Raw genomic sequence first — 114,191 nt, forward strand, 5'->3', positions numbered from 1 at the left:
TTGCAAAGATGCCTCTGGCGCAACGCGAGCCGTCAGGCGGAAACCTTGTGTTGGGTCGAGCAAATCATCGCTGGCATCAAATGTCACCAGCCCCGGCAGCGAGCCGATGAAAAATGTGTCGCGGCCCGTTGCTCCGGCAGGGCCGGTCACATCCGTTTCCCGCGATGCCAGCAGCTCGATGCCGGCCGACCAGCTCCACCGTTTCTGGTAGATCAGGTTGCTCTGCCGTTCGATATTGGCAGCGACAGAGAATGTCTGCGCCTTGAATGCGGGACGATCGACGACGCTCAATGCCACCCGGCCATTCAGGATATTGTCGCGGCGGCGGTAATTGTTGCGGCGATAGGCAATGCTGCCGGATTGTTCCTGCGTCGCGAGAACCGCGGTGGCCCGGATCAGGCCCTCCGGCGGGAAGAAATTCCGATGCTCCCAGCTCACCTCTGCCCGGGCGCCTTCGCCTGTACCATAGCCCAGTTCGCCCGCTATGGTGCGCAGCGGCGCCGGTGTCACGTCGACAGCGATATCCACCGCATCCGGATCGTCGCCAGCAACCGGTTCGACCGAGATCGTCGACACCAGACCAGTGGAGATCAACGCCCTGCGCAAATCTTCCAGATCCGAAGCCTGATAGAGGTCTCCCGGTTTGAAGCGGGCGATCATCTGGACATGATCGGGACCAAAGAGATCGGTCTGCTCCATCACGATCGAACCAAAATTGAAACGCCCACCCGGCGTTACCGGTACCGTGAGGTCACCGAGCCGGTCCGCATGATCGATTTCGAGCTCCGGCTCGGCGGTTTTGGCAAAGGGATAGCCGCTCTCCGCCATCGCCACATCAAGCCGGCTAATCGCACTCATGATCGCGTCGCTGTTGACGACTGCGCCCGCCTGCAATCCGAAAGTCTCCCGAAATTTTACGGGATCCGGCGGCACGGCAGTCTCCAGACCGGGCAAAGCGATATCATCGAGCTTGTACTGCGGGCCGGCCTGAACGTTGAACACCACATCCACCCGCTCCGCCCCGTCGGCCTGGAACCTGGTCTGCACGACCGCATCATAATAGCCCTCGATCCGCAGCAAGCGTTCCACCAATTCGGTGTCGCTTTGCGCCCGCCGCTGGATCTGGGCGAAATTGGCATCGTCGCCGCGATATTCCTCAAGCACCGAAAGGATCTCGAAACGATCGCCAAAGGATTCTTTCAGTGTGTCGGGTAAGCCAGCAAAGCTGATCCGGTACGCTGTTTCGGCCATCGCATCGGTCGGGCGATATTCGTTGAGCGAAAGATCCTCCGCGATCCGGTCGGCGGCGGCCTGAAGCTGCTCATTTTCCCGCTCTTCTTCAGCAGTAAGGACAGGCGCACCCTCGTCGTCATCGCTCGTGTCGAGCGTCGGGACTGATACGTCATCGAGGTCGGGCCATTCTACGCCGAAGTCAGGGAATTCGGTCAGCGGCTGGTCCGGGTCGAGCGGCGTATCCTGGTCCCACTGCTCCTCTTCGTTCGCGACGGGCTGCTCCGCGGTCTGCGCCTGGACGGGCCGAAGGGGCGATCCCATCAGCGAAATAACCAGCATGCCAAGGCAGCAACGATATGCGGTTCGACCCATTGCCGACCCTCTTAGCGGGGGATGATTCGCGATGCCAACGATTAAGAGCGCTGGCGCGGCTGGCCAGTCTTTTTCTGCGATATTCCGGGCTGCCGGAGCGTTCACCACCTGCCCCTCCAGTGGTCACTGGCCGTCGCGCTCCCACAGCACTTCGCTTACCCCGATCAGCCGGGCCAGTCGCGCCAGCTCCGCTGCCAACCTGCTCTGCCGTGCCGCCGTCCAGCGCACTCCCGGTTCGGACCAGAATTGCGTCACGCGCAACCAGCCGGCAGACCGGTCCGCCTTGATTTCGATCCGGCCGACGAAACGGTCGCGCTCCAGGATCGGATAGACATAATAGCCCCACTGGCGCTGCGCCGCCGGGACGAACATCTCGTTGCGGTAGGTGAAGCCGAACAGGGTCAGCAAACGGTTGCGATCCCGCACCACCGGGTCAAACGGATTGATGATCCGCAATCGCGCTGTTGGCGTCGCAAGAGCTGCGAGGCGCGCCTCGATATCTGGCGGAGCCAGTGCATCGCGCCATTGGCCGTCATGCGCCTGCAGTTTTACTGGCACCAGATCGTGCGCGCCTCGCGCCCAGCTTCTGACTTCCTTTGCATCGACGGCGCCCCAGAAACGCTGAATTTCGCCAAGCGTGCCAAAAGCCAGCCGGTCGAGCGCGTTGCGGCACAGCCATTCGATCTGGGCCGCATCGTCGTGGACCGTCTCGCGATAGCGGGACGGGATCACCCGCTCTGCGAGATCGTAATATTTGGCGAAATTTGCGCGGTGCGAGGTCGCCAGTTCGCCGGCGTACCAGAGCTGGTCGAGCACGCGTTTGTGGGGCGGACGGTCCCACATCTGCTTTTTACCCTCGACCCTCGTGTCGAAATCATGGGTCGACAACGGCCCTTCCCGGGCAATCCGGGCTTTGATCTGCTCGCCATTAATTGCGCGCACCGCCTTGCGAAACGAGGCATAGTTCGCGACCTTTTCGCCGAGACGCCGGAACTGGCGCTGCCACATCGGGTAAAATTCCATCGGCAGGACCGAGGCATCATGAGTAAAATGTTCAAACACCGCGCGATCCTGCCCCAGCAATTCGTCGATCATCGCTTCGCGGTAATTCTGGTTGCGGCTCCATAATATATGGTGATGGGCGCGGGTGACATTCTGGATGGTGTCGAGCTGGACAAAGCCGAGGCGGCGGATGGTCTCAATCAGGTTCAGGGGTCCGGTCGGTGTATCCGCTAGCGCCTGCGCGTTCAGCCAGAGCCAGCGCGCCTGCCGGTTGGGGATGCGCAGCGCCACCGCTCAGACCGCAGTGGTTTCGATATGGGCGAGCTTGCGATCGCGGCGAGTGGCCAGATAGCAGCCAGCCACGATCAGCAACGCGCCTGCCACGGTGGTCCACGTGATCGGTTCCCGGAAGAACAGCCAACCGAAGATCGCCGCCCAGACAAAGGCGCTATATTCCAGATTGATCAGATATTTCGCCTCGGCCCGCCTATAGCCCCAGGCGATGAACAGGGCGGAGATTACCGACAGGACAGCACCGGCGCCGATATAGGGGAGTGAGGCGTGATCGGGCAGAACAGCGAAAAATGGTGCCAGCAGCAGGAAGCAGGCTCCCATTACGAGATTTTGCACGAAGCTGATTTCGATTGCTCCGGCCAGCAGCGCCTGCTGTCGCTGTATTACCAGATTGGCCGCATAGAGCACGGCAGAGGCCAGGATCGAAGCAATGCCGAGCAGAGCGTGCTGATCATATTCGCCGGATGCCCGGCCCCAGGCGATCACCAGAACGCCGCTGAAACCCAGCGCAGATGCATAGACCACCTTGCGGTGGATGGTCTCGCCAAGGAAAACTGCTGCAAGGTAGAGCGCAATGATCGGCGCGATAAACGACAGCGCTATCGCTTCAGCCAGCGGCACCCGCGCCAGACCCCAGAAAAACAGATATGACATCAGCACCATAATCAGGCCGCGCCGAACATGCACTTTGCGCGCCGCCGGTCCGGGCATTTTCGGGCGGCCTGCAAAATAGAGGACCGAGACCAGTACCAGAGCAGCCAACACCCGCCAGAGCAGCGCGTTATAGGCGCCGAGATCGATCGACAGCCGCTTCATAACCACATCCATCATGGCGAAGGAAAGCAGGCCGACCAGCACCGAGCCCGTGGGCAGCAGGGGCGGCGCGTCCTCGGTTTGGCGGTCGGCAGAGATCAAATCGGACATATGTTGTTCCATCAGCCCACAGTGTCGAAACCGGTTGCCTGCCGGTTGCCGCTACGTGCTTCGACAGGCTCAGCACGAACGGGGTTCAGACGCTCTGCTTATCCGCCCGGAAGCGGAAATGGCAAGCGGGATCAGAGGCCCATTTGTCGGACCGCGAGGTCGCGCATGATCTCCTCAGAGCCGCCGCCAATCGCCATCACCTTGACCTCGCGATAGAAGCGCTCGACCGGGTTGCCGCGCAGATAGCCGGCGCCGCCGAGTATCTGCATCGCTTCGCTGGCGCAATATTCGAGATCCTTGGTGGCGCTGAATTTGGCTTTGCAGATTTGCGCGACCGGCATTTCGCCCTGATCGGCGAGCCAGCAAATCTGGTTCAGCCAGCCGTCGAGCCGGTCAACACGGGCCGACATCTCGGCGATTTTGTGGCGGATCACCTGATGCTTGATAAGCGGCTTGCCGAAAGTCTGGCGCTGCTGGGCGTAATCAATCGCATATTCGAGCAGCACCCGCATCATGCCCAAACTCTGTGCGACCATGCCGAGCCGTTCGTGGTTGAAATTGTGCATGATCTGGATGAAGCCCCGGCCTTCTTCGCCAAGCATGTTCTCGGCCGGGACGCGCACCTCATCGAAATAGAGCGAGGCCTGGTCCGAGGCCCACCAGCCCATTTTCTTGTCCAGCGCGGTGCGGGAGAAACCCTCGGTATCTTTCTCGACCAGAAATAGCGAGATTCCCTCCAGGCCTTCGCCGCCTGTACGCGCACCGATGACATAATAGTCGGCGGTCATGCCGCCGGTGATGAAGGTCTTGGCACCGTTGATCACCCAGTGATTGCCATCCTGGCGCGCGGTGGTCTGCATATTTGCGACATCCGAGCCGCCGCCCGGCTCGGTAATGCCAAGGCTGGAACCCTTGTTGCCGAGCACGATATCCTTGAGGATGCGGTCCTTGATGTCCTGTGACGCCAGCTTGTGGATCGGGCCGATCGAGATCGAGCGACCGCCGAGCGCCGCCAGCGTGCCTCCGTTATGAGCGCGGGCCGCTTCCTCGGCCCAGGCAGCGCGCATGAAGATATCGTCCATGCCGAGGCCACCATATTTCTCGTCGACGCCAAAGCCCCAGACGCCGAGTGCGCCGACCTTCTGGTGCAGCTCCCAAGGGATTTCGCCCGCCTCGTCCCATTCGTTGGCGTGCGGCTGCAATTCGGTTTCAATGAAGCGGCGGCAGGTTTCACGAAACTGGCGGCGTTCTTCCGTCTCAAAGGGGCGTAGCATCTCTCTCTCCCAAGAATTTAATCGACTGATTAAACCTCTATCGCCTCCAGCGCCGAACGCAAGGGGGCGGGGAGAGAAACCGGACGACGCGTTTCGCGATCGACATAGACATGGGTAAAGCTGCCGGCAGCGGAAGCAACCTCTTCGTCACCGCGAAACAGGCCGACGCCGTAGGTTACGCTGCTGTTGCCGAGCCGGTCGACGCGGATGCGGGCCATCACCTCGTCGGGAAAGGCGATCGGGGCGAAATAGTCGCAGCTGGTGTTGACGACCAGGCCGATGGTGGCACCGCCAGTGATATCGAGCGCGCCCTGCTCGACCAAATAGCGGTTTACCGCGGTGTCGAACCAGAAATAATAGATGGCGTTGTTCACATGACCATAGGGATCATTGTCGTTCCAGCGGGTGGTGATCGCAGAACCTGTGCGGTAATCGGCGCGGACCGGTGGCTCTGCTCTCGGTTTTTTACCAGGCGGCATCGTATATCCTTTGCGCGTCGGCGAGCGTCAATTCTCTGGGATTGTTGACGAGCAGCCGGGTCTGCAGCATCGCCGCTTCGGCCAGTTCGGTGGTGGCCTCCTGTTTGATGCCGATCTCGCGCAATTTGCGGGGTGCCTTCACCTTGACCGCGAGCGATTCCAGATAGTCGATAAATTGCTGGGCGCGGGCTTCCTCACTATTCTCGCTACCGCGCGGCACATCCAGCGCATCGGCCAGCTGCGCATAGAGCGGCGCGGCGGCTTCGAGATTGAACTGCATGACATGGGGCATGACCAGCGCATTGGAGAGGCCGTGCGGGACATGATAGATGCCGCCAAGCGGATAGGCGAGCGCATGGATCGCACCTACCGGGCTGTTGGCAAAGGCCTGGCCGGCGAGCATCGAACCGCGCAGCATCGCCTCTCGCGCCTGCATATTCTGGCCGTCAGAACAGGCGGTTTCGATATTGCCGGTGAGCAGTTTCAACGCCTCGATCGCCAGCATGTCGGAAACCGGGTTTTTTGCGTGCTGGCTAGTAAAGGCTTCAATCGCGTGCACCATCGCGTCGATGCCGGTGGCAGCGGTTACGTTCGCGGGCAGCCCGAGCGTCAGCGCAGGATCGAGCAGCGCGACATCGGCGAACAGATGAGGTGAGACGATTCCGGCCTTAGTGGTCTCACCGGTCGTCAGGATCGAGATGGCAGTCACTTCCGATCCGGTGCCCGAAGTGGTCGGGATCAGGATGGTGGGCAGGCCCTTGCGTTCGAGCGCGCCGACGCCATAGATTTCTGCCAGCGGCTGGGCGTCGTCGACGGCAAGTGCAGCCACGACCTTGGCGGTGTCAAGCGAACTGCCGCCGCCGAGACCGATGACGATATCAACGTTCGCTGCCTTCGCGGCGTCGATCGCCTGCAAGACAATTTTCTCAGGCGGGTCGGGGACCACTGCATCGAACCGCACGCTATCGAAACCGGCGGACCGCAGGGTCTCTTCGACCGGACCAATCAGGCCGGCATCGACGATACCCTTGTCAGTAACGATCATTGGCCGGGAGGCTCGCAGGGCAGCGATCTGTTCAGGCAGCCGGGAAAGACAGCCCTCGCCAAAATGGAGCACGGGGACGGTCTGGAATATATAGTTTTTCATGAAATCAGTCTTTGCACCGATGGGTCTGTCGCGCAATAAAAAGGGGCCGGAAAAACCGGCCCCTGATTGTCTGATGACAATTTGTCACCAAATTTCCTGTATGTCTAGAACTTGCCGCGAAGGGTCAGGCCGTAGCTGCGTGGCTCCTGGACAAACGCCGAACGCGAGCCGGAACGCAGCACCGTGTTGAAGGTCACACCGCGGGTCACTTCGTTGGTCAGGTTGGTCACGAAGGCTTCGATGCCCCAGGTATCTTCTTGGCTACCGATACCGGCGCGCAGGTTGATCTTGATATTGCCATCCTGATCATCGAACGGAACCGGAATGTTCGCTGCGAGATTTGCAGGATCAATCGCCTGGGTAGACGTCCGCCGATCACCTTCAAAACGCATCTGCGCGTTCAGGAAGTATTTCAGGTTGGTACCAATTTCATTGGTATAGGTAGCCCCTGCAATACCTACGACGTCTGGTGCGTTGGTCAGCGAATTGCCACACAAGGAGACAACGTTCGCTGCGGTTTGCGTCCCGGCACAATCATTAGGATAATTGGCATCGGTAATCGTCAAAGCCGCATTGACCGTGAAATGGTCGCTCGGACGGATTGTCGATTCAATTTCCACACCCTGTGTTTCCGCCTTCGGCACGTTGAACGTCTGGAACTGGGCACCAGTGAATTCCAGAACCTGGAAGTTCGAGAATTCTTCGCGGAACGCCGCCACATTCAAGGTGACCGCATTGTCGAGGAATTTGGCTTTCAGACCGATTTCATAGGAGTCCACTTCTTCGGACAGGAAGCGCGGATCAGCGCCGCCAGCCGCAGCGGTGGAGTCGAGGTTGAAACCGCCCGACTTATAGCCGTGGGTAAAGCTGGCATAGATGTTGATCGGATCGGCAAAGGCGTAAGACACTTTACCTGTGTAGATCAGCTCATTGTCGCTGAACGTGCCGTTAAAGGTCCGCGGCGACGGCAGCACGGCTGCAAATGGTGCATCTGCCGGCGCGGTGAAGGCGAAACAACCCAGGCCGAAGAACGCATTTTGCAGGGCCGCTGGCAAGCCACTCAGGCCACCGCCAGGCGAGACCTGGCCAACGATTGCCGGACAAACAGGGTTGTTGTTGCCACCGCTTGCAAAACCACTGTCCTTGCTTTCATCCGAATAACGCAGACCCAGTGTCAGCTCGAGGCCATCGGTTACTTCAAGCGTGTTGTGCGTGAAGATCGACCAGCTTTTGCTGTTCTGGACATATTGGTTGTTGTTGGTGATCGTCGAAGGATCGAAGCCCGTGATATTCTGCAGCGGCGTGGCACCAAAGAAAATAGGGCTTGCGGGATTGAGGCTCGCGCCTCCGGTGGCACCCGCCAGAATCGCTCCCACGAGCCGGTCATAATCTGCGCCCAGCGCAAATGACACACTCTGCGAAATGTCTTCCTTTGAATAATAGCCACCAACGAGCCAGTTCAAGGCGCCATCGAAAGCGTCACCCTGAATACGCAGTTCGTGTGTCATCGTTTCAATCGACGTACGGTTGTCGGTGACGTTGAAGACATCGAGACCCGAGAAATCGGAGTCATAGGCTTCGACAGCATCATATTCGCGATAAGAACCGATGTAGATCAGATCCGCGCTGTCACTGAGCGGCACTTCAATTTCACCGGTCACGCCCCATTGATCAAAGGTCGTCTGTGGAGCGAAGTTGGCGGTGGCAATGCGATTGTCGGCCGCAATCTCGGCATTCGTCGTATCAAAAGGATTAGACGGAACAACCGGCGCTGCCATACCGCCACGGACACCCAGGCCAACAGCGGCGAACAGGCCAGATGTTTCGAGTGGCGATTTCAGCACTTCAACAGCTGCACAGCAACCGGCGGAGCTTTTCGCATAATCGCCGATCAGACGGCCGCTGATGCCGCTATCAGTTTCAAAGCCGAGCTGGCCACGCACCAGATATTGATCGCTGCCGTTCGAGTCACCGACTTTTGCACCGGTCCGGTCGACGACGGTCACATAGCCATCACGCTGCCGATAGGCACCCGTGACGCGCAGAGCGAGATTGTCCTGAACGAGAGGTACATTGACGGCACCCTGCACGCTGTACAGGTCTCGATTGCCATAGGTGGCATTGGCGAAACCGCCAAATTCGTTGAGGTCGGGACGAACATTTGTGATGTTCAAGGCGCCGGCAGAGGTGTTGCGGCCGAAGAGCGTACCCTGTGGGCCGCGCAAGACCTCGACGCGTTCCACGTCGACGAATTCGGAAAGGGCAACGCCGGGGCGCGACTGATAGGCACCATCGATGAAAATACCGACAGCCGATTCAAAACCGATATTGTTGGATGTCGTACCGACACCGCGGATCCGCAGCACGACCGAGCCCGACGCCAGCTGGGCGTTGGACGTAGAGAAGCTGGAGGAGACATTGGTGATCTGGCCGACGCTGACGACGCCCTGCCGTTCCAGTTGAACCGGGCTGACCGCGGTCACGGCAAGAGGAATGTCCTGCACGTCCTGTGCGCGGCGCGTCGCCGTCACGATGATAACATTTTCGTCGAAAGATTCGGCTTCTTGTGTCGCGTCCTGCGCGTAAGCCGGTGTGGTCATGGCAGTTGTGCAAAGCGCCGCCATGAGGAATTTATTGATGATTTTCATGTATATTCTCCCGTTGATCCCGCTGCCGTTGTCGCCATTTTCCTGGGGGCTGGCTTGTTGTTCCAACAGCGGTGCTTGCGTCCGTCTGTTAATTGCTCCATTAAATCAAGCAGCGAAGGGCGGATACATGCCGATTCCGTGCAGAACGTTGCAAAAATGTTACAACATTCTGTGGAGAAAATCGCCAATATCAGTAGTCGCGTCCAGGGAGGGATAGTGCAATGATATACAAATTTTTATCTGTTGCCGCATGCTGTGCTGTTATCGGTGGCTGCTCGGGAGAGGAAGCCGTAGCGGAAGAAGCGCGGGTCGCTCTGACCTCCCCGGACACAGCCAATCCCGACCGCGACGTCTATTTCGGCGACCTTCACATTCACACCAAGAACAGTTTTGACGCCTATATATTCAACGTCCGAACCACCCCCGATGATGCCTATGAGTTTGGCATGGGCGGTACAATCAAACATCCGCTGGGCTATGACCTGAAGCTGGAAGGGCCGCCGCTCGACTTCATGGCGGTCACCGATCACGCCGCTTATCTTGGCCATCTTGAAGCTATGAATACGGACGGAACCGCTCTGTCGAAGCTGGATATGGCCAAGGCCATGTTCAGCACGGATCCCGAGAAAATCGTCGCCGCCTTTCAATTGATTGGCGGGGCGGTCCGGGACGGAGTGAAGATGAAAGGGGTCTATGATCCCGACATCGTGCAAAATGTCTGGCAGCAAACCGTGAATTCCGCCGATAAATATAACCAGCCCGGCAAGTTCACAACCTTTGCCGGTTACGAATATACTTCCGTTCGGGTGACCCGTGGCGAAGAGGGCGGGTTCGCCGGCGGCAATCTGCATCGCAATGTCATTTTCCGGGGCTCCGCTCCGGCCATGCCGTTCGCCACCCTCGATTCGACCAATCCGGAAGACCTGTGGACGTGGATGGATGACCAGCGCGAAGCCGGCAACGATGCCATATCGATCCCGCACAACAGCAATGTCTCAGACGGCGAGATGTTCAAGATGGAAACCTATGACGGCCAGCCACTGACCAAGGCCTATGCACTGAAACGGATGCGCAACGAGCCGATCGTCGAGATAACGCAGGTCAAGGGTACCTCGGAAACCCACCCGTCGCTGTCACCCAACGACGAATGGGCCGATTTTGAGATTTATGACAAGTTGCTGGGGTCCCAGGTGACGTCGAAAACGGCGAAAGGCGATTATGTACGCCAGGCGCTTGCCAACGGACTGAAGCTGGCGCTGACGATCGGGGCCGACCCGTTTCACTTCGGATTTATCGGGTCCAGTGACACCCATGTTGCGGGCGGATCTTTTGACGAGAAGAATTTCTGGTCCAAAATCGGCATTGTCGACGGCTCTCCGGAAGCACGGGGCTCCATTCCGCCGGGCGGCAAGAAGAGCTGGGAAGGCGTAACCGTCGAGCCTCGCGCGGCGAACTGGTTCTCGCGCTGGAGCGCCTCCGGCTATGCCGCTGTCTGGGCCGAGCAGAATAGCCGCGAAGCCATCTTCGACGCGATGCGGCGCAAGGAAACCTATGCGACCACTGGCACGCGCATCAAATTACGCTTCTTTGGCGGCTTCGGCTTTGATGAGGCTATGCTGGATGATCCGCAAATGGTCAGCAAGGCCTATAAGGGCGGTGTCCCGATGGGCGGCGATCTGGTTGGTGCGACCGCGCCCGGCTTTATCGTCTGGGCCATGCGGGATGCGATGAGTGCACCGCTGCAGCGAGTGCAGATCATCAAGGTCTGGAACGATGGTGGCGAAGCGAAAGAGAAAGTTTTCGATGTGGCCTGCAGCGATGGCGGCACCCCCAATGCAAATTTCCGATGCCCGGACAATGGTGCAAAAGTCGATTTGAGCAATTGCGCGATCTCGACCGACAAGGGTGCACCGGAGCTAAAAACCTTCTGGCGCGATCCAGAGCACAGAGCCGGTCAGCGAGCCTCTTATTATGTCCGGGTGCTGGAAAATCCGGTTTGCCGCTGGTCGACCTGGGACGCATTGCGGGCTGGCGTACCGCCCAATCCGGCCTTGCCGAAAACGATTCAGGAGCGGGCATGGTCGTCGCCAATCTGGTATGTGCCAACGGCCTGATCTGACGGGAAACTTGCGTGAAAATATTCCGTGACCCAATCACGCATTTTGTCCTGATCGGACTGGCACTGGTCGCTTTAAACGCAATCTGGAACGGCTGGCAGGGAGAGCAAGGCCGCACCATCATTGTCAGTGCAGCGGAGATCGGGCGGCTCGAACAAATCTGGGCTAACACCGCAGGGCGTGTGCCGACCGGAGCAGACCGGCAACAAATTATCGATCAATATGTCCAAGAAGAAGCGCTTGTGCGTGAAGCCGAACGACTGGGCCTAGGCGATGGCGATACGATCATCCGCCGGAGGCTGGCGCAAAAAATGGCTTTTCTGGTCGGTGATGAAACCAAGATCGATGATCCAACGGATGCCGAATTGAAAGACTGGTTCGCCGATCACAGCGACCGCTTTGCGGCCCCCGAAATGCGTAGTTTTAACCATGTCTATTTCAGTCCGGAAAGACACGGATCGGCGGTCGAGGCAGCCGCCAAAACCGCGCTTGATCAACTACGGTCCGGCGCCGAATGGAAAGAGCTGGGTGATCCCTTCATCCAGAAACGCAGCTACGCCGCGGTGCCGGAACGGGAAGTCGCCAGACTGTTCGGACCGGAATTTGCGAAGGACATATTTAGGCTGGGCAAAGGCGAATGGAGCGAGCCGATCGGGTCTGCCTTTGGCCTGCATCTGGTCCGTATCGCGGCGATCGACAGCGCAGCGAAAGCGCGTTTCGAACCCATTCGGGAGGAAGTGCTGGCTGCTTGGCAGGATGAACAGCGCACCAATGCCAAACGGGCGGCGCTTGAGGACCTGATTGGCCACTACAAGGTGGTCGTCGAGAAAACGCAATGAAGAGTAGCGAGCACTCATTGCTTCGCGGTGCTCTGGCGCTCTGGCTGTTGGCGCTGATACTGGCGATGCTGGCGAGCCCCGCTACGGCTCATGAAATCAGGCCGGCGGCGCTGACCATCAGCGAGCAGGCCGATGGCAATTTGTCCGTGATCTGGAAACAGCCGGTGTTGTCGGGACGCAAGCTCAGGATGCGGCCGATCCTGCCCGAGCAATGCGCTCCACCCGAACAGACGCAGCAGGAATTTACCGGCACCGCAACCGTTGAAAGCTGGCAGACCGCTTGCCGTCTTGACCGGGGCGAGATCAGAATCGAAGGCCTTGAACAGACGCTGACCGATGTCTTTGTCCGGGTGAAATTTGCAAACGGAAGCGAACTAACCAGGGTGTTGCGGCCGGCAAGCACGGGCTTTTCGCTGGCGAACGAAAGCGGAAACTCCCCGGCCAGCGCCTATCTGCGGATCGGCGCGGAGCATATGTTATTCGGCTGGGATCACCTTCTGTTCGTTCTCGGCCTGCTGTTGCTCACTCCGGTGCGCCGGATTTTATGGGTGATTACTGCCTTTACCGCTGGCCACAGCCTGACACTGGCGATCACAGCGCTGGGCCTGTTCCGTCTGCCCAGCGGGCCGGTCGAGTTGTTGATTGCGCTCAGCATTTTCTTTCTGGCGGTTGAGGTTGTCCGCAAGCAGGCCGGCAAAACCAGTTTCACCATCCGCCAGCCCTGGGTCGTCGCGATGGCCTTTGGTCTTTTGCACGGGCTTGGATTCGCTGGCGCACTGTCCGAGATCGGTCTGCCCAGGGGCCAGGAAATCTGGGCATTGCTGCTGTTCAATCTGGGCGTGGAAATCGGCCAGATTCTGTTTGTCGCTGCGGTTCTGGCCGGTTACTGGCTGATCAGCCGCCTGCCCGTTGACCGGCAAAATTTGCTTTTCCGCCCTGCCCTCTATCTGGTCGGCTCGCTCGGCGCCTATTTTACGATGACCCGTATATTCATCTGAAATCACTCTTGGCGGTTGATATGATCACCGTTAGAGAGAAGCGAACACAAGCTTAAGGACAATCTATGCCGCAACTCATTCTGCTTCGCCACGGCCAGTCGCAATGGAATCTCGAAAACCGCTTTACCGGCTGGTGGGATGTCGATGTGACGGAAAAGGGGGTCGAAGAAGCAAAGGCGGCAGGCCAACTGATGAAAGAACGCGGCATTGATCCGAATGTCTGCTTCACCAGCATGCAGACAAGGGCGATCAAGACGCTCAATCTCGCGCTTGAGGAAATGGGTCGGCTGTGGTTGCCGGTGGAGAAAAACTATCGGCTGAACGAGCGTCATTATGGGGGACTGACTGGTCTCAACAAGCAGGAGACCCGGGACAAACATGGCGATGAGCAGGTTCATATCTGGCGGCGCAGCTTTGATACGCCTCCACCGCCAATGGCATCAGACAGCCCATACCAGATGTCCAATGACCCGCGCTACAAAGGGATAGAAGTTCCGACTACAGAAAGCCTGAAAGATACGATCGCGCGCGTGTTACCTTACTGGAAGAGCCGGATCGCGCCCGAATTGCAGAATGGAAAAAAGGTTCTGATTTCGGCCCATGGCAACAGCCTTCGCGCGCTGGTCAAACATCTCTCCAAAATTCCGGATGACGAGATTACCGGTCTCGAAATTCCGACGGGCCAGCCAATTGTTTATGAACTTGATGACGATCTGAACGAGATCGAGCGCTATTATTTGTCCGAGCGATAGTCAGAGCGGCTAGGCCGCTCTGCCGTTTGAGCCATATGTCGTGAATTCGGCCCGGGCCATCATTCCGTCGGTCGTATCCTGCGGCCCCATGCAGCAATAATCGATGGAAGCACCGAAGGGAATCCGCTCACAGGTATGGAAGATTTCCTCGCCGTTGAGATGGCTCAAGAGGAACGCGATCTTGTTCTCGACCTGATCGCCGTTCAAATGCTCAAACAGCAGGCCGAATTCGTTCCCTGCGATGCGCGCTGCCACATCACTGTCCCGAATCTGCCGTGTCAAAATTTTTGCCACACGCACCAACAGCGCGTCGCCGACTGTGCGGCCGTGCGCCGCGTTCACCACTTTCAAATTGGCAACATCGAGAAATAATATGGCACAATTGTCGCCATGGGTCACACATCGCTGACGCCGGTAGTCCAGGTTCTCTACAAAAAAACGCCGGTTTGCTATCCCAGTGAGCGTATCCTGATAAGTGTACGGCTCCATCTCCCATAGTCCTTTTTTTGGAACTTAAAAATTGACAATGGAAATATAATATTTCCAGAAGATGGTTTATTAAAATAGTTGAATAAATATATGATGTATTTTTATGATTAAATAATAAACTATTTTTAGAGGCGTTATCCTGCAGCCAATTATATTGCAGATGAAATTCTGAAGACTTTGTGAGATGCAAAACGAGCACCGGGCCTATGCTGCAAGGCGGCTGAACCGTCGTGCCGAAGCGCGGAACCTCTATCTGAACTCGTCTTTTGCATTGTACATCGCTGCATCGGCGCGAGACATCAGACCATCTTTCGTGTCCTGCGGACCAATGAAACAATAGCCGAATGAAGCACTCAGGGGCAAAGTGATGCCTGCATGGACAAGATTGGCCGATCCGAGCCGTGCGTTCAAAACGTCGATTTTGGCAACAACCTCATCGCCATCCAGATGGTCGAGCAGCAATCCGAATTCGTCACCGCCGATCCGTGCCACCACATCTGTCGCTCTTGTATGGCTTTTCAAGATGTTTGCTAAACGGATCAGCAGCGCATCACCGGCAGCATGGCCGTGTTCATCGTTGACCGCTTTCAGCTTATCGACGTCAAGAAATACCAGGGCCGAATTGTCGCCATAGCGCCGACATCGCTCAACGCGGTTCTCAAGGCTCTCGACAAAAAAGCGGCGATTTGAAAGTCCGGTAAGCACGTCATGATAAGCATGCTGCTTCATTTCAGCGAGATCCTCTTTCAGTGCAAATATTTCCCGCTCCAAGATAAGGCAGTTTGCACAATTATGATTATTGCTTGGCTGATGCTTTTGCATTTTATTTGCGATTCCCGGTAGTGATGAGACCTATATTTGCATGTATTTCAAAGCACAACAGGGTTATCACATTATTTACGGCTTACTTGAGAAATGCTAGATCATTTGCTCTAAATTGGTAACAATCCCGCCGACAACAACTTGCCGCGCGCTAATTTTCCCCCGCAATATGTGTCATTGCGTCGGCACCGATTCCCGACTAAACCGCATCGCTTCCGTAGCATTTGTCAGGGGTAAAAATGGTCGAAGCACCTCCTCCGGTTGGAATCATCATGGGCAGCCAGTCCGACTGGGCAACGATGAAGCTTGCAAGCGATATCCTGCACGATCTGCAGGTCACGCATGAAGTGAAGATTGTCTCGGCCCATCGCACACCCGGCCGTCTCTATGACTATGCCAGCTCGGCAGCGGAACGCGGGCTCAAGGTGATTATTGCCGGTGCCGGCGGCGCCGCCCATCTTCCCGGCATGGCGGCATCGATGACCCGCATCCCCGTGCTCGGGGTTCCAATCCAGTCCAAAGCGCTGAGCGGCATCGACAGCCTGTTGTCGATCGCGCAGATGCCCGCGGGCATCCCGGTCGGGACGCTGGCGATCGGCGAAGCCGGTGCCAAAAATGCGGCGCTGCTGGCGACAGCGATACTCGCCAATTCTGACACGGCGCTGGCCGAGCGACTGGACACATGGCGCACGGCGCAGTCCGAATCCGTCGCGGAAGCGCCCGAATAACCCGCCATAATGAAAACACTCTCACCAGGATCAACCATCGGAATATTGGGCGGCGGTCAGCTTGGCCGGATGCTCGCCGTGGCAGCGGCGCAATTGGGTTATCGCTGTCATATTTATGCGCCGGAAAAAGAGAGCGTCGCTGCGAAAGTCGCGGCAGAATTTACCTGCGCGCAATATTATGATTCTGATGCGCTGATCCCCTTCGCCGAAGCCTGTGATGTGGTCAGCTATGAATTTGAAAATGTTCCCGTCGGACCGCTGGAGCTGATCAAGGATCAGGTATCCCTGTTTCCGCCGGCTTCGGCTCTCAACATTGCGCAAGATCGTGTCGAAGAAAAAAATTATGCCTTGGCGCAAGGCGGCTTGACCGCACCCTTTGCGATCGTGAATAATCGCAATGAATTGGAGGCCGCACTCGACAAAACCGGTTATCCAGCGATCATCAAAACCATTCGCATGGGCTATGACGGCAAGGGACAGGCGCGCGTCAAGCAGGGCGACAATCTGTCTCAGCATTGGCATGATACCGGTCGAAAACCGGCGATAGCAGAGGGTTTTGTATCCTTCAGCCACGAATTTTCAGTTTTGCTGGTGCGCGGACAGGATGGCGAAATTCGCTATTGGGATACGCCGCATAATGTTCACGAGGATGGCATATTGGCGGTCTCAACTGCTCCTGCGCCGCAAACCATATTGGATCAGAAAGACGCCGCTCGAGCACTTGCCAGCAAGATGGCCGATGCAATGGATTATGTTGGCGTACTGACCTGCGAATTTTTTGCGAGTGATGACGGCCCGGTATTCAACGAGATGGCCCCGCGCGTACACAATAGCGGACATTGGACCATCGAGGGTGCGGTCACCAGCCAATTTGAAAATCATATACGGGCGATTTGTGGCCTGCCGCTGGGCGACACCAGCCTCGCCGCAAAAAAAGTTGTGATGCACAATCTTATCGGTGCCCAGGCCGACGACTGGCAGGCGCTGCTGCGCGACGGGTCCAACCACCTCCACCTCTATGGCAAGGGCGAGAGCCGGCCAGGCCGAAAAATGGGTCATGTCACCAAAACATATTTCTAATTTGCAGTCTGCCGGATCTGCGCTAGTCGTCGCGCATGAACCATCCTGAAATCATCTTCTTTCTCGCGCGCGCCGACAATGGCGTGATCGGTGACGGCGACTCCATCCCCTGGCACCTCCCCGAGGATCAGCGGCGTTTCAAGCGCCTGACGATGGGCAAGCCGATGATCATGGGGCGCAAGACCTTCGACAGCCTGCCCGGTCTGCTGCCGGGTCGGCGCCACATCGTGCTCAGTCGTGACGATAGCTGGGAAGGCGATGGCGCCGACGTTGCAAGCAGCGTGGAAGACGCGCTGAAAATGGCCAATGCACCGCATATCGCGGTGATCGGGGGCGCGGAGATCTACAAGGCGTTTCTTAACAAGGCCGACAAGATCGAGCTGACCGAAGTGCATAGCGAACCGGTCGGCGACACCACCATGCCGGCCTTTGACAAGGCGGTCTGGCAGGAAGTTGCGCGCGAAGATCATGACCCGAAAAATGGCAAGCCGGGCTACAGCTTCGTAACGCTGAAACGGAGGCTGCCTTGAAGAAATTCATCCTGACATTGCTGGCTCTTGTTGTGATTGCGATCGCTGCCTTTCTGATCTTCGGGCCAGCCTGGTTCGAAAAGCAGACCAATATGGTCGACGGCAAGCCGCTCCCTGAGATTAGCGCCGAAGCGCAGAGGTTGCATGACAGTCTGATGATCGTCGATCTGCACGGCGATACATTGCTGTGGAAGCGCAAGATTACCGACAGCGCCGACTATGGTCATATCGATCTCAAGCGCCTGGAGGAGGGCAATATCGGGCTGCAGATTTTTTCCAGTGTGACGAAGACCCCGAGAGGCCAGAATTACGACAGCAACAGCGCCGATACCGATAATATCACGTTGCTAGCGATCAGCCAGTTGCAGCCGATGCGGACCTGGTTCTCGCTGCTCGAACGCCAGCTCTATCATGCACAGAAGCTGGACCGGGCGGTAAAGGACAGCGCCGGGGCCTTGGCAAAAATCAGCAATGCCGCCGATGTTGATGGCCTCGTCGAATTCCGCGCCCGGACCGGGAAACCGATTGGCGTGATGTTCTCGGCCGAAGGGCTGCAGACGCTGGAAGGCAAGCGCGAAAATCTGCAGAAACTCTATGACTCGGGCATGCGGATGGCTGGTCTGGTACATTTTTTCGATAACGAGCTGGCCGGATCGATGCACGGCGAGAAAAAGGGCGGGCTGACCAAATTCGGCCGGACCATCATCCGCGACATGGAGCAGAAAGGAATGATCGTCGATATTGCCCATTCCAGCCATGCGACCGTCGCCGATATCCTGAAAATGGCCAAGCGTCCGGTGGTCTCCAGCCATGGCGGCGTGCAAGCGGTGTGCGGGGTCAATCGCAACCTCACCGATGCAGAAATCAAGGGCGTGGCGGCGACCGGCGGCGTCATCGGGCTGGGCTATTGGGATGGCGCGATGTGCGATACCGATCCCAAGACCGTGGCCAAGGCAGTCAAACATGTCCGCGATCTGGTCGGCATTGAGCATGTTGCGCTGGGCAGCGATTTTGATGGCGCGGTGACGACGCGATTCGACACCAGCGGCGTGGTCCAGATTACCCAGGCGCTGATGGATGCCGGATTCACCGAAGCGGAAATCCGAGCGGTGATGGGGCTCAATGCGTTGCGGGTGATCAAGGCAGGAATTGAGCCGCTGCCGAAAGCTGTCGTCGTGCCACAGGGTGCCGTCACACCGGAGACACCGCTGGTGGTCAAGCCCGGCACCGATGCCCGCGAACTGGTGACCGAGTAGAGGCCTATCTGCGCTGGCGCTACGAACTGGTTGAATGAAATGCAAAAGCCCGCAATAGCGATCCGATGATCAGACTGAATGGAAAAGACCGGATCGAAGGCGACCTGCGCGGGGCGATCATTGCGCTCGGCAATTTTGATGGCTTTCATTTCGGTCATCAGGCGGTTGCGGGCAAGGCGCTGAGCTGGGCGCGGGAGGAAGGTCGCCCGGCGATTATCGCGACGTTCGATCCGCATCCGGTGCGTTTTTTCAAGCCCGACCTGCCGCCCTTTCGGCTGACATCGCTGGACCAGCGGCAGCGGCTGTTCGCCGATGCCGGAGCCAGCGCAATGCTGGTGTTTGAATTTAATGCGGCGCTGGCGACTACGACGGCGGAAGATTTCATCACCGATCTGCTGATTGATCGCTTTGGCGCAGCGGGCGTGGTGACCGGAGCGGATTTCACCTTTGGCAAGAGCGCGCAGGGTAATATCGATCTGTTGCGAGAAGTCGGAGCGGCCCACGGAATGACCAGTGAAGCGGTCCGGCCGATCAGCGACAGCGATGACGTGATCTCTTCCAGCCGGATTCGCGCGGCACTGAAAGAAGGGCATTGCGAAGAAGCGAACCGGCTGCTCACCCGGCCTTTCGCGATCCGGGGCGAAGTCATCCATGGCGACAAAAATGGCCGTTTGCTCGGCTATCCGACAGCCAATGTCGATATTGGCCAATATCTGCGCCCGCATTATGGCATATATGCCGTGAAGGGCCGCCTGCCCGATGGCCGGGTGCTGAATGGCGCGGCCAATCTGGGTGTCCGGCCGAGTTTTGATCCGCCGAAGGAATTGCTCGAGCCCTATTTCTTTGATTTTTCGGAAGATCTTTATGGGCAGACGATCGAGGTCGAGCTGCACCATTTTCTGCGCGGAGAGCAGAAGTTTGACGATCTGGAGGCGCTGAAGGTGCAGATGGAGCGGGATTGCGAGCGGGCGCGGCAACTATTGGACTAGCAATATCCGTTGGTGGTGAGCTGCGCTGCCGTTAGCCCTGAGCTTCTCGAAGGGCGCCTTGCGACGGGAGGCGTGGTTCGACAGGCTCACCACTAACGGTTTTGAAGCAACCCCCGTTATCAGGCCACTTCACCCCGTGAAATCCCGCTTGCACACGGGCCCCGCCTCCCCTAATCCCCGGCGATCATGACCGACACCAAAGCAGATTACAAAGACACGGTTTTCCTGCCGAAAACCGATTTCCCGATGAAAGCCGGCCTTGCCCAGAAGGAACCGGCGATTTTGGAACGCTGGCAGAGTATTGGGCTTTATGAAAAGCTGCGCGAGGCCCGGGCTGGCCGCGAGAAATTCATCCTGCATGACGGCCCGCCTTATGCCAATGGCAATATCCATATCGGCCACAGTCTCAACAAGACGCTGAAGGATCTGGTGGTTCGGTCGCAGAGCCTGCTCGGCAAGGATGCGCCCTATGTGCCGGGCTGGGATTGCCACGGGCTGCCGATCGAATGGAAGATCGAGGAACAATATCGCAAGAAGAAGCGCAACAAGGACGAGGTTCCGGCCAGCGAATTCCGCGCCGAATGTCGGACCTATGCCGACAAATGGGTCGACGTTCAGCGCGAGGAGTTCAAGCGCCTGGGCGTGATGGGCCAGTGGGACAAGCCCTATCTGACGATGGATTATGACGCCGAAGCGGCGATTGTCACCGAGCTATTGAAGTTCGCCGAAGCGGGCCAGCTCTATCGCGGCGCCAAGCCGGTGATGTGGTCGCCGGTGGAGAAGACCGCGCTGGCCGAGGCCGAGGTGGAATATGAGGATATCGTCTCGACGCAGATTGACGTGGCGTTCGAGATTGTTGAAGCGCCGAATGCGCCGGAACTGGTTGGCGCCCACGCGGTAATCTGGACGACGACGCCTTGGACGATCCCTGTTAATCAGGCTTTGGCTTATGGGGCGGATGTTGATTATGTCTTGGTCGAAGTAACATCTGCTGACGAGTTTGTTGAAGATGGCGAAGATCCGATCTTTGAAAACCATTGGGGTGCATATCTCATTGCTGAAGAGTTGATTCCGGAATTTGCACAACGAACGGCGAAAGGCTTTGGCGGAACCACTAATCTGGAGAATAAGTGGAAAGGCAAAGGCTCCCAGCTCGCCGGTGCCATCGCCAAACACCCGATGGCGAACAAATTCCCGGACAGCGAATTCTACACCAAGCCGCGCCCGTTTCTCGATGGCTCGCATTTCGTCACCACCGATGCGGGTACGGGGCTGGTCCATATGTCACCGGACCATGGCGAGGATGATTTCGATCTGTGCAAGAAAAACGGCATCAACCCGGTGTTCGCGGTCGAGGCCGATGGCGTCTATCGCCAGGACTGGGAATGGCTGCCGCGCGGCGACGAGCGCTCCGGCGGGGTGATCAACAAGAATTTCAACGGTCCACAAGGCCCGATCTGTTCGGATTTGCGCGAAGCGGGCGCGCTGCTCTCGGCCAGTGCCGATTTTACCCATAGCTATCCGCACAGCTGGCGGTCGAAGGCGAAGATCATCTATCGCTGCACGCCGCAATGGTTTGTGCCGATGGATAGACCTCTTCCCAAAGGCATCTCGACTTCGCTCGATGCGAACGGGGATGGGGGCAAGACCGTTAGTGGTGAGCCTGTCGAACCACGCCTTTCGGACGAGAAGCGCCCTTCGACAAGCTCAGGGCTGACGGACTCCGCAACCCTCCGCGAAGTCGCGCTGGACGAAATCCGCAACAAGGTGCGCTTTGTGCCGGAACGAGGACGTCGTCGACTGGAATCGATGGTCGAGGGGCGACCCGACTGGGTGCTGTCGCGCCAGCGGGCCTGGGGCGTGCCGATTGCGCTTTATGTCGATCGCAAGAGCGGTGAATATCTCAATGATCCGGCGGTCAATGCGCGGATCATCGAAGCGTTCAAGACAGGCGGAGCCGATGCGTGGTTCAATGCCGATCATCAGGAATTTCTCGGCAACGCCTATGCGCTCGATGATTATGAAGTGATCACCGATATTCTGGACGTCTGGTTCGACAGCGGCTGCACCCATGCCTTTGTGCTGGAGAGCGGCAAATGGCCGGAGCAGCGCAGCCCGGCGGATCTCTATCTGGAAGGCAGCGACCAGCATCGCGGCTGGTTCCAGTCGAGCCTGCTGGAGTCCTGCGGCACGCGGGGGCGGGCGCCTTACAAGGCGGTGCTGACCCACGGCATGACGCTCGACAAGACCGGCAAGAAAATGTCGAAGTCGCTCGGCAACACGCTCGATCCGAAGAAGATCATCGATGTGCAGGGCGCGGATATTTTGCGGCTGTGGGCGGCGAGTGTCGATTTTACCGAGGACCACCGGATCGGCGATGAAATCCTGAAAGGGGTTTCGGACAGCTACCGGAAGCTGCGCAATACGTTCCGCTATATGCTCGGCGGGCTGGGTGATTTTACCGACGCCGAGCGGGTGGCTGTGGCCGATATGCCGGAGCTGGAACGCTATATCCTGCACCGGCTGGCCGAGGTCGATGCGGAGCTGAAGCGCCATGTCAACGACTTCGCCTTCGGTCCCTATATGCGGGCGCTGAACGCCTTTGCGCAGGAAGACCTGAGCGCCTTCTTCTTCGATATCCGCAAGGACTGCCTCTATTGCGATGCGGCGGATGATCCGAAGCGCATGGCGTACCGGACGGTGATGGATATCCTGTTCCACGCCCTCACCCGCTATATCGCGCCGGTGCTGGTGTTTACCGCCGAGGAAATCTGGCAGAGCCGGTTCCCGGATGAGAATGACTCGATCCACTTGAAGGAATGGCCGGACGTTGACGCGGGCTGGACCGATGCCGATCTCGCTGGCAAATGGCAGAAAATTCGCGATGCGCGGGAAAAGGTCACCGAAGCGATCGAACCGTTGCGGCGGGAAAAGACGATCCGGTCCAGTCTGGAAGCGGAAGTTGTCTATCCGATGGCCGACCTGCCGATCAGCACCGATGAATTTGCCGAGCTGGCGATTGTGGCGGATGTCACCGATGGTGCCGAAATCACCGTGAGCAAGACCGATAATCACAAATGCGGTCGCTGCTGGCGGTTGCTGCCGGAAGTGGAAGAGGATGGAGCGTTGTGCGATCGTTGTACGGAGGTTTTGGCGGAATGAGTGATACGCACTCACTCGTCATCCTGAACTTGTTTCGGAATCCCGCCGGGCTTGGCGCTCTGTCGAGAGAGATCCTGAAACCAATTCAGGATGACGACTTGCTGCTTCACGATGGCGCTGTTTGGAACGGATTTTGATATGACCAACGCCGATCAAATCAAGAAATACCGCCGTGCCGGACTGGTCATTGCCTTTCTGATTTTTGCGCTTGATCAGCTCAGCAAATTTCTAGTGATGGAGCCGCTGCAGCTGCCCACCAGACAGCAGATCGAACTGATGCCATTTTTCAACCTGACCTGGGCGGAAAATTACGGGGTTTCGATGGGCTTTCTCACCGCTTCCACCGACTTTCAGCGCTGGGCGCTGGTCACGCTGACCGGCTTGATCGGTGTGGCTGTCTTTGTCTGGATGCGCCGGGAAAAGGCCAAATGGGACATTGTCGCGCTGAGCATGATTCTGGGCGGCGCGATGGGCAATATCGTGGATCGGGCGCGACTCGGCTATGTCGCAGACTTTGCCGATCTGCATTTCGGCGATTTTCGGCCTTTCCTGATTTTCAATCTGGCTGACGCCTGTATCAGCATTGGTGTCGTAATCCTGCTTGCGCGGGCGCTGCTTATTCGCGAAAAGACGGATCAGACAAAAGACGATGTTCAGCTTGACGAAAGTTGACCTGTGTCAGGAGCGCGCTATCAGGCTCCGTAAGAGATTTTTGAGGGATATCATCATGCGTAAATCCACCGTCGCCATCAGCCTTCTTTCGCTGGCCAGCCTGACGGCATGTGGTTCGAGCGGTCTGTTTGACCGGGATCGGCCCGACGAATTTGCGGTTTCGCGCCAGCCCCCGCTGGTCATCCCGCCCGATTTCACGCTGACCCCGCCACAGCCCGGTCAGCCTCGGCCGCAAACCGGTGGCCTGCAACAGCAGACCCTGGAGGCCATGTTCGGCGGTCCCCAATCACGCAGCATCACCGAATCGGCAATCGTCGATCAGGCTGGTAGCTCTGACGCTGGAATTCGTTCGTCGGTCGGTGATCCGGAGACGTTCACGGTCGACAAGGGCAGCGTAACCCGCGACATCATCGCCGCTCCCGAAGGCGATGGCCAGAACGCACAGGCCGCTACGCCGCAGTGATATTGGTGCTCCGCCGTTGAGGTGGAGCTTGGCGATATTTCCCGTTTTATGGCGCAGGGCTCCGCATCGAGTGCGGAGCACCGGGGCACTCTCTTCAACCCGGGATAGCGATGACCTTGATTCTGCTGGTCCCGCCGCGGATGACTGCCAGCGATGTTTTGGGCAGGCCGAGTGCTTTGGAGAGCAGCTTTAGCACCGCCGCATTGGCCTTTCCGTTCTCTGGAGTAGCAGTGACGCGGATCAGCAACAGGCCGTCCGGTCCGTTTTCTGCCGGAAGGCTGATGCTGTTTTCTCCTGCGTTGGGCGTGACTTTCACGGTCAGCTCGCCATTTTGGACGAGCGCCAGCAATTGGTCACGGGGAGGGAACAGGGATTTTTTTGCCATTGCCTTTTATCGATCCCTTCTCCCGTGAGGGAGAAGGATAGGGAGCCTTATTCGCGAAACGGATTAGGCGGACTTGGATGAGGGCGTTCTTCCATCTGAAGCGCAGTGCACCCTCACCCAGCTGCGACTAGGCAGCAAGCTGCCAAGTCTGCGCGTCCCTCTCCCTTGAGGGAGAGACCTTAGTGCCTAAAGTGCCGCATGCCGGTAAACAGCATCGCCAGGCCGGCTTCGTCGGCGGCGGCGATGACTTCGTCGTCGCGGATCGAGCCGCCGGGCTGGATCACTGCGGTGGCACCCGCCTCGACCGCAGCCATCAGGCCGTCGGCAAAAGGGAAGAAGGCGTCCGAGGCGACGGACGACCCGATGGTGCGGGACTCGTCCCAGCCGGCTTTTTCCGCTGCATCCTTGGCTTTCCACGCAGCAATCCGCGCGGATTCGAGGCGGTTCATCTGGCCAGCGCCGACGCCTGCCGTTGCTCCGTCCTTGGCGTAGACAATTGCATTGGATTTGACATGTTTGGCGACCGTCCAGGCGAATAGGCAGTCGGCCAGTTCCTGTTCGCTCGGCTGGCGCTCGGTCACGCATTTGAGGTCATCGCGCGAGATATGCCCATTGTCGCGGGTCTGCAGCAGATAGCCGCCCGCGATATTCTTGACATTCATGCCGGTGCGGGCCGGATCGGGCAGTTCGCCGGTCAGCAGCAGCCGGAGATTTTTCTTCTTGGCAAAGATCGCCTTGGCGTCGTCATCAGCATCGGGCGCGCAGACAACTTCGGTAAAGATTCCGGTCATTGCTTCCGCCGCAGCGCCGTCAAGCGGGCGGTTGACGGCGATGATACCGCCGAAGGCAGAGACGCTATCGCAAGCAAGCGCTGCTTTATAGGCGTCAACGATATTGTCCGCGCTGGCGACACCACAGGGATTGGCATGTTTGACGATCACCACGGTCGGCGGGCCGTCGCGGAATTCGCTGACCAGCTCGAGCGCGGCATCGGCGTCGTTATAATTATTGTAGCTGAGTGCCTTGCCCTGCAATTGTTCGGCCTGTGCGATGCCGCTCGCAGACGGACCGTCGGGCAGATAGAGCGCCGCGCTCTGGTGCGGATTTTCTCCGTAGCGTAGCTCGACCGGGCGGCTCATGGTCAGTGGCAGCGTATCAGGGAACATCTTGCCCTGGTCGACAAAGCCGAACCACTGGGCGATCATGCTGTCATAGCGGGCGGTCGCGGCAAAGGCCTTGGCGGCCATATTCTTGCGGAAGGCGAGCGAAGTGCCGCCGTCATTATCCTGGAGCTCGGTGAGCAGAGTATCGTAATCCGAAGGGTCGGTAACGATGGTTACGAAATCATGGTTCTTCGCTGCGCTGCGCACCATCGAAGGGCCGCCGATATCGATATTCTCGATAATCTCGTCGCGCTCGGCGCCCTTGGCGACGGTCTGGGCGAAGGGGTAGAGATTGACGATCACCAGATCGATCCCGGCGATATCATGCTCTTCCATCGAGGCAACATGGCCGGCGTCATCGCGCCGGGCGAGCAAGCCGCCGTGGACTTTCGGATGGAGCGTCTTCACCCGGCCATCCATCATTTCGGGGAAATTGGTCACGTCGCTGATATCGGCCACTTCCAGTCCCGCATCGCGCAGCGCCTTGGCGGTTCCACCCGTCGAAATCAGCGAAACACCCAAGGCCGCCAGTTTGCTGCCGAGTTCGGCCAGTCCGCTCTTGTCAGAAACCGACAGAAGCGCGCGTTTGATCTTAATATTTTCGGTCATTGCTATCCCATATGTTTGAGCAGCCAGCCGGTGGCACCACCGCCCCTGCCCACTGCTCCGGAAATCACCATCTGCATCACGTCATGGCCAATGCCCATGCCGTCAACCCAGACGCTTTCTTCCAGTTGAATTTCACCGCTGGTCGAGCGGAATTGCCATAAATTACCGTCTTTCAGGCGCAATAGCACGCCCTTGCCCTCTGAAATCAAGTCACTTTCGATATCCGGTCCCAGATGGAAGCGCAGCGCATATTGAATATCGGCCTTGCGGCGCCGGCGTTTCTTGCCATCGGGGATCAGCATATCTTCGCCGCGCAGCTCCAGCCCGTCGGAGCGCAGCAGCAGCAGCCGCTTGTGCACCAGCCCGAAGCGCTTTGCATAACCATCGTGGCTGGCCTCCAGCCGGGTCGCGTTCTCGACGTCGCGCCGGAACAGTTCGACTTCGCTGACACCGCGCCCGAGCTTGCCGTCGGGCAATATCGATGTGCTGTTGCTGTCCTCTATGCAGAGCGTGCTGTGGGCTGCGGTGGTGCGCAGGCCCCGCGCGAGTGCTGCCGGGATCGTAGCACCGACCAGCCCCGCGCCGCCGCAATTGCTGATGATCCGGCAATCGCCATGGGAAAGTTCAAAGGCCAGGGTCGAGGCACAACCGGCAACCGCCATCCGCGCGATCGGCGGGGGCGCTGCGTCCAGAACCAGCACCGACCGGCCGGATGTCACTCGCTGATAGCCCCATTCCCTTGCCTGCCGCAAAGGTCTGGCACGGACACCACTGGCCTCGACGACTTGCGCAATCTGTTCTGCCGACGTCGCGCCGCTGCCCTGCCAATTGCCCATCGTGCCGTCGAAATGGGTGAGCGCCGTCAGCGGCGGCACGGCCTGGTTGAGCGCCTCTTCCAGAAACGGCGGGGCATCGAATTTGCGTGCCAGATAGACTTGTTTCAGCATCGACAGCAGCACGACCGAGTCCATCTGCGTAATCGGCGACCGGGAGACGGCCCCGCCATCGGCAAAGAAAAATTCGCCCATCGCCTTTTCGAGACCGGCTTCGCCGACAATCTGGCGCACCCGGCCCTCGGGCAACAGCAAGGATGCGGCCACCACGCCGCTCCACGCCACCAGACGGCCCAGACTGGATTCGGCCTTGTCGGCAGTCCGGTCGAGATGGCGCGCGGTGCGGGCAATATTGTTGAGCAGCTTGGAGCGGTAGATCAGATCTCTGGACGACAGGATGAGCGGCGCGTGGCTGGCCCAGATCAGCAATCGCCAGCCGCAATTGTCGGGCCGCCAGGCCGGCTGACGGATCACGCCGCCATTGGCATCCAGCCACTGGTTCATCAGCTGTTCCGCTACCGGTACGGCCTGATCGCGCGACGCCGCGGTATCTAGATCGCGCAGCCACTGGAAGCGATGCACATAATCCTCAAACTGCGGTGGTAGCTTGAGATTGGCGAAATCGATATTCTCGTGCTTTTTCTTGAGTCCGCGAAACAGGAAATGGCCGGCGCGCACGGCCATGCCCTGAACCCGGTCCCCTTCGACCGGATCAACCGGGACCGCCAGCAGCCGCAAGGGCAATTTCCCGGACAGGCGGAGCCGGTGCATCGGCATCCGCCAGGTCATCCGATAATAGAGCATCGCCACCTGCTCGGCGAGCGACTGGCCATGATCCCGATCGTGGCGGAGGGTCAGGCTCCGTCCTTCACCCGCGCTGTCATGTTCGTCGTGGGTGGATTGTTCATCCGGATCGCCGTCACCGAGATCCAGCCGGTCAGAACCGTCGGTCGTCATTCACCCCTCAAACCGCTGATATTGGAAGCATAATGATCCGGACCACCCCTAAAGGTTGCGGTTCCGGCAACCAGCGTATCGGCACCGGCCGCGATCGCCTTGGGCGCCGTGTTGAGATCGATGCCGCCGTCCACTTCCAGACGGATATCCTTGCCGGTGGCGGTGATCCGGCTGCGGATTGCTTCGATCTTGCGCAGCTGGCTGTCGATGAAACTCTGTCCGCCAAAGCCGGGGTTGACGCTCATCAGCAAAATCAGGTCGAGGTCCTCGATCAGATAGTCGAGAATGTCGAGCGGAGTCGCCGGGTTGAGCACCAGACCGGCCTGCTTGCCCAGCCCCTGGATCGTCTGAACCGTGCGGTGCGGATGCGGGCCGGCTTCCGGGTGAAAAGAGATGATGTCTGCGCCGGCGTCGGCAAACGCCTCAAGATATTGGTCGACGGGAGATATCATCAGATGGACGTCAAAAGGCTTGGCACTGTGCGGGCGCAACGCTTTTACGACCGCAGGACCGATGGTGATATTGGGTACAAAATGGCCATCCATCACATCGACATGGATCCAGTCACAGCCAGCGCGGTCAATGGCCTGCACCTCTTCTCCCAGCCGAGCGAAATCGGCAGAAAGAATGGACGGGGCGATACGAATGCTGTCGGACATGGCGCTTCCTTAAACTGTTTCCGGCCCTAGAATTTTTGGTCGGAGCAAGCAAGGCGCTAATCCGGTGCTGCCACAGTCCCTTGTGGACAATTTGGGGACAGGTTCACAATATGTAGAGGATCAGTCTTTGCAGACCAGACGGGCGATGAAGAAACCGTCGACATGGCCCTGCTCTGCCAGTGTTGTTGGCAGCGTGCGAACACAACCATTTTGGGTTGGCACTATATGCTCTGGCAGCTCTGCGACGGTCACCGGATCAATGGCAAACTGATCATGGCGTTCGAGAAAAGCTTCGATCTGCTCCTCGCCTTCTTCGGGTTCCAGCGAGCAGACGGCATACACCAGCGCCCCCCCGACTTTCACCCAGGGAGCGATGCGGTCGAGCAAGGCAAGCTGTCCTTCCGCCCGGTCGGCGATCTGCCGGGCACCGATACAATGTAGCACGTCTGGGTGACGGCGGAAAATACCGGTGGCGCTGCACGGGGCATCGAGCAGGACCGCATCGGTAGGTTCAGCTGGCTGCCACTGCATGAGATCGGCGATCACTTCTTCGGCTTGCAACTTTGTCCGCCCGAGATTGTCCTGAAACCGCTCCATCCGCTTCGCACTGCTGTCGACCGAGATCACCTTCCAGCCGGCGCTGGCCAGTTGCATCGTCTTGCCACCAGGAGCGGCGCACAGATCCAATATCGTCCGGCCCTTGCCTGCCCCGAGCAGCCGCGCAGCAATCGAGGCGGCGAGGTCCTGGACCCAGAACTGGCCTTCGTCGAAGCCGGGAAGCCCGGTAACGGGAAGATTTGGAGGCATGCGAAGCTGTTTCGGAGCGAGCTTCTCGCCCTCCAGCGCACCAATATCGTCCGTCTGAAAGCTGAGATCCAAGGGCGCGGGCTTGGCCCAGGCACGGTTCGCGGCGTGGGCCACGTCCTCGCCCCAATTGTGGGTCCAGCGGTCAAGCGTTTCGCCCGGAATTTCCGGATATTCGGGCAGTTTCAGTTCACCCGATTCAACGCCGCGCATGACAGTGGAAAAGACGCCGTGGACGAGGCGGCGCGGGCCGCCATGAACGAGCGGCAAAGCGGTCGAAATCGCGGCATGTTGCGGCGTATCCAGAATCAGCACCTGCGCCAGCGCGATCCGCAGAGCCATCCGCGGCTTGGCATCGTCGGCCAGCCGGTTGCGGGTGGCGCTGTCGATCATCGCGTCGAGTGCGCTCATCCAGCGCAGAACATTGGCAGCGATATTGTGGGCCAGCGCCTTGTCAGAAGGGTTGGACAATTTGCCGGTCGCGGCAGGCATCGCCTGATCCAGCGTCTCACCGCGCCGGCAGACAGCATCGAGCAGACGGAGAGCGGACTGGCGCGTGGCGAGGCCGGGGATGGCTTTATTGGGCTGGTTCATGGTTCAATTCCGCACTGGCTTGCCCCGGATCGCCGGGACATGCGCAAACCGGATGGATTGCGCTGCCGCACCGCATAGACCTTCCCGCGTTTCGATCAAGCTTTTGGATGGGCGGAATGTGGCCGATGCAGAAGCAGCAGGCCAGCTTATCGGACGATTGCCGTCGTTCGCACGCTCGTTTTGTTACACGAAGGCAAACTTTCCCAACGTCATACTACACCGCGCCATGGAGTATCGAGAAATATCCCGGCAGGACTTCACCCAGCTTGCTCTCACCCGACCGAGTTAGAGAAACTTCCCTCGATCTTGCGTCGTCCTCGCCGGCGGCAATTGCTATCAGCCCGGACTCCTCCAAGGTCCGGAGTGTCCGCGTGACAACCGGTCGCGAGACGTCGAGCCTTTCCGCAATCTCGCTCGCGGACAAGGCTGTACGGTCCGGTTCGCGATCAATGAGGATCAGGATCAGAAAGCGCAATTGCGAGAGGTCATGTGTTGCAAAATAGGCTTCCAGCTTGCGGATCAGGAGGCTGCCGGTTCGCATAAGAGACAGCGCGCCAAGTACCCTGGCCGGGTCGACGCTGTCGAAGCGGTCCGCATATCCTTCGACCATTCGCCTGCTCGGCAAGCCTTTTAGAAAAAACATAGCGCTAGCTAACCGGACGCAAGCGGATGATATCTGGCTCTTCCACCAGCCAGTCCTTGTAGGCTTCGAAAACCGCCTTGGTGTATGGCTGTTGATGATGCGCTTCCAGAGCAGCTTCATCGCGCCACTCCTCATAAAGATGCAAGCTTCCGTCCTTAGCGTTTTCGCTCAACCGGAATGTGATGCAGCCCGGCTCGGCGCGGGTGCGATCGATGATCGCACAGATTGCATTGCGCGCCTCATCAAGATTCTCGGTGTGCGGCTTAATTTTTGCGATGACATTCAGTCGATCCGTCATGAGCACTCCTTTAGTTATCATGATAACTATATACAGACATTGCTTGTTTTTCAAGGGTCGTGCGGATCGTTGTCCGACCATATATCTGTGTCTGGCGAATCACGATGATCAAGGCACGAGGTTATAGGGTGATAGGCTGGACCAGCCACCGAAGCCGGGACATGCGCAGACCGGATAGTGTGCATTTTCTCATCGCACGGATTTTCCTGCTTTTCGATCAAGCTTTTGGATGGGGGCGCAGCGGGAAAATAAGACGATTGACAATAAGTCGATATATATCGATATAACTGGTCATGCGAAAAACAAGAGCACCATCAAAGGCGACGAAACAGGCGCTGATAGCCTTGTTCAACGCGCCTGACAGCCTCCATGGCTATGAGATCATGCAACTTACCGGAATAAAGCCTGGCACCCTCTATCCCATGCTCGCGCGGCTGGAAGATCAGGGGATGCTGGCTTCGCACTGGCAAGAGACAACGGTGGGAGGGCGCCCTCCCCGCCATCTTTATGGATTGACGGACGCCGGACGTGCCTTGGCAAAGAGTCTGCTGAGCGACGGTCGTCAGACCGCCCCCTCCGATCTGCGGGCGAAGCCGATATGATGCGGAATGCGCTGCAATGGGCGATCCTCAGGATTGTGCCCGATCATCGGAAAAATTGGGCGCAAGCGATGGTTGCGGAAATGGCAGCGATCGAACGGGACAGGGAAGCCGTTGTTTTCGCGCTCAGTTGCCTGATGGCCTGTTGCCGCTTTCGCTTCGAGACAGTTATTTCAACCGGAAACAGAGGAAGCAGCATGGTGAGAGACAGGTTTACAGTATTGGCATTCGCTTCGGGTCTGACGGCAGGGTTGATCGGTCTCGCCTATCTTCTTGTGTCCGGAGCGCCGCTGACCATGGCGATCGTCAATGGCGGGGCGCTGATCGTCGGCATCCTGCTCGCTCCCTCGCTGAGGCTGTCCGCCCGGGCCACCGATCCGGTGGTATCTGCGACTGCATTGATCGGCGCTTTCATTCTGCTGGGCACTGCCATTTTCGGGTACGCCATCGACGAAGCGAAGCGCTGGCTGTTGATCGGGCCGTTTTTCATTCAGACCAGTCTCATTCTTTTGCCGATGATCGCGGTATGCTTCGCCAGAGTTCAAAATCCGCGCACGACACTGGCGGTGGGCGTCGCGGCCTTTGCCATGGCGGCTCAGCCCGACCGGGCGATGGCGGCGATGCTGTTTGCGGCGATCGCCATCGTCGCCCTGATGCGGACGAACCGGCTGACTATTGCTGCGTCTATATTCTGCACAATGACATTCGCTGCCACATTGGTGCTGCCCGACCGGCTGCCAGCGGTGCCCTTTGTCGACCTGATATTATGGTCTGCCTTTGATGTCAGCCTTTGGGTCGGTTTGGCGCTCTGGGCCGGATGTCTGCTGCTGGTCTGCCCGATCCTGATGGTTCCGAAGGACGAGCGCACCGTTGCGAATTATGTATTTGCTTCCAGCTGACTGACGCTGATCTCGGCTGCCGCCATGGGTGCCTATCCGACCCCGATTGTTGGATATGGAGCCAGCGCGATTATCGGCTATTTCCTGAGTTTGATATTTCTGCAGCCCAAGCTGCGAGAGCCCCTGGCGGGAGGTGATGTCCTGGCCGACAGCGCCGATACCGACGAGGATCTGCCGCCGCTTCAAAACAGCGCGCCGTATCTGGTCCTCTGAGCGAATTTCAGCGCCGATCCGACCAGCGCTCTGGCTAACGAGGGGCGACCGTCAGCTTTGCGTTTGTTTCAAGAGAATATTGTCTTGGACCACAGCCTGTGTCGACAAGTCTTGCGATTGCCACTGCCCCTGCTCCAGAGCGAAGCCGACATGGCTTGCCCGCTGAAAGTCTTTGCCATTCCAGACGATCACTTGCAGTTCCATCCGGTTGTCTTGCTCGACGTGCAGCCAGTTAAAGCTTTGCGGTTCCTGATTGCGCAAGCGGGTCGACGTGGCTGTGCCTGCCTGAATGACGAGGGTCGGCCCCGCATCCTTCGCCATTTTGCTCGCGGCCTCCGCATAAGTGCGGTGGAAATGACCCGCCAGCGTTAAATGAATGCCGGCGTCGGCTATCGCCTTGAGAGCATCTTCCTGCCGCCCCACCGCCTCACTAAGTTCATTGCCTTGCCCAATCGGCAATTCAAACAGCGGATGATGAGTCACCAGAATTCGGCTTTTATTGGCCGCAACGCCTCTGAATCGCTGTCGGATGAGCTGCATTTGCTCTGCGTTGATGCGCCCATCCTTGATCGTCAGCGACCGGGCGGTATTGATGCCCAAAATGGCGGCTTCGTCCGTCTCCGCCCAGGGGCAAAGTTCGTCTGAAATATGCCGTTTGTAACGGCCAAGCGGCGAAATGAATCGCCGAAATATATCATAAAGGGGAACATCATGATTGCCGGGAACGACCAGCAGCCTTTGGCCATTTTGCCGAAGCGCTTGCAGGTAATCGGCGGCATCCCGAAATTGGCGTTCGCGCGCGCGCTGGGTGAGGTCCCCGCTGATAATGACCAGATCCGGCTGTTTTTCCTTCAACCAGTCAATTGTTGCGGCGACGATCTCCGGATCATTGGCACCAAAATGAATATCAGATAAATGCGCGATCCGGGCCATGAAGGTTCAACGGTCCAACCCTAAAGAAGTTTCATCGTGCATCCAATTATCCCCAGTGGCGTTGTCTACCCATGAAAAACAATAATCTTCCCCGCGATGCTATTCTTGTGGTCAACGCTGCATCCCGCAAAGGAGAAGAACAGTTCAAGGAAGCGAAAGAGAAACTCGTTGAGGCGGGTATCAATCTGCTTGACGCCATCGACGTCGAGAATCCCGAAGAGATCCGCGCGACCGTCCGGCAGGCTATTCAGACTGGTGCGCCGATGGTAGTCGTCGGGGGTGGCGACGGTTCGCTTTCCGGCGTCGTTGATGAATTTGTCGGCACAGATTGCGTCTTTGCCATTCTGCCGCTTGGCACCGCCAACAGTTCCGCACGCACGCTGGGCCTGCCGCTCGATCTAGAAGGCGCAATCGACGTGATCGCAAATGGGCGTCGCAAGCCGATTGATCTGGGAATGATCGACGACGATTATTTTGTCAACGCAGCATCTCTTGGCGTTTCGCCGATCATTGGCGAAACGGTCCCCGACAAGTTGAAACGCTATCTGGGTCGTTTCGGCTATCTGCTGTGGGCGATGAAATGCCTTGTCCATTTCCAGCCCTTCCGACTGATCCTCAACGATGGCACGACCGAGCACCGTTTGTGGTCGACCGAGGTTCGGATATTGAACGGCCCCTATCATGGCGGTCTGGAATTGTCGGACAGCGCGGAAATCGACAGCGGGCAAATCGTTATCCAGGCCGTGGTCGGGAAGAGCAAGTTGAAGCTCGGCTGGGACTGGTATGCCAAGGCGTTCAAGCTGCGGGACAGAGATGCAAACACGCGCGAATTTACCGGTGCCTCCTTTCATCTGGCTACGAAACCGAAGCTCAAGATTTCAATCGACGGCGAAGTGCTCGCCAGTACGCCGGTGCAGGTCCGTATCGCGAAGAAAGCTGTAGAGGCCGCCTGTCCGTAAAAGACGGGCGTCGCGTCTGAAGACGATTTCAGCGCGCGTCAGCCCTTTCGGGCCGAGCGATTGTAAAGCCTAAGTAGCCAACCTCCAACCGTTCGTCATGCTACCGCGTCGGATCGAGCGCGCTGGGCTTGCGCGGCCGGGCCATGCCGCCAGCGTCATCGGCTGACGGCGACCAGCCACCAGAGCCACCGCTTTGTGCCATCGCCTCGAGCGCCGCGATCCGGTCTTCCGTTGCCGGATGGGTCGAGAACATCTGACGCACGCCGCCGGGCACGATATAGAGCTGCGATGCGGCGGGATTGCGCTGCGCGACGGGGTTCGGTGTACGGGCAGCAACGCCGGATATCTTGGCCAGCGCAGACGCCAGCGACAGAGGCTTGCCGCTGATCTGGGCGGCTGCGGCATCGGCGCCAAATTCGCGGGTGCGGCTGATCGCCATCTGTACGATCATCGCCGCAAAGGGCGCGATCAGCACCGCCATCAGGCCCGCTATGCCAGCGCTGCGGTCACGGAAGAACAGGCCGAAATTCGCCAGCATCGACACCGCACCGGCAATCGTCGCAACCATCGTCATGATCAGCGTGTCGCGGTTTTTGACGTGGCCGAGTTCATGCGCCATCACGCCTTCAATCTCGTCATGGCTGAGCATCTTCAGTAGCCCCGTCGTCGCGGCGACTGCCGAATGTTCGGGGTCACGACCGGTCGCAAAGGCATTGGGCTGGGCCTGATCAACAATATAGACTTTCGGCATCGGCAGCTGCGCGCGGCGCGCCAGATTCTGGACCATTTTGTAATATTCGGGATGGCTGGCAGCATCGACCTCGACCGCATTGTGCATTTTCAGCACAATCTTGTCGGCGTTCCAATATGTGAACAGGTTCATGCCCGCCGCGACGACCAAGGCGAGGATCGCCCCGCCGCTGCCGCCCAGCGAATAGCCAAGAACCATGAACAGCGCGGTCAGCGCCGCCAGCAGCATGGTTGTCTTCATGAAGTTCATCGTCTCTACTCGCTTGAATATGTCTGTTACAGGTTCAATATAGGGTCTGAGGCGGGACGATTCAATTTGGCGGACAGGCGAAAATATGACCGAAAGCGATAGAAAACCCGGTGAGCGGCCAGCGCATGTGAAGCCACCCGCGCATCTTTCCAAAAGCAAGCCGGTGCCGGAGCCCGATCCGCTGGAAAAGGCAGACGAGATTGTCGAGGAAAAGGGGCCCACGCGCTATGGCGATTGGGTGCATAAGGGCATCGCAATCGATTTCTGAGGGCTGCGCGTCGCACGCCCCACGACCGGACACCCGACGGTGCCCGGCATTTAAGCCTTTGCTCGCACGCGCTTTTATGGAAAGATCGGTAAACAGGCCGATTGCCGTGCGGGAGCGATAGTGTGAGCAAAGACAGCGCCAGGACCGATGGCCCCGAAACGGTCGCTCCGGAAAACAGAAATGTTCCGACCGCTGCGGCACCCGCCGAGAACCTGGAACCTGGCAGTATAGACATCAGCTTTTCGCCAGGCCTGGCGGAGTTTCTGGCAGCCAATGATATCGCGATCGGATTTACCTCCTATCAGACCGGCCGCCTGTATCTGATCGGACGCGGACCAGACCAGAAGCTGGCGCTGCACGAAGCGGTCTATCCACAGGCGATGGGGCTGACCGGCGATGCCAACCGCATCTATCTTGGCACGCTGACCCAGATCGTGCGGATGGAAAATGTACTCGACCCCGGTCAGACGGCCAATCAGGTGCACGACAAGGTCTTTGTCCCGCGCAATATGCAGACAACGGGCAATGTCGACATTCACGAAATCGGCATTCAGGACAACGGCAAGATCGTCTTCGTCAACACCCGCCATAATTGTCTTTGCGAACCCAGTCTCACCCACAGCTTCAAGCCTATATGGAAGCCGGAGTTTATCAGCGAGATCGTGGCCGAAGATCGCTGCCATCTGAACGGACTGGCGATGGTCAGCGGCAAGCCGAAATATGTCAGCGCCGTCTCCCGTTCGAATGTCGACAAGGGCTGGCGGGATGACCGGGACGCTGGCGGCCTGATTATTGATGTCGAGAGCAATGCGGTCTTGGCCGAGGGCCTGTCGATGCCGCACAGTCCGCGTTTCCATAACGGTCGGCTGTGGCTGTTGAACTCGGGAACCGGCGAACTGGGCTGGCTTGACCCGGATCAGGGCGGCTTTGTACCGCTGGCCTTTTTCCCGGGATTTTTGCGCGGCCTGGCCTTTCACAACCACCATGCCTTCGTCACCTTGTCCAAGCCTCGCCACGGCCATTTCGAAGGTCTGGCCCTCGATGATCGACTAAAAGAAACCGATAGCGATGCCTGGTGCGGCGTTCAGATCGTCTCGCAGGAAGACGGAGCGGTCGCACATTGGCTGCGGTTCGAAGGCGCGATTACCGAATTGTTCGATATTTGTGTGCTGCCGGGGGTAGAAAATCCGATCACTCTCGGCCCGAATTCCGTCGAGATCAGGGACTTTCTGACGATCGAGCCTACTGCTATTTGAGAAGCCCATCGTTCTGCTTTGGAAGATGGAGAAATTCGGCAATCGCCCTTGCCGCTCGCTCCGATGGCAGATCGGGGCTTTCCATATCGAACGAATAAGCCAGGGCACGGGCCTGCACCTGTCGATATCGATCGGGTAACGGCGTGACTTCAGCAAGTGTCGCACCGAGACGGCCGATATCATCGATCACCGGCCCAAAAGTCCAATGCTCGTAATTGGGATTGTCCCGCCATTTTGCATCATGGGAGTTGATAAAGATCGCAGGCCGGGGGGTCTGAATAAATTCGTAGATCTGGCTGCTGACATCGCCCAGATAGATATCGGCGCCGCGGGTATAGGTCATGTCGACGCTACGCGCGCTGCCGGTGTCGATATGGATATGGTCAAAATCGGCGTAGCGCGGGTCGATACGCTCCCGAAACCGGAGCAACCGATGCTCGACCGAGGCCAGCAGCTTGCGCTGAAACAGCATAACATGCGGCGCGAAGATCAGATTATAATCCCGCTGGTTGGCGAAATAGTCGAGAATCTGTTCACCAAAGCGGAACCAGGACGACAGCAACGGATCGAAATGGGGATTGTACAGCACGGTCGGCTTGTCATTGTCGAAAAGCTTTATCGGCGGGCGATCAGCATAAGCTTCAAATTTTGGATATCCGACAATCCGGTGATTGTCGGGGCGAATGACACCAGCCGCCAGCATCCGGTCGCGCGTCTTTGCACCGGGCAGCAGCACATAGTCGAACAGGCTTATCTCCTTTGAAAATCCGATCGAGCGGTCCCCGGCACCGTGGGGAAAGAAGATCAGCTTTGGCACGCTGTTTTGGGAATTTTTCTTGAGAAAGGTAGTTGTCGTTTCCGGAACCACCAGCGCATCAAAATTGCGGAACAACGCGGTATTTTGCTTCAGGCTGCTCAGACGCCCGAGCGGCGCAATATTGCCCAAAAGCCGCTCGAACAGCCGAGCGCCGGCGTGCGACCGGATTGACCGAAATACGGGTGGTGGACAGGCCGGATCCAGAAACTGCTCAACCGCCTGCTGTTGCCGGTCACTGGACGATATGACTTCCACCGAGGCGGTTGGTGCCAGCCGTTGCAGCGCGGAAATGATCGGTGCGATATGGGCCACCTGGTGCAGTTCATCATGGTTGAACAGAAAACCGATGCGCTGCGGCCGGGCCGATGGATCGGGCATCATGTATATTTCATCGGCGTTCGACCCTATCTCTTGTTGGCCATGGGCGGAACCGGTCCGCGCTCGCTGCTCCTGCACATATTGCGCGCGGAAGTCCATGCGCTCGCGATCCCTAGAGCTCTGCCGAGCCCCGGGTTCCGGCGCCATCGAAACGCATATTGCTGCAGTCTGCTTTGCAAAAACGCCCGCTGCGGCTAAGGCGTTTCATGCGCACATATTTTCCGCGCAGGTCGCCATTGGAAATAATACGGATGTCCGTGCTCGCAGCAAATGATCCCGCTCTGCCGGTCGGTGGCGCACCGACGGATGCCAAACCGCTGTGGACAGCGATCATTCTGGCCGGACAGCGCCCTGAAGGCGATCCGATGGCGGTGCATTGCGACGTCCCCCATAAGGCGCTGATCGAGATAGCCGGCCAGTCGATGCTGGAGCGGGTTACCCGTGCGCTGATGGCATCGTCGGATGTCGGCAAGATCGTGATCATGACCCAGTCACCCGAGACGCTAAAAACAGGCTTTGCGGCCGATCTGCTGGAGAGTGACAAAATCAGCTTCATCGTATCCAATGATGGCATCGCCGCCAGCATTCACGAAGTTGCTGGCAGCGCGGTGGCACCTTGGCCGGTATTGGTCACTACGGCGGACAATGCACTGCTGACCACGGCCATTCTCGACGGTTTCTTTCTGGGCTACACCGGCCAGGATGTAGCCGTGGGCGTGGTTGAACGCAAAACGATGCTGGCCGCCTATCCGGACGCGAAACGCACCTGGCTGAAATTCAGAGGCGGCGCGTATAGCGGCGCCAATCTATTCGCCTTGCACAATGCCGCAGCGAAACCGGCGCTGGCTCTATGGGCCACGGTCGAACAGGATCGCAAAAAGGGCTGGAAGCTCCTTTTCCCTTTCGGCCCCTGGTTGCTGCTGAGAGCGATCACCCGGACGATCAGCTTCAAAAATGCTATGGGAGCAGCGGGTCAGCGGCTTTTGCTGCGCGCAGAGCCGATCATATTGCCATTCGCCGAAGCGGCGATCGACGTGGACAAACAGAGTGATCTCGAACTGGTGACGAGCATATTGGAGAAAAGATACGGCTGACGCATATCGAGAATAATACAAAAATTATTGATTTATAATGGTATTCTTCCGCCATATCGCGATTTTGGTAAGGCTGCTTATCTCGCCAAAGCCACGCATAAGGCAATCGAGCTATTAACCCTCGGGTCCAATCCTCAGCACAACACTGTTCTCTTCATCCGTCACGGCATAGAGCAGTCCATCGGGCCCTTGTCGCACATCCTTGAAGCGTTGATGCAGCGGATCAAGGAGCACCTCTTGGCGGACTTCCTGCAGATTGTCGTTGAACACGACGCGGATCAGCGCGCCGGTTCCATTGATTTGACCACGCCTAGCACTGGTCACGAACAAATTGTTCTTCCATTCGGGGAGAATGTCACCGGTGTAGAAGGTGATGCCATTGGGCGCGATCGATGGCGACCAGAACATCATCGGTGCCTCTGTGCCATTGCCAACCGGATTTACCGGCAAGCTTGACCCACCATATTCGGTACCGAAGGTGAACCGTGGCCAGCCGTAGTTCCGGCCCGGCAGGATCTCGTTGAGTTCGTCTCCGCCCTGGGGACCGTGTTCCGATGCAACGATCCGGGCGGAGCGGGGGTCCATGGCGAGTCCAAGGGGATCACGGTGCCCATAGGTCCAAATTTCTGGTCGTGCACCTGCTGTATCAACAAAGGGATTATCGGTCGGGATCGCACCATTCCGCGATATCCGCAAAACCTTCCCGTAAATATTGTCGGTCCGTTGGGCCGAATTGGTATCGCCAATACTCAACGCACCAACCGACACAAAAAGATCATCATTCTGGCCGAAGAGGATACGCGATCCTCCGGTTCCGACTGCGACCTCCCCTTCGAGAAGGTCTTTCAATTTGGTCAGGCGCAGTCCGTGCAGTTCGCCCCGCGCCAATATCGTCGCCGCAGTAATCCGCTGTGCCGCGGGATCAAAGCCGACCGGTTTGTTATAGGTGAAAAAAACCTGCCTATTGGTCGCAAAGTCCGGATCGAGCGCTACAGCCTGAATGCCCAGAACATCGTCAGGATGGAGATGCGGCGCATCGAGATAAGAAGGTATATTTGCGATTGGCTGGGCGATCAGCTGTGGATCGGAGCCTGTCGCGCCGCGCAACAGGCGGAGGGCCACTCCCCTTTCCACTATCAAGGCATCGCCGGCAGGCAGGAGAGCCAGACCATAGGCATGCGAAAGTCCGCGCGCTATAATCTCAACCTTGACCCTGGCCTCTTCTGCAGAGGAAAAGATGAAAGGCCCGGCCCCCGGCAGTTCGGAAGGGACACCGACTTCCTTAACATCCGAGGAAAATGCCGGAGCTGCCGGGACCAATGCCAGCGCAGCAGTTAACCCGAGAACGGCCCCGCGAACCGTCAACCGGCCCCAATATTCTTCCACAAGCTTTACCAACGCCTTCTCCCCTGCCGCAGCACGACCGATCCGCGCTCGGCTCAACCTAGTCGACGCGCAGAACGAACGGTAATTGCAGAAACGGCCAGTTCAATGCCATCTTGGGTCAGGCGGCCTGAACTGGCCTGCATCAGTCGTGGCGCCGGGGCAGGACGTCACGAACATGCTGCTTGGTTAGGCGATCAGCGTATCGACCGGGACATATTCATAGCCCAGATCATGCGCGACCGCCTCGTAAGTTACGTGCCCTTCGTGGACATTCAATCCGGCGGCTAGATAGGGATTGGCTCTCAACGCAGCCTTCCAACCCTGATTGGCGATACGTAATGCGTGCGGCAGAGTAACATTGTTCAGCGCATAGGTGCTGGTACGGGCAACTGCGCCCGGCATGTTGGCGACACAATAGTGCACGATGCCATCAATGACATAGGTCGGGTCGTCGTGCGTGGTCGCGCGGGACGTTTCGAAACATCCACCCTGATCGATCGCCACGTCAACCAGCACCGCGCCGGGCTGCATCGTCGAAAGCATATCGCGAGTCACCAATTTCGGTGCGGCAGCGCCTGGAACCAGCACCGCGCCAATCACCAGATCAGCTTGCGCCACCTCAGCAGCCAGAGCGGCACGGCCGGAAAACAGGGTGCGCGCACGGCCTTCAAAATGGCTGTCGAGCCGTTCAAGCACCGCCGGATCACGGTCAAGAATGGTAACATTCGCACCCAGACCAACCGCCATTTGTGCAGCATTGAAACCGACGACCCCGCCGCCAATGACGACCACCTTGGCCGGCAGAACTCCCGGGACACCGCCCAGCAGCACGCCGCGGCCGCCATGAGCTTTTTCCAACGCCGAAGCGCCAGCCTGGATCGACATGCGACCGGCGACCTGGCTCATTGGCTTGAGCAGCGGCAAGGAATTATCTGCGCTTGTCACGGTTTCATAGGCAATCGCCGTAACCCCAGATTTAATAAGGTCGGCGGTCTGTTCTGCATCGGGCGCCAAGTGCAGATAGGTGTACAATATCTGTCCCTTGCGCAACTGCGCGCGTTCAACGGGTTGTGGCTCCTTGACTTTAACCACCATTCCACATTCGGCGAAAATTTCAGAGGCGGTCGCCTTTATCGCGGCACCAGCAGCGATATACTCGTCGTCATCAGCACCAATGCCTTCGCCGGCACCGGTTTCCACCCAAACCTCATGCCCGTTGGCGGTCAGTTCGTGAACGCTTTCCGGCGTCAGGCCGACGCGATATTCATGATTCTTGATTTCTTTGACTGTACCAACGCGCATTGAAGTTCTCCCTCAGAATTAAAGAAGAAATATATAGAGATTTTGGCGTGAAGATTCTTGCCAAAGGAGTGGCCAGTTCGACGAAATATGGTAATATATCCCACTTAATGATGTTTTTACGGGATTTATTATATGGATCAGATCGACAAATCGCTGCTTTTTGCCCTGCAAGACGACTCGGCACGTTCCGTCGCGGAATTGGCTGAGTTTGTCGGTGCTTCCACTTCGGCCTGCCACCGCAGGATCAAATCGCTGGAATCGGCCGGCCTGATCATTCGCTACTCGGCCGTGCTCGACCCGCAACGACTGGGACTCAATCTCCAGGCATTCGTCGAAATCACCCTCACCAGCCAAAGCAGCGAAGCGATGGACGCTTTTGAGCAAGCTGTAGGGGAGTTCCGCGATATTTTGGAATGCCATCTGATGTCAGGGAATGCCGACTATATTTTGCGCATCGCAGCAAGCGATCTCGAACAGTTCGACCGAATTCATCGCGATTGTCTGTCCCGATTGCCGGGGGTTAGTGCAATGCGGTCCAGTTTCGCCATCCGCACAATCAAGAGCTGGAGCGGATATCCGGCCGGCTGACGCAAATCAGTGCAGGACACGACGACATTCCCCTGCGCAAAAAAAGAGCTCCGGAGCCGCTAGTGCGGCGCCGGAGCAGAAAGTTGGACGAAGTTCGGAGAGGAAGAACTTCGCTGCAGATTGTGCGTCAGACTATTTTCTGAGCGAGACCGTCAAGCCGATGGTGCGGGGACGGAAGGTACCGGCACGATAGTATATCGAGTCCGGAGTTTCATGGAATAGCGCCAGCAGAGGTTGACTGTTGGTAACGTTATTCACGAAGAGGCTGACATCCATGCTTGTATCATCGGAAAGATAAAATTTGCTTCCCAAACGCAGATCGAGCTGCGAGGTCGCTGGCGGACGCGGCAAGTTCGGATCCGTCAGCGGCGAGTTGAGATCGAGAGGCTCCTTGATCCGGCTGCTGTAGCTGAAATCGGCGCGACCATAGAGTTCCGCGTCTCCGACAGGCTGAACATATTCACCGTTGAGCTGGATTGTCCAAGGCGCCACTCCGGGGAACGGCTCGCCTGCTTTTCTGATCACGGTATTGCCTGGCCCCGGGATCGATGAGGTAAATCGCGCATTTACGTAGGAAGCCGAAGCACCCACGGTCAGCCCGGTGATCGGCCGGATCGAAAGCGCCAGATCGACACCGTCAATCTTGGCAGTTCCGAGATTGAGCGTGGTCTGGATCGTACACTGTGGCAAGATGATCAGGGTCTGTACATTCTTCCAGTCAACCCGGTAGGCTGAAAGGTCAACTGCCAGCTTTCCATCAAACAGCCGATTTTTGCTGCCGACTTCATAGCTCCAGATGGAATCAGGGTCTACGTCGCGCGTAGTGTAAGGGTCGATCCCGATCGCTGCGGCGTCGGCAATACAGTTGCCGCCGACTGGTGGTGCAACACCAGATCCGCGCACACCTTTGCTGGCGCTTGCGTAAAACAGATTGTTTTGATCAGCCTGGAAAGAGACGCCAAATTTCGGAGTGAAAGTCTTGCTGGTCGTATTAGCCGTGTCCGTCTGACCATCGCTGGAAAGGACCGGCCCTGCGCCAAAGCCGGTGAAGTCGTATTTCGCAATCGTATAACGCACGCCTGCGGTCAGCTTAAGCCGATCAATGACTTCATAGTCAGCCTGGGCATAGGCAGCATATTGCTTGTCGCGGTGCTCGTTGCGCGCAAAATTCGAAAATTTTCCTTGATAGAGTTCGGTTCCGAAAAACGAATCGGTAAGACTGGCGAATGGCGCTTCGCCGATCGCATCCTGAAACAGATTGATCACGTCGAGCAAACGATCATCACTGGCCGCGTATTGATCACGCACATATGACTTCTGGTAGAACAAGCCAGCGATCCAGTTCAGCCGATCGGACTGGTTATTATCCTGCAGACGCAGTTCTTGTGTAAATGCTGTCTGCTTGGTCTCATTCAATGTACTCGGCGCGTAGTTCTCGAAGCCTGCCGGGAACGGACCTCCGGTGAAGCCGCCCGAGAAGACGTAGCTCAGCGAGGTGTCGTCGTTGATCGTTTCCGTCGTGCGATGGAAATAGGACGTATCCGAAATCAGCGCTACGCCGCCAAGATCGAGTTCTGCCTTCAGGGCAGGCAAGGTGAACTTGTCTTTGCGCGGCTCCGCACGCTGGTTCAGGCTGAGACGCAGATCACCCGATTCACGGTTGGAAGTCGCCAGTTCGAACCTTGCTCCGTCGTTGATTTTGAGATCCTGATGATAGATCGATGGCGTCACCGTGAGCATATCACCCAGCCGGAAGCCCAAAGCGAGCCTTGCGGAAAAACTGTCCTGGCTGTTGCTGTCCTTGCGAACCAGCTGCTTGGTGTAAGGATCAAGCCTGTCAATATAGCCGCCATCGCGCCTTAGCCACGCACTGGCCCTGAATGCGATCTTGTCTTGTACAATTGGCGCGCCCACGGCCACACCGCCTTCGTAACTCGCAGAACCATGTTTGGTGGTCGCCAATTCGGACCGCGCATAGACGCTCAAGTCATCATAATTGGGCTTGGGCATGATAAAGCGAATGGCACCGCCGACCGAACCGCTGCCGAACAGGGTACCCTGTGGTCCGCGCAACACTTCGACCCGTTCGAGATCAAACACCTGAGGATAGACATTTCCCAGCGACGGACTGACGCCAACCCGAGTCTGTACCGGCGTATCATCGATGTAAATGCCCGTGGTGGGAATTCCGGATTGGGAATCGACCCCGCGGATTGCAATCGTCGTCTGGCCGGTGCCGTACACCGTCGCGCTCTGTCCAAATGTGATGCCCGGCGTTATCGAGGCAATATCAGCAATCGAACGGACGCCCTGGACGTCCAGTTCTTGCTGGCCCTTGGCGACGATGCTTGCCGGAGTTCGGCTGAGCACCGTTGATTTGCGGGTTGCCGTGACAACGATTTCCCCCGGGAATGCCGTCTCGCTATCAGAATTTTGAACATTGTCGGCCTGTGTGGCCTGTCCATATGCGGGCATTGCCATGGAGAGCGGAATAGCCGCGCTCGATAACATAAAGGCTTTTATAAAAAGCGCACGGCTGTTGGTCTGGTTCCCGGTCAAAATAAAACTCCCTCGTTAACTTAACATCAAAAATGCCGTCAATTTTAATATTTCAAGACGGTCAAAAGCGATGTGCCACCTCCCTGATGACGCCACCTACACACAAATCGGATTAGAACTTCGTCGATTCGCACAAATGGATAGCCTAATCACAAAATGTAAACAATACTGTATATTTACCTTTCTTTGTTTCACATTCGGTACAATTGAAACGATTTGGATATCGAGCTCAAAGGGCGAATGAAGATGCAGAACAGCAATATTGAACAAGCGTTGCGGACCCCGCCAGTATCAACCTTCAAGTTGCCACAGCATGCTCCAACTATCGCCAGAGGCCGCACCGTCGAGCGCAATGCCTACGCCAACAGCACTACCTGTTTCGATGTGTAGGCATGGCCTAAACCGGTGCGGAAGTCCGCAAGGGCTTACACAACGATACGAATCACTATATGAATATGCATACTTTAAGTTTAAAATAAAGGCAAGGCGCGTTATCGTTAACCGGTCAACCTAAAACGATTCCGGGCCAGTGATAGGCTTTTAGCCAAAGGCCATTGCCGGATGGCTCAGCGTGACTACCATGGCGAAGGCCAGCGCACCGATCCGCGGGCCTGCAGACGGATTTATGAAGATTGTAACTGGAGTTGGGCGAATGGATAGATGAAACCGAAACTGGAGAAAGATCTTCTAGCCCGTTTCGATAGTGAAACAGCCAAGTTTCGCGCGGTTCTGGCGAAGGGCCGTTCATCCAACCAAGTGGCGCTGTTCGATTTACTTGTTGAACGATCCATGGATGAAAGGTCGCCAAAAGAAATTGAGATCGCCCTCGCGCTATTCGGGAACAAGGCCTCTCTCGACACCAATACGGATTCGGGCGTCCGCGTCTATGTCCATCGCCTTCGTAAGCGCATTGATGATTACTACCGCGGGAAATCGGGGACCCGCCTGGTCATCCCCAAAGGCGAATATCGGATTCTGCTAGAGGATGTCGACGCTCCAGAGCCACACCTTAGCCCGCTAACCCGTATCATTCGGCTCTTGACGGTGAATCCGACGCTTAGCATTGGACTGTCGTTCATTCTGTGTGCAGCCCTGATTTTCGCGAACTGGCAGATGGAGATATGGCCCACCGACCGCTCCCGGACGTCAGCCGCTGTCAATGCGCGACCCGACCTTTTTGCGGGAACCAACGCATGGCACGATCCACTATTTGCAATAGGTGACAATTTGCTGCTGGCCGAAACGGAAGACCAGCTCGTTATCCAGCGCATGATACTGAATCCCGAGGTCCAGACGCGCGAAACATTTGGTCGCTTTTTAATAGATCATCCGGAGAAGTTCTACGAACTCTACGATTTCGGCCTCAGATTTTCACCAATCGAAACAGTGGAGATTGCCTGGAAAGTACAGGAAGCGCTTTCGGCATCGACCATTGGCAAAAGAAAGGACGCAGCAATGATGCCGGTCTCATCGATCGGTACCGAAAAGCTGCAATCCCACGATATCATTTATGTCGGCAGGTTGTCGCAGCTGGGAATGCTACACCAATATGCTTTTTCCCATTCGCGCCTGCGGCTGACAGCCTACGATCAGCTTACCGACAAACTGAACGGAACGGTCTTCAAAGGTCAGGTCTATGTCGCAACAGGGGCCAACGCCAAGCCCGATTACGGCTATCTCTCTATACAAGCGAGCCCCGGAGGCCGCACGCTGGTGATTATGGCGGGGCTCGGTGATCGGGGAACCGCAGCAATCGCCGATCTGCTGCACTCTCCCGAAGCCTTGGCATCGTTGAAGAAAAAATTGGGGAAAGCACGGCATTTCGAGGCACTATTCGAAGTCACAACTCTGCCGAGCCGCCCGACAAACCGTCGCCTGATCCTGCTGAATCCTCTCTCTTAACAACAAGCTGCATATTATCGCTTGGCGCGCAATTGGTTTTCCTTTAAGTTTGAAATAAAGGAGAATGTTACAATGCGGATAGCCTGTTTGGGTGGAGGCCCCGCCGGATTATATTTCGCGATTTCCGCAAAATTGCGCGATCCGGCACACGATATTCATGTATTCGAGCGGAATCGTTCGGGAGAGACCTTTGGCTGGGGCGTGGTTTTTTCCGATCAGACGATGACGAATCTGATGCAAAATGATTCGGTTAGCGCCGAGAAAATGGCCAGCAGTCTTGCCCATTGGGACGATATAGAGGTGCAGGTTTCCGGCCAGTCCGTGATCTCTTCCGGCCACGGGTTCATCGGCATCGGTCGCAAGCGATTGCTCGAAATTTTGAGCGATCGTGCGAAGGCGTTGGGCGTCACCATTCATAACGAATTTCCGTTCGATGCCGACCTGACCCGTTTTTCCGATTTTGATCTGGTCGTAGCAGCCGATGGCATCAACAGCGAAGTGCGGACCGCCAATGCCGAAAAGCTGGGTGTCACCATCGACCAGCGAACCAACAAATTCTGCTGGCTCGGCACCACAAAACAGTTCGATGCCTTCGCCTTTCTTTTTGAAAAAACAGATGCAGGCTGGATATGGGCGCATGCCTATCGCTTTGACGAGACCCACTCCACCTTCATCGTCGAATGCTCGCCGGAAACCTGGGAAGGCCTCGGCTTTGAAAATATGGAGCAGCCTGAATCGATCGCCTTGTGCGAAAAGATTTTCGCACGGCACCTGGATGGCCATCCCCTCATCACCAACGCAACCCATCTGCGCGGATCAGCTGCCTGGATCAATTTTCGCCGCGTGGTGTGCGAAAACTGGTCCTTCGATAATGTTGTCCTGCTTGGCGACGCCGCGCATACCGCACATTTTTCCATTGGTTCGGGGACAAAACTGGCTCTTGAGGACTCGATCAAGCTGGCTGAAGTCCTTGATCGACCGGGACTTGGTGACCGTGCAGCGCTAAAAAACGCGCTGAGCGACTATCGCGATCAGCGGCATATCGAAGTGCTCAAGATTCAGAACAGCGCCCGCAATTCGACCGAATGGTTTGAAACGCTGGACCGCTATATCGGATTCGAACTGCCACAATTCGCCTATTCGCTGATGACCCGTAGCCAGCGGGTCAGTCATGAGAATCTCAGGATCCGTGACCCCGATTGGCTGGGCGGTGTTGAGCGCTGGTTTTCAGGCAACAACTTGCAAGAACATATCCCGCCACAACCAATGTTTACGCCTTTTACGCTGGGCGACATGCACTTGGCCAACCGGGTGGTGGTACCTGCAATGCTGACCTACAGCGCCGACGAGCAGGGATGCACGACAGCTTTTCACCCGGTGCATTATGGAGCGCGGGCATTGGGCGGTGCGGGGCTGATTATCACCGAATCCCTGGCGGTTTCCTCCGAAGGCCGAACCACCCTCGCCTGCCCCGGACTTTACGACGATGAGCAGCTGGAAAGCTGGCAACAGATTGTCACCTTCGCTCATCAGCACAGCAAGGCTCGAATGTGCGCGCAGCTCAGCCACGCCGGGCCACGCGGAAGTTGCCAGATACCGGAGGGAACCAAGGGCATGGATGTTCCGCTGGAGGATCCATGGCCCCTGATCGCTGCATCTGCTCAACCCTGGCGGCCAGGAGGCCTGGTTCCCAGGGCAGCGAATGATGCTGATCTCGACCGAATCTGTCAGAATTTCGTTTCAGCCGCGGAGCGTGCGGAAAAAGCCGGGTTTGACATGATCGAGATCCATGCCGGGCATGGAACATTGCTGGCGAGTTTTCTTTCACCCGCGCTCAATGCGCGGACCGACAGCCATGGCGGAAGTCTGCAGAACCGTCTGCGCTATCCGCTCCGTGTAGTTGAGGCCGTACGCCGGGTATGGCCTTCCTCGAAACCACTGGCCGTCCGTTTTTCGGCGAACGACTGGCTGGGCGAGCGGGGCATCACGCCAGCCGATGCAGTTGTCATCGCGCGCGCGCTTAAAAATGCCGGGGTGGACCTCATCGATGTGTCCGCAGGCGAGACAAGCCCTGACGCAAAACCGGTTTACGGACGGATGTTCCAGACTCCCTTTGCAGACCAGATCCGCAACGAATCCGGGATTCCCGTCATCGCGGTTGGCAACATATTTGAGGCTGATCAGGTCAACTCCATTGTCACAGCCGGCCGTGCTGACCTTGTGGCGATGGGGCGGCCCCATCTTGCCGATCCGGTCTGGACATTGCGCGCGTCGGCCGCAGCCAACGACCACACGCAGTTTGTCCCTTCCCCTTATATATTGGGACAGGACCAGGCACGCAGACTTGCCGAAAAAGCAAAAAGCGCACAATGACCGAAAAAAATAAAGCACGAAGTGAAGGTAAGGCCATTACATTGTCAAATACGTCCAACGAAGAAGCCCTTCCTGCAGGGGCAGGATCTTCCGAACTGCGGATGTGGGTCAGGCTGCTGACTTGCGCCAAGATCGGTGAAAAACAGCTGCGTCGGAGATTTGAAGACGAGTTCAAGACCACCCTTCCCCGCTTTGATGTATTGGCCGCACTTCACCGGGTGCCAGAGGGCTTGCGGATGAGCGCCCTGTCACGAGCTTTGCTTGTATCAAACGGGAATGTCACGCTCGTCGTCAGACAATTGCAGGAAAGCGGTCTGGTTAAAACACAGATCAACCCCGAAGATGCCCGATCCGCCATTGTATCCCTGACCGCCGCAGGGAAGGAGCGATTCATGATTTTAGCGGAGGCGCATCATCGCTGGATTGCCGAAATATTCGACGGCGTATCAGAATCCGACATGGACATGTTGGCGCAACTGCTCGGTCGCGTCCGCTCTGAACTGAGCGCGGATCACTGAGCATGTCATTCCAGACTTCTACCCAGGTCCGCTTTGCCCATGTTGATGCCGCCGGTATCGTGTTTTATCCGCGCTATTTTGAAATGCTGAACGGAGCAGTGGAAGACTGGTTCGCGCTGGCACTGGGCAGCGATTTCCGGACCATGCATCTTGAACGGGGTATCGGGGTCCCTTCCGTGCAAGTTGAAGCAGAATTTATGGCGCCCAGTATGCTTGGTGATGTGCTGACTATCCATATAACTCCGACGCGGGTCGGCCGAAGCAGCTGTTCTTATGAAGCGTTATTCTCTGCAGACGGAACGGACCGGATGAAAGCCAATGCCACCCTTGTCTGCATGGACATGGCCTCCCAGAAATCCACTCCCTGGCCAGATGAGATTCGTCTGCGCATGGTGGATGATATCGTTCCAGCCAACTGAAGCAGCGCTTGCACCGCCGTGAAGCGGTGCAAGCGCGCGCAACCAACAATGATCAGGCAGCAACGACGGGATGCCGCAAGGTTCCAATACCCTCGACGCAGGCAACAATCGTATCACCCGGCCAGAGAAATTCCTGGGGGTCGCGCCCGGCTCCGACGCCGGCAGGCGTTCCGGTGGCGATAATATCGCCCGGCTCGAGCGTGATGCCCTTGCTGATATCAGCGACCAGTTCATCAACCTTGAACAGCATATGGCTGGTATTGCTGCGCTGTTTTTCCACGCCGTTTACGGTCAGCCAGAGGTCAAGAGTCTGGGGATCGGTAATTTCGTCGGCAGTCACCACAACTGGCCCCATCGGGCAATAGCTGTCCTGTCCCTTTGAATAGATCCACTGACCGGCGCGACGGCAATCGCGCGCACTCATATCAATGCAAACCGTATAGCCGAAGATATAGCCGAGGGCTTCTTCGCGAGTGACGTCGTTGGCCCGGCTGCCAATGATGGCTGCCAGTTCAACCTCCCAGTCGAGTTGCTGTGTAATCTCACTTTTGTGCAAGATCGGTTCGCCTGGGCCGATCACCGTGGTTGGCGGTTTGGAAAAAATTACTGGCTCGCGCGGGAGATCGGGGGAGCTGTCTAGTGACTTGGCGCTTTCTGCGACATGTTCCGTGTAGTTGAGACCGATGCCAAATACGTTCTTGCGCGGCCGCGGAATCGGCGCGAGCAGCTTTGCATTGCCAAGCGGTATCGTAGTGCCAAAGGGCAAAGTCTCACCGCAATCGGCAACCAACGACGAAACCGCGGCGACGGCAGCGGGCCCAAGGTCGATGAATTCCAGCATGGTCGATGGCAGTTCGACGCCCTTGGCGACCCCGAATCGAGCCAGATCCAGAACGGCATCGCCAACAATGGCTCCCAGACGCGCTTCAGCCTCGACCGAGGCCCGGTAAGTAACAAGTTTCATTATAGTTCCTTGGTTTGAAAATCAGGATAATATTGGCTGGTTTCCGCCATTGTCGCCGAAGGCTTCTTCGCGGTAGAGACCGAGAGCACGCATCACCGGCAGGTCGTGAAAAGCGAACAGGCAGGCATCCTCCGTCTCCGATGCATTGACATGTTCGTGATACATCCAGGCCGGGACGACGAAAATGTCGCGTTCCTGCCAGTCGAAGCACTTTCCGTTGATAATCGACCAGCCCTTGCCCTTGCAGCACTGATAGACAAAGCTGCCCGTCTGCCGATGGGCTTTGGTGTGCTCACCGGGGCGCAGCATCTGCATATGGGCCCCGATCGTCATCATCACCGGACCGCCGGTCTGGGGATTGACATATTCCATCAGCACACCGTCATAGGGCGAGCCGTCGGTGACCTGCGCATATTTTTGCAGCGCTTCATAAGTCGGCGCCCATTCATATTTCAGCAGCGGAGAATATCGCTTGTCCCACGTCGCTCCCCAAGGGCGCAGGCCTGGGTTGCCCCAAGAGCCAACCGCATCATCCACTGGATAGGTGACGGCATGGCTGAGATCGGGGTGCACCTCATAAAAATTCGCTTCGAGTGCATTCATCATCGGAATGTCGAGGCCGTCCTGCCAGATACAAATCGATCCGTCCTCCGCAATGCCATGTTCGTGCCACGTCCCGTTAGGTGTAAGTACAAAATCGTTGGCGCCGAGCGTCATCTTGTGTCCGTCTACATTCGTAAAGGCTCCGGAACCCTCCATAATGAAGCGCAAAGCGGAAGCGCTGTGCCGGTGGGAATAAGCGCATTCTCCAGGCTTCATCACCTGCAACCCGGAATAGAGCCAGCCGACCGCAGCCATGACGTCCTTGCGCCCAGGGTTCTCCAGATAGACCACACGCCGTCCCGCCTCTTCGGGGGTTACGAGATCAAGTGCCTTCAGCACGTCCTCGCGGAGATCTCGATATCGCCAAAGCATAGGCACCGAGGTCGACACCGGCTCCCATGGCTCGATCTTGTTCGCAACCGTCCACAACGCCCCGGTCCCAAGTTCGGACAAGCGTTTGTAGTAAGCCACGCGATCGGGCGTATCGGTCACATTGGCGCGGCCGGCCATCTCCTCTCGATATTGATCATAACTGGTGTCAGACATTCGGTGCCTCCTCAATTTATTATAAGCTTAAAATAAATTGCACAGAAGTCAAATGGAACTATGGTGGGCGGCAACGAAATCGATCATTGAACGAGGGCACTATGTCAGAATCATTTTCAGCAGCCGTGATCCAGGCGGCCTCCTTCCCGCAAGACTCGCTTTCCTCGGCCGAAAAAGCGGTCGGCCTGATCCGTGAGGCCGCCGCGAAGGGCGCAAAATTGATGGTGTTTCCGGAAGCCTTTCTGGGAGGCTATCCCAAGGGCGCTTCGTTCGGTACACCGGTCGGGCTGCGCAAGCCAGAAGGGCGGGAAGAGTATAGAATTTATCACGAATCGGCGATCGATCTCGATGGTCCTGAAGTCGCTCTGCTGTCGGAAGCAACTGCGGATACAGGGGCTTTTATCGTTATGGGTGTGATCGAACGAGAAGGCGGCACTGTCTATTGCACGGCTTTGTTTTTTGACGGTGAGAAAGGCCTTGTCGCCAAACACCGCAAACTGATGCCGACAGGCGCGGAACGCCTGATCTGGGGCTTTGGCGATGGCTCCACCCTGCCCGTCATCGATACGCCGCTCGGTCGCATAGGGGCCGTCATCTGCTGGGAAAATTACATGCCAATGCTGCGCATGACGATGTATGATCAGGGCGTCACGCTGTACTGCGCACCCACGGCGGACGACCGTGATGCATGGGCGGGCTCCATGCGGCATATCGCTCTGGAAGGACGGTGTTTTGTCCTCTCGGCCTGTCAGTATATTACCCGCAGCGCCTATCCAGACGACTTCGACTGTGCTTTGGGCGACGATCCCGACTCCGTGCTGATGCGCGGCGGCAGCATGATCGTCGCTCCCCTTGGCGAGGTTCTCGCCGGACCGGACTTTTCAGGCGAAACGATTCTTTATGCCCGGATCGACCCGGACGAAGTGGTGCGCGGAAAATATGATTTTGATGTCACAGGCCACTATGCCCGGCCTGACGTATTCAATCTGACGGTCGATGTCGCTCCAAAGCGCGCCGTCAGTCGAACAGAGGAAAGCTGATGGAATTCGACTTTGCCAAGCTGGCAACAGGGGATCGATACAAGCTGATGAGCGCGTCGATCACCCCTCGGCCGATCGCCTGGCTGACCACGCTGTCGTCCGATGGTGTGCGTAACGCTGCACCCTACAGCTTCTTCAACATGATGGGATCAGAACCGCCGCTGGTTGCGCTTGGACTGATGCGTCGCCCGGATGGCAGCCATAAAGACAGCGCCCGCAATATCCTCGATACAGGCGAGTTCGTCGTGAATTTGGTCAGCGAAATCGACGCTGCGGACATGAATTTGACCTGCATTGATGCCCCGCCCGATTTTGACGAGCTGGGCGCTGCGAACCTCACCACCGCCCCATCCAGCCTGATCGCACCACCGCGGATCGCTTCGGCACCGGTGTCGATGGAGTGCCAGCTCTATCAAAGCGTCGAGGCTGGCCTGACGACGGTCGTGCTGGGTGAGGTCTTGCGCTTCCATATTCACGATGATCTGGTCGATGCCGACCGGCTACATGTCGATACTTTGGCTATGAACCTGGTCGCGCGGATGCACGGTGCGGGCTGGTACACACGTAGCACGGATTTGCTTCAGCTGCGCCGCCCGGAATATGCCGAATGGATCAAGACACAGAAATAGGGTAAAGATCTAAAGCGGTTCGTTCCACTCGCGAACGGGCACCATCTCCAGATTGCTGACCTTGCCGTTGTCGGTCATGCCAATGCGCACCTCTACTATGCCGCCTTTGTAGCGCGCCCGGTAGCGAGAGGCGGTTTCTGCGCACCCCTTGCGCATGTCGAACAGGGCGAACTCTTCCATTCCCCCAAGCTCGCTGACCATCCCGCCATAGAGGGCCGTCAGTTCATCAAAGTCGAGCCGAGCGAAATCAATATAATCCGCATAGTCCGGCTGCCCTGAAGCGATAGCTTCGAGAAGACTCCGGACTCTTGCCGTAGTGGCGGGATCGGCATCTGGCCGGGGAGCAGCACGGACGCGGGTCAATGCAGGATCGACAACAGCAGCCAGCCCCCGCGCAACATGCTGCACATCGGCGGCCTCACCATTGGCAAAGACGGCTATGGTCAAGTCTTGCCCGGGGTAACGCAGCGCATAGGTCTGAAAGCCTTGCCAGCTACCCGAATGCCACCACGACTGCGTCGCCGGGGAAAGAAACCATCCCGGAGAATAGGCACAGGTCGAACCGTCATTGAGCTTTGCCGGTTGCGCCAATTCTTTCCAGGAACTGGGGCGAAGCAACTGCCGCTGCGAAACCGCGCGCACCCAAGCCGCATAATCCAGCACCGATAGATATACAGAACCATCAGCGGTTGAATTTGCGGTCTGTGAGATCCATTCGGCGTTACGTAAATTCCCCTGCCGAACTTCATATCCAGCGCTCCGATTTGGAATGATTGCCAGTTCGTCGATCCCGCGGGCCGAATGCATGCCCAATGGGGCAAATAATCGCTGCTGGACGAATTTCGTCCAATGCTCACCGGTTATCTGCTCGATCACGAAGCCCAATACTATATATCCGGCATAGCTGAAGCGCCAACGCGATCCGGCACCAAAATTCAAATCCTCGGCCGCGATAATCGCAAGCAGCTGATCCGTGGTATAGTCGGTCCGAAAATCACCATTCGGAGTGGCCGGGAGACCGGAGGTGTGGTCCAGCAATTGGCGGATCGTGACCTTGTGCCATTTTCGCGGCGCACCCTTCAAATATTTGGTGACTGGCGCATCGAGATTCAATTTTCCATCTTCCACCAGCAACATAATCGCCGCAGCGGTCAATTGCATGCCGGTCGCGCCGGTTTTGAAGAGCGTATCGCTGTGTACCGGGACGCCCAGCTCGATATCCGCCTGCCCGAAGCCCTGGGCGCGCATAAGCTTGCCCTCTTGAATGATGGATATCGCTACGCCCGGCGTATTGCTTGCGGCCATTTCGGCCTGAACCAGATCGTCGACCGGGTCAGCATGCGCGGCCTGCGGCATTGCAGTGAGAAACAGGGCGATAAACGAAGAGCGCAAAATTGATATCATGTAATATCGCTGCCCCAAGATATAGCATTTGAACATTGCGAGAAAGACCAGAATATTTCTAGTCTCGGACAATGGCCTGCTGACAGTTCACGGATTCGTCTGCTTCAGTTGGAAGGTATCAATCGGTCGATATGCTGGCACATTTTCAGAATTGTCCCAAATGCCGTTGGGCCGCAGAACCCGATCAAGAATCAGCGTTGCGCCAATGTTGACATTCTTCATTGTGCGCACCCGATAAAGAGCCTCGAACCCGTTTTTCCTGCTCTTTGCATCAGCCTTGATCGCCAGCAACTGATCCGGGTCGCCAGCGAGCTCCGCCGCTTCTTTCAGCCCGGCATCACCCAGAGCCGCAATAATCAAAATGCGATTATTTGCAGGGCCGGAGAAACCGGCGATATAGGCGAAATCACGCCTGGCGATCCGTTCGTCCGTCAGGACCATGCCATCCGACTGATAGCGTACTCCATTGCCTGAATCTATCAATGCGTCGTTGCCCTTGCTCACCTCAAAGCCTGAGGCTTGCACCAGAGGGTCGCGCAGCAAGAGCGGCATGCCACTGAACTGCCCGACGTAGATTATGTCGGAACTTGCCAGCACTTCCGGTGTCAGCTGAGATGCTGCCTTCAACCGTAAGGATCTGCCCTGAAACCCAGGAACCCTCGATATCGTAGCCCGGACATTCGACAATGCCGCGATTGTTCCGCCGCTGACAAGCTGCTGATTATAGTCGGCAGAATCGTCAACCTTTGTGGGGTTTAGCATCTGGAAGATGGTGAGATCTTCGCGCGTGGGAACAGACCTTTCCCAGACCAGCTGAGGCGCAGCATCTGCATTGCTTCTGTTGCTATCCAATCTGGCAAAAAGATAATAATCGCCAATAACGATCGTGAGCGGTCGTGAATTGCCCGCGAAAGGCTGCCATGCCATGGTTTCTGCCAGAGGATCCGTATCGCGACTGGTCCAGACCAGCGCCAAGCCCCCGATTGTGAGAACTGCCACGCCCAATAGCGCGACCCTGACCGGAAGCGACCGGGAAGATGCACGCACCCATCTTCCAAAGCGCAGCAACGAAGCCGGTTTCTCGCCATCAACCAGCTTGATACAGTAGCTGCCAACGGGAATTTCTATTCTGGGACCGGGCTTGCCCGCGAAAGTTGAATCGATCAACTTGCGCAGCCGATATACATAGACCCGGACGTTGGCATCTTGCGATGTATCCGGACCGGAGTCCTCGGCGAAAGCCTCTTCAGCAATCTGCTGCTCAGAGGGTGTCTCGCCACAGAGAGATTTTTCAAGCAAATAGTCAAACAAACGCAGCAGCTTATCTGAACGGCTGCCCTCCAGAACGCTTCGAGCATCTGCTGCAAGCTCGATTATTTGCTGATGGTGCCGGTCAATGCCCGCTCGATCCGGCTGCTTCTGGTCGATGGTCATAGTTCACAAATTACAACAATGACGCACTAATGCAACAATTGATGGCTAAGGCGTAACATATGAAAACGGCTCCTCGACGAGCCCTGTCTCTCGACAAGGCACACGTAAAAAACCGTAGGCTTTCGCGTCATTTGTTGACCAGTTGCCCGTAAACCGAGCGTTTCAGCCAGTTCGTAACGGTTACACAACGCCAATCAGCTGTGCTCCCAACCCCGCTTGCCATATGTAATGGGGGACCGGTTCGCAGAAGGTAAGGCGGAAAAACGGCGGCGACGGGCAGAACGCCCGTCGCAGCAGAGCCCCCTTAGGATATCGCAAAGATTCATGGACACGCGGTGCTAAGCCGCGTGCCAGGCGAAGGATTGTGAACGTTGCTACTATAAGGAGAGACTGAAATGAATATATCCAGAAAAATTGCAGGACCGATTGGCGGCTTTTGCCTGCTCGCCTCCGCCCTGGCGGCGCCAGCCCTTGCTCATCACTCCTTTGCCATGTTTGATCAGACCCAGATCACAAAGAAGGCAAATGTCACGGTTTCCGAGTTCCGCTACACCAATCCGCATTCCTTTGTCGTGGTGAACGTTCGGGAAAACGGAAAAGTGAAGCGCTATGTGTTTGAATGCAACAGCATCAACATGATGGGTCGTGCCGGATGGAAGTTCAATACGATCAAGGCCGGCGACAAGGTCGACGTCACCTTCTACCCGCTGCGCAATGGCAAACCTGGCGGCATGCTGAAGACCATCAAAATCCCGGATGGCCGCACCCTGAACGCTTGGTAGTTCGTTCGAACATATACAGAATTTAAGAACATAGCGCGCGGCCGACCGCACGTCCGGTCAAAAAGGAGATAAAGATGGTATTTCACAAGTTCACCATGCTGACAGCGGTGGCATTTTCCCTCGGTGCCTGCGCCTCAGTCGATGCCAAGGCCCCGTCAACAGCTCAGGCTGCTCCTGCATCGGTCGCTGGAGATCGGGTCGAGGTGCCGAACATCACGGGGGTGTGGGAAATTTACCCCGACCCCTTCGCAGGTGACGAAAATGTCTTTCTTGAGCTTCCTGTCCCTGGTGACGGCCCTAACCTGAAAGAACCCTATGCCAAGGAGTGGAAGAAGCTTCGAGACGAGCGGGATGCGCTTCTCAAGGCGGGTACGCCTCGGGTGGACCCGAGCACCCAGTGCCTGCCCGAAGGCATGCCGATGATCATGGGCGCGATCTTCCCGCTGGAGATTTTACAGACCCCCGGTCAGGTCACTGTTCTGGCAGAATTCCTGACCCAGACCCGGCGCATCTATCTCGACAAGCCAATGCGCGCGCTCGATGAGATCAATCCGTCCTATTACGGGTTTTCGTCGGCGAAATGGGAAGGAGACACCCTGGTCGTAACGACCAAGGGCGTGAAGGAAGACGTTCTTTTCTTTGAAATCCCGCACAGCCGGGAAATGGTTATCACCGAACGGATACGCCTGACAGGTCCCGATCTGATGGAGGACGTGATCACCATCGAAGATCCTGTCATGCTGGAAGAGCCCTATACATTTACTTACGGCTACCGGCGCAATCCCGAATATGAAATTCAGGAATATTATTGTGAGCGCACGGACCCGCTTTTCAAGATCACCGAAGATGGCACGATCGAAATGAAGACCGCTGACGAGATTGAATGAACGCTTGGCTTTCGGATCGGAGCACGGACCGCTCCGATCCGGCCAGACCCGGAGGATCTCTGATGACTCAAAGACGTGAATTTCTGGGGAAGTCTCTAGCGATCGGTCTGGCGACCCTTTGCGATGGATATTTATCCCCCGCCGTTGCCCGCCGCTCCAATCTGAACCAAGCCATGGAAGTGACGCGGGCCCTGCCCGATGACAGTTCGATCATGCGCCTCGGCGGCCTGGGCGATGGGTACAAGATGACCATCGCAGCGAACGGCAAGCAAATCGTCGTGGTTAATGATGGCACCGGCTGGGCACCGCCACCGGCAACTTTTTACAGTACACGACTGTGGGAAATGGAAGGCGAGCCAGAAACGGTCCGCTTCCAGATGCTTGATGGCTATCCCAACGTCGATCGTGCGGCCCATCCAGAAGGCGCGCCTCATTATTATGGCCATGGCGTCATCGCCATCGGCCAGCATCTGTACCAGTTTCTTGCAACACTGGACGATGCCGAAGACCGTCCGCGCCGCTGGACCGGTGCCAAGCTCATCTATTCCAAGGATAGCGGCGTGACCTGGCACAACCAGAATGGATCGAGCCCGATAATATGGGAAGACTGGGATCAACAAAACTCTGTCAGTTTCCCCTTCTTCAACGAACCGGATGGCTGTTTTTCGCTGCTGTCCTTCTTGCAGCAGGGCAAGGCTTATGCCGAAAACCGGGACGGCTATATTTATGTTTACGGTCTGAACGGCAGCGTCGACGGACTGATGAATCAACTCGTCATGTTCCGCGTACGCCAGAACAGACTGCTCGACCGCTCCGCCTATCGCTTCTTTGCGGGTCATGACCGGAATGGCACGGCTCGCTGGTCAGCAGATATTGCCGATCGGCAGCCGGTGCACAATTTCCCGCTTGGCTGGGTCAACTACACCAATTTGTTTCCCGGCGATCTGGTCGTGGAATCCTGGTTACCCAGTGTCGTTTATAACGCTCCGCTGGGGATATATATGATGGCGAGCGCGGGGATTGGCAGCGCACCCGATGGTACCGAGTTTGGCAAGCCAAGCTATCTCGGCATATGGGTATCGAAAAACCCCTGGGGACCCTGGCGGCAAATTCACGAAGATGCCGCCTGGACGCCGGGCAATGATACGGGCGCTCGCGCATACGCACCGCAGATCGCTCCCGGCTGGGTTGCCGCGGACGGAAAATCCTTCTGGCTGGTCTGGGCCGATCTGGCCGGCATCCGCGAATTCGGCAGAGATGAAGCGCTGGTCGATGCGGAAATGGCAAAGGCCAGCAATGCCAGCGAACGTACGGTAATAGAGGCGGAAATTCTCCGTCGGTACATGCCCGGCTTTTCGATGAATGCACAGAGGGTCGACCTGACGCTGGACTAGAATCCGTTCCTCATTGACTTACTTCACCTCCATATCTATGCATTTGCATATATTGAAAGGTGATAGTTATGGCAGAGAGATCGTTCGCAAAAGAAGTTGAGCATTTGCGCCTTGGAGATGGCGATCTCTTCAAGGGAGAGGCCATTCTAGCGATCACCAAGGGGTTGCTGCAGGCTGGCGTTTCTTATGTTGGCGGCTATCAGGGCTCACCTATATCCCACTTGATGGACGTGCTGTCGGACGCACAAGATATCCTCGGCGAACTGGGTGTGAATTTCCAGAGCTCTGCCAATGAATCCACCGCCGCCGCAATGCTCTCCGCTTCGGTCATGTATCCCCTTCGGGGCGCAGTCGCCTGGAAATCGACGGTTGGCACAAATGTCGCCTCGGATGCCTTGGCCAATCTTGCCTCGGGCGGCGTAACCGGCGGTACACTCGTGATCATTGGCGAAGACTATGGCGAGGGTTCCTCGATCATGCAGGAACGCACGCACGCCTTTGCCATGAAATCACAAATATGGCTGGTGGATCCCCGCCCCGATCACGGCCAGATCGTAGACCTGATCGAAAAAAGCTTTGAACTGTCGGAAGCATCGAACACCCCGGTCATGCTCGAAGTGCGCGTGCGCACCTGCCATATGCATGGCAGTTTCATAGCCAAGGACAATGTCAAACCTGCTTACTCGATCGACGATGCCCTGAACACACCAAAGCGCGACTTGGGGAGAATAGTGCTGCCCCCCGCTGCCTATGAGCATGAACAGGAGAAAATCCATCATCGTCTGCCAGCGGCAATCGATTTCATCCGCAGCAACTGGCTGAATGAATTTTTCGGACCCGAAACCGGCAAGGTCGGCATCATGTTACAGGGCGGGATGTACAATAATGTGATCCGTGCTCTGCAATATCTCGGACTGTCCGATGCTTATGGAAACACCCAGATTCCGCTTTACGTAATGAATGTCACCTATCCGGTGATCGACAGCGAGATGGAAGAATTTGCAAAGGGCAAAGATGCCATATTGATGGTGGAAGAAGGCCAGCCGGAATATCTCGAGCAGGCGCTCAATACCGTTCTCCGGCGCAGCGGCGCATCGGCAACCATCTACGGCAAGAACGTCCTACCGATGGGTGGCGACTATTCGGTCGAAGCTATCATGCACGGGCTCGAGACCTTTCTCGAGGAAACCGACCCCCATATCATGGGCAATCGCCCGCCCCGTCCAGACGCTCGTCCGGTGCTGGCCCAACCGGCAGTGAAAAAACTGAAATCTGTTGTGCCTGCGCGGCCGCCAGGCCTGTGCACCGGCTGTCCGGAGCGGCCTATTTTCGCGGCGATGAAGATGATTGACCAGGACCTGGGCGAACATCATGTTTCTGCCGATATCGGCTGCCATCTGTTTTCCATCCTGCCGCCGTTCAACATCGGCAACACGACGATGGGCTTTGGCCTTGGCGGTGCTTCAGCTTCTGCGTTCAGCCGCAGCACCGGCAAGCGTTCGATCGCGGTCATGGGCGATGGCGGTTTTTGGCACAACGGACTGACAAGCGGGATTGGCAACGCTGTTTACAACAAGCATGACGGCGTTTTCCTGATCGTCGACAATTTCTATTCTTCCGCCACGGGAGGCCAGGACATCCTGTCCTCCCGCGCGCACAACAAGTCGCGCAAGACCAACAATCCGATCGAAAAAGCGGTTCGCGGCGTGGGGGCGACATGGGTCCGGGAAGTCGACAGGACCTATGATGTTGGGAAAATGAAGAAGGTGCTGCACGAGGCCCTGACCACCAAGGCGGAAGGGCCAAAGATCATTATCGCATCGTCGGAATGCATGCTCAACAAGCAACGCCGCGTGCGCCCGATCGAGGCCAAGGCGGTCAAGGACGGCAAGCGCGTCGTCAAGCAGCGATTTGGCGTCGATGAGGATGTATGTACCGGAGACCATGCCTGCATCCGGCTGTCCGGCTGCCCGTCCCTTTCGGTCAAACAGCTCGACGATCCTCTGCGTGACGACCCGGTTGCCGCGATCGACAATAGCTGTGTGGGATGCGGGAACTGCGGCGAGGTCTCGGAGGCTGCGGTCCTGTGCCCTTCCTTCTATCGCGCTGACATCATCAATAACCCGACATGGTGGGACCGCTTCAAGGCCAAAGCCGCAATGGGGCTGATCAGCTCGCTGCAGAACCGGCGCGAGCGCCGCCGCATCGTTGTGGAGGCCGCGTGATGCGTGACGAAACGGTAAAACTTCGCCTGGCATCGGCAGGAGACGCCACCGAACGCCCGATCTCGATCGCGGTTGTCGCCATGGGCGGCCAAGGCGGTGGCGTGCTGACCGGCTGGATTGTCACGCTGGCAGAAAATGCTGGCTGGGTGGCGCAGTCCACTTCGGTTCCCGGTGTGGCCCAGCGGACTGGCGCTACCATCTATTATGTTGAGATCATGCGGCCACAGGACGGCAAGAGACCCGTCCTCGCACAGATGCCAACCCCTGGCGACGTGGACGTGGTCATAGCTTCGGAATTTATCGAGGCCGGGCGTTCGATCCTGCGCGGTATTGTGACGCCTGAACGCACCACTCTCATTGCTTCAAGCCACCGTTCCTTTGCGATTGGCGAAAAGAGCGCTCCGGGAGAAGGGATCGCCGACAGCCGATCCGTCACCGACGCGGTGGACGTTACGGCGCTGAATAGCATCATATTTGACATGAACGCCCTCGCCGCTGCCCATGGCAGTGTCATTTCATCGGCGATGTTCGGGGCTCTTGCCGCCTCTGGCGTGCTGCCCTTCGCCGTCTCCGATTATCATGCCGTCATCAAAGGCAATGGCAAGGGCGTCGCTGCAAGTATCAAGACATTCGATGCGGCGTTCGACCAAGCGCGCGGCTCGGGAGAAGCCACGCCTCCGCAAAAAGCGGATCCGTCTGTCCATATTACACCCGCTGCCAAGGGCCGGGTTTCGCCGCGGGCTGAACCGCTGGTCACCCGCGCAGAAACGGGCTTCCCTCCGCAGGTAGCGACCATGGCGCGCATCGGCCTGGCAAAAGTCATCGACTTTCAGGATCTGGACTATGGTGCCGAATATATCGACCAAGTCGAGACCATCCATCAGCTGGACATCAGTCTGGGCGGGGCAGAGCAGGATTTTGCGCTCAGCGTCAATGCGGCAAAATATATCGCAAACGCCATGGCTTATGACGACGTCGTTCGCGTGGCCGATCTGAAGACCCGGGCGGCGCGGCATAACCGGATCGGTCAGGAAATCGGCCTTCGTCCGGACCAGTTGTTCGAGACGACCGAATATATGCATCCGCGCCTCGAAGAGGTCATCGGCCTTGCGCCAATCTGGTTCGGCCGCTGGCTCCAGAAGCGCCCAGGACTCTACGGGTGGCTGGACCGGCGGATAAGCAAGGGGCGCAGAGTGCGAACCTATTCCCCGGGTTGGTTCATGATGCTCTATCTGGTCGCCGGTATGCGCAGCTGGCGACGCGCGTCGCTGCGGCATCAGGAAGAAACCGCCCATCGCGATGCATGGCTGGCTCTGGCGAGCGAGCTTGCCAGAAACAATTATGCACTCGGTGTAGAGGTGCTGCAATGTCGGCGGCTGATCAAGGGCTATTCGGACACGCACGCACGAGGAGTTTCAAAGTTCGCGAAAGTGACCGAAGAGATCAAATCGATCGCCCATCGGGACGACGCAGCCGAATGGGCGCGCCGGTTGCGCGAAACGGCCATCCGCGAAGCGGAGGGCGATGAGCTCGATGGATTGATCCAGACCATCCGGTCGTTCGCCTGATTAAAACTTGCCCGTGTCAGTGGAAGGTAGCATGAAGCCAGAGATGCTGTGCTTCCGACCCTTTTGTGACAAGGCAAGATGATGATGCCCCAGTCCGATCCACCTGCAGCTGCCACTGAAGAACCGCGATACGCGCGCGGTCTCGAAGCACAGCTATGGCTTGCGGTAATGGACTTTCATGGCGATGTATTTTCCCGCCTGAACCAGACGCTTGGAAAAGAATTCGGCCTCACGCTGGCGAAGTTTGATGTGCTGGCCCAGCTTTACCGTTTCCGCCAGGGCCTCACGCAGGTCGTTCTGTCGCGCCACCTCAAGGTGACTGGTGGCAATGTTACCGGGCTGGTTCGCAGGCTGGCTGCCGACAAACTGATTACCCGCGACGTATCGCCGGACGACCGGCGCGCATTCATCGTACGGATCACTCCGAAAGGAGCTGAACTTTATCTTGCGGCCCAGCAACGCCATGACGCGCTTCTCAAAGAATGGTTCGACCGGGCCAACACTCAGGACTTGCGCGACGCCTTAACGTCGCTTTTATCCTTGTCCTCACGCTTAGGCCCAGATGGGATGGAAAGTAAAATATGAGCAAATCCAATCCGCCCAAATCATATGAGGAGTTGGAGCATTATCTCCCCTATCTCGTAAACCGGCTCGCCAACCTCGGGCAGGCGGCCCAAAATCGCATGCTGCAGGCAAACAAGATCAATCTTGTGTCGCTGCGCACGTTGTCGATTCTAGCAATCGAAGATGGACTGACGATCAACGAGATAGCGGAACGCACCTTTTCCGAACAATCTTCGACCAGCCGGGCCATAGACGCAATGGTTTCGCAAGATATCGTCGAACGGCGAACGCCGGACCATGACCAGCGACGGCGCGAAGTCAGACTGACGTCCAAAGGCCGCGCGCAATTACACGATAGCTGGCCATCCATGGAACAATATTTTGAAAAAGTGACCGCAGGGACAACGCCGGAAGATCGCGAAACCTGCCGAGCGGTATTGGCGCAAATGCTCGAGAATTTGGCACAGTCCAACAATTGGTCCTCCTGACCCCTGCCCCCGAACAACTCGATTGACAGATTTTAATTGATGTATAAACATATGCATCTGCATATCTATCCGCGTTCGGCGCACGGGGTGCAGACGAACAAGAGGGACTGGATGTGATTGTGAACGACAACACGATATTCGAACGCTTTGCCGCTGCAGCCGTTCGCTGGCCGGACAAGCCGTTCCTCAACATTCTTCCCGAAACCGCAGAGGTTTATGCAATTCCTGCCGGCGAAATCTCCTATAAGGAGATGCTCGAAAGGGTTCGCGTACGGCAACACACCCTGACCGAAGCAGGATATGGCGAAAGCACCCGGGTCGGCCTGTTGCTGCAAAACAGGCCGGAGTTTATCGAAATCTGGTTCGCGGCGAACAGCCTTGGTGCTTCGGTAGTCCCGATTAACCCTGATCTCCGACGGAGCGAACTTGAATATCTGATTGAGCATTCCGAAATGGCGGCAGCCTTCGTCGTGCCGGAACGAAAAGAAGAAGTCGCAGCAGCGGCGCAAGCCGCAGGCAGCGCTATGGTGCCTGTCACACCCCTCGATCCGGTACCGCCCCTGGTCGACAAAGGACAAACGGCATCGGGCGATGGCGCCTCACGCGAAGCAGCCCTGCTGTACACTTCAGGTACGACGGGGCGCCCCAAAGGGTGCGTGCTGTCCAACGAATATTTTCTGCATTCGGGCGACTGGTATCGCGATGCCGGCGGCCTTATTTCCCTGCGCCCCGGTGAAGAGCGGATGCTCACGCCGCTACCGGTATTTCACATGAATGCCATGGCCGTATCCACGATCGCAATGGTCACCATGGGCGGCTGCCTGACCGTGCTTGACCGCTTTCATCCATCAACCTGGTGGGATTCCGTGCGCGAGAGCAAGGCGACCTGTCTTCACTATCTGGGCGTCATGCCCGCCATGCTGATGAAGACCGAGACCGGTCCGCAGGACAAAGAACATTGCGTCCGCTTTGGCTTCGGCGCTGGCGCTCCCGCCGAATTGCATGGGGCCTTTGAAGAACGCTTCGGTTTCCCCCTGATCGAGGCATGGGCGATGACGGAAACCGGCAGCGGCGGCGTCATCAGCGCGCACCGCGAACCCCGCAAGATCGGCACAAGTTGCTTCGGCAGACCGACCGACGAAGTGGACATTCGCATTGTTGATGATGCAGCCAGAGATGTCGTGGGAGAACAACCGGGCGAACTGCTCGTCAGGCGTGCTGGCGACAATCCTCGCTATGGGTTCTTTCGGGAATATCTGAAAAATCCGGAAGCGACTGACGAAGCCTGGCAGGATGGATGGTTCCACACCGGCGACATCGTTTCGCGTGACGCCGATGGCGATCTACACTTTGTCGATCGCAAAAAGAACGTTATCCGCCGGTCGGGCGAAAATATTGCTGCGGTGGAGGTTGAAACGATTCTGGCCAAGAACCCGACCATCAGGCAAGTCGCGGTAGCCGCGACGCCCGATCCGGTGCGCGGTGATGAGGTGGTCGCTTTGCTGGTGACCGACGGGTCCTTCTCGAATGCCGATGCCGCAGCGGAAATTGCCCGCTGGGCGCTGGAAGAGATGGCCTATTACAAGGTGCCGGGCTGGATCGGTTTTGTCAGTGAACTGCCCCGCACACCCACGGAAAAAATCCTGCGGGCCGCCCTGAAGGATCTCGTCGCGGAGAAAATGGCCGCGGGCGATCTGTATGATACCCGGGCTCTCAAGAAACGGAGCAAATGAGCCGCGCACCCTCCCCCTATGACAGCGTTGCCGTTTGCGCTCCGGTGACCGTGCCTTATGTGCGCTTCTCGCCGGAGAGCGCACACTGGTGGGCTGGAAAGGCTCTCCGTCAGCTGGCGCACGACACCGGTTTCGGCCCGGATGATATTGACGGTTTCTGCTTTGCCAGCTTTTCCGCCGGTCCGGATACCGCTGTCGGATTGACGCAGCATCTTGGGCTCACTCCGAGATGGCTGGACCACTTGCCAACCGGAGGCGCGAGCGGCGTCATGGCGCTGCGCCGGGCCGCGCGCGCGGTGCAATGCGGGGATGCTGAAATCGTCGTCTGCCTGGCCGCCGACACCAACCAGATCGACAGCTTCCGGCATAGTCTCGCGAACTTCTCCCGGTTTTCCCAGGATGCGGTTTATCCCTATGGCTTTGGCGGTCCCAATGCGACATTCGCACTGATCACCGATGCCTATATGCGCGCTTTCGGCGTCACGCGCGAGGATTTCGGCAAGCTGTGCGTCGCCCAGCGCGCCAATGCAATGTCGAACCCGCTGGCCCTGCAACGCCGTCCGCTGTCGCTGGAGGCCTATCTCTCTGCCCGCCCCATCGCTGATCCTGTCCATCTCTACGATTGCGTCATGCCCTGTGCCGGAGCCGAAGCTTTTATCGTGACCACGTCTGAAATCGCCAAGGCGCGTGGCCTTGCTGCTGCCAGCGTTCTGGCCACGATCGAACGGCACAACGCCTTTCCCGAAGATCCTGTGCAGCTGCGCGGCGGCTGGGCTATGGATATTGATCAGTTCTGGGCTTCTGCCGGAATAAGCCCGGCAGATGTCGATAGTCTTCAGGTCTATGATGATTATCCGGTGATCGTCGCGATGCAGCTCGCGGATCTCGGCTTTTGCAAACAGGAAGACGTCGCCGACTTTATCCGGAGCACGAGTTTCAACATTGACGGCGACCTGCCCCTGAATACCAACGGCGGCCAGTTGTCTGCAGGCCAGGCTGGGGCTGCTGGCGGCTTTCAGAACATGACCGAAGGCTTGCGCCAGATTATCGGGCAGCCGCTGGGCGATCAGGTGCCCGAAGCCGAAATCGCGGTCGTATCGGGCTTTGGGCTGGTCAATTATGATCGCGGCATCTGTACCGGTGCTGCTGCGCTGAGGGCAATCAAATGACCGGGCGTTTCCCTCGCGAAAAGCGCGATCCGGTGGCACGCAAAAAGGCCCGCCATATTTCGCCCGCGAGCCGCAGCCGCGCCATGCATGCGATGTCGGCCCGCGCCGCACAGGGCCGTTTCGTTATGCAAGTCTGCACCGACTGTGACAAGGCCACCTATCCACCGCGTGACGCTTGCCCCCATTGCTGGGGCGAACTCGTCTGGCAGGACCGTCCAAACGGGGCGGAAATATTATGTGAGACGATCATCCGTACATCCACCGACCTCTATTTCCGGGACCATCTGCCTTGGCGGATGGGCAAGGTAGCACTTGATGCCGGACCGGTGGCCCTGGTTCACCTGCATCGGGATCTTGGGGTAAAGGACCGGGCTGCAGTCCGCCTCATGCTGGATCGGAGCGGAAACGCGGCGCTGTTCGCGGTTCCACCCACAGGAGAAATTGATATGACCGACCCGCAGTTGCGCGAATTCATAGTGCCTGTTGCTGGGAAAACCGTGCTGGTAAGCGATGCCAGCAGCGCGATTGGCCTGGCTGTGGTCAAGGCCTTGCACGATGCCGGGGCAGGCTTGATCGTTGCCGGAATGCAACCACCAGAACGCCTGACCGACCAAAAGCATCCGATACTCAACCTGAAGGGAGTCCAGCCGGTACCGCTCGATATCGTCGACCAGGTCAGTCTGACCGAGGCGCTGAGCAAGGTCGGTGGTCCGCTGGATATAGTCATCAACACCGACCGCCATGTGCGTGGCGGCGGCGTCAGTGACCAGGCCAATATTGTCGAGCAACGCCGCGCCTTTGATGTCTCGGCAATCGGCTTTACCCGGCTGGCAGAGGCCTGCGCGCCGATGCTGGCAGGACGATCCCACGGTGCCTTTGTGGACCTGATCTCGAGCGACGCCATGGTCGGCGCAGCAGACAATGCGGCTTTTGCAGCGGCGGAAGCAGCGCGATTGTCGCTGCTGCAGTCATTCCGCCATGAAATGCGCAGCGCCGGCGTGCGTGTCCTCTCCGTCTTTACCGGCCCGGTCGAGGATGAACATCATCAGACCGTACCGCCGCCGAAGGTCGCTCCTGCCCGTCTGGCTTCAGCGATTGTCAACGCGTTGCATGAGGGCCGTGAACAAAGCTGCGTCGGCGACGTAGCCAGTGACGCCATGGCGCGCTGGCTTGCCGATCCGATGCTCTATGCCCGGGAGAAGAACCTATGAATACCGTCCCCAATTCTGCGCTTACCGCGATGCTTGGCGACATCGCGAGCGGCGCGATTCGCGTTATCGATCTTACCAATATATTGTCGAGCGATTTTCCGGTTATCGTTCTGCCGTCGGAGTTCGGCCAGTGCGAACCGTTCCGGATGGAAACGGTCTCGCGTTACGACGGCAACGGCCCGGCCTGGTATTGGAACAATATCTCGATGAATGAGCATACAGGCACGCATTTCGATGCCCCCGCGCACTGGATCACGGGTCGCGACATCCCAAATGGCACGGTGGATGCCATCCCCGCGCGGGACTTCATTCATCCTGCAGTGGTGATCGACATCGCCGATGAAGCGAACGAAGATGATGACTTCATCCTTACCCGCGGATTCCTGGAAAATTGGGAAAAGCAGAACGGCCCGATCCCCAATCGTCACTGGGTCCTGCTTCGCTCCGACTGGTCAAAGCGGGTCGGCACCTTATCCTATCTCAACCTCAAGGATGACGGTGCCCATTCGCCGGGCCCCGATGCGGATGCGATGCGCTTTTTGGTCCACGACCGCGATTGTATCGGTCTTGGCGTCGAGACAGTGGGCACGGATGCGGGACAGGCATCCCTGTTCGATGAGCCCCTGCCTGCGCACTCGATTCTGCATGGCAATGGTCGCTTCGGCCTGCAATGCCTGACCAATCTTGACCAGTTGCCGGTTTTCGGATCCGTCATCGTGTCCACACCCCTGAAGATCAAGGGAGGGTCAGGCAGCCCGCTGCGGGTTATCGCCTTGGCACCCAGCAAAGATTGAGTCTAGGCCGCCTAGTGTTTGGCCTCAGCCTGCAATAAAATTGTTAGCTAGTCGCGCAAGCAGCGGAGCGGGGCTTTCCGCCGCTTGCGCTAGTCAAGTTAGCTCAATAATCGAAATCAAACTTCGGCCGCGACCAGGACCACCCGGTAATTTTCCAGCCATCTTCCTGCTTCTGCAGTGCAACCGTGAACATGGCACCGATCTCCGCTCCCTTTTTGCCCTCTACCGTGTAGCGATAATCCGCCTTGACAACGACATAGGCGCTGTCGCCGGTCACATCGACGCGTTCTGGTTGCCGCAGCGTGTTGAACCCTGCTGTGAGCCCGTTCGCCTTGTTGAATGCTGCAAGTTCCTCGACCCACCGCGCACATGTATCCTTGCCGTGCCACTGATAGGGTGGGAATTCGTCAACGATCGATGATTCCTTTGCACAGGCAGCGATCACATTGGGAATGTCGCCTTTGTTCAGACTGTCGACATATTGATGAACGGTCTTCATGACCTCGGCCTGTTCGGACACAAGCTGTTCTTCCTGGGAGGGGAGCGGCCCGTTACCCATGAGCAATACAGGGGCGACCGCCAGCAAGCTTGCCGCGACATAAGTTCCAAGCTTTTTCATATTTAAAAATTCCTGTTCCGGTTTGGTAAGATAGGAAACTGCACATTGTCCGATTTCGCAATGATGGTTGACGGTGACTTAAATCTTCATCCGAAAGCCGCTCAACATCGAGAGAACGTCGGCATCCTTACCTTTCTTTTTTTGCAGCTGCCCGATGCCAATGCAAGGAAGAGCGGCCGGATCCACCCCGTCTGGCCGAAAATACAAATTATGATGCTACAAGTGCAATACCGCCTGACGAAGATATTGCCATTGGTTATCATTCAGAATCCATTGCCGATGGACACAGGAGGATAGCGCCGATCTCATGACCACTTCTCGACAAGAAAATATATCGGTCAGCAGTTCGCTTCGCCGCACCCTCGGCACCGGCGATATCATCTTCATGATCCTGGCCTGTGCTGCGCCGATGGGGGTTCTCGCTGGCATCATTCCCCTCGCGCTGGCGTTCGGGAATGGCGCGGGCATGCCGGGAACACAGCTTCTGGTCTGCGCGGTCATGATGTTGTTTGCCATGGGTTATGTGCGGATGACTCCGCATGTGCGCAATGCCGGGGCATTTTATGCCTATATCGCGCTCAGCCTCAACAAGGAGGCAGGGATTGCCGCCGCATATGTCGCGGTCACCGCCTATATTTGCGCTGCGGCCTCCGTGCTGGGAGCGATGGCATTTTTCTCGTCCGACCTGCTCCACAGTCTCTTCGGTGTATCGACACGATGGGAAATCTGGGCTGGCCTCAGTATCGCCATTATCTCGTGGCTCGGCTACCATAAGATAACCATGGCCGCGAAGGTTCTGACCATCGCCCTGTTGCTAGAGGTCGGCCTTATCCTGTTGATTGACGTGCTCATTCTCTACAAGGTTGGGTTATCGGGTCTAGATTTTACCAGCTTCACACCCGGCACGATCTTCGCGCCCGGTCTCGGTATCGCGCTGATCTATGCCATTAACGGCTGCATTGGTTTCGAAGCATCCGCCATTTACCAAGAAGAGGCTCGCGATCCGCAGCGCACAATTCCGCGCGCGACCTATGGCGCAGTAATGGTTCTGGGTACGTTTTATGTCCTTTCCTCATGGTGCCTCGTACTGGCGATTTCTCCGGACAAGGTTCAGGAAGTCGCCGCCGCCGACCCTGGACGCTTGATGACCGGGATTGCGGCAGAATATCTTGGCGTCCTTGGCCGGGATGTATTCAGCCTCCTGACCGTGACCAGTCTCTTTGCCGCCACCCTTGGCTTTTTCAACAATATTGCGCGTTACCTGTACGCGCTTTCCCGCGACGGTCTGATCCCGAAACCCCTGGGCCGCATCCACCCTGTTCACGGGTCGCCCTATATCGCATGCCTTCTGCTTACGGTGGTACTGACGGTCGTGGTTGGCGCTTTTGCCCTAGCCGGACTGGATCCCTTGCTCAGCCTCGCGACCAGCCTGTCTTCAATGGGTGCGGTCGGCCTCGAAATTCTGATTACGGCGACTTCGCTGTCGATTCCGCTGTTCTTCGCCCGGCGCGGGGAATTTTCGTTCGGCAAGACGGTCGCCCCGCTGGTGGGTGGTCTGATCATCGCAGTGATCACCTATCTTTCGCTGGACAATTATTCAGCGCTGACCGGGACCGATCTTGCGATTGTGAACCGGCTTCCGTTTCTTTTCCTGGGGCTTGTAACGATTGGCCTGCTGCACGGCCTCTACCTGCGCAAATATCATCCCGAAATCCACGCCCGCGTCGGATCGACCCATGTCGAGGGTGATGTACCCGCCTCGGATACAGGCGCGAGCGAACCGATTTCGCACGGTGCCAAAACAACAGAGAAACACGCATGACCATGGCCGAAAATATGACAACGCACAGCCGCGCCGCATCCTCGGTGAAATTGCCCAGCGGAAAACTGCTGATCAATGGTGAGCTCGTCGAGCCGCTTGGTTCGGCGACCATGATCGACGCGATCGATCCCGCCACTGGACGGACCATCATGTCCTTTCCCGCATGCGGTTCCGACGATATTGATCGTGCGGTCAAGGCCGCGCGCGCCTGTTTCGAAAGCCGCTCCTGGCAAATGATGCGTCCGCTCGACCGGGGACGCCTGCTGGAAAAACTCGCCCTGCTGGTCGAAGAGCACCGTGACGAACTGGCGGCGCTCGAAGCGCTGGACAGCGGCAAACTGCTTGCGGTCACCAGCGCTATCGACCTGCAGTTCACGATTGACGGGCTTCGCTATTTCGGTGGCTGGGCTTCTAAGATCAACGGCGAATATCTTACCCATAACCCGCTCGTCCCCGAGGATGCAATCTATCGCGCCTATACTCAGCGTCGCCCGGTTGGCGTAATCGGCGGCATTACGCCATGGAACTTCCCCATCGGACAGGCCATCCAGAAGCTTGCCCCGGCGATTGCTTTTGGCTGCACCGTTGTTCTCAAGCCCTCGGAAGAATCCTCTCTCACCACATTGCGGCTTGGCGAACTGATTGCCGAGGCAGGCTTTCCCGCAGGAGCCGTCAACATTATCACAGGCTATGGTGCCGAGGCCGGATCGGCACTGGTCGATCACCCGCAGGTCAGCAAAATTGCCTTCACCGGATCAACTGCGACCGGTCAGCGCATCCTTGCTGCCTCTGCCGCCACCATGAAGCGGGTCACGCTGGAACTGGGTGGTAAATCGCCCGCGATCGTTCTGGCCGATGCCGACCTCGAACGCGCTATTCCCGGAGCGGCCGCCGCAATTTTCTCCAATTCGGGTCAGATTTGCACCGCCGGCTCGCGGCTCCTCGTCGAAGCGCCGGTCTATGATCAGGTGATGGAGGGCATTTGCCGGATCGCTGACGATTTACAGCTGGGATCACAATTTGATTCCGCCACACAGATTGGTCCCCTGATCTCCAGCCGCCAGCGCGATCGCGTTAGCTCGCTGGTCGAGACCGGCAAGAAGGAAGGCGCAACCGCGCTGTCTGGCGGCGTATCCGGCGACGGCGATGGCTGGTTCTATCGACCGACTGTGCTGGCCGATGTCAGCCGTGAAATGACGGTGATGCGCGAAGAAATCTTTGGACCAGTCGTCTGCGCGATGCGGGTAGAAGATCCAGCCGATTTCGTATCGCTGGCGAATGATACTCCGTTCGGCTTGGCGGCGAGCATCTGGACCAGCAATCTCGATCGCGCGCATATTCTGGCCGAACGGATCGACGCTGGCACGGTGTGGCTCAACACCCATAATATACTCGACCTTGCCATGCCCTTCGGGGGCAGCAAGATGTCCGGTCTGGGCCGGGAATTCGGTACCGAGGCGGTGCATGCCTATACAGAACCTAAGGCCGTTTGCATGCGGCTCGAAGGAGCCGACGCATTCGGCTGATCAGAGGCTGGCGAGCCGAGCGGCCGCGCTTTTGGCAGCGCGCTCGGCCATCACGACACCGACCAACGCAAGCAGGCCGCCAAATATCAGCGGGAACGTAAGCGGCTCGCCCAACATTAGGATAGCCAGAGCGGCTGTAACCAGCGGCAGCAGGTTGAAGAAAATGGACGCCCTTGCAGAGCCGATCCGGGCAATGCCGCCCATCCAAAGCAGCGGTGCCGCCACAGAACCGAGCGCGCCGGCGTAGGCGATCAACGGCAGTGCCTCCGGTTCCATCGCTGCATGGGGTGCCAAGAGGATCACCGGGAGCAACGCAACGACCGCCGTGCACGATTGCACGAACAACGATATGCTCAGCGGGAGCAAACTGCGCCACCGGGCGAGCAGGACGCTATACAATGCAAAGCAAACGGTCGCCACCAGCATCATCAGATCACCCTTGTTTGGTGGATGGGAAACCAGCAGATCAAAGCTCCCCTGGCAAACTACGATGACGACTCCAAGCAGGGATATCAGGGTGCCAGCGACACTCCCGACGCTGATCGCGAAGCCAAAGAGGACGCCGGACAAGCCGATCGCGATAAGCGGCATGAGCGTCTGGATGATGCCAATGTTGGTGGCCGTGGTATGCCCTGCGGCCACATACATCAGATAGGGAAACAACGCACAGCCGAGCAAACCGAGTATAATCATCCGGGGCAGTTGAGGTTTCAGCTCTGCCCGGTGGCGGAGAATCGGGCCCGCAGCGAACGGAGCGAGCAGCAATGCCGCAACCAGCCACCGGAAGAAGGTCACGTCGGCCGGACTGATCACGGCGGCCGACAGTTTGGCCACAACCACGTTGCCGCCCCATAGAATGACGGCCATAAGGGGCAGCGAGGAGTCCGCCCATGCCGATTTTGCCAGCGTCAGAAACGGTCCAGCCGATAGGGCGTGGGATCTATGGCCGGCTTGTTCCCCATCAGCATGTCCGCCACCAGCGCCCCTGCGGCCGGTCCGGTGCCAAATCCATGTCCGGAAAACCCCGTCGCCAGTGTGAGATTGGGCAGTCTGTTGACTTTGCCGATAACCGGCATGGAATCCGGCGTTACGTCGATCATGCCGCCCCATTGCTGAGCAATTTTGGCTTTGGCGAACTCCGGCCAGGCTGCGATCAAATTGCGCATCGCCTCATCATTCAGCGACTGGTTGACGGACGGGTCCATGGTCCGCACCTTTTCAAATGGTGATATCTGCCCCGACTTCCAGCGGCGCTGCAACGCCAGATCATCAAGAAATTCCCGCCCCAATGACACGCGCAGATTATGCCATTGCGCCATCAATGTCGGCAGATATTTCAGACCGATTACCAGATGATCGAGCGTCAGTGGTGCAAAAAGTGCCCCGCGCTGGGTAATGGTGTAGCCGCCATCGAGCCGCTTGCGGAATGAAAAATCGGCGCCACCGACTGCGCAGTCAGTGGGGCCTTCCATAGGTTCGGTCCGCAGAACCGCAGCGACCAGTGGCAGGGTAAGCAACCGCACACCATGGTTGGCCAGAAATCGGCGCGACCAGACACCGCCCGCAAGCACCACCTGTTCGCAACTGATTTCGCCTTGCTCGGTCACGACCCCGCTGACCGAGCCCCTGGTGGTCACTAGATTACGAACCGCGCAGTTTTCCACGATCACCGCGCCCTTCCCCATTGCAGCCTTCGCGATCGCGCTGCATGCCATGGTCGGTTCGGCCCGGCCGTCTGAGGGCGTATGGATTCCGCCGACCCAGCTGCCGGTGCTGCCGGGGACCATGTCTGCAATCTGGCCGGGCGTCAAAAGCCGCGAATCAAGGCCGGATCCCTTGACCGAGTCCAGCCATGTTTCATAAACGGCCTGCTCCTTCTCCGTGCGCGAGACATAGGCGATTCCTGCCTGGCGGAAACCACAGTCGTCTCCTACCCGGGCGGGCATTTCGGCCCACAGCCGTTCGGCCAGTTGCGCCATCGGCAGATCGACCGGCGGACGCATCACCTTGCGTACCCAACCGAGATTGCGCGAAGATTGCTCGCCGGCAAGCCGCCCCTTCTCAATCACGACCACCGGCACACCCTGCTCGGCGAGGCACAGAGCAGTCGACAGTCCCACAATCCCCGCCCCGATTACCACCACCGTGGTCTTCTTGGGCAGAGTGCCGGAGGTTTCGACGGGAACGATTTGCGGTGCCATCAATGAAATCCTTGAAAAGGGAAAACAGGCGCGGCTTTCGCCGCGCCCAATATCAGAGCGAGATATGTAATTCCTTGACCTCTGCCTGTGAAACGCCGCGTATCGCGACCACATCAATTTCGACCTTATACTGGGTCGATCCCAACGGCGGACAGGTCATGGTCAGCGTCGGATTTATGCCGCGCATCCGATGGCCGTAGGCGGTCATCACCGTTTCGACATCTTCCGGAAACTGCACAAACACGCGAGCGGACACGACATCCCCCAAGCCCGCATCGACCGACTTCAAGGCAGAGGCAAGATTGTCGAGAACCTGGTTGGTCTGCTCGGTCAGGTCTTCAGGGATCAGTTTGGTAGCCGGATTGCGCCCCGCGGTGTTCGACACAAAAATCATATTGTCGACGGCGACGACGCGCGAATAGGAACCATGTTCTTCAAATTTGTTGCCGGTTTTGACCTTGATAACTTGGGGCATAAATCTCTCTTTTCGGATAAAGGAAGGGATAGAGGAAGAGCGCCTATTTCAGGGCGGGCTCCTCCCACAGGTTGAGTTTGACACCGATGCCGTTGGCAATCGCGTTACGGTAAACCATCGTTCCCCAGGCGACGTCCTCGACGGCCATGCCGCCCACCGAAAGGATGATGATCTCTTCGTCATTGCGGCGACCAGGCACGTCACCCGAGACAATAGCGCTCAGATCTTCCAGCGCGCCGCGCGCGAGCTTGCCCTCTTCGATCAGATCAAAATATTTCACCCCGACGGCCGGGATATGGATGTGCCGCGGTGCGGGCAGTTCTTCGAGATAGGCTTCGTAGAGCCCGCTAAAATCCAGGATCTTGCGGACATCGCTACCGGTCATGCCTTCGTCGATGTTGCAGGGCGCGGGCATCGACAGAAATGTTCCCGGCCGCACCCATTCCCGGTATATCGTGGGATATTGTGAGGGGTCGCCGGTCGCGACGGAGGCACAGAAAGTGACGATATCGGAATCGCGGACTACTTCTTCATCTGTATCGACCACACGCACATTTTGTATCTGGGGATAGTTTTCGGCTACCCATGCCGTAAATGCGTCCAGATTGGCCTTGCCCCTGCCCTTGATCTTGACGGTATCGATCATGGGACACGTGGCCATGAAAGCCGCAAGCGACGTGCGCGCCATGACGCCGGGGCCGACAATGCCGACGACGCGCGAATCCTTGCGCGCAAGGTGGCGCGCGCCCACACCCGGTATCGCGCCCGTGCGATAGGCCGACAACAGATTGGCAGACATCAGGGCCAAAGGCGCGCCCGTATCGGCATCGTTGAGCATGAACGTCAGGATGGAGCGCGGCAGTCCCCTGTCCCGGTTATCGACGTTGGAACCGTACCATTTCATTCCTGCGGTGCGGAACGAGCCGCCCAGATATGCTGGCATCGCCATGAAGCGCCGGTCCGTCGTGTTCTTCGGCATCTCCGGAAAAGGAGACTCGTCAGGAAACATGACGACCGCTCCGTGGGAATTGTTATTCCCGCCGGCCATCCGGTAATCGCCGATGTGGAGCAGATGAAACATCTCTTCCATCGCATCGACGCACTTCGCCATATCCGTGACACCGGCGCGGATCATGTCCGGTTCGGACAAGTACAAAAAATCGATCTTTGGCAGATCCGGCAAGACAGTGGATTGACCTTTGTCATTTACGGACAGCTTGGACGCTTTCTCCTGCCGTCGTTCGCCATCCAAATTGCCGTTCGATTCCACCACACATACACCTCAAAATAAGTTCAACGCCGCATTTCTCGAGCATCAGCGCGGGAAAACGGGCAAAGGTGAGATTTCGGCTATCAGGGCGAGGATGTATATTGCAGCTAGGGATTGACCTTTTGCATAATCGGCCATATCTTTTTTCCGGTCATGTCCGAACCTAGCTCCGATTTATCGTCGCGCGATGCTGCAAAGGGCAACCTGGGAACGATCAGGCTATTGTTTCTCGGTGCCTTGATCGATGCCCTCGCCGACGTCGGAAAGCGGATCGATCCGCTTTTGCGCGAATATGGCATGTTCCGCTCGCAAATGGACACTCCCTATGAATTCGTCCCGCTGCATCGCTATGTTGCACTGGTTGAAGCAGCGGCGGAAAAATTCGACCGCCCCTATCTGGGCCTTGAAATGGGAGCGAGTTTTGGGCTTGCGGAGATGGGTCCCTTATATGCGCTGCTCCGCGCATCTGGCAACTTAAGAGGGGCACTGAACTATCTCGTTCTGTTTCAGTCCCGTCTGCAGACCCGCACCCTTTTCGACAGCAAAATCGAACAGCAGACAACCACCTATTTCTACCGGATCGAGGATGAACGCATCTGGCCGCGGACGCAGGACTCGGAGTTTGCAATGAGCGGATATGCCACGCTGATCAGGCAGCTGATTTCGGCGAGATGGGCTCCAGTTTCGGTTCATTTTGAACATTCGATTAGCGGACGCGAAGAACGTCTGGCGCAATATTTTCGCGCACCCGTGCTTGGCAATCAGTTGAACAACGCACTGGTGATCCGGAACGAGGATCTCGACAGAAGCCTAGCCAGTACCCTGCCTTCCGAAGATCTGAAATTGCGCAGGATTTTGGAATGGCACCTGCTCGACCTGATGGGACCCGGAGCCACGCCAAGCGAGAGCTTCGTATCGCTGACAAGAGATATCATCGGCCGATGGCTGGGGCGCACCCATATAGATTGCGCGTCGGTGGCGGCGGAACTCAAACTGTCGGACCGGTCGCTGAGGCGGCGCCTGACCGACGAAGGGACCTCATTTCGCGAACTTCTGCAGGAAGCCCGCAAAGAACGCGCCAAGACAATATTGTCCAAACCGGGAATGTCGCTCGCGGTCGCGGCCGAGCAGCTCGGCTACTCCGATACGGCCGCCTTTTCACGGGCATTCAAGGAATGGACAGGCGTTTCACCGGGGCGGTTTCCACATACGGCCGAGGATTGAGAACTCCTGCCGCTGACGAAGCTGATGAGCCTCAGAAGTCAGACTGTTTCGCAATCGGTTGTACTTTGTCCGCGTCCGCCTCCAGCAAATATCCTTGCTTGATTGCCGTGCGCTTCGCGGCCTCGAACTTTTTCACATAACCGCGGTAAGAGCCGTACAACTTCCTCAGTTGGTCGGCTGGTAAGGCAAGCTTGGTATCATAGACCAAACCGCAATTCGTTTCCTGTTCGGTCAGATATGTCGCGGAGGGCACCATTATCCAGGGCGGACGAACGCCGCCAACCATATTGCGGCCTGCCGCATCCCTGACCACAGCATCTCCGTCCCGAACGACACGCAGTGCCTTCGGCATGGGCTCGCCGGTGCGAACCCACTTGTCCATCGCGTCCAGCAGCGCGGCGGCAACCACTTCCACCGGTTCGTCGTAAAGGGTCTGGCATAGTGGGTCATCGCCCTTGCCGACCTCGTCAGCAAGAAATTCGCGGTGTCGGGTCCCCAGATCAGCCATGCGTATATGAGGCATGCCGGTCACTTCATAATAGCGCAGCATCGGGTAGTCTGTGTCTGACGGCAGCTCGACCTCCTCCAATACATCATGCATCAGTTCGGATTGGCTATAGATCGTCACAAAAGGCACATCGACAGGCATTTTGCGAGGCACCCGGACGACATCGCCGCCCACTTCCCCAAAGGCCATCTTCCCGGTCATATAAGCATCAATCAACGGCCTGCCATCAGGCATACGCCAGCTCTGGTGCCGCCCCTGGTCGAGATAGTCCATCCACACCTGCGCCGTCACCGCCCAGCTGTTTACATAAACCCGTTCGACCTGAACCCGGCCCATCGGGCCGTCAGGCAAATTGGACTTCAATAGCAGGGCAAGCTGCGCGCCGATGGCCTGAGATTGCGGCACGAAAGGATCAGGCGCACCGCCTCGCCTGAAGCGCTCAGGATCGTAGTAGGATCCCAGCGGTGCATAGCGGGCGTAGTCGAATTCACGCATGAAATCGAAGTTGACGATGCCAGTATAAAGCTGGTTAGGATCGGGTGCGTCGGCATCAGGCTCCGCTCCGTTGTCTCCAGGCGGAAATTTGGGATCGGCGGCTGGCTTGTTGACGTTGAGCGTGTAGCCGACATAGGCATAGCCGTTGCGCAACAAATAATCGCGCGTGAGAATCCAGCCTGCCCCCCGTTCACCAAACCAGCTAAAAGGTTCGATCAACACGGTACCGTTAAACTTGCTGGGATCGGCTGGACGACGCACAAGGATTCTCGTGATATAGGGAGCATCGAAAAGCACATCACCCTTGGCGGTAATCGCCGGACCAATACCCGAGAGATAGAATTCCTCTTCCACATATCCAGCCTCGGCAAGATCGCTATATTCGGTCCCACTCCGGTTCGCCGACGACAAGGGTGGCTGGGACGTCGCCGGTACCGGAAGTGCAACCGGAAGGCTGGGAAATTGCGCTGCAGCTGGAACGATATGCCCTGCAAGCAGTGCCGCCGCGACAATGGTCCGCCCGAATGACGTTTTGCGCATATCCCCTCCCCCCAGTCACTAGTTGATTAAATGATCAGAAGAACAGCGTCTCCAGCGTGAACCCGATCCAGCGACCGAGGAATATCACGGTCACCCAGAGGATGAACGACAAAGCGCCGGATACCCGCGCTGCGGTCGGAGGCGGCATATCTTCGTCCCACTCGGCGATTCTGCGATAGGTCGTGCTGTGGAACCAGACCATGTTGAGCCCCGCCAACGCGATAAACACCAGCTTCAGCAGGAACTGGGTATTGTTGGCATAGGATACGGGGTTCGACATGAACATCAGCAATCCGGTAATCGCCACAATCACAAAGGCGACCCAGGTATAAGGCAATAGTTCGGAGGTTAGTCGCTTGGCGCTGGGACGATGCGCGGCCACTCCAAATAGCCTGAGATCAACGATCAAAATCGTGCCAAACACGATTGCGATTCCCAGCACATGAAGCGATTCCAGGATTGGAAAGGCATTGACGTTTTCGCGAATGGTCGAGGATATCGACATATCATTTATCTGTTGCAGAACTGATTCAAGACTCATGATGAAAAATTCCGTTAATTCGAGGAAAGCGACACAGGTCGCGGACATGGCGATCAGGTGTAAGCGATGAACCGACCGCAGAAAATGATGGCACACCAGATCAGGATCATCAGCCAGGCGAGCGCCTTCGACGCCTCGGGAGGATCTTCTCCTTCGGTTACGCCGTCGTTTTGAACAAGCGACTTGCGGGCCTTCAGAGTGACAAGGCTAGCTCCCGCCACCAACGCCATCTTCGTCCAGAATATGGTGTTGCCCAAGGTCCGCGCCGGTTCAGCCACCACCAGTATCAGGCCGGTCAATAGCAGGACGATCAATGCTACTTTCATCCAGGGCAAGTAGCGGCGAAGCAGGCCCGCTACCGGTCGGTCGGCGGCAAGAACTCCCGCAAAGCGAAGCTCAGTCAGAAGTGCCGATCCGATTACGACGGCAATCGCCAGGATGTGGACCGTCTGGATGTTCGGTATGATCCAGGTGATTTGTCGCAACTCGGTTGAAACCGGCGTGGCATAAAGCCATTCACCAAATGTGGATAAAGACATTGTTATTCCCCCTCTTAATGAATTTCCCCTTTTTGTTGAAAGGGTCGCCAATCGGACATTTCCTATCGGCATTTGTTGCCCAGACCCTACAGTTCGAAAGGCCCATTCCTAGTAGTGAAACGGTACGAAACCGGTACAACTCTCCGTTTCGCGATGCTTTTCGTACGGCATGCACCGGCGGATATTTTGGATAAAGTCGTTCTGGAACAGGGTGTTGCGCGCGAGCTTGCTCCATGGAATGCGTCAAAAGCTGCGCTTTACGCCAAATCTTACCTGTCTCGGTTCGGTAATCTTGCTATTATAACCTTCGACGCCGCCAGCCGGCTCTCCTGGTAACCGTGTCGCATAGAAATAATCCACATCGTGGCCTTTGCTATCCAATATATTGAGCAGCTCGATTGAAAATGCCCACTTGCGTGGCGTGTAGGCAGCGCGAGCATTGACCAATGTGGTAGCACTGCCCTTGGCACTATAGTCCTCGTTCAACGGATGAGGACCGAGATGGCGAACGCGCAGCGAGGCATTGAAACGGTCAAAGCGGGTGGCGATGCCCAGCTCCCCCGAATTTCTCAGAGCACCCGGGATATAATTGGCGCCAGCTGGCAAATCGGCGTAGCGACTTTTTGCTGCTGTCCAGACCGCATCGACCGTCAACCAGTCGCTGAGCTTCCACCATGCTGTCAGTTCGTAACCCTGGCGACGCCCGGCACCGCTGGGTTCCACCGCTCCGGAATCGCCGACATAGATCAGCTCGCTGTCAATCCGGCTCCACCAGTAATTCCCGGTGACGACAAGCCGGCCGCGTTCGAACCGGACCCCCAGTTCACGAAAATTACCCTTGACCAGACCGGGTGCCGCGTCGGTCGGAGCCGTGACTCCTCTGGCATCGTTGCTGTGAAAACCCTGGCCATAATTCCCATAGAGAGCCAGTCCGTCAGTGACTTCGACATTAGCACCGATACGCGGCGAAAAAATGCTGTCCTTGACCACCCCGCCCCAAGCGTCACCCGCCAAAGGCTTCGTTTCAAAACGATAGAAATCACCACGCAGGCCGCCGGTGATCATGACTGCAGATGCCGGTCGCCATCGCAGTTCGGAATAGACTGCAGCGGAATCTTCCCGCACGGAAAACCTGCTGCGGGTAAAATCGACGACGCCCTTGACGCTGTGGTCCAGTCCGACTTGGGAAATATCATCTACCCGTCCTTCGGTTCCGATCGTCATGCGCAGGTCTTCGCCTAGCCTGAAGCCTTTCTCTACCCTGCCGCCATAGCCCGACATTTTCTCATATTGTCGCAACTGGTCACCATTCACCGGATCCTCAAGAAAATAGGTGAAGTTGGAAAACAGGCTCCAGTCATAATGCTGCGCCCAAAGAGTGAGCCGCCAATCTTCCGCTCCGTCGATATTGAGCGTGAGTACGTGCCGGTCGGTCCTCCCGGTCAGGGACGGATCAAGCGTGCCATAGGCATTCTCAAGCAATGTCCCGATCGCACGTTCTGGAATTTGTTCCGTTGGGTTCCACCGCGCGCTATAAAGGCTCCCGCTCAGACTTATTCTGCCAAGCGGCACATCGATGGCATATTTGACCAGTCCGGAATAGCTCTCCAAATCCTCTGCCAACGCCCACGGTCCGTCATTATATTTGGCCTGGCCGATGAACATTAGATCGCCGCCGGCCAAGGATGTCGAACCACCCGCCACCAGCCGCCGATAGTCATAGCTGCCAATCTCAAGCGAGACGAACGGTTCAAGCTTGTCCTTGGTCGTGATGCGTGACGAAGCAACAAACCCAAAGTCGCCGTCCTCTGCCCGATAGGGCCCTTTGCGATATTCGATCCGCTTAACCGATTCAGGAATCAGGCCGCCAACATCGAGATAGCCCTGGCCATGTCCATGAGTCCGCAGATTCATCGGCATACCGTCTATGCTGAGCGAAAAATCGGTGCCGTGGTCAAGGTTAAACCCCCGCAGAAAATATTGGTTCGCTTTGCCACCTCCGGAATGTTGCGTGGCGATCAGACCCGGCACGGCTTCCAGCAGTTCCGCCGGGCGCAGCAGCGGCCGGTCGGCCAGATCACTGCCTGTCACAGCCCCTTCGCTTGCGGCAACAGCAGACCCGATGCGATGTTCACCGCGGGCCGTTACAATAATCAGTGGCTCATCTGCGATGCCAAGGTCTTCGGCGGCAGCCGGCGCCGCCATTGCCCCACCCAACAGTCCGCACGGGAGCCATAGCAGCTTGGCATTCCGGCGCTGGCCTGTTTCTTTTGGTTTCCTGATGCAAAATATCCTACCCGCCATGACCATCCCTCTCTCGTTGTTGTGACAAGACGGTGGCACGCTGGGCATCGGGGGCAAGTTACGAACGGTTCGCAAAATGACCCGGAGAGGCCAAACACTCTATCATCATCAAATCGGGAAGGTCGGTTTGCCGCGGTTAACTCTGCGGTATTATCCAATGTCATTCATCATTTATGATCTGTAACATTGCTGTAACCTATCCGTTACCACGATTATGTTTCAGCCAGACCACAAGAATGACAAACTGGTTGCACCCAGCCCGTTACAATGTCTTTCGGGCGAACATATTGGAGGAAAAGAGGATGCGGATGCACTGGAAACTCGGAAGCGTGATGATATTTTGCCTCGCCAGTTGTAGTGTGAGCGGAGAAGGCGACGCGCCTCAAACCTCTACCAAAGCGATGATGGCAGATGATGTCCAGCCAACCGCCGAGGTTTACTGGAATGCGGTCCAATATATCAGCGATGAAAATGGTTCGCGGGAAATCGTCCCGGAAACCGAAGCGGAATGGCAGCGCACCGAGCAGGCCGCCCAGCAGCTGAAGAAGCTGGGAGAAGATCTGAAACGTGCGGAATATGCGGCCAACAAGGGTACCGACTGGAAAGATTTTGCGCAGGGTCTAGTCGATGCGGCCGGTCAGGCCGAGCAAGCGGCCAAGGCCCAAAGCCCCGACAAGGTGCTCCAAGCGGGTGGTACTCTTTATAATGTCTGCAGCGCGTGCCACGAAGTCTATATGCCGGCCCCGAGTGGTCTGTCTCCCGCGGACGAGAGCAAGCCGCAAACATCCGAATGAAGCCAGCCACCCGCCTCGCCTGGTTTACCACGACATCGCTGATGGTTTTGCTGTGGTCGGGCGTGGCACTTGCTCATGATGTGGCGCAAGGAGACCGTGCGTTTGTCGAGTCAACTCAGGGCCCGGCCTTCTTTCCGTTTCTGTACCTCGGTGCAAAGCATATGGTCACCGGCTATGACCATATCCTGTTTTTGATCGGCGTCGTCATGTTCCTGCGCCGCACCCGCGATGTGGTGCTCTATGTCTCGATGTTTACGATCGGACATTCGCTGACCTTGCTGCTGGGTGTTCTTTTCAAAACCGGTGCCAACAGTCATCTGGTCGATGCGATCATCGGACTGTCAATCGTCTACAAGGGTGCTGAGAATCTTGGTTGGCTGAAACAGATCGGCTGGTCGGTCGACACACGCCTGGCGGTGCTGATATTTGGCCTTTGCCACGGCCTGGGTCTCGCCACCAAGCTGATGAGTCTCTCGATCTCACCTGATGGCCTCATCTTTAATCTGCTCAGTTTCAATCTCGGCGTGGAGCTGGGCCAGATACTCGTTTTGCTTTTCGTCGTCAGCCTGCTGAACGCTTGGCGGACTAGTCCAAATTTCGAAAAACGCGCAGCAGTTACCAACCGGCTTCTGGTCGGTGCGGGTTCGCTCATTATCATCAATCAGGCAGGGGAGTATTTTGCAACATGAATGACCACCAACCGGTAAGCGGCAAAAAGCACCGCAATACCATCATTCTCGCATCCTGCGCGGTTGTCGCGCTGGGTGCCATTGGCGTCCTGTTCGTGCTCCCGGCAGAAACCGGGATCGATCCCACCGGCTTTGGCGAGACGAGCGGCCTGACTCAAATTGCCAATCCTGCCGCCAGAAAGTTTCTGGAACGGGGCCTGAAGCGGGAGGGTGTGTTCACGCCCTCCGCTAGCCCACTCGCGCCCGAGCCAGGGGTGAGCGATCACTGGACGTACGTGCTCCATCCCTACGAAGAAATCGAACTGAAATATGTCCTCGACAAGGGGGCACCGATCACCTTCGCGTGGAGCGCTGACGGACCATTGGATTACGACATGCATGCCCATCCGTTCGAGGGGGGCGAGGAACTGACGGAAAGCTATGCCATCGACAAGGCTGACCACCAGAGTGGCCGCTATGTGGCAGCGTTTGCGGGAATTCATGGGTGGCACTGGCAGAACCGTAGTATGACGCCAGTCCAGTTGACCCTCGATGCATCGGGCAAAATCAGCGGTTCAAAAATGCTGGATGGCCCATCCCAACAGGATCGCGCGCTTACTCCCAAGGAGAATTAGCCCCTACTCGGTGCCAGCGCCTGCAGTCATACGCGCCGGGAAAAGTCGAGCCGCCGCGGATCATATCCGCGGCGGCTTATTTTGTGAGAGGCTTTCGCCCTAGAAGTCGTATCCCAGATTGAGACCAACTGTGCGGGGCTGAGCATAGTTGAACCAGTTCGCATTGAAGGTACTCTGGTTGTAGAAACCGCCACCGATAACGCCATGCTTGTTCGTCAGATTCTGCACAAAGACGTTGAGATTCCAGCTGTCGAAATCGAGCCCGGCGTGAATGTCGAACTGGACATAGCCGGGATAGCTGGCACGCAACGGCGCATCAGCGAGAGAAGGCACGAATTCGCCCTTTCGCTCCCCAACATAGGTTGCCGATGCCCCGAACGAGGCTGTAATATCGCCATCGGATACAGGCGCCTCATAATCAAACGAGAAACGGCCTGAATTCTTGCTGGAGAAAGGCAGCCGGTCACTCTCGGCCGCATAGACCGCGCCGGATGCAAAGCTTTCGCGCAGCGTGGCGTCGACATAGGCCCACCATGCTTTGACCGACAGACCGTCGACCGGCCTGGCTTCGAGTGCAATTTCAAAACCCCGGCTGCGCGCCTTGCCTGCATTGCTGTTGAAGGTGAACGTGCCAAGCGAAGACACCTGGGTAATCTGGATGTCAGTCCAGTCGATATTGAACAGCGATACGTCATAGGACAGGGCGCGATCCAGCAGATCGCCCTTGGCACCAATCTCGTAGTTCACCGTCTTGTCGGGTTTGAACTGACAGGGGACCGGCTCGGCAGGATCTTCGCTGCAGCCTGCATTGGGCCCACCCGGCCGATAACCAGTCGCAAGACGCCCATAGATCATGTGGTCGGGTGTGGGTTTGAAACGCGGCGTAATCTGATATGTAAAGGAACTGCCGTGGGCCTCGGGACTGGTCGTGCTGTAGAACGGATCGGCCGGATAGGGCGCGCCCTGAAACCATTCACGATGCGTCATTTCCTGATCATTCTCGCTGAAACGTCCGCCGAACTGGATATCGAACTGGTCCGAAAGCCGGGCAGTCAGATTGGCGAACGCCGCATATTCCTGATATTTGATATTATCGCGCCAGACCACGGGCACGCCGTAAACGTCACCATTGTCGGGATTGATGGCAAATGTGTCGATCGTGTAATTGCCCTTTTCATGCGTGTAGAACCCGCCGACGATCCAGTCGATATTGTCACCGAACGCACCGGTGAGCCGGGTTTCATGCGACACCTTGTCGACATCATAGGTCTGCAACAACACATTGCCGAATTCGGGGATTGTCGGCGGGAAGATGGCAGGAAACAGAAAAATCGTCAGCGGTGAGGCTGTGAAATCCTGATTGTCATAATTGGTGGAACGCGAGAAAGACGTGATCGATGTCAGGTCCACGCCGCCCAGATCGGCGTTGATCTCCGCCCGGTACATCTGCATGTCCGATTTGCTGCGGCCGGAGCCAATCTGATCGGTCTGCTGATAAAAGGAACCCGTCCGCGCATCCACATTGGAAGACCCGTAGATATCACGCACCTGATACATCGCTCCCAGAGTCAGGGAGAACATGTCTGAAGGTTCCCACAATGCCGTCAGGCGCCCGCCGGTCACGCGCGACGAATTGACATCATTTTCACCGGTCCGCACATTGTCGATATATCCGGGCTCCTTGCGGGTGTAGGCGCTGGCACGAACCGCCACGGTTTCCCCCAGCGGCACATTGATTGCGCCGCGAACATTATAGCCCAACGATTGGCCACCGCCGCGGATCATGTTCACGCCGCCGCCAATCGAACCGCCAAATTCGCTCAAATCCGGAGCGATCGTCACATATTTGACAAGCCCCCCCATGCTGCTGGCACCATAGAGCGTTCCTTGCGGCCCGCGCAGCACCTCAATCCGGGCGAGCTCGGATGGATCGATATCCGGAGCCGCTCCGTAGAGACCGCCCTGCCCGGTAGAAGAACCATAAGGCACACCGTCGATGGTGAAGCCGACCACTGGATTGCCGGTTACCGGACTGGTGGTGATCCCGCGGATCGCGAGCTGCGCCCGGTTGTTCTGAAACTGCAGGTTGACGCCGGGGACGCTGGCAAAGAAATCCTGCGCCTTGGTCTGGTTCTGTTCGAGCAGAGCATCACCCGAAACCGCTGTCAGCGGAACGGGCACATCTTTAAGCCGCTCCTCGCGTTTCTGGGCGGTGACGATGATTTCATTCGAGATGGCCTCGTCGCCGGTTTCGCTCTGGGCTTGTGCGGCAGTGGCCCCGAACGCCAGACAAAACAGTACGGATCCGGACAATGGAATGGCCGACAATCTGATCATTCTTCTTTTGGTATTATGCATAATATATTCTCCCTGATAAATATTTTGGCTGTCATTTCTGACCGCATTTAGCGGTTCTGATGACTTGTCCCTTCTGCAAATCTCGTTGTTAAATGGGCTTTTGGCGCCACGCGCTGTCGTGGTCGGCGGGCTTTGCGCCTGCGCCACCAGAGAAGGACCCCGGTTACGGATATACCGACAACCAGTATCCCGAAGGCAGACACGGCGATCTGCCACGCACGACCGCCAATCGCTGTCACGTGCAAGGCGATCAGCCAGTTTGTAATGGTATTGCCTGCTCGTTGTCCGGTCGGCAGTTGGAGCCCCAGAAACCGTCCATCGCGCGCATCTATCGCTATCGTCGCGGCGGTGGCGGGTGAATCGGTTTCGGTTGGATTGCCTTGCGCGTCCAGCAGATCGCGCGAGGTGTGCATCAGAAAGAAGTAAATGCCCAGATCGCGCCGATATTCGATCGCTGCGGGCTTACCCAAAGTGAAGCCTTCAGCCTGGGCCTGCTCCGCGAAATAGCGCTGTCCCAACTCAGCGGCTTTGAACCAGTCCACGGGCGGATTGAGCAATGGCTGTGCCAGAGGCGCGCGCGGAGGACTCTCCTGAAAATGCGCATATTCGGTAAATTTACTGATGAACCCGGCATAGGGGCCGCCCAGATTCAGGGCGAAGCCGGTGATCGCAAAAATCAGCAGCAGCGGCCACAGCCACAGCCCGGATGCGCGGTGCCAATCCAGGATCTGGCGGTTGGAGTTGGCACCGCGGCTGATTTTCCAGGACGTGGACCAGCGCTTGATAAACGGTCTGGGCGTCCGGCCGTTTCTGGCAGGCTTCGCCTTTGGCGGAAGCGTCAGATAAAAACCGGCGATGCATTCCACCGCCCAGACCAGGCCCAATGCGCCGATCAGCAATATGCCAATGCCAAGCGGGAATATCAGCGCATAGTGGAGATAATAGAGAAACGAAAACAGGCCTGCCGGCTTCAGGGTCGCTTCGCCAATTATTCGCTGGCCGAGACGTTCACCGGTATAGGGATTGGCAAAGACTTCATCATAATCGATCGGATAAGGCTTGCCGGTCGCCGCATCGATCGCCGGCATAATCCGGGAAAATAAAGACTGGCCGGGATGCTGTGGCAGTTGCAACGAGAAGACGTGCGCACGCGGGTCCTCTGTTTCGAGCCGCTCACGAATGACGAGAGCATCGTGCAGCGTCCACCCCCTGGCCTGAGGCTCCACAATCCGCATGTCGGCATTAAAGCTATTTTCAAAATCGTCATAAAAGGCGATGATACTACCCGTACCGGCGATGATGATCAGGAAAAAGGCAAGCAACAGCCCAAGGTACCGGTGGACCTTAACAACCCCGCTCTGCAATGCCGTTGGCCTGCTCAAACGCTTTCTCCAAGACGCAATTCACCGGGCAGCATATTGGGCGGTTGATTGGTATGATCCCGGTTTGTCCGCAGTAACGGAGCCAACTGGAGTATCAGCCTATCGGACCCACCTTTGATGCAGTTCCTTGTGACATATTTAAGTCAGCTGAGAATGACACATGCCGTGCCAGACAGAATTGCCTTGGTGGTCCGAAACATTGTAATTTCGGCCAGGCCTGCATAGGCGGATGGGAGATGTGAATGGTGAAGGCACGCACGGACACTAATTTTCCGGCGTTTTTTGTGATTTTTCAGCCAATTAGCGAGTCAGGGACTATACTGCCTTTTCGGCCAGATCAGCATCATATTCGGCGATCGCCTCGCGCGCGATACGGGTTGAGTCCATTCCTGCCGGAACGCCGCAGTAGATCGCGACCTGCAGCAGCGCCTCGCGGATTTCTTCGCGAGTCAGGCCATTGCGCAGCGCGGCCTTGACGTGCAATTTGAGTTCATGTGGCCGGTTCAAAGCGCTAATCATGCCGATGTTGAGCAAGCTGCGGTCCCGCCTGGACAAGCCTTCGCGCGACCAGACTTCGCCCCAGCAATAGCTGCTCGACAGCTCCTGCATGGGACGACTGAAATCGTCGGCCTGCTCCAGCGAACGGGCGACATATTCGGCCCCCAGAACTTCACTGCGAAGGGCCAGTCCTCTGGTCAGGCGGTCATCGTCGATATTCTCTTTCTTCATCAGCCTAGCTTTCCAGTCCGCCAATCAGACAATATTTGATATTCATATATTCGGCCAGGCCATGGCTTGAACCTTCGCGTCCGAAGCCCGATTCCTTGACGCCTCCGAACGGAGCGACCTCGGTTGAAATCATCCCGTCATTGACCCCGACCATGCCATATTCCAGCCCTTCCATGACACGCCACTGGCGGGTAAAATCGGCGGTATAGACATAAGCTGCCAGGCCAAAAGGCGTGTCGTTCGCGATCCGCATCGCCTCGCTTTCGTCAGTGAAGCGGATCACGGGTGCCACCGGCCCAAATATCTCTTCATGGGCGATTGCCATGTCAGTGGTGACGCCGGTCAAGACCAGCGGCGCGTGAAAGGCTCCCTGATCGGGGACCACCGGTGCCGTGCCAGCCCTCGATGCGCCTTGCGCTTCGGCCTGCTTGACCAGGTCAGCGACACGGCTCGCGTCCTTGTCGCTGATCAGGGGCCCCATACCGGAGGGGTTCTCCAGCCCATCGCCGACCTGCAATGCCGCAACGCGTGCCGTCAGGCGCTCGACGAAAGCGTCGTGAACCCCGGCCTGCACAAGAAACCGGTTTGCACAGACGCAGGTCTGCCCGGCATTGCGAAAGCGCGAAGCCATTGCGCCATCTACTGCACGGTCAATATCCGCATCGTCGAAGACGATGAACGGCGCGTTTCCGCCTAGTTCGAGGCTGAGCCGCTTCACCTGCCCCGCAGCTTTGGCCATAATCACCTTGCCGACTTCCGTCGATCCGGTGAAGCTGATCTTACGAACCATCGGATGAGTACAGAATACATCGCCCGCTTCGGACGAACGGACAGCTGGTGCTACGCGGAACAAATCCTTTGGGACCCCTGCCTGATGCGCGAGGTTCTCAAGGGCCAGCGCCGAAAGTGGGGTCAATGCGGCCGGCTTTACGACGATAGAACAGCCCGCCGCCAGCGCCGGGCCAACCTTTCGAGTGATCATCGCCAGCGGGAAATTCCACGGAGTGATCGCGGCACAGGTGCCAACCGGCTGGCGCAGCGTCACAATCCGCTTTCCTGCCGCATGGGGCGGAATCACCTCCCCGTAAGCGCGGGTGGCTTCTTCCGAAAACCATTCCACAAAGGCTGCGGCATATTTCACTTCGCCCCGCGCCTCATCCAGCGGCTTACCACTTTCAAGCGTCATCAGCCGGGCCAGCGCATCGGCCTCTATGCTCATCAAATTATACCATGCACGAAGCGTTTGACTGCGCTCCTTGGCGGTGCGGGCCGCCCATTCATGCCGCGCCACCTCGGCCCGGTCGATGATTCCGGTCAATTCCGCACCGTTATAGCTACGGATCGTCGCGACCTCACTGCCATCAGCAGGATTGGTCACCTCGAGCCCCACTGCGTCAAGATATTCGGGCCGCAACAATTGCATCGCCGGGTCTGTCATTATTTCAAAACTCCTGTGCTGTAGATCGGCCTAGAACATGCGGGGCAGCACGTCGGTTTCGCCCCCCCTGTCCTGCAGGCGATGCTTCAGCGCCCCTGCAACGTGCAAGGCAATCAGGCCGAGCAGCACATAGGCACTATATTTGTGCAGCGCATCGAACACTTCGAACGCCTTGTCGTTCTTGGGCAGCAATTCGGGCAGTTCGCCAAAGAAGAAAAATGGCACGCCGTCGCTCTGTGTGAAGCTGGAGGACATGCAGTAGCCCAATAGCGGGATAAGCACGGTCAAGGCCATGATCGAACGGTGCACCAGATGCGAGAGCGTTGTCTCCCAACCGGTCAGCCCCTGCGGGGTCGGTGGCAGAATCTGGCGATTGCGCCAGCGTATTGTGAGATGAACCAACGCGAGGAGCCAGACCAGAACGCCAAATTGCTTGTGGTTCGGATAGAACAGATCAAAGGTTGCCATCGGCGTCGTTTCGGGGAGGCTCGTCATATACCAGCCCGACCAGATCAGGCCCAGAATGATCACTGCCCTGACCCAGTGCAGCAGCCGCATGGATAGTGGATATTTGATTTTCTCGTCCCCAGAAACGCCGTTCATCGCCTACTCCCCTTCTTCAAAGAAACACACCGCGCGAATAGCCGCCATCGATCGTCAGCGACTGTCCCGTGATCGCGACATCTTCTGATTCGGCCAGATAGGCGATCATCCTGCCCACTTGACCGGTAGACAGCATCTTGCCGGAGGGAATCTCCGCAAGGAACTCCGCTTCGATCGTGGCCACATCGACACCACGATTCTCCGCCAGCTCGGCACAAAGCTCATCCAGATGCGGTGTCCGAACGATGCCGGGATGCACTGCGTTAACCGCGATCTGAAACGCCCCGAGCTGATCCGACAGCACTTTTGTCAGATGGGAGACAGCAGCATTGCGCAACCCGCTCAACGTGTCACTAGAACGTCCCGTAAGGCCGCCGATATTGATAATGTGGCCGCCTCCCTGGCGCTTCATTGCCGGCACAACGGCCTGAGCATAGCGCAGATAGCCGCCCACCTTCACATCGACGTCAGCGATCAGCGCATCGACATCGACCTCTTCGATCGCACCGCCGATGGGTGTGGAACTCGCCGCCGCGTTGACCAACACATCAATGCGGCCAAATTGGTCTATTACCTGCCCGACCAGCGAACTGACCGACAATGCGTTGCGAGCATCGGAGGGCAGCGTGACGACGGGTGCTTCAACAAGCAGCCGCAATATGGTCGCCGCAGCTTCCAGTCCGTCCTCGTTGCGCGCCGTCAGAACGATGGCAAATCCCGCTTTGGCTAGCTCCTCGGCAATGCCGGGAACCAACCCTCCGCTCCCGCCTGTCAGTACGGCAACGGGCAGGTCTGAGCTCATGGCAGCTCCGCCTGAATCAGCAACGGACCATCCAGCGTCAGGCCGTGCCCCAGAGCCGCAGCCAGTTCACCATTGGTGGTCGCGCGTACGGCCTCAACGCCGTACCCTTGCGCCAGCGCGACCCAATCCACCTTAGGATGGTCCAGCTTGGTCAGATTGGCGACCACTGCGTCGTCCAGCGGGACCTCCGCGCGGTTGAGTTCAGTCTGCAGGATTGCATAGCGATGATTTGCGGCAATGATGACGGTAATCTTCAGCCCCTCACGCGCCATCGTCCAAAGCGCCTGCAGCGTGTATTGCGCGCTTCCGTCGGACTGTAGCGCTACGATGCGCGCATCCGGCTGCGCCAGCGCAGCTCCAACGGCGCAGGGCAGGCCCTGACCGATCGCACCACCGGTGTTGGTCATGACACGGTGCCGGGGCGCCCGGTGCGCATTTTTCAGCCAAGGACCACCCATGCTGGAACCCTCCAGCGAGATGACCGCGTCCTGCGGCAACTGCACCAGCAGTTCCTCGACAATCGAGGCCGCCGTCAAGGCCGCGGCCGGTTCGGGTGAAGACGCCTGTACTGCCGGTGCGCATGCAGGTGCTTCGCCTCCGCCCAGTCGGGAGACCAGGGCGCGGAGTGCAGTGACTGCGTCCTCACCGGGTTCAGCGAGACGGACAAGCCGATCCTCGGGAACCAGCTGGCTCGGCCAGCCTTCATAACCGAAATAGCTGATCGGCATCCGCGCTCCGGCCAGAACGATACGGGCATCACCCATCTGCGCGATAACGTCGTCGGGGAAATAAGCCTGACGCTCAACCATCGGCAGGTCGCCGCCCAGCGTGACAATCGCCGGATATGGTTCCATCAGCAGCCGTCCGCCAAGGGCTGCCGCCAGCGAAGCGCCAGCTTGAATTCCGTCCTCGTTCAGGGCGTTTCCGCCGAGCAGTACGATCGTTTCGCCCGGTTCAGCCAGAACAGCGGCAGCGGACTGAACGACATTGTCAGGCACGGGCGCTGGACTATAAGCGGCAAGCTCTACCGGCTTTGCGTTTGCGGGAGCAGGCGCATCGACGACGTCCGTAGGGAAAATCAGTGTCGCTGCTCCGCCTTCGGCCTCGTTGGTCGCGGCAAAAGCCTGCCTTACCCCGTCGGCGATGGCTTCAGGCTTGTCCAGATAGATAACCTCCCGCGAAACCGGCTTGGCCAGCGAATTGATATCGGACGTCAAAGGTGCGTCATAGGCCAGATGCCATGTGGCATGATCGCCGATCAGGTTGACAATCCGCGAACCGGCCCGACGGGCATTGTGTAGATTTGCAATACCATTGGCAAAGCCCGGCCCCAGATGCAGTAATGTCAGGGGAACTTCTCCGGATACGCGGGCATAACCATCGGCGGCACCCGTGCAGACACCTTCGAACAGGCTGAGCACGCAGCGCAGCCGTCCGTCGCGGGCAAGCGCACTGACCAGACCCAATTCGGTGGTGCCGGGATTGGCGAAACAAATCCGCGCGCCACCATTATACAGGCTGTCGAGGAGCAAGTCCGCACCGAGCTTTCCGCTGGCCGATTCCACTGTTCCGTTTTGAGCATTCATAATATTTTCTTTCCTGTCAGTCCGCCGCAACCTGACCAGTGCGCAGTCCGGCCAGAAAGCCCTCGACCAGACGCATGAAACTTTCAGGCGCGTCATCGTGAACATAATGGGAGGCGTCGGCAACGGTGGCGTGGCTTAGCACCGGATTTTTCGCTTCAAGTTCCTCAACCTTTGCGAGGTTACAGAAGTCGGACCGGCCGCCGCGGATAACCAGCGTAGGGGTGCTGACCGCCGCGATCACCGGATGCAAATCAACGACGCGCGCCGGATCTGGCTCGACTCTGGTCGCTACAATCCCGTCGGCGTCATAGCGCCAGACGACTTCACCACTGCCGTCCGAACGCATCGATTCAAAAAGACGTTCTTCAATTGCGCTATCCGCCACCCCGGGCCGTAGCTTGCGCCAATAAGCCCGGGCCGTGGTCCAGTCGGGAAAGCGGGTTGGCAGCGCAGCCATCTCCGCAACGATCCGTTTAAATCCGGCACCCGCGACCGACGAACCGGCGGTAATATCTTCCACCACAAGGGCCGAAAGACGCTGCGGATGCTTTGCTGCATAGCAGTAGGACGTAGTTCCGCCCATCGAATGGCCGACCAAGGTAAAGCGATTGAGCTCCAACCCATCGACGACGGCCTCCAGATCGCTCAGATAGGCATCGGTGTAATAGTTGCGCTCGGGATCCCAGTCGCTTTCGCCGCGCCCCCGGGCATCGAAGGCGATCAGCCGCCAGCGATCGGAAAATTCCGAAGCAAGCTTGCGCCAGGTTCCGGAATAGCCACGCAGGCCATGTAACAGCACCATCGCGGGCGCATCCGGATCACCCCATTCGCGCACATGAATACCGATTCCGCCGTTCGAAATCCGTCGGGTCCGCTCATCGTCGAGCTGAGCCACTGGCTGTGGCGTCCGATCAGAATCGCTGTTAGCTTGCGCGCTCATGCTTCAGGTCAATCCATTGCCTTCAGCGTCTTCAGCCTTGAGGCCACCAAGCCGCGCATTTAGCCGTCCACGGGTCGCGAAAGCCCAGCAGACAATCACTTCGTCACGGTTCGGTGCATCATCAAAAGAAACGCTCATCGTATCATAATGCGAACGGACATAGAGCGCGTCCTTGTGACCCAGCGGGATGTCGATAATCGTTCCGGGAACACCGCGCTTGCCGGTCGACGGCACCCATGACGCACCACCGCCAACCGCATCACGGATCGGGTTGGCCGCCGGGTTGGTCAGCAGGGCATTGCCATGCTCATACTCACCGTCAATGCCAACCATGATCGCCTTGCCATAGCTTTCGATCTTCGCTCCGCCCGACAGCGCATTGAGCCGACGACCAATCTCGATCCCCAGTTTGGGCGAACCGTCGATCCAGCCGGAAAGATCTTCTACGAACTCGCCAGCATAGGGGTTCTTGACGCACACGCCGATCATATATTTGATTATCGGCTCGCCATCCGCAGCGGCACCCGTTTCACCGGCCCAGGTCTCTTCGACCTGACTGAACCATTTGCGGATGTGAAAGGGACCAAAGTTCGGTGCAAAGGTCGTCATCATATTCTCCGTGTCGTTATTTTTTTGCTAAAGAGTTCGCTTGCGGGCAGAAACGGTCGAGCCACGCAACCGGTCGATATTAGAGGGCGGCCGGATCAACCGGATCGGCCTGCCCCTGGTTGCGATTCAGCTCGAACTGCGATTCACCGGTTTCCTGAGGGATCCGCTGACAGAATACTTCGAGCATGTGTCCGTCCGGATCATAGAAGTAAATTCCGGTGGAAACCCCGTGATCCAGAATTTCGGCGATTTTGATGCCACGCTCCGCAAAAAATGAATAATTGCGGCGCAAGTCATCCATGTTCGTGCCGGCCATCTTCAGCCCGATATGCTCGAATTCCTGGCCGGTGGTTGCCCCTTCTGCAGCCGGGAACAGCGCAATATCGTGATCACTCACTCCGAAACTCAGAAACACGCCGCCTTTGTACGGACCATCCGCAGCACGCGCCACGATCTTCATTTTGAGCACGTCGCTGTACCACTGCGCCGAAGCCTCAGGGTCCTTCACGAACAGCACGATGTGGGCAATTTTCTCTACCTGGATCGGAGACGATTCATTTTGTGACATGTGGTAGCCCCAGATCCTCCGGCACTCCCGGAATCCATGTAATATCTGTGATCTCGTTGAACTCGCGCCATTCCTTCGTCCAGGATTTTCCGGCATCGGTTGACCGATAGAGATAGCCGAATTTGCTTCCGGCCAGCATGAAGTCGGGATCGGCGCTATTGCCGCCAAAGGCCCACATGCAAGAGTTGGACGGGCTATCCAGATCGGCATGGGTCCAGGTCAGCCCGGCATCGCCTGATGTCAGGATCGCCGCTGTTGTTCCGGGCGTACCATCGCCAATGCCCACCGCAACGTCGCGGTTGCTGCCAGGCTTACGCATCAGCAAACGCGAATAGCGCAGGCCGAAGCTATCCTTGGCGGACAGGCGGGTCCAGGTTTCGCCGTCATCGGTCGAACGATATAACGCAATGACGGTCAGCGCGAGATGTACCTTGCTTCCGTCGTCCTGCTTCAGAACCATCACATCGTGAATATCGGAATTGCCGCCAAATTCGGACCATCCGGTGTCGATCCGCTTCCAGGTGTCACCACCATCACGGCTGCGATAGAGACCGCCTTCCTCTACTCCGGCCCAGACATCATTCTCGTCGTCAGGATCGACAGCAAGCGCCAGCATCCGCGGGCGGTTAACGCCGGCACAGAATTCTGGCATTTCCAGCTTGGTGCGCTCCCAGCTGCGCCCGCCGTCACGCGAACGAAATAAAATGGAGCGCGAGGGAGCGCCAGTTCCGGCGTACATCACTTTTGGATCGCTCTCGCTGGCGACCAGTTTCCACACAGCAAAATCGTTGAGCGCGCAATCGACCTTGCTCCAGTGCACGCCATGATCAGAACTGTAAAACAGGCCTTTTTCGGCACCCGCATATAGTGCTGTTGGATCGGCGGGATCGATCAGCAGACAGCGAACACGGTCATCATATTCAAGGTCCTGACCGATGTTGATCCGATACCAGTTTTTGCCTTCGTCATGGGTGCGGATAACCGCTTGCCCGTCGGTTGCAACTATCATGGTCCTGCTCATACTGCCTCCTGCTTATTTTATTCTATTAATTTTTGTTTTTCGACGAGATTTAGCTCAGATTGATCCAGATGCTTTTGACTTCGCTGTAGAGCTCCATGGCCTGACGCCCGTGCTCACGCCCCCAGCCGGACTGTTTGAACCCGCCAAACGGTGTGGCATTGTCGACCAGGTTGAAGCAGTTGACCCACACGGTCCCGGCCTTGACTGCAGCGGCGAGACGATGCGCCTGACGCAGATCGTTGGTCCAGATGCCAGCGGAGAGGCCAAAATCGGAATCATTTGCCTGCGCAACCAGATCATCCGGATCAGACCAGCTGAGCGCGCTCAACACCGGACCGAAGATTTCTTCCCGCACAATCCGCATATCGCGACCCGCATTTGCCATAATCGTCGGCTCAAAGAAGAAGCCGTCATTATGGGCTTGCGGGCGACCGCCGCCTATCATCACGTCGGCGCCTTCAGCCTTGCCGATTTCGACATAGGAATTGACCTGATCCCACTGCTCCTGCGAAACCAGCGGGCCGAAATTGACTGCAGGATCAAGGCCGTTGCCGATTGTCAGCTTGGCCGCTTGGTCGGCGACACGCGACAGCAGGTCATCATGGATTGACGAATGGGCATACAGCCGCGACCCGGCGGTGCAGGTCTGCCCCTGATTGAAGAATATCCCCGCTGCAATGGACGCCGCCGCCGCATCGAGATCCGCATCAGGCAGAACGATTTGCGGCGACTTTCCCCCAAGCTCGAGACTGACCTTCTTGAGATTAACCGTCGATCCGCGAACAATCGCCTTGCCCACTGACGTCGAGCCAGTGAAGGCAACCTTGTCGACACCGGGATGATCGACCAGCGCAGCGCCAGCTTCACCGAAGCCGGTGATGACGTTGAACACGCCCGGGGGAATTCCTGCTTCTAGCGCCAGCTCTGCCAAGCGGAGCGCTGTCAAAGGCGTCTGCTCAGCTGGCTTGAGAATGACAGTGCAACCTGCGGCCAGCGCCGGAGCAACTTTCCAGGCCGCCATCGACATCGGATAATTCCAGGGAACAATCAGACCGCAGACGCCGACCGGCTCGCGGACGGTATAATTGAGAATCTTCGCACCACTGCGGGGCGAAACCGGCAGGGTCTCTCCGCCAAATTTGGTCGGCCACCCGGCGAAATAACGAAAGGTTTTGATCGACCCTTCAATTTCGACAACCTGAGTCAGCGTCGCCGGTTTTCCGTTGTCGATACATTCCAGCACAGCCAGCTCCGCAGCATCGCGCTCGATCAAATCAGCGAGACGGTTCAGCAGGAGGGAACGGTCGACGGCGCTCATATCGCGCCAGCTGGGATCTTCCAGCGCCTTGCGGGCAGCTTTCACCGCCAGATCAACATCGGCCACCCCGCCTTCAGCAACCTGGCATATTTCCTTGCCGGTCGCAGGGTTGAGCGTGGCGAAGGTCTTGCCCGACTGCGCCTGCACCGACGTCCCGTCAATGATCAGACCTTGCGGCCCTTTTGCGAGCGCAGAGCAAAGAGATTCAGCTTGAGTGAACGTTGCGGACTGTTCTGACATAGTTTTACCTTAGGGTTTTTGAGCAACCAATTTCAGACAAAGCAGGTTAACGCTTCGTCGATTCGAATATCTGGATAGCGCAATCTCAAAATGTAAACAATACTAGATTTTTCTCTTTCTTTGTTTCATATGCGCGACAATACGAACGAGTATCAATTGCGATCAAGCAGACGGGGGACTGAAGGTGCAGGACAATAATATGGCTCTTGAACAGGTGTTGCGGGACGCAGCCCAGTCACCGTATTCGGCCGCCAAGCTGCCACGGCATGTTCCAACGATCGAAGAGGCCTACGCCGTCCAGCGCAATGTCTACACCAGCAGTAATGTGCCGGTTACAGTGTGGAAGCTTGGTCTCACCGGTGCGGAAGTCCGGCAGGCCTTTGGTGCGAAGGAACCCATCGTTGGAAGGCTCGCCGCCAGCGGCATATTTAACAACCGCAGCGAAATACAATTTCTGGGTCCGCAAATGTTTGCCGAGGCTGAATTGATCTTTGAAATGGGTGAAGATCTGCCAATGAAAGCAGAGCCGTACTCCCGCTCCGATCTATGTGCTGCCCTGAAAGGGATCTATGCCGGTATCGAGATCGTCCGGAGCCGTTTTGAAACGACGGAGCTTGCCCTGCCATTGCTGGTCGCCGACAATTCCATGGGCCACGGATTGGTGCTGGGGCGCAAGCTTTCCCTGCAGTGGGAGGACCGCTTTGGAGACATGCCCGTCAGCCTGACCCGCAACGACGAAGCACCGACGGAAGGATCGACAGCGCGCGTTCAGGGAAATCCGCTCGATGCAGCTGTCTGGTTGGCCAACTGGCTGCGGGAGAATGAAAAGGAAACTCTTAAACGCGAGCAACTGATCGCCTCAGGCACGTGCACCGGTGCTACGGAGATGTTCGCCGGGGATACCATCAGCATAGATGTTGACGGGGAACAAGCTGCGCTCGTCAGGCTTGGCGCAGAAAATTAGAAGGAGATATTACAATGTCGTTAGAATTGGGCCTCAGGGGCAAAGTTGCTGTCATCACCGGCGGCGGCGTGGGCATCGGGAAAGAAACGGCCCGCAAGCTTGCCATGGAAGGCGTGAAAGTCGTCATCGCCGCGCGCACCGTATCGAAATTGGAAGCTGCCGCAGAAGAACTGCGCCAGTCAACCGGCGGCGAAATCATCGCCGTGCCGACCGATACCACATCTAAAGACTCGGTTCAGGCTCTGGTCGATGCCGCCGTGGAGAAATTCGGCGCAGTGCACATCCTGGTCAATTGCGCAGCCGCTCCCGGCGGCTTGGTGCGCAACGCGATTGAGGAAGCGGATGAAGACGCTCTCATGCTTGACCTGAACACCAAATTGTTTGGCTATTTCCGCACCGCAAAAGCTTGCGTCCCGCATATGCGCAAAGCTGGCTGGGGCCGGATCGTCAATGTTGGCGGCCTCACCGCACGCTGCACGGAAGCACTTTCCGGCATGCGCAACACGGCGCTGGTACATTTTACCAAAACGCTGTCCGATGAAGTGGGCAGTGACGGCATAACCGTGAACATCATTCACCCGGGCGTCACCCGGACCGAGCATATTGAGGAATGGTTCGCAGAAATGGCGGAAGAAGAAGGCACCACAGTGGATGCCATCGTTGCACGCGAAGCAGCGGACCCCGCTGCGTTGAAAAGGATGCTGGAAGTGGAAGAAGTCGCCGATCCCATCGTGTTCCTTTGCTCGCAGCTGGGAAGCGGGATTACTGGTGAATCGATCGCCGTCGATGCCGGCTTGTCACGCGCTGTCTTCCTCTGATTGATCAAAGAAAGGGGTGCCCGCCGATCGCTGCGGGCACCCCTTTTTTATAGGCATCCTGTTACCCTGAGCGCATATTAGGCAGGCCGTTGCCCCCATCGCATGGTCGCGATTGTCAAGACGATGCTCAGCGCCAATATAAGACTCGCGGCGTAGATCATAACGGTGAACGATCCGGTGACCAATGTCGCGGCCGCCGCAGCCGGCCCCAACCCCGTACCGAAGGTCTGGATAGATCCCATAGCGCAGACGACGCGTCCGCGCTGGCAGGCTTCCGAACAGATCCCCGACAGAAGCGGCTGGGCAAAATTCCAGCTGAACATCATCATCGTGCACGCGACGACAAAGGCGCTGGGCGTCACATGGTCGCGAAACATCAGAAAGCTGACGGTACCGATCGCACCGCTGAATACCAGCGGCCAGCTTCGTCCCCAACGACGCGGCAAAACACCCGCCAGTCCCGCGCCAACAACACCGGCCATGGTGCCGAGCGACAAGCCGTTCGCTATGGCTCCGTCGGACAGCTCACTCAATTGGCCAATCCGTTCGGAATAGCTCCACACCGCGCCCATCGCGAAAAACAGCAGGAAAACGCCGAGCAGCGCACCGGATGCAGCGCGCAAATCAAGCTTGCCGCCGCCGGCGAAAATATCGGGCTCGTCCTTGCTGCCATCGGGAAACGCCCGCAGCGAAAGCATCACGAGCCCGGCGAGCCCTGCAACAACGATGAAAAACGTACTCGGCCTAACCGCATTCATGATCGATGGCAGCATATAGAGGAAGCCCGAACTGAGCAGGGCTCCCGCAACCAGATAGGTCGCAAAAGCGCGGTCGGGGTTTTTCGCCCGGCCCAGCGCCGCAAAGGCAAAGCCGATCGCTATCCCCTCCCCCGCGCCGGACACCACGCGCGCAGCGGCCATGGCCGGAAAGCTCATCACAGCGGCCGTCAACAGATTGCCCAAAACGATTAGCGCCAGACCAAAGCCCACGGCCAAGCGCCAGCGCACCCTGGCCAGAGCAAAGGTGCTGAGGCCGATGGTCACACCCATCGCGTTGATATCCCAGGCAGCTAGATAGCCGAGCTGGTCGTTGTCGAAACCGGTCTTCTGAGCGACCACCGCCAGAAATCCCGGGGTTATGAAAATTACAATCGCACCTATAAGGCCAACCAAAATGGCACTGATAAGGCCGCCCCGGTCGAGGCGTTCAGCCCCTTCTTCTGCAGCAGCCATACCGGCAATGGCAGTATTAAGTTCCATGTCGCACCCCTCCCAAAGCCATGCTCCTAATGGGCCGCCCGAACGGTTCGCGCGGCCCGAGTGCGATCAGGATTCAAGGACATCATTCACTGCGAGGGCGAATTTGTCGACAATCTCGTCTGCGTCAGCGCGGGTAATTACCAAAGGTGGCGCAAAGACCAGCGTGTCCCCCAGAGCGCGTGTGATCAGACCACGTTCCGCTGCGGCTTTCAGGACCTGACGACCGGTCCGGTTTCCAGCGGGGAGACTTTCCTTGGTTTCGCGATCTTTCACCAGCTCAATGCCGAGCATCAGACCTTTGCCGCGAATATCGCCAACATGGGCGTGCTGACCCAGGCGATCGCGCAATTGCTGCATCATATAAGGCCCGACATCGGCAACATTTTCTACGACTTTCAGTTCGTCGATCAGCTTCAGCGCCGCGAGCGCAGCCGCTGCACCAACCGGATGGCCCGAATAGGTATATCCATGGCCGAACACGCCAATCTGGTCGGCCCCTGCATCAAGCACGTCCCAGACTTTCGGGGAAATAAAGACTGCGGACATAGGAAAATAGCCGGATGTCACACCCTTGGCCGAGGTGATCAGATCAGGTTCGTAGCCATAAGTCTGGCTACCCCAATAGGTACCAAGTCGACCATAGCCTGAAACAACCTCGTCAGCGACGAACAGAATGTCATTCTTTTTGAGGATCGGCATGATTTCTTCGAAATAACCTTCGGGCGGCGGAATAAGGCCACCAGCGCCCATCACGGCTTCGGCGAAAAAGGCGGCGATTGTATCCGCTCCCTCACGGTCGATCGTATCCTGCAACTCCTTGGCGAGGTGGCGAGAGAAGTCGCGCTCAGACATGCCATCCGGTGCGTTACGATAATAATGCGGCGCACTCACGTGCAGGATCGGTCCCTTGGGCAGGTCAAACAGATTGTGCATGCCCGGCAGACCGGTCAGGCTGGCTGTCGCGACGCCCGATCCATGATAGGCGTTCCAGCGAGAGATGATCTTTTTCTTTTCCGGTTTTCCGCGCAAATTATTATAAACCCAGATGATCTTGAGCTGCGTTTCGTTGGCATCGCTGCCCGATGTCCCGAAAAAGACACGTGCCATGGGAACCGGAGCCCGAGCCAACAGCGCCTCGGCGCACTCACCAACAACATCGGTACCCAATCCGTTGAACGTGTGGAAAAAGGACAGTTTTTCGCTTTGCTTGGTGATTGCCTCGGAGATTTCCTCGCGTCCGTAGCCCAGGTTGACGCACCATAGCCCAGCCATGCCGTCCATATATTCCTTGCCCTGAATATCGCGCACCCGCACTCCGGATCCCGATTCTATCATCATCGGACCATCGGCCTTGAGGTCGTTGATCGAGGTGAAGGGATGAAACTGGCTGCGCTCATCGCGCAAGTGGGCCTGAGACCGCTGACTTGTCATAATGAAATCTCCTTAAAACGGACCGCAACCCGGAGTCGCGGTGTAAAAATCTTGCGAAGACGATACTTCGCGCAAAGCTCATCCAAACGCAACAGTATATCTTAAAATAGATGTATTTTTGCGTTACCGTAACAATTGACATGGCACCTGGCGCGCCTCTGCCGTTCGCCTTTCTCACTCAACAGACCATTGACACAGACGGTCGCGTGCAACAGGAACGCAGCATGGAAGACAAACCAGACTTAGGCAACGTCATGGCGATGATTTCGTTTGCCGCGGTGGTGAGCACCGGTGGATTCTCCAGCGCTGCGAAACTGCTTGGCTATTCGAAGGCAGCTGTCAGCCGCCAGATCGCAAAGCTTGAACAAAATACCGGAGTGCGGCTGCTCGACAGAACGACACGCTCGGTTGCACTGACCCCCGCCGGACGCGAGATGTATGCGCGCTGTGCAAGGATCGTGGACGAGGTCAACGAGGCAAACCAGATAATCACCGGGATGGTTACTAAGCCGCGCGGCGACCTGAAGGTCAATGCACCCGTCGTCGCCTCGCTCTTCGATTTGACCTCAATCATTCCCCGCTTCCTGCAAACCTATCCGGAAGTTCGCCTGCTGCTCAATCTATCGGACAGCAAAGTGGATATGCTAAAGGGCCGTTTCGACGTAGCCTTCTGGGTGGGTGCGCCATTTGATTCCAGCCTCGAATCCGTCCGGCTGCGAGTCTATCCGATGGCTTTGGTAGCCGCACCGGATTATCTCGAGCGCTCTGGCAGACCAACCTCTCCGAATGATCTCAAAGATCACACCTGTATTGTCGAAACCCACCTTTCGCCGGTTGGCGAATGGCGATTGTCCGATGACATTTCCGTAGCGGTCAATCGCGGTCCCCTGACGAGCAATTCTGTCCGCATGGCACGAGAGGCGACTCTGCAAGGCCTGGGCGTCAGTTTTCTGCCTCGCTTTCTGGTCGAAGACGATATTGAGGCAGGCAGGCTGGAGACCCTACTCACCGATACCGTCACGCAGAGCATCCCGCTTCATATCATATTCCCGCGCGGCAATTTTGCCCTGTCCAAAGTCAGGGCATTTGTGGACTTCGTCCGCAGTGAAATGGTGGAAGGCAATGACGGCGGTCAGGGCGCAACGCTTGGACTGGCCTCAGCAATCTGAGCAAATCTGCAAATCCTGAGCGGCTTAGCCAGACCAAGCGATAGTACTCTTGCCGACAAGCGGATTTCAGACGCTATTTAGCATCAAGTTGATGGGTTATCTAGCCAAGCTAGATCTTCCTCACAAATCCATACAGTCATTTTCGAATCCAAAAGCCATCGCGCCCAGATTACGGGCATAAGGATAAGGATTGTTGGCAACATGAGCGCGGGCACAGTGGATATCGAGAAAAGCACGCTGGATCACATTTCCGGAATAGATTGCCTTTCCTCCTGAGAACAACATCAGCTTGTCGACGGCTTCCACGCAGCGCGAGACCATCGCCGTTGTGTGATGGCCAAGTTGCGCCCGGCGCTCGACGGGCCAGTCACCACTGGCGGCTCGAGTTTCCAATTCGCCGAGATCCGCCGCGAGTCTCAGTTCAAGGTCATTAAGAATCAGCATGACGTCGGCCACAGCTTTCTGGATCGTCGTGTCGCCTGCCAGGCGCAATCCGGTATAGGTCGTCCGTTTCTGCAGAGTGGATTCAACGAACACCTCGAGAGCTCGACGAAGCGCGCCGATAGATGTGGTCGAAACCGTCCGGTTGAACAACTGCGCAAACGGAATGGAATAAAGCGGGGCGGTATTCAGTGCATGTCCCGGGCAATCCAGATTGAACATGTCGCGCTCGCGGAGCACACGGTGATCAGGTACGAACACATCCTCAACGACGATATCATTGCTGCCGGTAGGGCAAAGACCCATTACATTCCACGTATCGACAATATCATAGTCACTGCGGGGCAGCAGGAAATTATAGGGTTCGGGCCTACCGTCGCCGTCTTCTGCAACCATATTCGCGCCCAGAATTACCCATGAGCAGTGCGCCGAACCGCTTGAGAATGCCCATCGGCCGCTGAATCTATAGCCGCCATCGATCTTGGTGGCCTTGCCGGTCGGCATATAGGATGAACTGATCAGGACGCTATTATCTTTTCCCCATACATCTTCTGCAGCTTGCGGATCAAACAGCGCCAATTGCCAGTTATGAACAGCGATAACGCCATAGACCCAGGCGCTGCCCATGCATCCCTCGGCCAGAGTCTTCGCAACCTCGCAATAGACGGACGGCGACATTTCATAGCCGCCATAGCGTTTTGACTGCAAAATCTTGAAGAAGCCAGCGTCCTGAAACGCCGCAATGGTTTCTTGCGGCACTTGCCGATCAAGGATGGCTTTTGCTTCCCGTTCACGCAAGGTTGAAACAAGTGAGCGTGCTCGCGCAACAAGTTCGGCGGCATCCACTCCGCATGCGGTATCACCCTTCGGTAAAGCAACATTATCTGCTTCGACTGACTGAGACATATCCATCCTCCCTTTGGCAATGCGAATCGCCGCAATGCCCTTAAACTCAACCATAGCGAATTGACGGAATAATTGACAATATATATGTATATTCATGCATTGTTGCTGATATGCAACGACAGGAAAGGCATAGAATTCCTAGATAAACCTTTTTATACAGTATGTTATGAAACTATATTCAGTCTCCGTCATATTATATCAAAAATCAAACCGGAGCTTAGTTTATTGTTTCTTTTATAAGACAATAATGCAATAAACCTTATCACTGTACATTATATAGCATCTGCATTGCGGCCGTATGGCCGTTGCCTCTGACCCAATATTGGGTCAGACGATCACTATCGGGGGAGACTGTACATGACTACAAATCGGGGAGACCATAAAATGCCTACAAAACTTCGCGCGGCGCGCTGCGTATCGCTCATGCTGGCGTGCTCGGCGCTGACCATTCCAGCGATGGCGTCGGCACAACAAACAGCAGACAACAATGCCGATGGCGGCGTTTCGGACGTAATTATTGTAACCGCCAACAAGAGAGACCAAAGCCTGCAGAAGGTTCCTATTTCAGTCAGCGCCTTTTCCGGGGAACAGATCACGCGTCTGGGCATCACCGACACAACCCAGGTGACCCAGCAAATTCCGTCTCTGAGGGTCAATGCATGGTCCCCCAACCTCACAATTTTCAGCCTCCGCGGCATCTCGCAGAGCAACTTCACCGACAATCTCGAAGCACCGGTCGCGGTTTACCAGGACAACGCGTACATCGCTTCGATGAACGCTGTTTCCGGACAACTCTTCGACATCAAGCGGGTCGAGGTGCTCCGCGGCCCTCAAGGTACGCTATTTGGGCGCAACGCCACTGGCGGGCTGATCCACTATCTCAGCGAAGACGCAAGCAGCGACGAATTTAACGGCTATGCAGAAGGTCAGTACGGCCGGTTCAACGACTGGTCGCTCGAAGGCGCTGCTGGCGGCCAGTTGGCACCCGGCCTGCGCTTTCGTGCCGCCGCGCGCATCGAAAAAGCCGATGGTTATATCAAGTCGCGCGACACGCTTGCGCCTGACGGCTCTCTGATTGCGCCAGGTAGTGGGCAAGATCTGGGCGGCAAAGATGGCTGGGCCGCTCGCATTAACCTTCAGGCAGATTTGTCCCCGGACGCAACATTGAGCCTGTGGTACAAGCATTCCGAAGACAATGATGTCGCGACCGGGGGCTATGTGTTCGAAAACTGTGTCTACCTCGACAATGGTTACTGCGATACAAATGCCGCCGGATTGAGCGATGACCAGAACGGCGTGTTTAACGGCGTCACCTCCGATCCTGCGTCGCCTTGGGAACATTTCGGCGAACGTCCTGGCAAGCTGGATCGGGTAATGAACAGCTATCAGGGACAACTGGACTGGGATTTGGGCGCCGTCCAATTGACTGCGATCACCAACTACCTGACAATGAACAAGTCCTATTCCGAGGACGGTGATGCGTTGCCCTTTCAGGTCGTCGATGTCGACACTTCGATCAAATTCAACCAGTTTTCTCAGGAGCTACGCCTTGCTGGTGACACCGACTGGCTGAAATGGCAGGTCGGAGCCTATTTCCTCGATATGGATTATGACGGTGTCCACGGCGTGACCGGCGCCCCCATTTACGATTTGGCGGTTGCCGGAAACGGCGGATTTTCTATCCCCACGGTCAACCAGTTGTACAAGATCAAGTCCAAAAACTGGTCCATATTTGCCCAGGGCGATTTCACGCTCACCGATCGGCTTTCGCTAACACTGGGCGGACGCTTTTCGAAGGACAACAAATCGATCGACTATGTCAACGTCCTCAGCGACCCCACCTTTGCTCCTAATCCCGATCCGGTCGTCCTGTTCACCGACCAGGACCTAGCGGCGGTGGTACCCGGCGTAAACCGCGAAAAGTACAGTGACTGGGCGGCCCGTGTATCGCTCAATTTCCAGGCGACGTCAGATACCTTGCTGTTCGCGTCGTGGAACCGCGGTATCAAGGGCGGCAACTGGTCGCTTTCGTCCAACATCGCAGCGGCCGACTTCCGGCATCGTCCAGAGACCCTCAACGCCTTCGAAGCAGGCTTCAAGACCTCGCTGGCGGGCGGCAGCCTGCGCCTCAACGGCACGGTATTCCACTATATCTATGACGATTATCAGGCCTTCTCGCTCGCTGGCGGCGTGCCTCACGTCTTCAACAGTGATGCCCACGCAACCGGCGCTGAACTCGAAGCATTCTGGTCACCATCGAGAAATTTTGACGCCGTCTTGGGTGCCACTTGGGAAACGTCTTCGGTTGACAGTATACCGGCCACAGACATCCAGTTCGGACCTGAATTTTTCCCGGGCGCACCCGACTCTCAATATTGCACCAATCTTGGCGGCTTGTTCCGCTGCGACTTCCCGCAAAAGACGATCCAAGGTGCTGAATTGCCCAATACTCCGCGGTTCAGCTTTAACTATCTCCTGCGCTACAATATGGACGTAGGGGCCGGCAACCTGGCCGCGCAGGTCGATGGAGTCTGGTACGATGACCAGTTCCTGGAAGTCACCAACGGCCTGGGTTCAAAGCAGGATGCCTATAATGTCACGAACGCGTCTTTGACATATCGTCACGAGCAGACGGGAATCTCGCTGACGGCCTGGGGACGCAATATATTCAACAAGGCCTATCGTGCCTATGCGCTCAATCTGGGAATTCTGGGCGTTACCTCGATCTACGCCCCGCCAGCGACCTACGGCGCAACCTTGCGCGTTCCGTTTGGCAGCAACTGAGAAAACCGTTGCCATCGACCCCGGGACCAGAAGGTTTCGGGGTCGAGCTTCGGACGGAATCGCATGGATCAGATCGACGTAAATATCTTCCGTTCTGCAATGGCCCGCCTCGCCAGTGCAGTCACACTGGTGACGACAGACGGCCAAGCAGGACGACGCGGCATGGCTGCGACTGCGGTAACCAGTATCACCGATGAGCCGCCCAATCTGCTGGTATGCGTCAACAAATCGGCGCGCAGCAATATGATGATCAAACGGAACGGCGTTTTCTCGGTCAACGTGCTCAGCAAGGAACAGGAAATCCTGGTCGGCGCATTTTCCGGTTCATCGGAGGCCGATCCGTTCTGTGAACCGGAACTCTGGAGCACCTTGCAGACGGGCGCTCCTATCCTCAAGGGTGCGTTGACCAGCCTCGATTGCATGCTGGACCAGATCGTCAACATCGGTACGCACAGCCTGTTTGTCGGACATGTGGTCGGAGCGCAGATTGGACCTGCTTCTGAGGGTCTGGTTTATTTTGACAGGAAGTTCTGCGGCGTTGGAGAGACCTGATTTGTCTGTTCGCTATCAATAGCAATTGCTGACGATAGCGACGTCATCCGAATTGTTTTTTACTGTCGCTTCGCGACAATAGCTACAAATGTCCCACGGCTGAACAACCCCACCATCCGGTCGCGATCAATCCCCGTTATATTCTCCGACACGCGTCCGATAGCTTTGTGCGCGAACGCTATCGGACGATAGTGCGCGGTAATATCTTTGCCAGCGAGAGCGCTCCTTTTGACTGATCAAACGCGCATCATCATCGCAGTCTTGTTGATGCAGACCCGTCCGAAAACACCCGCGCAGCATATTCCGTGCTTATTAAGTCACCCATTCCGGCGAAGCCGCGCAATATCATTTTCCGCTGCAGCCGATCCACAATTCACCGAATTTCTCGGAAAAATGGAGCGGGCGAAGAGATTCGAACTCTCCACCCCAACCTTGGCAACGGGTTCGGGACGTTTTCGCTACAGTTTCTAGACCTTTCTAAAACTGCGAAATACCACTATTATTCAATAGCTTATATTGACCGTAAATCCGAATCGACTGCGCTACGATTTGCCACGGTTTTCCGCCAAATGCTTCCCCGGCTATGCTGCACCTGCGTGGGGAAGCAGATTTGGCGCGCGTGCGCCGCCAGCCCAGTCACAAAACCAGAGAGGAATTTACTCAAACCCCCAAGCAATTTTACATGACCCGATTGACCAAGCGCATTATCGACTCTGCAAAACCCGACCGCCGCGACAGCTTTTTGTCGGATAGCGAACTCAAGGGATTTGGCGTTCGCATCAAAACCCAGCGGTACACGCTCATTCATTATTCAGTATCGTAATCGAGGAGCTGGCGGCGCTCGGCGTCCCCATCGTCTGTCTGGAAACCCGTCATGTTCGCGCAGCGATGTCTGCCCAGCGCAACAAGACCGATGCCAACGACGCACTCGGCATCGCGCATATCATGCGGACTGGCTGGTTCCGACAGGCGTATATCAAGACCGAGGACTGCTATCGGATGCGTTTGTTGCTGGTGCAGCGCCGCAGTTTGAAGCGCAAGTTCCTCGATCTGGAAAACACGATCCGCCACTCTTTGAAGGTGTTCGGTATCCGGCTCGGCAGTGTTGGCCACGCAGGCTTCGAGCAAGCTGTCCGCAAGGCGGTGGCCGCAGATCCGGTAACTGCCGGCGTGATGGAATGCATGCTGCACGCACGCGCGGCGCTGTGGCTGGAGTATCTCACGCTCAACAAGATGGTCGTCCAGATCGCGATGCGCGATGAGCTTTGCCGCCGGTTGATGGCCATCCCTGGGGTCGGCCCGGTGACCGCGCTGAGCTTCAAATCTGCCATCGACGATCCCAAGCGCTTCCGCCGCTCGCGCGATGTCGCAGCCTACTTCGGTCTGACCTCGAAGCGATGGCAGTCAGGCTCTTCAATCGATGTGCAGGGCCGGATCAGCAAAGCTGGTGATCCCGAAGTGCGCCGGGCACTCTATGAAGCGGCATCCGCGATGCTGACCCGCTTCAAGGGACGCGACACGATCAAGACATGGGGGCTGCACCTGGCCAAGACAAAATGTCACGCCAAGGCGCGCATTGCTGTGGCCCGCAAGCTGGCCACTGTGATGCATGCCATGTGGACCGACGGCACCTGCTATATCGGCGATCCCGAGGCATCTGAAGCCGATGTGGCGGCGTCTTGGTCGGCCAAGGAGAAACGGCTGAGCTATGCCCGGTCATGAGTTTAACCTGCGTTTTTGTTGCCCGTGATGGCAACTCCCTAGCTTAGGAGGTCCGCGCGAGTGGCGAAGGAATGGTACAGTCAAGGACAACGGGAACCACGATATCTTGCCTGTGGCAGCACTATGCTGACTACGCTCGAATGCCTGTGATGATGCCCGTAAATCCGATAGCGACATGTGCCGCGGCGGTTCGAACGCTGCTTCAATGCAGCCAGCAAAACCCGCCGACGAGCACGGAAGATTGCACGGCGTATCAGACCTTCAATGCTTCGCAGTACTTCGCAGAGCAGCGAACGATAGTGATCGTTTTACTATGATGGAAAGGAAACGACGATGGCGAATGCTCGGAAAAAGACTGGCCCAATTAAGATGGCAAGCTAAAAGCACCGCCGTGGGTTGGGGTGCAGGCTGTTGGGATTAAAGGGAAATGTGCGCCAGCCACTCGCCGGCATGACTGGCATCAGCCTTCGAAAACGGCGCAATTGTAACACTTCTAGCGCCGTAGCTTACATTACAGTCAGAATTTGTCCCAGCTTATTGAACGTCCTTGACAGCCTGCCTTCGAGGTCCAAGTCCTGTAAGGACCTTTTTGATAACGTACCGACCGGCAGCTTCATCCCCATTTGCTGTCGTTCGCACTCAATCCCAATTAAGCCGCGTGCGGACGTGCCCTGTTCCCATCTGGATGGCCTATTTGTCGAATTGTCTTGCAACCGGCATTTTACACTTCATCTTAGAGATGGATTCCAGTGCAGCAATATCGCGAAATTGCGGTTGCGCTTTACAAGCTGCGGTTAGAGCTCTCAAGAATTCGGATTGGCCAATCTCCAACGGAGATTGATGCGCGCGGCTCGATATCGCAACCCAATTTTTGCGCAAGTTGCAAAACCACGTCTCGAACCTACTCCCCTGAAAAGCCACTCTAATTGCATCATGGCCGGGATTGAACATACCCGGCATTAGATCAGAATCCTCACCGACTTCGCCATGGTGGTTATAGGTAAACTGGAATCCTGCTTTCGGTTATGATCAAAGTCTTGACTAGCTTCTGGAATGTTCCGCCAACTTCCATGCACCGGCTCAATCACATCCTGCAATTATGCGGGATTGATCACCAGCATCAACCGTTCCTCGCCAGTCCCTTCAATGGGTGGCGAGCGGTGTATGGCTGGAGCATCCGATGACCAGAGACGCCCCTTGAAGAGAGCGACATCACCTGCCCGCATCTGCTGGATATGGTGCGGTTCACCGCAACCACAATCTGCGCCATCATCGCCGTCAAGCCATTGCGTGCCCTGGCCCGAATAAGTCGTGATCAGTCGCGCTGTGACATAATCGGCGTGAAATTTCTTGCAGGCGTTTGTGGTAACATGTTCGAGCCGGATTTCCACAACATCGGTTTTCATGATGTCGGCGAAGCCATGGGCGAGACTCTCTATGTCATTCTGCAGCGCCGTTAGGGAACGGCTTCTAGCATAGCCCGCGTCGGCCAGCGCATCGTTGAGCGCATCGGACAATTCGTCGATATTCGCGGTAAGACGGATATCGGCAATGCCATCCAGATCGAGGCTCGCTGAATCAATGACCGGTTCGCGTTGCCAGAGGGCGATCGAGATTTGATCATCGCGGATCGCGTCGAGGGCGCCGATATTTTCTGCGATCAACGCGACGGAACGGTTTTTCGTGTCCCCGATCATTCGATCGACTCCAGAACAGGTTGTTGCGCTTCCCAGGCCGGGAAGGGATCGGGCAAGGCCGACCATTTTTCAGGCGTAAATTCATCGCTGGCAACCAGGCAGTCATCCAGCTCCCGGCGGATGCGCGCTTCGTCCATGCCAACACCGATAAACACCAGTTCCTGACGCCGGTCGCCCCAGATTGGATCCCAGTGCTTCACCACAGATTTCTCGAAACTCTTCTCTTCCGGCCATTGGTGCCTGGGAACGGCAGCCCACCAGCGTCCGAGGCGTGCGGTGACAGTCTGGCTCCCGGCTACCGCCAGTTCTCCCAGAAAATTAGGGCGCGTAGCGAGCCAGAAATGACCCTTGGCGCGGATGATATTATCGAGCCCGTTCTGCGTCAGGAATTCATAGAAACGGGCAGGATGAAACGGGCGGCGGGCGCGGTAGACAAAGCTCTCGACGCCATATTCCTCGGTCTCGGGGCGGTGACTGTCATGATCATATAGTTCCTTGGCCCACAGAGGATGCATTTCCGCTTTTTCCTCATCGAAAAGGCCGGTGTCGAGTATCGCGCCAAGATCGACCCTGGCATAAT

The 114,191-nt window shown here is 57.3% G+C and carries 103 protein-coding genes and 1 pseudogene (2 of these 104 cut by a window edge); 52 read left to right on the top strand and 52 right to left on the bottom strand.

What is annotated here, in order from left to right; translation table 11 throughout:
- From ACN0WW_RS12990 to ACN0WW_RS13020, 7 genes are all read right to left on the bottom strand, one after another.
- Positions 1 to 1,605: the 5' portion of an autotransporter assembly complex protein TamA gene (locus ACN0WW_RS12990; RefSeq protein ID WP_417613169.1), read on the bottom strand. 492 nt of this gene lie to the left of the window's left edge; the window shows 1,605 of its 2,097 coding nt (coding positions 1-1,605); the start codon lies at positions 1,603 to 1,605; its stop codon lies off the left edge, out of view.
- Positions 1,606 to 1,728: 123 nt separating this feature from the next.
- Positions 1,729 to 2,898: a winged helix-turn-helix domain-containing protein gene (locus tag ACN0WW_RS12995; protein ID WP_417613171.1), complete on the bottom strand. Its 1,170-nt coding sequence runs from the start codon at positions 2,896 to 2,898 to the stop codon at positions 1,729 to 1,731.
- 3 nt (positions 2,899 to 2,901) lie between these two features.
- A complete protein-coding gene (locus tag ACN0WW_RS13000) occupies positions 2,902 to 3,825 on the bottom strand; it encodes a DMT family transporter (protein ID WP_417613173.1) in 924 nt (307 codons plus the stop codon).
- A 131-nt stretch (positions 3,826 to 3,956) separates the two neighbouring features.
- Positions 3,957 to 5,099, bottom strand: coding sequence for an acyl-CoA dehydrogenase family protein (locus ACN0WW_RS13005; RefSeq protein ID WP_417613175.1), 1,143 nt, complete (start codon positions 5,097 to 5,099; stop codon positions 3,957 to 3,959).
- Between the two features lie 29 nt (positions 5,100 to 5,128).
- Entirely contained in the window at positions 5,129 to 5,578 is a 450-nt protein-coding gene (locus tag ACN0WW_RS13010; protein WP_417613177.1) for an acyl-CoA thioesterase, read from the bottom strand.
- On the bottom strand, positions 5,565 to 6,725 hold the full coding sequence (locus ACN0WW_RS13015; RefSeq protein WP_417613179.1) for an iron-containing alcohol dehydrogenase: 1,161 nt from the start codon (positions 6,723 to 6,725) through the stop codon (positions 5,565 to 5,567). Before ACN0WW_RS13015 ends, ACN0WW_RS13010 begins: the two co-directional genes overlap by 14 nt.
- Positions 6,726 to 6,829: 104 nt before the next feature.
- Entirely contained in the window at positions 6,830 to 9,373 is a 2,544-nt protein-coding gene (locus tag ACN0WW_RS13020; RefSeq protein ID WP_417613181.1) for a TonB-dependent receptor, read from the bottom strand.
- A gap of 221 nt (positions 9,374 to 9,594) precedes the next feature.
- Between ACN0WW_RS13020 and ACN0WW_RS13025 the strand changes: the two genes are divergently transcribed.
- The 4 genes from ACN0WW_RS13025 (at position 9,595) to gpmA (ending at position 14,079) form a co-directional block, all read left to right on the top strand.
- Positions 9,595 to 11,487 (top strand): DUF3604 domain-containing protein, encoded by a 1,893-nt coding sequence (locus ACN0WW_RS13025; protein WP_417613183.1) that lies wholly within the window; start codon positions 9,595 to 9,597, stop codon positions 11,485 to 11,487.
- Positions 11,488 to 11,504: 17 nt separating this feature from the next.
- Positions 11,505 to 12,329, top strand: a complete 825-nt coding sequence (locus ACN0WW_RS13030) for a peptidylprolyl isomerase (protein WP_417613185.1) — start codon at positions 11,505 to 11,507, stop codon at positions 12,327 to 12,329.
- On the top strand, positions 12,326 to 13,327 hold the full coding sequence (locus tag ACN0WW_RS13035) for a HupE/UreJ family protein (RefSeq protein WP_417613187.1): 1,002 nt from the start codon (positions 12,326 to 12,328) through the stop codon (positions 13,325 to 13,327). Before ACN0WW_RS13030 ends, ACN0WW_RS13035 begins: the two co-directional genes overlap by 4 nt.
- 65 nt (positions 13,328 to 13,392) lie before the next feature.
- Positions 13,393 to 14,079: a 2,3-diphosphoglycerate-dependent phosphoglycerate mutase gene (gpmA, locus tag ACN0WW_RS13040; RefSeq protein ID WP_417613189.1), complete on the top strand. Its 687-nt coding sequence runs from the start codon at positions 13,393 to 13,395 to the stop codon at positions 14,077 to 14,079.
- Positions 14,080 to 14,088: 9 nt separating this feature from the next.
- Here gpmA and ACN0WW_RS13045 read toward each other — a convergent pair whose 3' ends face one another.
- Both ACN0WW_RS13045 and ACN0WW_RS13050 read right to left on the bottom strand, forming a co-directional pair.
- Entirely contained in the window at positions 14,089 to 14,568 is a 480-nt protein-coding gene (locus tag ACN0WW_RS13045) for a GGDEF domain-containing protein (RefSeq protein ID WP_417613191.1), read from the bottom strand.
- A 249-nt stretch (positions 14,569 to 14,817) separates the two neighbouring features.
- Positions 14,818 to 15,297, bottom strand: a complete 480-nt coding sequence (locus tag ACN0WW_RS13050; protein WP_417613193.1) for a GGDEF domain-containing protein — start codon at positions 15,295 to 15,297, stop codon at positions 14,818 to 14,820.
- 332 nt (positions 15,298 to 15,629) lie between these two features.
- On the opposite strand from ACN0WW_RS13050, the gene purE reads away from it, so the two are divergent.
- The 9 genes from purE to ACN0WW_RS13095 all read left to right on the top strand — a co-directional run bounded on the left by purE (position 15,630) and on the right by ACN0WW_RS13095 (position 24,270).
- On the top strand, positions 15,630 to 16,118 hold the full coding sequence (purE, locus tag ACN0WW_RS13055; RefSeq protein ID WP_417613195.1) for a 5-(carboxyamino)imidazole ribonucleotide mutase: 489 nt from the start codon (positions 15,630 to 15,632) through the stop codon (positions 16,116 to 16,118).
- Between the two features lie 9 nt (positions 16,119 to 16,127).
- Positions 16,128 to 17,198, top strand: coding sequence for a 5-(carboxyamino)imidazole ribonucleotide synthase (locus tag ACN0WW_RS13060; protein ID WP_417613197.1), 1,071 nt, complete (start codon positions 16,128 to 16,130; stop codon positions 17,196 to 17,198).
- 35 nt (positions 17,199 to 17,233) lie between these two features.
- Complete coding sequence (locus tag ACN0WW_RS13065; protein ID WP_417613199.1) at positions 17,234 to 17,728, top strand: dihydrofolate reductase; 495 nt, start codon at positions 17,234 to 17,236, stop codon at positions 17,726 to 17,728.
- Positions 17,725 to 18,984 (top strand): dipeptidase, encoded by a 1,260-nt coding sequence (locus ACN0WW_RS13070; protein WP_417613201.1) that lies wholly within the window; start codon positions 17,725 to 17,727, stop codon positions 18,982 to 18,984. The genes ACN0WW_RS13065 and ACN0WW_RS13070 overlap by 4 nt, the downstream gene beginning before the upstream one ends.
- Before the next feature lie 65 nt (positions 18,985 to 19,049).
- Complete coding sequence (locus tag ACN0WW_RS13075; protein ID WP_417613203.1) at positions 19,050 to 19,973, top strand: bifunctional riboflavin kinase/FAD synthetase; 924 nt, start codon at positions 19,050 to 19,052, stop codon at positions 19,971 to 19,973.
- A 186-nt stretch (positions 19,974 to 20,159) separates the two neighbouring features.
- Entirely contained in the window at positions 20,160 to 23,135 is a 2,976-nt protein-coding gene (gene ileS, locus ACN0WW_RS13080) for an isoleucine--tRNA ligase (RefSeq protein ID WP_417613205.1), read from the top strand.
- Positions 23,132 to 23,272 (top strand): hypothetical protein, encoded by a 141-nt coding sequence (locus ACN0WW_RS13085; protein WP_417613207.1) that lies wholly within the window; start codon positions 23,132 to 23,134, stop codon positions 23,270 to 23,272. The genes ileS and ACN0WW_RS13085 overlap by 4 nt, the downstream gene beginning before the upstream one ends.
- Position 23,273: 1 nt before the next feature.
- On the top strand, positions 23,274 to 23,807 hold the full coding sequence (gene lspA / locus ACN0WW_RS13090) for a signal peptidase II (RefSeq protein ID WP_417613209.1): 534 nt from the start codon (positions 23,274 to 23,276) through the stop codon (positions 23,805 to 23,807).
- A 55-nt stretch (positions 23,808 to 23,862) separates the two neighbouring features.
- A complete protein-coding gene (locus tag ACN0WW_RS13095; RefSeq protein ID WP_417613211.1) occupies positions 23,863 to 24,270 on the top strand; it encodes a DUF3035 domain-containing protein in 408 nt (135 codons plus the stop codon).
- Between the two features lie 94 nt (positions 24,271 to 24,364).
- Here the strand turns inward: ACN0WW_RS13095 and ACN0WW_RS13100 are convergent, their stop codons facing one another.
- The 7 genes from ACN0WW_RS13100 to ACN0WW_RS13130 all read right to left on the bottom strand — a co-directional run bounded on the left by ACN0WW_RS13100 (position 24,365) and on the right by ACN0WW_RS13130 (position 31,215).
- Positions 24,365 to 24,655, bottom strand: coding sequence for a DUF167 domain-containing protein (locus ACN0WW_RS13100; protein ID WP_417613213.1), 291 nt, complete (start codon positions 24,653 to 24,655; stop codon positions 24,365 to 24,367).
- Positions 24,656 to 24,834: 179 nt separating this feature from the next.
- On the bottom strand, positions 24,835 to 26,427 hold the full coding sequence (gene purH / locus ACN0WW_RS13105; protein WP_417613215.1) for a bifunctional phosphoribosylaminoimidazolecarboxamide formyltransferase/IMP cyclohydrolase: 1,593 nt from the start codon (positions 26,425 to 26,427) through the stop codon (positions 24,835 to 24,837).
- A gap of 2 nt (positions 26,428 to 26,429) precedes the next feature.
- Complete coding sequence (locus ACN0WW_RS13110; protein WP_417613217.1) at positions 26,430 to 28,217, bottom strand: heparinase II/III family protein; 1,788 nt, start codon at positions 28,215 to 28,217, stop codon at positions 26,430 to 26,432.
- Positions 28,214 to 28,876, bottom strand: a complete 663-nt coding sequence (rpe, locus tag ACN0WW_RS13115) for a ribulose-phosphate 3-epimerase (protein ID WP_417613219.1) — start codon at positions 28,874 to 28,876, stop codon at positions 28,214 to 28,216. Before rpe ends, ACN0WW_RS13110 begins: the two co-directional genes overlap by 4 nt.
- A gap of 120 nt (positions 28,877 to 28,996) precedes the next feature.
- Entirely contained in the window at positions 28,997 to 30,274 is a 1,278-nt protein-coding gene (locus tag ACN0WW_RS13120) for an RsmB/NOP family class I SAM-dependent RNA methyltransferase (protein ID WP_417613221.1), read from the bottom strand.
- Between the two features lie 214 nt (positions 30,275 to 30,488).
- Positions 30,489 to 30,884, bottom strand: a complete 396-nt coding sequence (locus tag ACN0WW_RS13125) for a MarR family winged helix-turn-helix transcriptional regulator (RefSeq protein ID WP_417613223.1) — start codon at positions 30,882 to 30,884, stop codon at positions 30,489 to 30,491.
- 37 nt (positions 30,885 to 30,921) lie between these two features.
- Positions 30,922 to 31,215 carry a putative quinol monooxygenase gene (locus ACN0WW_RS13130; RefSeq protein ID WP_417613225.1) on the bottom strand — a complete coding sequence of 98 codons (294 nt, stop codon included), beginning with the start codon at positions 31,213 to 31,215 and terminating at the stop codon, positions 30,922 to 30,924.
- A gap of 293 nt (positions 31,216 to 31,508) precedes the next feature.
- Between ACN0WW_RS13130 and ACN0WW_RS13135 the strand changes: the two genes are divergently transcribed.
- Genes ACN0WW_RS13135 through ACN0WW_RS13145 form a run of 3 tightly spaced genes read left to right on the top strand, consistent with a single transcriptional unit; the run spans position 31,509 to position 32,926 of the window.
- Positions 31,509 to 31,817, top strand: coding sequence for a PadR family transcriptional regulator (locus ACN0WW_RS13135; RefSeq protein ID WP_417613227.1), 309 nt, complete (start codon positions 31,509 to 31,511; stop codon positions 31,815 to 31,817).
- Entirely contained in the window at positions 31,814 to 32,713 is a 900-nt protein-coding gene (locus ACN0WW_RS13140; RefSeq protein WP_417613229.1) for a hypothetical protein, read from the top strand. Before ACN0WW_RS13135 ends, ACN0WW_RS13140 begins: the two co-directional genes overlap by 4 nt.
- 24 nt (positions 32,714 to 32,737) lie before the next feature.
- Positions 32,738 to 32,926 carry a hypothetical protein gene (locus ACN0WW_RS13145; RefSeq protein ID WP_417613231.1) on the top strand — a complete coding sequence of 63 codons (189 nt, stop codon included), beginning with the start codon at positions 32,738 to 32,740 and terminating at the stop codon, positions 32,924 to 32,926.
- Between the two features lie 51 nt (positions 32,927 to 32,977).
- Here ACN0WW_RS13145 and ACN0WW_RS13150 read toward each other — a convergent pair whose 3' ends face one another.
- Complete coding sequence (locus tag ACN0WW_RS13150) at positions 32,978 to 33,859, bottom strand: metallophosphoesterase family protein (RefSeq protein WP_417613233.1); 882 nt, start codon at positions 33,857 to 33,859, stop codon at positions 32,978 to 32,980.
- A gap of 71 nt (positions 33,860 to 33,930) precedes the next feature.
- On the opposite strand from ACN0WW_RS13150, the gene ACN0WW_RS13155 reads away from it, so the two are divergent.
- Complete coding sequence (locus ACN0WW_RS13155; protein ID WP_417613235.1) at positions 33,931 to 34,818, top strand: diacylglycerol/lipid kinase family protein; 888 nt, start codon at positions 33,931 to 33,933, stop codon at positions 34,816 to 34,818.
- A 100-nt stretch (positions 34,819 to 34,918) separates the two neighbouring features.
- Here ACN0WW_RS13155 and ACN0WW_RS13160 read toward each other — a convergent pair whose 3' ends face one another.
- Positions 34,919 to 35,818, bottom strand: coding sequence for a M48 family metalloprotease (locus ACN0WW_RS13160; protein WP_417613237.1), 900 nt, complete (start codon positions 35,816 to 35,818; stop codon positions 34,919 to 34,921).
- A gap of 85 nt (positions 35,819 to 35,903) precedes the next feature.
- Here ACN0WW_RS13160 and ACN0WW_RS13165 point away from each other — a divergent pair, with 85 nt between their 5' ends.
- Positions 35,904 to 36,086: a DUF1674 domain-containing protein gene (locus tag ACN0WW_RS13165; protein ID WP_417613239.1), complete on the top strand. Its 183-nt coding sequence runs from the start codon at positions 35,904 to 35,906 to the stop codon at positions 36,084 to 36,086.
- 122 nt (positions 36,087 to 36,208) lie between these two features.
- The gene (locus tag ACN0WW_RS13170) at positions 36,209 to 37,342 is read left to right on the top strand and encodes a TIGR03032 family protein (protein ID WP_417613241.1); all 1,134 of its coding nucleotides are present in this window, start codon (positions 36,209 to 36,211) and stop codon (positions 37,340 to 37,342) included.
- Here ACN0WW_RS13170 and ACN0WW_RS13175 read toward each other — a convergent pair.
- Positions 37,335 to 38,636 carry a hypothetical protein gene (locus tag ACN0WW_RS13175; protein WP_417613243.1) on the bottom strand — a complete coding sequence of 434 codons (1,302 nt, stop codon included), beginning with the start codon at positions 38,634 to 38,636 and terminating at the stop codon, positions 37,335 to 37,337. The two genes, ACN0WW_RS13170 and ACN0WW_RS13175, sit on opposite strands and share 8 nt — an antisense overlap.
- Positions 38,637 to 38,788: 152 nt before the next feature.
- Here ACN0WW_RS13175 and ACN0WW_RS13180 point away from each other — a divergent pair, with 152 nt between their 5' ends.
- Complete coding sequence (locus ACN0WW_RS13180; protein WP_417613245.1) at positions 38,789 to 39,631, top strand: NTP transferase domain-containing protein; 843 nt, start codon at positions 38,789 to 38,791, stop codon at positions 39,629 to 39,631.
- A gap of 114 nt (positions 39,632 to 39,745) precedes the next feature.
- Here the strand turns inward: ACN0WW_RS13180 and ACN0WW_RS13185 are convergent, their stop codons facing one another.
- A complete protein-coding gene (locus tag ACN0WW_RS13185; protein ID WP_417613247.1) occupies positions 39,746 to 41,029 on the bottom strand; it encodes a PQQ-dependent sugar dehydrogenase in 1,284 nt (427 codons plus the stop codon).
- A 174-nt stretch (positions 41,030 to 41,203) separates the two neighbouring features.
- Entirely contained in the window at positions 41,204 to 42,319 is a 1,116-nt protein-coding gene (ald, locus tag ACN0WW_RS13190) for an alanine dehydrogenase (protein ID WP_417613249.1), read from the bottom strand.
- Between the two features lie 132 nt (positions 42,320 to 42,451).
- Between ald and ACN0WW_RS13195 the strand changes: the two genes are divergently transcribed.
- Complete coding sequence (locus ACN0WW_RS13195) at positions 42,452 to 42,907, top strand: Lrp/AsnC family transcriptional regulator (protein ID WP_417613251.1); 456 nt, start codon at positions 42,452 to 42,454, stop codon at positions 42,905 to 42,907.
- A gap of 132 nt (positions 42,908 to 43,039) precedes the next feature.
- Here the strand turns inward: ACN0WW_RS13195 and ACN0WW_RS13200 are convergent, their stop codons facing one another.
- A complete protein-coding gene (locus ACN0WW_RS13200) occupies positions 43,040 to 45,388 on the bottom strand; it encodes a TonB-dependent receptor (RefSeq protein ID WP_417613253.1) in 2,349 nt (782 codons plus the stop codon).
- 738 nt (positions 45,389 to 46,126) lie between these two features.
- On the opposite strand from ACN0WW_RS13200, the gene ACN0WW_RS13205 reads away from it, so the two are divergent.
- The 4 genes from ACN0WW_RS13205 to ACN0WW_RS13220 all read left to right on the top strand — a co-directional run bounded on the left by ACN0WW_RS13205 (position 46,127) and on the right by ACN0WW_RS13220 (position 50,678).
- Positions 46,127 to 47,368 carry a hypothetical protein gene (locus tag ACN0WW_RS13205; protein WP_417613255.1) on the top strand — a complete coding sequence of 414 codons (1,242 nt, stop codon included), beginning with the start codon at positions 46,127 to 46,129 and terminating at the stop codon, positions 47,366 to 47,368.
- 72 nt (positions 47,369 to 47,440) lie between these two features.
- The gene (locus ACN0WW_RS13210) at positions 47,441 to 49,741 is read left to right on the top strand and encodes a bifunctional salicylyl-CoA 5-hydroxylase/oxidoreductase (protein ID WP_417613257.1); all 2,301 of its coding nucleotides are present in this window, start codon (positions 47,441 to 47,443) and stop codon (positions 49,739 to 49,741) included.
- Positions 49,738 to 50,259: a MarR family winged helix-turn-helix transcriptional regulator gene (locus ACN0WW_RS13215; protein ID WP_417613259.1), complete on the top strand. Its 522-nt coding sequence runs from the start codon at positions 49,738 to 49,740 to the stop codon at positions 50,257 to 50,259. The genes ACN0WW_RS13210 and ACN0WW_RS13215 overlap by 4 nt, the downstream gene beginning before the upstream one ends.
- 2 nt (positions 50,260 to 50,261) lie before the next feature.
- On the top strand, positions 50,262 to 50,678 hold the full coding sequence (locus ACN0WW_RS13220) for an acyl-CoA thioesterase (RefSeq protein WP_417613261.1): 417 nt from the start codon (positions 50,262 to 50,264) through the stop codon (positions 50,676 to 50,678).
- A gap of 52 nt (positions 50,679 to 50,730) precedes the next feature.
- Here the strand turns inward: ACN0WW_RS13220 and ACN0WW_RS13225 are convergent, their stop codons facing one another.
- On the bottom strand, positions 50,731 to 51,642 hold the full coding sequence (locus ACN0WW_RS13225) for a fumarylacetoacetate hydrolase family protein (protein WP_417613263.1): 912 nt from the start codon (positions 51,640 to 51,642) through the stop codon (positions 50,731 to 50,733).
- 21 nt (positions 51,643 to 51,663) lie between these two features.
- The gene (locus tag ACN0WW_RS13230) at positions 51,664 to 52,791 is read right to left on the bottom strand and encodes a cupin domain-containing protein (protein WP_417613265.1); all 1,128 of its coding nucleotides are present in this window, start codon (positions 52,789 to 52,791) and stop codon (positions 51,664 to 51,666) included.
- Positions 52,792 to 52,892: 101 nt separating this feature from the next.
- Here ACN0WW_RS13230 and ACN0WW_RS13235 point away from each other — a divergent pair, with 101 nt between their 5' ends.
- The gene (locus ACN0WW_RS13235) at positions 52,893 to 53,831 is read left to right on the top strand and encodes a carbon-nitrogen hydrolase family protein (RefSeq protein WP_417613267.1); all 939 of its coding nucleotides are present in this window, start codon (positions 52,893 to 52,895) and stop codon (positions 53,829 to 53,831) included.
- A complete protein-coding gene (locus ACN0WW_RS13240; RefSeq protein WP_417613269.1) occupies positions 53,831 to 54,460 on the top strand; it encodes a flavin reductase family protein in 630 nt (209 codons plus the stop codon). Before ACN0WW_RS13235 ends, ACN0WW_RS13240 begins: the two co-directional genes overlap by 1 nt.
- A 9-nt stretch (positions 54,461 to 54,469) precedes the next feature.
- Here the strand turns inward: ACN0WW_RS13240 and ACN0WW_RS13245 are convergent, their stop codons facing one another.
- A complete protein-coding gene (locus tag ACN0WW_RS13245; RefSeq protein ID WP_417613271.1) occupies positions 54,470 to 55,864 on the bottom strand; it encodes a serine hydrolase domain-containing protein in 1,395 nt (464 codons plus the stop codon).
- A gap of 87 nt (positions 55,865 to 55,951) precedes the next feature.
- Positions 55,952 to 57,298: a hypothetical protein gene (locus ACN0WW_RS13250; RefSeq protein WP_417613273.1), complete on the bottom strand. Its 1,347-nt coding sequence runs from the start codon at positions 57,296 to 57,298 to the stop codon at positions 55,952 to 55,954.
- A gap of 395 nt (positions 57,299 to 57,693) precedes the next feature.
- On the opposite strand from ACN0WW_RS13250, the gene ACN0WW_RS13255 reads away from it, so the two are divergent.
- The 11 genes from ACN0WW_RS13255 (at position 57,694) to ACN0WW_RS13305 (ending at position 70,113) form a co-directional block, all read left to right on the top strand.
- Complete coding sequence (locus ACN0WW_RS13255) at positions 57,694 to 58,080, top strand: DUF6152 family protein (RefSeq protein WP_417613275.1); 387 nt, start codon at positions 57,694 to 57,696, stop codon at positions 58,078 to 58,080.
- Between the two features lie 74 nt (positions 58,081 to 58,154).
- A complete protein-coding gene (locus ACN0WW_RS13260) occupies positions 58,155 to 58,967 on the top strand; it encodes a hypothetical protein (RefSeq protein ID WP_417613277.1) in 813 nt (270 codons plus the stop codon).
- A gap of 62 nt (positions 58,968 to 59,029) precedes the next feature.
- Positions 59,030 to 60,361, top strand: a complete 1,332-nt coding sequence (locus ACN0WW_RS13265; RefSeq protein ID WP_417613279.1) for a DUF4185 domain-containing protein — start codon at positions 59,030 to 59,032, stop codon at positions 60,359 to 60,361.
- Between the two features lie 68 nt (positions 60,362 to 60,429).
- The gene (locus ACN0WW_RS13270; RefSeq protein WP_417613280.1) at positions 60,430 to 62,586 is read left to right on the top strand and encodes a thiamine pyrophosphate-dependent enzyme; all 2,157 of its coding nucleotides are present in this window, start codon (positions 60,430 to 60,432) and stop codon (positions 62,584 to 62,586) included.
- Positions 62,586 to 64,154, top strand: coding sequence for an indolepyruvate oxidoreductase subunit beta family protein (locus ACN0WW_RS13275; RefSeq protein ID WP_417613282.1), 1,569 nt, complete (start codon positions 62,586 to 62,588; stop codon positions 64,152 to 64,154). Before ACN0WW_RS13270 ends, ACN0WW_RS13275 begins: the two co-directional genes overlap by 1 nt.
- A 168-nt stretch (positions 64,155 to 64,322) precedes the next feature.
- Positions 64,323 to 64,739 (top strand): MarR family winged helix-turn-helix transcriptional regulator, encoded by a 417-nt coding sequence (locus ACN0WW_RS13280; RefSeq protein WP_417613284.1) that lies wholly within the window; start codon positions 64,323 to 64,325, stop codon positions 64,737 to 64,739.
- The gene (locus tag ACN0WW_RS13285) at positions 64,736 to 65,206 is read left to right on the top strand and encodes a MarR family winged helix-turn-helix transcriptional regulator (protein WP_417613286.1); all 471 of its coding nucleotides are present in this window, start codon (positions 64,736 to 64,738) and stop codon (positions 65,204 to 65,206) included. Before ACN0WW_RS13280 ends, ACN0WW_RS13285 begins: the two co-directional genes overlap by 4 nt.
- A gap of 119 nt (positions 65,207 to 65,325) precedes the next feature.
- Positions 65,326 to 66,939, top strand: a complete 1,614-nt coding sequence (locus ACN0WW_RS13290; RefSeq protein WP_417613288.1) for an AMP-binding protein — start codon at positions 65,326 to 65,328, stop codon at positions 66,937 to 66,939.
- Entirely contained in the window at positions 66,936 to 68,108 is a 1,173-nt protein-coding gene (locus ACN0WW_RS13295) for a thiolase family protein (RefSeq protein WP_417613290.1), read from the top strand. Before ACN0WW_RS13290 ends, ACN0WW_RS13295 begins: the two co-directional genes overlap by 4 nt.
- The gene (locus ACN0WW_RS13300; RefSeq protein ID WP_417613292.1) at positions 68,105 to 69,319 is read left to right on the top strand and encodes an SDR family NAD(P)-dependent oxidoreductase; all 1,215 of its coding nucleotides are present in this window, start codon (positions 68,105 to 68,107) and stop codon (positions 69,317 to 69,319) included. The genes ACN0WW_RS13295 and ACN0WW_RS13300 overlap by 4 nt, the downstream gene beginning before the upstream one ends.
- On the top strand, positions 69,316 to 70,113 hold the full coding sequence (locus tag ACN0WW_RS13305; protein ID WP_417613294.1) for a cyclase family protein: 798 nt from the start codon (positions 69,316 to 69,318) through the stop codon (positions 70,111 to 70,113). Before ACN0WW_RS13300 ends, ACN0WW_RS13305 begins: the two co-directional genes overlap by 4 nt.
- Before the next feature lie 103 nt (positions 70,114 to 70,216).
- Here the strand turns inward: ACN0WW_RS13305 and ACN0WW_RS13310 are convergent, their stop codons facing one another.
- On the bottom strand, positions 70,217 to 70,732 hold the full coding sequence (locus ACN0WW_RS13310; protein WP_417613296.1) for a YybH family protein: 516 nt from the start codon (positions 70,730 to 70,732) through the stop codon (positions 70,217 to 70,219).
- Positions 70,733 to 70,777: 45 nt separating this feature from the next.
- Here ACN0WW_RS13310 and ACN0WW_RS13315 point away from each other — a divergent pair, with 45 nt between their 5' ends.
- Genes ACN0WW_RS13315 through ACN0WW_RS13325 form a run of 3 tightly spaced genes read left to right on the top strand, consistent with a single transcriptional unit; the run spans position 70,778 to position 74,080 of the window.
- Positions 70,778 to 71,029: a hypothetical protein gene (locus ACN0WW_RS13315; RefSeq protein ID WP_417613298.1), complete on the top strand. Its 252-nt coding sequence runs from the start codon at positions 70,778 to 70,780 to the stop codon at positions 71,027 to 71,029.
- Between the two features lie 10 nt (positions 71,030 to 71,039).
- Complete coding sequence (locus ACN0WW_RS13320) at positions 71,040 to 72,554, top strand: APC family permease (RefSeq protein WP_417613300.1); 1,515 nt, start codon at positions 71,040 to 71,042, stop codon at positions 72,552 to 72,554.
- On the top strand, positions 72,551 to 74,080 hold the full coding sequence (locus ACN0WW_RS13325; RefSeq protein WP_417613302.1) for an aldehyde dehydrogenase family protein: 1,530 nt from the start codon (positions 72,551 to 72,553) through the stop codon (positions 74,078 to 74,080). The genes ACN0WW_RS13320 and ACN0WW_RS13325 overlap by 4 nt, the downstream gene beginning before the upstream one ends.
- Here ACN0WW_RS13325 and ACN0WW_RS13330 read toward each other — a convergent pair whose 3' ends face one another.
- Genes ACN0WW_RS13330 through ACN0WW_RS13345 form a run of 4 tightly spaced genes read right to left on the bottom strand, consistent with a single transcriptional unit; the run spans position 74,081 to position 77,939 of the window.
- Positions 74,081 to 74,947: a DMT family transporter gene (locus ACN0WW_RS13330; protein ID WP_417613304.1), complete on the bottom strand. Its 867-nt coding sequence runs from the start codon at positions 74,945 to 74,947 to the stop codon at positions 74,081 to 74,083.
- Between the two features lie 41 nt (positions 74,948 to 74,988).
- Positions 74,989 to 76,281 (bottom strand): NAD(P)/FAD-dependent oxidoreductase, encoded by a 1,293-nt coding sequence (locus tag ACN0WW_RS13335; RefSeq protein ID WP_417613306.1) that lies wholly within the window; start codon positions 76,279 to 76,281, stop codon positions 74,989 to 74,991.
- Positions 76,282 to 76,333: 52 nt separating this feature from the next.
- Positions 76,334 to 76,756: a Rid family hydrolase gene (locus ACN0WW_RS13340; RefSeq protein WP_417613308.1), complete on the bottom strand. Its 423-nt coding sequence runs from the start codon at positions 76,754 to 76,756 to the stop codon at positions 76,334 to 76,336.
- Positions 76,757 to 76,799: 43 nt separating this feature from the next.
- Positions 76,800 to 77,939, bottom strand: a complete 1,140-nt coding sequence (locus tag ACN0WW_RS13345) for a tyramine oxidase subunit B (protein WP_417613413.1) — start codon at positions 77,937 to 77,939, stop codon at positions 76,800 to 76,802.
- A gap of 240 nt (positions 77,940 to 78,179) precedes the next feature.
- On the opposite strand from ACN0WW_RS13345, the gene ACN0WW_RS13350 reads away from it, so the two are divergent.
- Positions 78,180 to 79,250 (top strand): AraC family transcriptional regulator ligand-binding domain-containing protein, encoded by a 1,071-nt coding sequence (locus ACN0WW_RS13350; protein ID WP_417613310.1) that lies wholly within the window; start codon positions 78,180 to 78,182, stop codon positions 79,248 to 79,250.
- Positions 79,251 to 79,281: 31 nt separating this feature from the next.
- On the opposite strand, the gene ACN0WW_RS13355 is transcribed toward ACN0WW_RS13350, so the two are convergent.
- The 4 genes from ACN0WW_RS13355 to ACN0WW_RS13370 all read right to left on the bottom strand — a co-directional run bounded on the left by ACN0WW_RS13355 (position 79,282) and on the right by ACN0WW_RS13370 (position 84,078).
- On the bottom strand, positions 79,282 to 80,766 hold the full coding sequence (locus ACN0WW_RS13355; protein WP_417613414.1) for an alpha/beta hydrolase domain-containing protein: 1,485 nt from the start codon (positions 80,764 to 80,766) through the stop codon (positions 79,282 to 79,284).
- A gap of 61 nt (positions 80,767 to 80,827) precedes the next feature.
- Positions 80,828 to 81,334, bottom strand: a complete 507-nt coding sequence (locus tag ACN0WW_RS13360; protein ID WP_417613312.1) for a DUF6644 family protein — start codon at positions 81,332 to 81,334, stop codon at positions 80,828 to 80,830.
- A gap of 53 nt (positions 81,335 to 81,387) precedes the next feature.
- The gene (locus tag ACN0WW_RS13365; protein WP_417613314.1) at positions 81,388 to 81,873 is read right to left on the bottom strand and encodes a DUF6644 family protein; all 486 of its coding nucleotides are present in this window, start codon (positions 81,871 to 81,873) and stop codon (positions 81,388 to 81,390) included.
- A 243-nt stretch (positions 81,874 to 82,116) separates the two neighbouring features.
- Positions 82,117 to 84,078, bottom strand: coding sequence for a TonB-dependent receptor (locus ACN0WW_RS13370; RefSeq protein WP_417613316.1), 1,962 nt, complete (start codon positions 84,076 to 84,078; stop codon positions 82,117 to 82,119).
- A 407-nt stretch (positions 84,079 to 84,485) separates the two neighbouring features.
- Here ACN0WW_RS13370 and ACN0WW_RS13375 point away from each other — a divergent pair, with 407 nt between their 5' ends.
- Genes ACN0WW_RS13375 through ACN0WW_RS13385 form a run of 3 tightly spaced genes read left to right on the top strand, consistent with a single transcriptional unit; the run spans position 84,486 to position 86,274 of the window.
- Entirely contained in the window at positions 84,486 to 84,971 is a 486-nt protein-coding gene (locus ACN0WW_RS13375) for a hypothetical protein (protein WP_417613318.1), read from the top strand.
- Positions 84,968 to 85,660 (top strand): HupE/UreJ family protein, encoded by a 693-nt coding sequence (locus ACN0WW_RS13380; RefSeq protein ID WP_417613320.1) that lies wholly within the window; start codon positions 84,968 to 84,970, stop codon positions 85,658 to 85,660. Before ACN0WW_RS13375 ends, ACN0WW_RS13380 begins: the two co-directional genes overlap by 4 nt.
- Positions 85,657 to 86,274: a hypothetical protein gene (locus ACN0WW_RS13385; RefSeq protein ID WP_417613322.1), complete on the top strand. Its 618-nt coding sequence runs from the start codon at positions 85,657 to 85,659 to the stop codon at positions 86,272 to 86,274. Before ACN0WW_RS13380 ends, ACN0WW_RS13385 begins: the two co-directional genes overlap by 4 nt.
- Positions 86,275 to 86,373: 99 nt before the next feature.
- Here ACN0WW_RS13385 and ACN0WW_RS13390 read toward each other — a convergent pair whose 3' ends face one another.
- From ACN0WW_RS13390 to ACN0WW_RS13445, 12 genes are all read right to left on the bottom strand, one after another.
- Positions 86,374 to 88,632 carry a TonB-dependent receptor gene (locus ACN0WW_RS13390; RefSeq protein WP_417613324.1) on the bottom strand — a complete coding sequence of 753 codons (2,259 nt, stop codon included), beginning with the start codon at positions 88,630 to 88,632 and terminating at the stop codon, positions 86,374 to 86,376.
- Between the two features lie 47 nt (positions 88,633 to 88,679).
- A complete protein-coding gene (locus tag ACN0WW_RS13395; RefSeq protein WP_417613326.1) occupies positions 88,680 to 90,014 on the bottom strand; it encodes a PepSY-associated TM helix domain-containing protein in 1,335 nt (444 codons plus the stop codon).
- A gap of 315 nt (positions 90,015 to 90,329) precedes the next feature.
- Positions 90,330 to 90,743 (bottom strand): carboxymuconolactone decarboxylase family protein, encoded by a 414-nt coding sequence (locus ACN0WW_RS13400; RefSeq protein WP_417613328.1) that lies wholly within the window; start codon positions 90,741 to 90,743, stop codon positions 90,330 to 90,332.
- Positions 90,744 to 90,747: 4 nt separating this feature from the next.
- Positions 90,748 to 92,181 carry an NAD-dependent succinate-semialdehyde dehydrogenase gene (locus tag ACN0WW_RS13405; RefSeq protein WP_417613330.1) on the bottom strand — a complete coding sequence of 478 codons (1,434 nt, stop codon included), beginning with the start codon at positions 92,179 to 92,181 and terminating at the stop codon, positions 90,748 to 90,750.
- Positions 92,182 to 92,211: 30 nt separating this feature from the next.
- Entirely contained in the window at positions 92,212 to 92,784 is a 573-nt protein-coding gene (locus ACN0WW_RS13410; RefSeq protein ID WP_417613332.1) for a cytochrome b, read from the bottom strand.
- A 16-nt stretch (positions 92,785 to 92,800) separates the two neighbouring features.
- Positions 92,801 to 93,586, bottom strand: a complete 786-nt coding sequence (locus ACN0WW_RS13415) for an SDR family NAD(P)-dependent oxidoreductase (RefSeq protein ID WP_417613334.1) — start codon at positions 93,584 to 93,586, stop codon at positions 92,801 to 92,803.
- Positions 93,583 to 95,172, bottom strand: a complete 1,590-nt coding sequence (locus tag ACN0WW_RS13420) for an acetolactate synthase large subunit (protein WP_417613336.1) — start codon at positions 95,170 to 95,172, stop codon at positions 93,583 to 93,585. The genes ACN0WW_RS13415 and ACN0WW_RS13420 overlap by 4 nt, the downstream gene beginning before the upstream one ends.
- Before the next feature lie 16 nt (positions 95,173 to 95,188).
- Positions 95,189 to 96,112 (bottom strand): alpha/beta fold hydrolase, encoded by a 924-nt coding sequence (locus ACN0WW_RS13425; RefSeq protein ID WP_417613338.1) that lies wholly within the window; start codon positions 96,110 to 96,112, stop codon positions 95,189 to 95,191.
- A 3-nt stretch (positions 96,113 to 96,115) separates the two neighbouring features.
- On the bottom strand, positions 96,116 to 96,724 hold the full coding sequence (locus tag ACN0WW_RS13430; RefSeq protein WP_417613340.1) for an amino acid synthesis family protein: 609 nt from the start codon (positions 96,722 to 96,724) through the stop codon (positions 96,116 to 96,118).
- Between the two features lie 76 nt (positions 96,725 to 96,800).
- On the bottom strand, positions 96,801 to 97,289 hold the full coding sequence (locus tag ACN0WW_RS13435) for a VOC family protein (protein WP_417613342.1): 489 nt from the start codon (positions 97,287 to 97,289) through the stop codon (positions 96,801 to 96,803).
- Positions 97,276 to 98,310, bottom strand: a complete 1,035-nt coding sequence (locus ACN0WW_RS13440; protein WP_417613344.1) for a WD40/YVTN/BNR-like repeat-containing protein — start codon at positions 98,308 to 98,310, stop codon at positions 97,276 to 97,278. The genes ACN0WW_RS13435 and ACN0WW_RS13440 overlap by 14 nt, the downstream gene beginning before the upstream one ends.
- A gap of 49 nt (positions 98,311 to 98,359) precedes the next feature.
- Complete coding sequence (locus ACN0WW_RS13445; protein ID WP_417613346.1) at positions 98,360 to 99,868, bottom strand: aldehyde dehydrogenase family protein; 1,509 nt, start codon at positions 99,866 to 99,868, stop codon at positions 98,360 to 98,362.
- A 199-nt stretch (positions 99,869 to 100,067) separates the two neighbouring features.
- Between ACN0WW_RS13445 and ACN0WW_RS13450 the strand changes: the two genes are divergently transcribed.
- Both ACN0WW_RS13450 and ACN0WW_RS13455 read left to right on the top strand, forming a co-directional pair.
- Positions 100,068 to 100,832: a 2-keto-4-pentenoate hydratase gene (locus ACN0WW_RS13450; RefSeq protein WP_417613348.1), complete on the top strand. Its 765-nt coding sequence runs from the start codon at positions 100,068 to 100,070 to the stop codon at positions 100,830 to 100,832.
- 14 nt (positions 100,833 to 100,846) lie between these two features.
- Positions 100,847 to 101,650 carry an SDR family NAD(P)-dependent oxidoreductase gene (locus ACN0WW_RS13455; RefSeq protein WP_417613350.1) on the top strand — a complete coding sequence of 268 codons (804 nt, stop codon included), beginning with the start codon at positions 100,847 to 100,849 and terminating at the stop codon, positions 101,648 to 101,650.
- Positions 101,651 to 101,727: 77 nt separating this feature from the next.
- On the opposite strand, the gene ACN0WW_RS13460 is transcribed toward ACN0WW_RS13455, so the two are convergent.
- Positions 101,728 to 102,909 (bottom strand): MFS transporter, encoded by a 1,182-nt coding sequence (locus ACN0WW_RS13460; protein ID WP_417613352.1) that lies wholly within the window; start codon positions 102,907 to 102,909, stop codon positions 101,728 to 101,730.
- Between the two features lie 66 nt (positions 102,910 to 102,975).
- The gene (locus ACN0WW_RS13465) at positions 102,976 to 104,340 is read right to left on the bottom strand and encodes an aminotransferase (protein WP_417613354.1); all 1,365 of its coding nucleotides are present in this window, start codon (positions 104,338 to 104,340) and stop codon (positions 102,976 to 102,978) included.
- 224 nt (positions 104,341 to 104,564) lie between these two features.
- Between ACN0WW_RS13465 and ACN0WW_RS13470 the strand changes: the two genes are divergently transcribed.
- Positions 104,565 to 105,509, top strand: coding sequence for a LysR family transcriptional regulator (locus ACN0WW_RS13470; protein ID WP_417613356.1), 945 nt, complete (start codon positions 104,565 to 104,567; stop codon positions 105,507 to 105,509).
- Between the two features lie 120 nt (positions 105,510 to 105,629).
- Here the strand turns inward: ACN0WW_RS13470 and ACN0WW_RS13475 are convergent, their stop codons facing one another.
- On the bottom strand, positions 105,630 to 106,856 hold the full coding sequence (locus ACN0WW_RS13475) for an acyl-CoA dehydrogenase family protein (RefSeq protein WP_417613358.1): 1,227 nt from the start codon (positions 106,854 to 106,856) through the stop codon (positions 105,630 to 105,632).
- A 384-nt stretch (positions 106,857 to 107,240) separates the two neighbouring features.
- Between ACN0WW_RS13475 and ACN0WW_RS13480 the strand changes: the two genes are divergently transcribed.
- The 4 genes and pseudogenes from ACN0WW_RS13480 to ACN0WW_RS13495 all read left to right on the top strand — a co-directional run.
- Entirely contained in the window at positions 107,241 to 109,640 is a 2,400-nt protein-coding gene (locus ACN0WW_RS13480; protein WP_417613360.1) for a TonB-dependent receptor, read from the top strand.
- A 63-nt stretch (positions 109,641 to 109,703) separates the two neighbouring features.
- Complete coding sequence (locus ACN0WW_RS13485; protein ID WP_417613362.1) at positions 109,704 to 110,192, top strand: flavin reductase family protein; 489 nt, start codon at positions 109,704 to 109,706, stop codon at positions 110,190 to 110,192.
- Positions 110,193 to 110,775: 583 nt separating this feature from the next.
- Positions 110,776 to 111,015 carry a hypothetical protein gene (locus ACN0WW_RS13490; protein WP_417613364.1) on the top strand — a complete coding sequence of 80 codons (240 nt, stop codon included), beginning with the start codon at positions 110,776 to 110,778 and terminating at the stop codon, positions 111,013 to 111,015.
- A 5-nt stretch (positions 111,016 to 111,020) separates the two neighbouring features.
- Positions 111,021 to 111,843, top strand: a pseudogene (locus tag ACN0WW_RS13495) (IS110 family transposase); the annotation flags it as partial.
- Between the two features lie 1,168 nt (positions 111,844 to 113,011).
- Here ACN0WW_RS13495 and ACN0WW_RS13500 read toward each other — a convergent pair.
- Together ACN0WW_RS13500 and ACN0WW_RS13505 are read right to left on the bottom strand one after the other, a co-directional pair.
- A complete protein-coding gene (locus ACN0WW_RS13500) occupies positions 113,012 to 113,611 on the bottom strand; it encodes a DUF1826 domain-containing protein (protein ID WP_417613366.1) in 600 nt (199 codons plus the stop codon).
- A protein-coding gene (locus ACN0WW_RS13505) for a GTP-binding protein (protein WP_417613368.1) crosses the window boundary here: on the bottom strand, positions 113,608 to 114,191 show its end. It continues 652 nt past the right edge of the window; only the last 584 of its 1,236 coding nucleotides appear in the window; its start codon lies off the right edge, out of view — the gene reads right to left on this strand; the stop codon is at positions 113,608 to 113,610. The genes ACN0WW_RS13500 and ACN0WW_RS13505 overlap by 4 nt, the downstream gene beginning before the upstream one ends.

Source organism: Parasphingorhabdus sp., assembly GCF_048269865.1.
In the GTDB taxonomy this organism is placed as follows: Bacteria; Pseudomonadota; Alphaproteobacteria; order Sphingomonadales; family Sphingomonadaceae; genus Parasphingorhabdus.

What these genes read in the sequence shown, in the direction of transcription:
- ACN0WW_RS13000 (WP_417613173.1), bottom strand. Translation starts at nt 3,825, where the DNA reads ATGTCCGATTTGATCTCTGCCGACCGCCAAACCGAGGACGCGCCGCCC.
- ACN0WW_RS13005 (WP_417613175.1), bottom strand. Translation starts at nt 5,099, where the DNA reads ATGCTACGCCCCTTTGAGACGGAAGAACGCCGCCAGTTTCGTGAAACC.
- ACN0WW_RS13010 (WP_417613177.1), bottom strand. Translation starts at nt 5,578, where the DNA reads ATGCCGCCTGGTAAAAAACCGAGAGCAGAGCCACCGGTCCGCGCCGAT.
- ACN0WW_RS13015 (WP_417613179.1), bottom strand. Translation starts at nt 6,725, where the DNA reads ATGAAAAACTATATATTCCAGACCGTCCCCGTGCTCCATTTTGGCGAG.
- ACN0WW_RS13020 (WP_417613181.1), bottom strand. Translation starts at nt 9,373, where the DNA reads ATGAAAATCATCAATAAATTCCTCATGGCGGCGCTTTGCACAACTGCC.
- ACN0WW_RS13025 (WP_417613183.1), top strand. Translation starts at nt 9,595, where the DNA reads ATGATATACAAATTTTTATCTGTTGCCGCATGCTGTGCTGTTATCGGT.
- ACN0WW_RS13035 (WP_417613187.1), top strand. Translation starts at nt 12,326, where the DNA reads ATGAAGAGTAGCGAGCACTCATTGCTTCGCGGTGCTCTGGCGCTCTGG.
- gpmA (WP_417613189.1), top strand. Translation starts at nt 13,393, where the DNA reads ATGCCGCAACTCATTCTGCTTCGCCACGGCCAGTCGCAATGGAATCTC.
- ACN0WW_RS13045 (WP_417613191.1), bottom strand. Translation starts at nt 14,568, where the DNA reads ATGGAGCCGTACACTTATCAGGATACGCTCACTGGGATAGCAAACCGG.
- ACN0WW_RS13050 (WP_417613193.1), bottom strand. Translation starts at nt 15,297, where the DNA reads ATGAAGCAGCATGCTTATCATGACGTGCTTACCGGACTTTCAAATCGC.
- purE (WP_417613195.1), top strand. Translation starts at nt 15,630, where the DNA reads ATGGTCGAAGCACCTCCTCCGGTTGGAATCATCATGGGCAGCCAGTCC.
- ACN0WW_RS13060 (WP_417613197.1), top strand. Translation starts at nt 16,128, where the DNA reads ATGAAAACACTCTCACCAGGATCAACCATCGGAATATTGGGCGGCGGT.
- ACN0WW_RS13065 (WP_417613199.1), top strand. Translation starts at nt 17,234, where the DNA reads ATGAACCATCCTGAAATCATCTTCTTTCTCGCGCGCGCCGACAATGGC.
- ACN0WW_RS13075 (WP_417613203.1), top strand. Translation starts at nt 19,050, where the DNA reads ATGATCAGACTGAATGGAAAAGACCGGATCGAAGGCGACCTGCGCGGG.
- ileS (WP_417613205.1), top strand. Translation starts at nt 20,160, where the DNA reads ATGACCGACACCAAAGCAGATTACAAAGACACGGTTTTCCTGCCGAAA.
- ACN0WW_RS13085 (WP_417613207.1), top strand. Translation starts at nt 23,132, where the DNA reads ATGAGTGATACGCACTCACTCGTCATCCTGAACTTGTTTCGGAATCCC.
- lspA (WP_417613209.1), top strand. Translation starts at nt 23,274, where the DNA reads ATGACCAACGCCGATCAAATCAAGAAATACCGCCGTGCCGGACTGGTC.
- ACN0WW_RS13095 (WP_417613211.1), top strand. Translation starts at nt 23,863, where the DNA reads ATGCGTAAATCCACCGTCGCCATCAGCCTTCTTTCGCTGGCCAGCCTG.
- ACN0WW_RS13100 (WP_417613213.1), bottom strand. Translation starts at nt 24,655, where the DNA reads ATGGCAAAAAAATCCCTGTTCCCTCCCCGTGACCAATTGCTGGCGCTC.
- purH (WP_417613215.1), bottom strand. Translation starts at nt 26,427, where the DNA reads ATGACCGAAAATATTAAGATCAAACGCGCGCTTCTGTCGGTTTCTGAC.
- ACN0WW_RS13110 (WP_417613217.1), bottom strand. Translation starts at nt 28,217, where the DNA reads ATGACGACCGACGGTTCTGACCGGCTGGATCTCGGTGACGGCGATCCG.
- rpe (WP_417613219.1), bottom strand. Translation starts at nt 28,876, where the DNA reads ATGTCCGACAGCATTCGTATCGCCCCGTCCATTCTTTCTGCCGATTTC.
- ACN0WW_RS13120 (WP_417613221.1), bottom strand. Translation starts at nt 30,274, where the DNA reads ATGAACCAGCCCAATAAAGCCATCCCCGGCCTCGCCACGCGCCAGTCC.
- ACN0WW_RS13125 (WP_417613223.1), bottom strand. Translation starts at nt 30,884, where the DNA reads ATGGTCGAAGGATATGCGGACCGCTTCGACAGCGTCGACCCGGCCAGG.
- ACN0WW_RS13130 (WP_417613225.1), bottom strand. Translation starts at nt 31,215, where the DNA reads ATGACGGATCGACTGAATGTCATCGCAAAAATTAAGCCGCACACCGAG.
- ACN0WW_RS13135 (WP_417613227.1), top strand. Translation starts at nt 31,509, where the DNA reads ATGCGAAAAACAAGAGCACCATCAAAGGCGACGAAACAGGCGCTGATA.
- ACN0WW_RS13140 (WP_417613229.1), top strand. Translation starts at nt 31,814, where the DNA reads ATGATGCGGAATGCGCTGCAATGGGCGATCCTCAGGATTGTGCCCGAT.
- ACN0WW_RS13145 (WP_417613231.1), top strand. Translation starts at nt 32,738, where the DNA reads ATGGGTGCCTATCCGACCCCGATTGTTGGATATGGAGCCAGCGCGATT.
- ACN0WW_RS13150 (WP_417613233.1), bottom strand. Translation starts at nt 33,859, where the DNA reads ATGGCCCGGATCGCGCATTTATCTGATATTCATTTTGGTGCCAATGAT.
- ACN0WW_RS13155 (WP_417613235.1), top strand. Translation starts at nt 33,931, where the DNA reads ATGAAAAACAATAATCTTCCCCGCGATGCTATTCTTGTGGTCAACGCT.
- ACN0WW_RS13160 (WP_417613237.1), bottom strand. Translation starts at nt 35,818, where the DNA reads ATGAACTTCATGAAGACAACCATGCTGCTGGCGGCGCTGACCGCGCTG.
- ACN0WW_RS13165 (WP_417613239.1), top strand. Translation starts at nt 35,904, where the DNA reads ATGACCGAAAGCGATAGAAAACCCGGTGAGCGGCCAGCGCATGTGAAG.
- ACN0WW_RS13175 (WP_417613243.1), bottom strand. Translation starts at nt 38,636, where the DNA reads ATGGACTTCCGCGCGCAATATGTGCAGGAGCAGCGAGCGCGGACCGGT.
- ACN0WW_RS13180 (WP_417613245.1), top strand. Translation starts at nt 38,789, where the DNA reads ATGTCCGTGCTCGCAGCAAATGATCCCGCTCTGCCGGTCGGTGGCGCA.
- ald (WP_417613249.1), bottom strand. Translation starts at nt 42,319, where the DNA reads ATGCGCGTTGGTACAGTCAAAGAAATCAAGAATCATGAATATCGCGTC.
- ACN0WW_RS13195 (WP_417613251.1), top strand. Translation starts at nt 42,452, where the DNA reads ATGGATCAGATCGACAAATCGCTGCTTTTTGCCCTGCAAGACGACTCG.
- ACN0WW_RS13200 (WP_417613253.1), bottom strand. Translation starts at nt 45,388, where the DNA reads ATGGCAATGCCCGCATATGGACAGGCCACACAGGCCGACAATGTTCAA.
- ACN0WW_RS13205 (WP_417613255.1), top strand. Translation starts at nt 46,127, where the DNA reads ATGAAACCGAAACTGGAGAAAGATCTTCTAGCCCGTTTCGATAGTGAA.
- ACN0WW_RS13210 (WP_417613257.1), top strand. Translation starts at nt 47,441, where the DNA reads ATGCGGATAGCCTGTTTGGGTGGAGGCCCCGCCGGATTATATTTCGCG.
- ACN0WW_RS13215 (WP_417613259.1), top strand. Translation starts at nt 49,738, where the DNA reads ATGACCGAAAAAAATAAAGCACGAAGTGAAGGTAAGGCCATTACATTG.
- ACN0WW_RS13220 (WP_417613261.1), top strand. Translation starts at nt 50,262, where the DNA reads ATGTCATTCCAGACTTCTACCCAGGTCCGCTTTGCCCATGTTGATGCC.
- ACN0WW_RS13225 (WP_417613263.1), bottom strand. Translation starts at nt 51,642, where the DNA reads ATGAAACTTGTTACTTACCGGGCCTCGGTCGAGGCTGAAGCGCGTCTG.
- ACN0WW_RS13230 (WP_417613265.1), bottom strand. Translation starts at nt 52,791, where the DNA reads ATGTCTGACACCAGTTATGATCAATATCGAGAGGAGATGGCCGGCCGC.
- ACN0WW_RS13235 (WP_417613267.1), top strand. Translation starts at nt 52,893, where the DNA reads ATGTCAGAATCATTTTCAGCAGCCGTGATCCAGGCGGCCTCCTTCCCG.
- ACN0WW_RS13240 (WP_417613269.1), top strand. Translation starts at nt 53,831, where the DNA reads ATGGAATTCGACTTTGCCAAGCTGGCAACAGGGGATCGATACAAGCTG.
- ACN0WW_RS13245 (WP_417613271.1), bottom strand. Translation starts at nt 55,864, where the DNA reads ATGATATCAATTTTGCGCTCTTCGTTTATCGCCCTGTTTCTCACTGCA.
- ACN0WW_RS13250 (WP_417613273.1), bottom strand. Translation starts at nt 57,298, where the DNA reads ATGACCATCGACCAGAAGCAGCCGGATCGAGCGGGCATTGACCGGCAC.
- ACN0WW_RS13255 (WP_417613275.1), top strand. Translation starts at nt 57,694, where the DNA reads ATGAATATATCCAGAAAAATTGCAGGACCGATTGGCGGCTTTTGCCTG.
- ACN0WW_RS13260 (WP_417613277.1), top strand. Translation starts at nt 58,155, where the DNA reads ATGGTATTTCACAAGTTCACCATGCTGACAGCGGTGGCATTTTCCCTC.
- ACN0WW_RS13265 (WP_417613279.1), top strand. Translation starts at nt 59,030, where the DNA reads ATGACTCAAAGACGTGAATTTCTGGGGAAGTCTCTAGCGATCGGTCTG.
- ACN0WW_RS13270 (WP_417613280.1), top strand. Translation starts at nt 60,430, where the DNA reads ATGGCAGAGAGATCGTTCGCAAAAGAAGTTGAGCATTTGCGCCTTGGA.
- ACN0WW_RS13275 (WP_417613282.1), top strand. Translation starts at nt 62,586, where the DNA reads ATGCGTGACGAAACGGTAAAACTTCGCCTGGCATCGGCAGGAGACGCC.
- ACN0WW_RS13280 (WP_417613284.1), top strand. Translation starts at nt 64,323, where the DNA reads ATGGACTTTCATGGCGATGTATTTTCCCGCCTGAACCAGACGCTTGGA.
- ACN0WW_RS13285 (WP_417613286.1), top strand. Translation starts at nt 64,736, where the DNA reads ATGAGCAAATCCAATCCGCCCAAATCATATGAGGAGTTGGAGCATTAT.
- ACN0WW_RS13295 (WP_417613290.1), top strand. Translation starts at nt 66,936, where the DNA reads ATGAGCCGCGCACCCTCCCCCTATGACAGCGTTGCCGTTTGCGCTCCG.
- ACN0WW_RS13300 (WP_417613292.1), top strand. Translation starts at nt 68,105, where the DNA reads ATGACCGGGCGTTTCCCTCGCGAAAAGCGCGATCCGGTGGCACGCAAA.
- ACN0WW_RS13305 (WP_417613294.1), top strand. Translation starts at nt 69,316, where the DNA reads ATGAATACCGTCCCCAATTCTGCGCTTACCGCGATGCTTGGCGACATC.
- ACN0WW_RS13310 (WP_417613296.1), bottom strand. Translation starts at nt 70,732, where the DNA reads ATGAAAAAGCTTGGAACTTATGTCGCGGCAAGCTTGCTGGCGGTCGCC.
- ACN0WW_RS13320 (WP_417613300.1), top strand. Translation starts at nt 71,040, where the DNA reads ATGACCACTTCTCGACAAGAAAATATATCGGTCAGCAGTTCGCTTCGC.
- ACN0WW_RS13325 (WP_417613302.1), top strand. Translation starts at nt 72,551, where the DNA reads ATGACCATGGCCGAAAATATGACAACGCACAGCCGCGCCGCATCCTCG.
- ACN0WW_RS13330 (WP_417613304.1), bottom strand. Translation starts at nt 74,947, where the DNA reads ATGGCCGTCATTCTATGGGGCGGCAACGTGGTTGTGGCCAAACTGTCG.
- ACN0WW_RS13335 (WP_417613306.1), bottom strand. Translation starts at nt 76,281, where the DNA reads ATGGCACCGCAAATCGTTCCCGTCGAAACCTCCGGCACTCTGCCCAAG.
- ACN0WW_RS13340 (WP_417613308.1), bottom strand. Translation starts at nt 76,756, where the DNA reads ATGCCCCAAGTTATCAAGGTCAAAACCGGCAACAAATTTGAAGAACAT.
- ACN0WW_RS13350 (WP_417613310.1), top strand. Translation starts at nt 78,180, where the DNA reads ATGTCCGAACCTAGCTCCGATTTATCGTCGCGCGATGCTGCAAAGGGC.
- ACN0WW_RS13360 (WP_417613312.1), bottom strand. Translation starts at nt 81,334, where the DNA reads ATGAGTCTTGAATCAGTTCTGCAACAGATAAATGATATGTCGATATCC.
- ACN0WW_RS13365 (WP_417613314.1), bottom strand. Translation starts at nt 81,873, where the DNA reads ATGTCTTTATCCACATTTGGTGAATGGCTTTATGCCACGCCGGTTTCA.
- ACN0WW_RS13370 (WP_417613316.1), bottom strand. Translation starts at nt 84,078, where the DNA reads ATGGCGGCGCCGGCTGCCGCCGAAGACCTTGGCATCGCAGATGAGCCA.
- ACN0WW_RS13375 (WP_417613318.1), top strand. Translation starts at nt 84,486, where the DNA reads ATGCACTGGAAACTCGGAAGCGTGATGATATTTTGCCTCGCCAGTTGT.
- ACN0WW_RS13380 (WP_417613320.1), top strand. Translation starts at nt 84,968, where the DNA reads ATGAAGCCAGCCACCCGCCTCGCCTGGTTTACCACGACATCGCTGATG.
- ACN0WW_RS13385 (WP_417613322.1), top strand. Translation starts at nt 85,657, where the DNA reads ATGAATGACCACCAACCGGTAAGCGGCAAAAAGCACCGCAATACCATC.
- ACN0WW_RS13390 (WP_417613324.1), bottom strand. Translation starts at nt 88,632, where the DNA reads ATGCATAATACCAAAAGAAGAATGATCAGATTGTCGGCCATTCCATTG.
- ACN0WW_RS13400 (WP_417613328.1), bottom strand. Translation starts at nt 90,743, where the DNA reads ATGAAGAAAGAGAATATCGACGATGACCGCCTGACCAGAGGACTGGCC.
- ACN0WW_RS13405 (WP_417613330.1), bottom strand. Translation starts at nt 92,181, where the DNA reads ATGACAGACCCGGCGATGCAATTGTTGCGGCCCGAATATCTTGACGCA.
- ACN0WW_RS13410 (WP_417613332.1), bottom strand. Translation starts at nt 92,784, where the DNA reads ATGAACGGCGTTTCTGGGGACGAGAAAATCAAATATCCACTATCCATG.
- ACN0WW_RS13415 (WP_417613334.1), bottom strand. Translation starts at nt 93,586, where the DNA reads ATGAGCTCAGACCTGCCCGTTGCCGTACTGACAGGCGGGAGCGGAGGG.
- ACN0WW_RS13420 (WP_417613336.1), bottom strand. Translation starts at nt 95,172, where the DNA reads ATGAATGCTCAAAACGGAACAGTGGAATCGGCCAGCGGAAAGCTCGGT.
- ACN0WW_RS13425 (WP_417613338.1), bottom strand. Translation starts at nt 96,112, where the DNA reads ATGAGCGCGCAAGCTAACAGCGATTCTGATCGGACGCCACAGCCAGTG.
- ACN0WW_RS13430 (WP_417613340.1), bottom strand. Translation starts at nt 96,724, where the DNA reads ATGATGACGACCTTTGCACCGAACTTTGGTCCCTTTCACATCCGCAAA.
- ACN0WW_RS13435 (WP_417613342.1), bottom strand. Translation starts at nt 97,289, where the DNA reads ATGTCACAAAATGAATCGTCTCCGATCCAGGTAGAGAAAATTGCCCAC.
- ACN0WW_RS13440 (WP_417613344.1), bottom strand. Translation starts at nt 98,310, where the DNA reads ATGAGCAGGACCATGATAGTTGCAACCGACGGGCAAGCGGTTATCCGC.
- ACN0WW_RS13445 (WP_417613346.1), bottom strand. Translation starts at nt 99,868, where the DNA reads ATGTCAGAACAGTCCGCAACGTTCACTCAAGCTGAATCTCTTTGCTCT.
- ACN0WW_RS13450 (WP_417613348.1), top strand. Translation starts at nt 100,068, where the DNA reads ATGGCTCTTGAACAGGTGTTGCGGGACGCAGCCCAGTCACCGTATTCG.
- ACN0WW_RS13455 (WP_417613350.1), top strand. Translation starts at nt 100,847, where the DNA reads ATGTCGTTAGAATTGGGCCTCAGGGGCAAAGTTGCTGTCATCACCGGC.
- ACN0WW_RS13460 (WP_417613352.1), bottom strand. Translation starts at nt 102,909, where the DNA reads ATGGAACTTAATACTGCCATTGCCGGTATGGCTGCTGCAGAAGAAGGG.
- ACN0WW_RS13465 (WP_417613354.1), bottom strand. Translation starts at nt 104,340, where the DNA reads ATGACAAGTCAGCGGTCTCAGGCCCACTTGCGCGATGAGCGCAGCCAG.
- ACN0WW_RS13470 (WP_417613356.1), top strand. Translation starts at nt 104,565, where the DNA reads ATGGAAGACAAACCAGACTTAGGCAACGTCATGGCGATGATTTCGTTT.
- ACN0WW_RS13475 (WP_417613358.1), bottom strand. Translation starts at nt 106,856, where the DNA reads ATGTCTCAGTCAGTCGAAGCAGATAATGTTGCTTTACCGAAGGGTGAT.
- ACN0WW_RS13480 (WP_417613360.1), top strand. Translation starts at nt 107,241, where the DNA reads ATGCCTACAAAACTTCGCGCGGCGCGCTGCGTATCGCTCATGCTGGCG.
- ACN0WW_RS13485 (WP_417613362.1), top strand. Translation starts at nt 109,704, where the DNA reads ATGGATCAGATCGACGTAAATATCTTCCGTTCTGCAATGGCCCGCCTC.
- ACN0WW_RS13490 (WP_417613364.1), top strand. Translation starts at nt 110,776, where the DNA reads ATGCTGCACCTGCGTGGGGAAGCAGATTTGGCGCGCGTGCGCCGCCAG.
- ACN0WW_RS13500 (WP_417613366.1), bottom strand. Translation starts at nt 113,611, where the DNA reads ATGATCGGGGACACGAAAAACCGTTCCGTCGCGTTGATCGCAGAAAAT.